Below are 113,751 nucleotides of genomic sequence, written 5' to 3'. Positions count from 1 at the left end.
AAGGACTCGGTCCTGCCGCCGTCGGTCAGGGCCCGGGTCGCGGTCGAGGCCGGCATCGGCCTGACCTGGCACCGGTACGTCGGCGATGCCGGCCGGATCGTCTCGCTGGAGCACTTCGGCGCCTCGGCGGACGCGAAGGTCCTGTTCCGCGAGTTCGGCTTCACGCCGGAGGCGATCGTCGCCGCCGCGCGGGAATCGCTCGACGCCGCCGCGCGCTGACGCCCCTAGTTACGACTCTCTGGAGATGCAATTCTCATGACAGACGCTCTCAAGCGCCTCTCCGACGAAGGCGTCGCGATCTGGCTGGACGACCTCTCGCGCAAGCGGATCACGTCCGGCAACCTGGCCGAGCTGATCGACCAGAGCCACGTGGTCGGCGTGACCACGAACCCGTCGATCTTCCAGAAGGCCATCTCTTCGGGTGACGGTTACGAGCAGCAGCTCGTCGACCTCGCCGCCCGCAAGGTGACCGTCGACGAGGCCATCCGCATGATCACGACGGCGGACGTCCGCGACGCCGCCGACATCCTGCGGCCGGTCTTCGAGGCGACGGACGGCCAGGACGGCCGGGTCTCCATCGAGGTCGACCCCCGTCTCGCCCACGAGACGACGGCCACCATCGCCGAGGCGAAGCAGCTCGCCTGGCTGGTGGACCGTCCCAACACCCTCATCAAGATCCCGGCCACCAAGGCGGGACTGCCGGCGATCACCGAGGTCATCGGCCTCGGCATCAGCGTCAACGTCACGCTGATCTTCTCGCTGGAGCGCTACCGCGCCGTCATGGACGCCTACCTGGCGGGCCTGGAGAAGGCCCGCGAGCGCGGCCTCGACCTCTCCAAGATCCACTCGGTGGCCTCCTTCTTCGTCTCCCGCGTGGACACGGAGATCGACAAGCGCCTGGACGGCATCGGCACCGACGAGGCCGCGGCGCTCAAGGGCAAGGCCGCCCTGGCCAACGCCCGTCTGGCGTACGAGGCCTACGAAGAGGTCTTCTCGGACTCCTCGGAGCGCTGGGCCGCCCTGGACCGGGCCCAGGCCAACAAGCAGCGTCCGCTGTGGGCCTCGACCGGCGTCAAGGACCCGGCGTACAAGGACACCCTGTACGTCGTGGACCTGGTCGCCCCGGGCACGGTGAACACCATGCCCGAGGCCACCCTGGAGGCCACCGCCGACCACGGCGAGGTCACCGGTGACACCATCCGCGGCACCTACGACTCCTCCCGCGAGGTGCTGGAGGCCGTCGCGAAGCTGGGCATCAGCTACGACGACGTCGTCCAGCTCCTGGAGGACGAGGGCGTCGAGAAGTTCGAGGCGTCCTGGAACGACCTGCTCGGGTCCACCGAGGCGGAGCTCGCGCGCCGCGTACCTTCGGAGGCATAAGCACTGTGAGTGCAGTCCACGGAGCCAACCCGCTCCGTGACGCCGCAGACCGACGGCTCCCGCGCATCGCGGGGCCGTCGGGTCTGGTGATCTTCGGCGTCACGGGCGATTTGTCCCGTAAGAAGCTGATGCCCGCCGTCTACGACCTGGCCAATCGCGGCCTGTTGCCGCCGGGCTTCTCGCTCGTCGGCTTCGCCCGGCGCGAGTGGCAGGACGAGGACTTCGCCCAAGAGGTCCACGACGCCGTCAAGCAGCACGCCCGCACCCCGTTCCGGGAGGAGGTGTGGCAGCAGCTGATCCAAGGCATGCGCTTCGTCCAGGGCGACTTCGACGACGACAACGCCTTCGAACAGCTCAAGTCCACCATCGAGGAGCTGGACAAGGCCCAGGGCACCGGGGGCAACTTCGCCTTCTACCTGTCCGTGCCGCCGAAGTTCTTCCCCCTCGTCGTCCAGCAGCTCAAGAAGCACGGGCTGGCCGACCAGGAGAACGGCTCGTGGCGTCGCGCCGTCATCGAGAAGCCCTTCGGCCACGACCTGGTCTCCGCCAAGGAGCTGAACGAGGTCGTCCACGAGGTGTTCCCGCCCGATGCGGTCTTCCGGATCGACCACTACCTCGGCAAGGAGACCGTCCAGAACATCCTGGCGCTCCGCTTCGCCAACACGCTCTTCGAGCCGATCTGGAACCGGTCGTACGTCGACCACGTGCAGATCACCATGGCCGAGGACATCGGCATCGGGGGCCGTGCGGGCTACTACGACGGCATCGGCGCCGCCCGCGACGTCATCCAGAACCACCTGCTGCAGCTGCTCGCGCTGACCGCGATGGAGGAGCCCGCCTCCTTCGACGCCGATGCGCTGGCCGCGGAGAAGACCAAGGTCCTCGGAGCCGTGAAGCTGCCCAAGGACCTGGGCGAGTCCACGGTCCGCGGCCAGTACGCGGCCGGCTGGCAGGGCGGCGAGAGGGCCGTCGGCTACCTCCAGGAAGACGGCATCGACCCCCAGTCGAAGACCGACACCTACGCGGCCATCAAACTGGAGATCGACAACCGCCGCTGGGCGGGCGTCCCCTTCTACCTGCGGACCGGCAAGCGCCTGGGCCGCAGGGTCACCGAGATCGCAGTGGTCTTCCAGCGGGCCCCGCACTCCCCCTTCGACCACACCGCGACCGAGGAGCTCGGCCGCAACGCCATCGTGATCCGCGTCCAGCCGGACGAGGGCGTCACGGTGCGGTTCGGTTCGAAGGTGCCGGGCACGCAGATGGAGATCCGGGACGTGTCGATGGACTTCGCGTACGGCGAGTCCTTCACGGAATCGAGCCCCGAGGCCTACGAACGGCTCATCCTCGACGTCCTGCTCGGCGACTCCAACCTCTTCCCGCGGGTCGAGGAGGTCGAGCTGTCCTGGAAGATCCTCGACCCGATCGAGCAGTTCTGGGACGCGCACGGCAAGCCCGCGCAGTACGAGTCCGGGACCTGGGGTCCCGTCGAGGCGGACGAGATGCTCGCACGAGACGGCAGGAGCTGGCGCCGGCCATGAAGACCGACCTGACGGACACCACGTCCTCCAAGATCAACAAGGCGCTGGTGCTCGGGCGGCGGGCGATCGGCACCCCGGCCGTCGGCATGGTGCTCACCCTCGTCATCGTCACCGACGAGGAGAACGCCTACGACGCGCTGAAGGCGGCCAACGAGGCGTCCCGCGAGCACCCCTCGCGGACCCTCGTCGTCATCAAGCGGGTCTCGCGCTCCCCGCGGGACCGTTCCAAGGCACGACTCGACGCCGAGGTCCGTCTCGGCGCCGATGCCAGCACCGGCGAAACGGTGGTGCTGCGGTTGTACGGCGAGGTCGTCGACCACGCCCAGTCGGTGGTGCTCCCGCTGCTCCTCCCGGACGCCCCCGTGGTCGTCTGGTGGCCGGTGAACGCACCGACCGACCCGGCGAACGACCCGCTGGGGGCGCTCGCCCAGCGCCGGGTGACCGACACCTACGCCGCCGAGCAGCCCATCCAGGAACTGACCGCGCGCGCGGACGCCTACACCCCGGGCGACACGGACCTGTCCTGGACCCGGATCACCCCGTGGCGTTCGATGCTCGCCGCTGCGCTCGACCAGGTCGTGTGCGAGGTCACCTCGGCGGTGGTGGAGGGCGAGGAGTTCAATCCGAGCGTCGAACTGCTCGCGATGTGGCTGGCGGGCCGGCTGGAGGTACCGGTCCGGCGCTCGAAGTCGACGGGCCCCGGCCTCACCTCCGTACGGCTGGAGACCAATGCCGGCCCGATCGTGCTGGACCGTCCGGACGGCTCCCTCGCGACGCTGTCCATCCAGGGGCAGCCGGACCGCGCCGTGGCGCTCAAGCGCCGCGAGACGGCCGAACTGATCGCAGAGGAACTGCGCCGGCTCGACCCGGACGACACCTATGCGACGGCGCTCAAGTTCGGTCTCGACCGACTTGCCGAGGAGGCGGCCACCACCGCCCCCGAACCCGTCGCGGAGGCAGTGGAGGCAGCGGAGGCAGCGGAGGAGACGCCCGCGGAGCCGGCGCCCGCCGCCGCCAAGCGCACGAAGAAGGCCCCGGCCAAGAAGGCGGCGGCCACATGAGCACTCCCCAGCTGGTGGTCCACCGCGACAAGGAGCTGATGGCCGAGGCCGCCGCGGCCCGACTGATCACGAAGATCGTGGACGCCCAGGCCTCCCGCGGCTCCGCCTCGGTGGTGCTGACCGGTGGCCGCAACGGCAACGGGCTGCTCGCGGCGCTGCGTTCGGCGCCCGCCCGGGACGCGATCGACTGGTCGCGGCTCGACCTGTGGTGGGGCGACGAGCGCTACCTCCCCGAGGGGGACCCGGAGCGCAACGTCACCCAGGCCCGCGAGGCGCTGCTCGACGGCGTCCCGGTGGACCCCGCGCGGGTGCACGCGATGCCGGCGTCGGACGGCCCGCACGGCAGCGACGTCGATGCCGCCGCAGCCGCGTACGCGGCGGAACTGCTGGCCGCGGCCGGGCCCGGTGACCACGCCGGAGTGCCCACCTTCGACGTCCTGATGCTGGGCGTCGGTCCGGACACCCACGTGGCCTCGCTCTTCCCGGAACTGCCGGCGGTCCACGAGACCGAGCGGACGGTGGTGGGGGTGCACGGCGCACCGAAGCCGCCGCCGGTCAGGATCTCGTTGACCCTCCCCGCGATCCGGGCGGCGAAGGAGGTCTGGCTGCTCGCGGCCGGAGAGGACAAGGCGACGGCGGCGGCCGTCGCGCTGTCCGGCGCGGGCGAGCTGCAGGCCCCCGCAGCGGGCGCCCGGGGCCGCTCCCGGACGCTGTGGCTGCTGGACGCGGCAGCCGCGTCCAAGCTGCCGCGGAGCCTGTACCCGCCGGCCTCGGCCTGAGGCCGCCTCACGGAGGCCCGGTCCCCCCTCCCCCCGACTTCGTCCGGGGGGACTGCTGGGACCGGGCCTCCGGTACGCCCACGGGCTCCAGGAACGGCGCGAGGAGATCGGGTACGGCTCCGGCCGCGAAGGCCAGGCCTTCACCCACGCCCACGTCGATGACCTCGTACGCCCCCTCGCCCGCCGCCGTCGTGGCGGTGATCGTCAGCAGGCCGGCGCGGCGCTGGAAGTACGACTGCTTCACGGTCCAGCCGATGACTCCGGAGCGCTGGAGGACGGTCGTGGTCCGCCGGAGCGTTCCCGAACGGGTCACCAGATAGGCGCCGCTGACACCGTGTCCGAGGGCGCGGTGGGCATCGAGGGCACCGAGCACCGCGAGCGGGGTGAGGACGACGGCGCAGCCGGCCGCCACGTACAGCAGGAACGGGGCGAGGACCTGGCCGAGGAGCGCGAGGACCGCGACCGGGCCGAGGACCCCCGCCAGGGCCCGGCGCAGCCGTCGGGTGCGGGCGGCCCGGGGATGGGCGGTGAGCGGTGCCCCGGTGGGCGGTTCCGGCTCGCGCAGGATCTGGCCGGCGACCCGGTCGGCAACGGCCCGCTCCACCGGTGGCACGAGGTTCTTGAGCTCGGCGTGCTTGTCGTCGGCGCTCTGGACGAGCCCGGTGGCGACGGCGTCGACCCGGGCGGCCCCGCACATCCGGACGCCGAGCGGCTCGACGAGCTCGACACCGCGCAGCCTGCGCTCCTCCAGGGAGACCGAGCGGGTGGTGAGGAGGCCCCGGGAGACCCTGAGGGTGCCGCCGGGCTCGCGTTCGAGGCGGTAGTTCCACCAGGTCTCGGCCCAGAGCGCGAGCGCCCCGACCGCGCCGACCGCGGTGGCGAGCAGGATCAGGTCGACGACGATCCAGGTCGCGGAGACGTCCTGGAACCGGTCCCCCATCCAGTCGACGAGCTCGGCCTGGGCCCCGAACCACTCACTGACCTGCAGGACGGCACCGACCGCAGCACCGCCGAACGCGGGGGCGAGGAAGGAGACCGGCGCATAGCGGATCCAGCGCGGGTCGAGCGTGGCCAGGGCATCGTCCCGGTCGGACTCCGTGGCGGCGGCGCGGGCGAGCAGCGCACGTCGGAGGCGCTCGCCCTCGGCGCGGGTGACCAGGTCGAGTTCGAGGGTGGACTCCCCGCCGCCGGTGTGCTCTCCGGTGCCGATCCGGACCTTGACCAGGCCGAGGAGGCGCTGGAGGGGGTTGGCCGTGAGGTCCGCGCTGCGGATGCGGTCGCGGGCGAGCGAACGGCGCTGGACCACAAGAAAGCCGGTGTGGAGTTCGACCCGCTCGGGGCCGACGCGGTAGCGGGTGCGGCGGAGCCGGAGGGCCTCGGCGACGACGTCGGCCGCGAGGACCAGCAGGACCGCGCCGAAGACCCAGCCGAAGGCCTGCCGCGCTGGCCGTGAACCGGCGAGCCCGAAGGCGACGGGGAGCCCTGCGCCGAGGAGGACGCCGGCGAAGAGGACCCCTCGGACGAGGACGGTGCGGGGGTCGAGGCGTGACCACTGCTGCTCCTCGTCCTGCCGCGGGCCCCGCCCTCCCCTCACGTGGCGTCCCCGGGGGTGGCCTGGGTGATCAGGGTCAGCCGCTCGGCGAGGGCGGCGGCCAGGTCGTGGTCGAGGCCCGCGATCCTGATGGCGCCCTTGGAGGAGGCGGTGGTCACGGTGACGGTGGCCAACCGGAAGAGCTGCTCCAGCGGTCCCCGCGAGGTGTCGACGGTCTGGATCCGCGACATGGGAGCGATCCGCCACTCCTGCCAGAGCGCTCCGGTGCGCACGTAGACGGCGTCGTCGGTCACCTCCCAGCGGTGCACCCGGAACCACCAGGCGGGGAAGAACGCGGCACCGGCGAGACCCAGGACCGCCGCGGCCCCGGCCGCGAACGGCAGCCAGGCACCGACCGGCCCGAGGAACGCACGGAGGACGACGAGGACCGCCACCGGCACGGCGGCGGCCACCAGCAGTCGGCTCCGCCACCAGGCGACGGCCCGCTGGTCCACGGCGTTCCTGGGCGGCCTCAGCCGCACCGCGTTCTCCCCCGTCACGCGGTTACCGTCCGCGCAGCGAGCGGTAGGTCGACACGAGTCCTGCGGTGGAGCTGTCGAGCTGCTCGGCGCCCTCGCCCTCCGTCAGGACGGGCTCGATCCGCTTCGCGAGGACCTTGCCGAGCTCGACGCCCCACTGGTCGAAGGAGTCGATGTTCCAGACGGCGCCCTGGACGAAGACCTTGTGCTCGTAGAGCGCGATCAGCTGGCCGAGGACGGACGGGGTGAGCGATTCGGCCAGGATCGTGGTGGTCGGGTGGTTCCCCCGGAAGGTCTTGTGCGGGACGAGGTCCTCGGCGACCCCTTCGGCCCGCACTTCCTCGGGCGTCTTGCCGAAGGCGAGTGCCTGGGTCTGCGCGAAGAAGTTGGCCATGAGCAGGTCGTGCTGGGCCACGAGGGCGGGCGACAGGTCGTCGACGGGACGGGCGAAGCCGATGAAGTCGGCCGGGATGACCTTGGTGCCCTGGTGGATCAACTGGTAGTAGGCGTGCTGCCCGTTGGTGCCGGGGGTGCCCCAGACGACCGGGCCGGTCTGCCAGTCGACCCGGTGGCCCTGACGGTCCACCGACTTGCCGTTGGACTCCATGTCGAGCTGCTGGAGGTAGGCGGTGAACTTGGACAGGTAGTGGGAGTACGGCAGGACGGCGTGCGACTGGGCGTCGAAGAAGGCGCCGTACCAGATGCCGAGGAGTCCGAGCAGGAGCGGCGCGTTCTCCTCCGGCGGGGCGGTGCGGAAGTGCTCGTCGACGAGGTGGAAGCCGTCGAGCATCTCGCGGAACCGGCCCGGGCCGATGGCGATCATCAGGGAGAGCCCGATGGCGGAGTCGTAGGAGTACCGGCCGCCGACCCAGTCCCAGAACTCGAACATGTGCGTGGTGTCGATGCCGAACTCCTCGACCTTCTCGGCATTGGTCGAGAGGGCCACGAAGTGCTTGGCGACGGCCTCCTGGCCGGCCCCGAGCCCGCTGAGGAGCCAGTCGCGGGCAGAGGTGGCGTTGGTGATCGTCTCGATCGTGGTGAAGGTCTTGGAGGCGACGACGAAGAGCGTCTCGGCCGGGTCGAGGTCGCGGACGGCCTCGTGGAGGTCGGCGCCGTCCACATTGGAAACGAAACGGAACGTCAGGTCGCGCTGGGTGTAGGAGCGCAGCACCTCGTACGCCATGGCGGGGCCCAGGTCGGAGCCGCCGATGCCGATGTTCACGACGTTCTTGACGGGCCGTCCGGTGTGACCGGTCCACTCGCCCGCACGGACCGTGTCGGCGAAGGCGCCCATCTTGTCGAGCACGGCGTGGACGCCGGGCACCACGTTCTCCCCGTCGACCTCGACGACGGCTCCGCGGGGCGCGCGCAGTGCGGTGTGGAGGACGGCACGGTCCTCGGTGGTGTTGATCTTCTCGCCGCGGAACATGGCGTCGCGGAGCTCGGCGACACCGGTGGCGGTGGCCAGTTCGCGCAGCAGGGTCAGCGTCTCGTCGGTGACGAGGTGCTTGGAGTAGTCCAGGTGGAGGTCGCCGACCCGCAGGACGTGATCGGTGCCGCGCGCCGGCTCGGCGGCGAACAGTTCGCGCAGGTGGGTCTCGCCCAGCTGCTCGCGGTGCTTGCCGAGGGCCGCCCACTCGGGCAGCCGGTTGAGCCTGTTACGACCTTCGCTTGTCATGTCGGACATCGCCCACTTCTTCTCGTACTGCTTGTCTGCCCCGCTGCATCCCCCAACTTAATTGATCAGAGGGGTCGGCGACGCGACGGCGAGCACGAACGGGGACGCGGCGAGAAGCGACGGAAGGAGGCGTTCCGGGGTGGGGCGCCCCTCGGTCGGGTGCCGCTGCCCGTTCCTGCCCGGGCGGGGCGGCCACGGCCGCACCGCCCCTCGGAGCGTCCGCCGGCGAAGCGCGAACGGGCCTTGCCCGCGAATCGAGTTCGCGGGCAAGGCCCGTTCGTCACACCGTCACACCACGCTCAGATCTCGCCCCGCAGCTTGGCGAGCGCCTCGGCGAGGATCGCCTCGCCGTCCGCATCGCTGCGCCGCTCGCGCACATAGGCGAGGTGGGTCTTGTACGGCTCCGTGCGCGGCGGGTCCGGCGGGTTGTCCCGGTCCTGGCCCGCCGGGAAGCCGCAGCGCGGGCAGTCCCAGGTGTCCGGGACCGCTGCGTCACTGGCGAAGCTCGGCTGTGTCTCGTGCCCGTTCGAGCACCAGAAGGAGATGCGGAGGCGCGGTGCCGACTCGCCCCGCTCGGCCTCCCCCATCGGCCCCGCTCCGACCCGGCTTCCCCGGATCGCGTTGCCACTTGCCACGGTCGTAACTCCCTGCGTGATGGTGCTCGAAGATGCCCCAGTCTACGTAAGGCCCAACGCGCGTCCAGTGATTGGAGTTACCCGTCCAACTTCATCAGCAGGCCGAGTACCACAATGCAGGCGAACCAGAGCAGACCGACCACGACCGTGATCCGGTCAAGGTTTCGCTCGGCGACCGAGGAGCCACCGACGGAGGACTGCATGCCGCCACCGAACATGTCGGAGAGGCCGCCGCCCTTCCCCTTGTGCATGAGCACAAGCAGCATCAGCAGTGCGCTGAAGACGATCAGGGCGATCGAGAACCCCATAACCACGGCTGGACCAACTTCCTCGGACTGATACGGACGGGGGCCGGGCGCCTGCCCGACCCCCGCAAGGGTACGACGGAACTCCGCTACCGCATACTCACTGGTCGCGGAAGCGCACGATCTTGACGAACTCGTCGGCGTCGAGCGCCGCGCCGCCCACCAGGGCGCCGTCGACGTCGGGCTGCGCCATGATCGCGGCGACGTTGCCGGACTTGACCGAGCCGCCGTACTGGATGCGGACCTTGTCGGCCAGCTCCTGCGAGTACAGCTCCGCGAGGCGCCCGCGGATCGCCCCGCAGACCTCCTGGGCGTCGTCGGGGGTGGCGACCTCGCCGGTGCCGATGGCCCACACCGGCTCGTAGGCGATCACGATCGACTCGGCCTGCTCGGCCGGGACGTCCTTCAGCCCGCCGTCGATCTGGGCGAGGGTGTGCTCGACCTGGTTGCCCGCCTTGCGGACGTCCAGACCCTCGCCGACGCAGAGGATCGGGGTGATGCCGTGCTTGAAGGCGGCCTTCACCTTGGCGTTGCAGACCTCGTCGGTCTCGGCGTGGTACTGGCGGCGCTCGGAGTGGCCGACGGCGACGTAGGCGCACTTCAGCTTGGAGAGCATCGAGCCCGAGACCTCGCCGGTGTAGGCACCGGAGTCGTGCGCCGAGATGTCCTGGGCGCCGTACTTGATCTTGAGCTTGTCACCGTCGACCAGGGTCTGGACGGACCTCAGGTCGGTGAAGGGGACCAGGACCGCGACCTCACAGGCGTCGTGGTCCTTCTCCGTCAGGGCGAAGGCGAGCTTCTGGACGTGGGCGATGGCCTCGAGGTGGTTGAGGTTCATCTTCCAGTTGCCCGCCATCAGCGGGGTGCGGGTGCTCATCAGGGGGTCAGTCCTCCAGTGCGACGAGGCCGGGGAGCTGCTTGCCCTCGAGGTATTCGAGGGAGGCGCCGCCGCCGGTCGAGATGTGGCCGAATGCCTTTTCGTCGAAGCCCAGGATGCGGACGGCCGCGGCGGAGTCGCCACCGCCCACCACCGTGAAGGCCGGGGAATCGACGAGCGCCTGGGCAACGGCCTTGGTGCCCTCGGCGTAGTCGGGGTGCTCGAAGACGCCCATCGGACCGTTCCAGAAGACGGTGCCGGCGTCGGCGAGCTTCGAGGCGTAGAGCTTACGGGTCTCCGGACCGATGTCCAGGCCCTCCTCGTCGGAGGGGATGGCGTCCGCGGCGACCGTGGTCGGGTTCGCCGGAGCCTTGGTCTTCAGGTCGGGGAACGCGGGCGCGACCAGGACGTCGACGGGGAGCACGAACTCCACGCCGAGCTCCTTGGCCCGTTCCAGGTACCCCAGGACTGCCGGGACCTGGTCCTCCTGGAGCAGCGAGATGCCGACCTCGTGGCCCTGGGCCTTGAGGAAGGTGTACGCCATGCCGCCGCCGATGAGGATGCGGTCGGCCTTCTCCAGCAGGTGGTCGATCACGCCGAGCTTGTCGGAGACCTTGGCGCCGCCGAGCACGACCGCGTACGGCCGCTGGACGTCCTCGGTGAGCTTCTTCAGGACGCCGACCTCGGTGGCGATGAGGTAGCCGGCGGCGTGCGGAAGGCGCTTCGGGAGGTCGAAGACCGAGGCGTGCTTGCGGTGCACGGCGCCGAAGCCGTCGCCGACGTACAGGTCGGCGAGGGCCGCCAGCTGGTCCGCGAAGGCAGCGCGCTCGGCGTCGTCCTTGGAGGTCTCGCCGGCGTTGAAGCGGAGGTTCTCGACCACGGCCACCTGACCGTCGGCGAGGCCCGCGACGGTCGCCCTGGCCGAGTCGCCGACCGTGTCGGTCGCGAAGGCCACCTCGGTGCCGAGCAGTTCACCGAGGCGCACCGCCGCCGGGGCGAGCGAGAACGCCGGGTCCGGAGCGCCCTTGGGGCGGCCCAGGTGCGAGGCGACCACCACGCGTGCACCGGCGTCGGCGAGCGCCTTGACGGTGGGGACGACGGCACGGATGCGGCCGTCGTCGGTGATGGTGGTGCCGTCGAGCGGCACGTTGAGGTCGGCGCGCACGAACACGCGCTTGCCTTCGACGCCCTCGTGGAGGAGCTCGTCGATCGTCTTCATCTGTTAACAGACTCCTTGGTACGCGGTGGAGCACACAAACAGGGCTCGCACAGCGCGGCGTTGCGCTGCCCGAGCCCTGCTCACATCGAAAGCCCGCCCTGAAGCTTAGAGCTGGCCGCCGACGAAGACGGTGAGGTCGACGAGACGGTTGGAGTAGCCCCACTCGTTGTCGTACCAGCCGAGGATCTTGACCGTGTTGCCTTCCTGGACCATCGTCAGGGAGGCGTCGAAGGTGCAGGACGCCGGGTCGCTGACGATGTCCGAGGAGACGATCGGGTCCTCGGTGTAGAACAGGATGCCCTTGAGGTCGCCGTCCTCGGCGGCCTTCTTGAACGCGGCGTTGACCTCGTCCTTGGTGACCTCGCGGTCGAGGGTGACGACCAGGTCGGTGGCGGAGCCGGTCGGAACCGGGACGCGCATGGCGATGCCGTCCAGCTTGCCCTTGAGCTGCGGGAGGACCAGGGCGGTGGCCTTGGCGGCGCCCGTCGTGGTCGGGATGATGTTCTCCGCGGCGGCGCGGGCGCGGCGCAGGTCCTTGTGCGGGAAGTCCAGGATGCGCTGGTCGTTGGTGTACGCGTGGACCGTGGTCATCAGGCCCTTGACGATGCCGAAGTTCTCGTCGAGGACCTTCGCCATCGGCGCGACGCAGTTGGTGGTGCAGGAAGCGTTCGAGATGACGTGGTGCTGCGCCGCGTCGTACTTGTCCTGGTTGACGCCCATGACGATGGTGATGTCCTCGTCACTGGCCGGAGCCGAGATGAGGACCTTCTTGGCACCACCGGCGATGTGCTTCTCGGCGTCCGCCTTCTTGGTGAAGATGCCGGTCGACTCGATGACGATGTCGACGCCCAGCTCGCCCCAGGGGATGTCGGCCGGGTTGCGCTCGGAGAGCACCTTGATGGTGTGGCCGTCGACGGTGATGGTGTCGGCGGTGTGGGTCACCTCGGCCTTGAGGCGACCCAGGATGGTGTCGTACTTCAACAGGTGTGCCGTGGTCGCGGTGTCACCCAGGTCGTTGACAGCCACGATCTCGATGTCAGCACCCTGCTCAAGGAGCGCGCGGAAGTAGTTTCGACCGATGCGGCCAAAGCCGTTGATGCCTACGCGGATCGTCACGAACCGATCTCCTCGTTAGGAACGCCGGAGTATCGACGCCGGCGAGATTTTTGTTTTTTGGGATGTCCCCGACCGCTTACGACCCTACCTCCCCCGACGTCCCGGAGTGACATCGAGCTCATCCGCAAGAGCCCGGAAAGTGAGGAAAAACGGCCGACGGCCCGTACCTACCAACGGGTACGGGCCGTCGTGGGACCTTTGTCCCGACTACGCTCCGTCAGCGCCGGAGCACCCCGAGGGCGCGGCCGAGGAGCCGTGCCCGCTCCTTCGCGCCGGGCACGTGCTCCAGGCCGTAGCCGAGGAGGACGGTGTCACGGGTGGTGACTGCGGCCCCGGAGTGGAAGAGCGCCGCGGAGCGCGTCCAGTCGGAGCCGTTGCCGGGGCTGCCGGCCGGTGCGCCCGGTACGGACCAGACGCCGAGGGAGGTCTCGAAGCCCTCCGTCTCGACGGTGGCGCCGGTGACGAGCCGGATGTCGTCGACGAAGGCGCCCATCCCCCCGGTACCGGGATCGGAGACGTAGGAGAGCGCCAGCTCCACCTTCTTGCCGGCCCAGGCGCTCAGGTCGACGGAGGCCTGCTGCCAGCCGTTGGAGGAGCCGGTGAAGGCGTTCCAGGAGCCGGTGGTTCCGGTGGTGGTGCACTCCTCCTGGCCGACGGTGAGGTAGTGGGCGAGGAAGGGGTGGCCGCGGACGTAGTAGCCCTCGCCGCAGTCGGCCGGCGGCGCGGCGGAGGTACCGCCGTTGGCGTCGGGCAGGGTCGTCCAGTCGTCCTGGCCGACGGTGTGGGCTTCGACGACGAGGTTGTCGTAGCCGGGCTCGGTGTCATGGCTGACCTGGAAGTCCAGTCGCGGCGTCGAGGCGGCGTCGACCCCGGTGAGGTCCACGGTCCTGGCGAGCCGGGCCCAGGTGTCGTCGCTGTGCTTGACGGCCGCGAAGGCCGAGCCCTCGGCGGGCTCGAAGGGGGTGCGGACGCCCGGGTAGTCCCCCGCGGAGGCGCTGCTCGCGAACTGGGGGAACTCCTTCGGCCCCAGCGTGTCCGAGGTGACGGTGTACGCCCCCGCGTTGTCCAGCGGGTTGTCGGGGGCGGCGGCGAGGGTCGCGCCGATGCCCGCGAAGGCGCCCGCACCGGCGAACGAGGAGGGACCCTTGAGGCCCGCGCGGTGGTAGGCACCCAGGTAGTACTGGGCGAAGTCGTTGGACTCCGCCCGTCCGATCCGGGTGGACCCACCGGCCTCCTCGCCGGCGTTGATCAGCTTGCCGCCCTCGTTGAGGTAGGCGCGCACGGCGAGCTGGGTGGCCCCGGAGGGGCGCTCGGCGCCGTTGTACCAGACCACGGTGCGGAAGTGGGACAGCACCCCGAGGGCGTCCGGGGCGCCTTGGGTGGCGACGTCCCAGACGGCGGACCGGCGACCGTTGTCGGCGAGCGCCTTCACATAGGCGGCGCTGTGCCGGGCGGCGGTGGTGCCGCCCTCGTCGGCGAGGACGAGCACGTCCCCGCGGGGCCGTTCCGCCACCGTGTAGCCGAAGGGGGCGGAGGCGGTGGCGCGCCCCTCGCGGGTGCGGGCGGTGAACCAGACCTCGACCGCGTCTCCGGGCCGGGCTCCCTCGACCGCCGCGCGGTACTCGTCGAAGTAGAGGTTGTCCTCGCCGCCGAAGGTCTCGCCCCCCTTCCACGCCTCCAGCCGCTCGCTGTGGGTGCGTCCGCCGTTGATCCGGTACTTCAGGGTCTTGGCGCGCAGCGAAGCACGGGCGGTGACGGCGACCTCCTGCTCCTCGCCGCGGGCGTAGGAGGTGGTGAAGGTCTTCGGGGTGAAGTCGGGGGCTTCGGTGCCGACCGGGGAGACCGGCCGGTCCGGGTGGGCGGCGGACTCGGCGACCGCGAGTGCGAACGGGACGTTCTTGGCGAACTCGGCCTGGATCAGCTTCTCGTCGTCCGGGAAGGTGAAGACGGAGGCGCAGTCGGCCGGTTCCCAGGCGTCGTCCGGGTCGACCCGGGAAGCGGTGGCGCAGGTGGACATCTCCGGGGTGAACATCTGCATCCCGTTGACGTTGGCGGCGTGTCCGTCCGCTTCGCCGTTGGTGATGTAGAGCTCGGAGGAGACCTGTGGGCGGTAGCCGGGCACGGCGGAGTTCTGCGGGGTGCCGGCGAGGGCCCTGAGGGCCACGTCGTCGGGGGTGTCGGTGGCGACCTGCCAGCCGACGCCGTACAGCAGGAGCTGCGCGGCCGAGTGGTAGTTGATGCCGTACGAGAAGCCGATGCGCTTCTGGAAGGCGTCGAGGGCCCGGGTCTCGGGCTCCGACATGGGGCCCTTGCCGCGGAAGGTCTCGTCGGCCGGGTCCGGAGAGGAACCCTCGTTGTCATAACCCCACTTGTAGGCGAAGTTGCGGTTGAGGTCGACGCCGTCGCCCGTTCCGATCCGCCCGTCGCCGTTGTTGTCACGGAGGTTCTTGCGCCACTGCCGGTTGGCGGGATCGGCATGGGTGAAGTCGTAGCCGTCCGGATTGGCGGAGAGCACGAACCACAACTCGGTGGAGTCGACGATCCGGGTGATTCGCTCGTCCTCGCCGTAGCCGTCGAGGTAGTGGTGCATCAGCCGCCGGGTCATCTCGGGGGTGATCCACTCACGGGCGTGCTGGTTGGACATGTACAGCGTGGCGGGTTTCGAGCCGTCCTTGACGCGTCGGGCGTTCTTGGTCAGCTTCAGCGCCAGGATGTCCTGCCCCCGGACGGTCTTGCCGAGCGAGACGACCTTGGTGAGCCCCGGATGGGCCCGGGCCGTGTCCAGGATCTCCTGCTTGAGCCCGTGGGGGCCGCCGTAGGGGCGGAAGACGCCGTCCCCGGCCGCGGCGAGCCGCCGCTCGGCACGGGCATCGATCCGGTGCTCGGTGACGTCGACGCCCCGGCCCCGCAACTGGCCGGCCTGCTGGTCGGTCAGGAAGAGCTCGACCGTCGCGGAGCCCTTCGCGGGGACCTGCTCGGTCAGTTCGTGGGCATCCGCGCCGGCCTCGAGGAGCAGCGGCACCTGTGCCGCGGTGACCTCGGCGTGCCACACGGAGAGGACGTCGCCGCCGTCCCGGTCGTTCGGCTGCGCGCCGGCGGCGGGTGTTGCCACCGCTCCTGCGATCAGCAGTGAAGCCGCTGCGAGGATCGATCTCGCCCTGCGTCTCATGAGCCCCCCTTGCTGTTGTCTGTCACGAAGGCGAACAGACGCCAGGCTGTTGGGCGCCCATGGGCCTGTCAAGGGCGCCTCGCAGGGGGCGTGAAAAAGCTGCCGGTGCCTCAGGAAGGCACCGGCAGCACGGAGTTGAGAGTTCCGCAGAGCGGAGGAAGGATCAGCCGACGAGGCTGTCGTCGAGCTCCTCCGTCAGGTTGGACTCGGTTCCGGGGATGCCCAGGTCCTGCGCCCGCTTGTCGGCCATGGCCAGGAGGCGACGGATCCGGCCGGCCACCGCGTCCTTGGTGAGCGGCGGGTCGGCGAGCGCGCCCAGCTCCTCCAGGGAGGCCTGCTTGTGCTCCATGCGCAACCGTCCGGCGGCGGCGAGGTGCTCGGGCACCTCCTCGCCGAGGATCTCCAGGGCACGCTGCACCCGGGCACCGGCCGCGACCGCGGCGCGCGCCGAGCGGCGCAGGTTGGCGTCGTCGAAGTTGGCCAGGCGGTTGGCGGTGGCACGGACCTCGCGCCGCATCCTCCGCTCCTCCCAGGCGAGCACCGACTCGTGCGCGCCGAGCCGGGTGAGCAGGGCGCCGATCGCGTCGCCGTCGCGGACGACGACCCGGTCCACGCCCCGCACCTCGCGGGCCTTCGCGGCGATGGAGAGCCGGCGGGCGGCTCCGACCAGGGCGAGGGCGGCTTCCGGTCCCGGGCAGGTGACCTCCAGGGAAGAGGAACGACCGGGCTCGGTCAGCGAGCCGTGCGCGAGGAAGGCGCCCCGCCAGGCCGCCTCGGCATCGCAGGTGGCCCCGGAGACCACCTGCGGGGGCAGCCCGCGGATGGGGCGCCCCCGGCCGTCCACGAGACCCGTCTGGCGGGCCAGCTGATCGCCTCCGGCCACCACCCGCACCACGAAGCGAGAGCCGCGCCGAAGCCCACCGGGAGCCATCACGATCAGTTCGGAGCTGTGGCCGAAGATCTCCAGGATGTCCCGCTTGAGCCGGCGGGCCGCCATCGCGGTGTCGAGCTCTGCCTCGATCACGATGCGGCCGCTCACCAGGTGCAGCCCGCCCGCGAACCGCAGGATCGACGAGACCTCTGCCTTCCTGCAGCAGGTCCGGGTGACGGGGAGCCGGGAGATCTCGTCCTTCACCGCTGCCGTCATCGCCATGGGCCGATCCTTCCATGCATCCGAAAAATACGGTCGTACGCGGCGGCCAACAGCTCCGGATCGTGCTTCGCGGAGCCGTCGGGCCTGGCCACCGGCGCCAGCTCGACCGCGGCACCGAGCCGCTTGGCGGCATCGGCGAGTGACTCGCGGTCGGGCACGGCGGCGGCATCGGCCAGCACCACGTCCAGGGCGAGTTTAGGGGCGTGTCGTCCCAAAACCTCCAAATGACGCTGCGGGGAGAAGCCCTCGGTTTCTCCGGGCTGCGGCGCGAGGTTCAGTGAGAGCACTTTCCGGGCCTTGGTCTCGATCAGGGCGTCGAGGAGCTCGGGGACCAAGAGGTGCGGGATCACGGAGGAGAACCAGGAACCGGGGCCGAGCACCACCCAGTCCGCGTCGAGCACGGCCGCGACCGCCTCGGGCACGGCCGGCGGGTCGTGCGGCACGAGGTGCACGGACTGCACTTCGCCGGGGGTGAGGGCCACGGTCGCCTGGCCCCGGACGGTGTCCACGTCGTCCGGGCGCTCCGGGTCGTGGCCCTTGACCAGGGCCTGGAGCTCCAGTGGCACGGCGGACATGGGGAGCACCCGGCCGTGGGCGCCGAGCAGCCGGCCCACCAGGTCGAGGGCCTGGACGGGATCGCCGAGCTGCTCCCAGAGGGCGACGATCAGCAGGTTGCCGACGGCGTGACCGCCCATGTCGCCCTTGGACTGGAAGCGGTGCTGGATCACCCGGGCCCAGGTCTGTCCCCAGTCGTCGTCGCCGCAGAGCGCGGCGAGCGCCTTCCGCAGGTCGCCCGGGGGCAGCACGCCCAGCTCCTCCCGGAGCCGACCGCTGGAGCCCCCGTCGTCCGCGACGGTGACGACGGCCGTGAGGTCTCCGGTGATGCGGCGGAGCGCGGCGAGGGAGGCCGACAGGCCCATGCCGCCACCGAGGGCGACCACCTTGGGCTGGGCGCCGCGCCTGCGGAGCGTACGCCGCACCGAGAGGGTGGACGTACGCCGACGGTACGGCTTCACTCGCGCCCCATGTCCCGGTGCACGACGACGGTCTCGACCCCTTCGGCGGCGAGGCGGGCGGCGAGGCGCTCGGCCGTGGCCACGGAGCGGTGCTTGCCGCCGGTGCATCCCACGGCGATGGTCACGTACCGCTTGCCCTCGCGGCGGTAGCCCGCGGCGATCAGCTGGAGCAGCTCGGTGTAGCGGTCCAGGAACTCCTTGGCGCCGGGCTGGTTGTAGACGTAGTTCGAGACCTCTTCGTTGAGCCCGGTGAAGGGCCGCAGCTCGGGGACCCAGTGCGGGTTCGGCAGGAAGCGCATGTCGACGACGAGGTCCGCGTCGACCGGCAGGCCGTACTTGAAGCCGAAGGACATGACGGTGGCCCTGAGCTCCGGCTCCTCGTCACCGGCGAACTGGGCGTCCATCTTGGCGCGCAGTTCGTGGACGTTGAGGCTGGAGGTGTCGATCACCAGGTCGGCGTCGCCGCGCAGCTCGCGCAGCAGGTCGCGCTCGGCGGCGATGCCGTCGGTGATCCGTCCGTCGCCCTGGAGCGGATGCGGCCGGCGGACCGACTCGAAGCGTCGGACGAGGGCCTCGTCGGACGACTCCAGGAAGACGATCCGGCGGGTGACCTGCTTGGCGTCCAGGTCGGCGAGGGATTCCCGGAGGTTGTCGAAGAACTGCCGGCCGCGGACGTCCACGACGACGGCGATCCGGGCGACGTTGCCCTGGGAACGGGCGCCGAGTTCCACCATGGTGGGGATCAACGCGGGCGGCAGGTTGTCCACGACGAACCAGCCGAGGTCCTCCAGGCACTTCGCCGCGGTGGACCGGCCCGCTCCGGACATGCCGGAGATGATCACCAGCTCGGGAATGGCCGCCTCGGCGCCGTTGTCGCCGGGGGTCTCCTTCGTGCCCGTACTCACGTGTCCTGCTCCGTCTTCTCGGTGGTGCTCGTGGTGCGCGTCATGCTGCGGTTCGTGCTGCTCGTGGGCGCTCATGCCGTACCGCCCTCGTCGTCTTCCATGATCTCTCCTGTCGCCGTGTTCACGGCGGGAGCGGTCGGGGACGCCTCGGCGAGGGCCGTGACGACCGCCTCCGCGGTCTTCCGGCCCATGCCGGGGACCTCGCAGATCTGCTCGATTGTCGCCTGCCGGAGCCGCTTCACCGAGCCGAAATGCTTGATCAAGGTCTGCTTCCGCGTTTCGCCGAGGCCGGGGACGGCGTCCAGGGGGCTGGTACGGATGCGTTTCGTCCGCTTGGACCGCTGGTAGCGGATGGCGAAGTCGTGAGCCGTGTCACGGACCCGCTGCAGGAGGTAGAGCCCCTCGCTGGAGCGGGGCAGCACCACCGGATCGTCCTCACCGGGGAGCCAGACCTCCTCCAGGCGCTTGGCGAGGCCACAGACCGCGACGTCGTCGATGCCGAGCTCGTCGAGGGCGCGGCGGGCCGCGGCCACCTGTGGCTGCCCGCCGTCGACGACGACGAGCTGCGGGGGGTACGCGAAGCGCCTGGGCCGCCCGTCGTCCCGGGCGTCCTCCGCGGGGACCTCGCCGCCGGACGGCCCCTCCCCGTCGGTCGGATCACCCCACTCCCCCGTCCGGTCCTTCTCGGCGAGGTAGCGCCTGAAGCGGCGGCTGACGACCTCGTGCATGGACCGGACGTCGTCCTGGCCCTCGCCGTGCCAGAGCTGTACGTCTCCGGCGCGCCCCTTGATCTGGAAGCGGCGGTACTCGCTCTTGCGGGGCAGTCCGTCCTCGAAGACCACCATCGAGGCGACGACGTCGTCGCCCTGGAGGTGGGAGATGTCGAAGCACTCGATCCGCAGGGGCGCGGAGTCCAGGTCCAGCGCCTCGGCGATCTCCTCCAGGGCCCGGGAGCGGGTGGTCAGGTCGCTGGCCCGCTTGGTCTTGTGCAGCACCAGCGCCTGCTGGGCATTGCGCGCGACGGTCTCCATCAGGTCCTTCTTGTCGCCGCGCTGCGGAACCCGCAGGGAGACCAGGGACCCGCGACGCCCGGAGAGCCAGGCGGAGACGGCACCGGCGTCCTCGGGGAGCGCCGGGACCAGCACCTCCTTGGGGACCGCGTCGCCGTTCTCCTCGCCGTACAGCTGCTGGAGCGCGTGTTCGACGAGCCCCGCCGTGCTCACGGCCTCGACCTTGTCGGTGACCCAGCCGCGCTGGCCCCGGACGCGTCCGCCGCGCACGTGGAAGATCTGCACGGCCGCTTCCAGCTCGTCCTCGGCGAGGGCGATCAGGTCGGCGTCGGTGGCGTCGCCGAGGACCACCGCGCTCTTCTCCATGGCGCGCCGCAGGGCGTCCATGTCGTCGCGGAGCCGGGCGGCCTTCTCGTACTCCATGTCCTCGGCCGCGATCATCATCTGCTTCTCCAGCCGGCGCAGGTGCGTGCCGGTACGACCCGCCATGAAGTCGCAGAACTCCTCGGCCAGTTCGCGGTGCTCCTCGGGTGCGATCCGGCCGACGCAGGGCGCCGAACACTTGTCGATGTAGCCGAGGAGGCAGGGGCGGCCGGCCGCCGCGGCGTTCCGGAACACGCCCGCGGAGCAGGTCCGCACCGGGAAGACCCGGAGCATCAGGTCGACGGTCTCGCGGATCGCCCACGCGTGCGCGTACGGCCCGAAGTAGCGCACGCCCTTCTTCTTGTGCCCGCGGAGGACCTGGACGCGCGGGAACTCCTCGTTCATGGTGACCGCGAGGTACGGGTAGCTCTTGTCGTCCCGGTACTTGACGTTGAACCGGGGGTCGTACTCCTTGATCCAGGAGTACTCCAGCTGGAGCGCCTCGACCTCGGTGGACACCACGGTCCACTCCACGGAGGCGGCGGTCGTCACCATGGTGGCGGTGCGCGGGTGCAGGTTCACGAGCGGCTGGAAGTAGTTGGCCAGCCGCTGGCGCAACGACTTCGCCTTCCCCACGTAGATCACCCGGCGGTGCTCGTCGCGGAACTTGTAGACCCCCGGGGAGTCGGGGATCTGACCCGGCTTGGGGCGGTAGCTGGAGGGGTCTGCCATGCTCACCACCCTACTGGCGGTGACCGACACCCCGGGCGGGCACGCGCACGGGCGCAACGGCCCCGGTCCACGGCACCGTCCGGGCCGCTGGCCGCGCCCCTGCCGGCCGCAGCCCCACCGGGGACGGGACGGGTCTCGGCACGGCGGGGGCCGACCGCCGGCGGGCCGCCCACGGGGGAGCGGGGCGGCCCGTCGGCGGCATCGGGCGCCCGCTCAGGCCTCCCGGGCCCTACGCCGGCGCACCGCGGCCGTCGCCGTCAGGGCGAGGAGCAGGCCCGCGCCCGCGCCGGCCGCCGCGACGGCGGCCCCGCCGTCGGGCGTGTTCGCCGACGGGGCGCCGTAACCGCCGGCCGCGCCCTTCCGGGCGTACGCCGAACCCGGGAGCTTGTCGCCGTACGCCCGGGCCACTCGCTCCCGGTACGCGGCGAGGCTGGTGCCCCCGCGCCCCACGGCCCGCACCGCGTCCTCGTCGAGGGGCAGCACCTTCCCGCCCTTCTGCACGTACCACGCGTCGATCTGCGGCTCGCGGAAGACGAGCCCTCCGCCCAGCTCCGCGTAGCGGATCTCGTCGTCACCGGTGGCGATGTTCACCACGTGCCAGCCCTCCGGCCGCTTCACCGTCCACACCGAGGCCTTCTGCCCGTCCGGGGCCACGGCCCGGCTGGCACGGAACTCGACGCGGGCGACGGGTGCTCCGGGCTTTCCGGCGACGAAGTCCGGAGAGAGGATGCGCACCGGCACGGACGCGCCCTCGACGCGGGGGGCGACCGCCGTCCGGGCGAGGGCTCCGTCCCGGGCGAAGAAGCGGGACAGGGTGTCCAGGGTCTGCGGTGCGGAGGCGGCCTGTTCGGGGGTGGCCGCGGGCTGCAGCCCTTCGGCGGCGGCCGGGAGCGCCCCGAGGACGACGAGGGCTGCGGTGGCCAGGAAACCGGCCGTCACGGCTCGTGCGTTCATCGTGGTCACGCTCCGATCCGGTAGAGCGAGTGGGTCCAGGAGAACGAGCCGTTGTTGACGTACCAGGCATGCGAGGCCCAGTTGTACCTGTTGCTGGAAGGCCAGGGATCTCCCCAGTACACCCAGCCGTCCGCGTCGTCGTAGCCGTAGATGACGTGCATGTGGCCACCACCGCTCGACCACTGGATCCGGGTCTCGACGGGCCGGTTGGCGTTGATCTCGCTCTGGACGGTCGAGTAGCGCAGCCAACCGTTGACGTACGAGCCGGGGTAGATCCCCGCCCAGCTCAGTCCGGTCTGGACGTTGCCGAGGGTGGCTTGCCAGTTGGGGCAGTCATAGCCCTGCTGGCGGTTGAAGGCTGCGTTGCAGAACTGGTTCTGGCTGTAGCCGCGACCGAACCAGGTGGCGATGGTGTTGCCGCTCGCCGCCCAGCACCAGTTGCTCTTCTGCTGGGCCTGCATGGTGATGTTCAGTCGCTTGTAGGAGAGGGCGGAGACCTCCTCACCGGCGGCGGACGCCGAGGTGGTGGCGGGTGCGACGGGCGCCGAGGTGGTGGCGGACGCCGAGGTGGCGGGGACGAGGAAGAGGGCGGCTGCGGCCAGTGCCGCGAGGTTCGACTTTCTTCTGCGCATCGCGTTCCTCCCGGGGCGGGGGGTGTGGGGATGTGGGGGGTGGAGGAGCGCGTCCGGACGCTGGTCAGGAGCATCTGCCGTTGTCCGGATCCGGTCAACACGCTTCAATGCGGGATGACATCGGACTGTGAACGGTGTGGCCCCGGTGTGAACGGACGCCCACGGCCCACCTGCCCGCCCGTCCCGCACGGGGCGACGGTCCGTGCTCCTGCCGTGAACGTTCACCGAGGAGTCCTCTCGTGAGCCACACCGAGGCCGATCTGGTACAGCTGCTGCACACCGGCCCCTTCCACCTGGCGCTGCGCACCGCGCTGGCCGTGCGCGGGCTGCCGCTCCAGCGGGTCCAGCACCATCTGGCGCACCGGGGCGTCAGGGTCGGGGTGACGAGCCTGAGCTACTGGCAGCAGGGCGCCCGGCGGCCACAGCGCCCCGAGTCGTTGAAGGCCGTCAGCGCCCTGGAGGAGGTCCTCCGGCTGCCGGTGAACTCGCTGCTCAGGCTCTTGACGGAGGACGCGACCCCCCGCCCCGGAGCGGAGCGCCCGGCAACCCGTTCGTACCGCTCGCTGGTGGAGGCCTCGGGTTCGGTCGAGGAGCTGCTCGCGGAGCTGGAGTCGCCGACGGACGGCGGGCTGCACACGGTGGGGCACCACGAGAGGGTGCGGATCGGGTCGGGGAGGGAGTTGTCGGGGCGTGAGTCCCAGCACGTGGTGCGGGCGCACCGGGACGGTGTCGACCGCTACCTCGCCATCCACCACGGGGATCCGGGCTGCGACCCCTCGCGGGTGGTGGTGCGGGCGGTGGAGAACTGTCGCACCGGGCGGGTCCGCTGGCACGCCGGTACGGGAGTGCTGGTCGCCGAGCTGCTCTTCGACGCGCGGCTACGGGCCGGGGACACGTACCTGTTCTCGTACGGCTTCGAGGACGGCACCGCCGGGCCGAGCGGGGAGTACCTGCGCGGGTTCAGCTTCGCGGGCGGGCAGTACGTGCTCCAGGTCCGCTTCGACGACGCGGCGCTTCCGGTGCGCTGCCGGAGGTTCGTCCAGCCTTCCGCGGGCGCGCCGCGCGGCGGCCGTGCGGAGCTGACCCTGAGCGGTCGGCACCGCACGGTGCACCTGGTGGAGCAGGGGATGCGTCCGGGGATCCTGGGGATCGACTGGGACTGGGCGTGAGCCTCCGGCTCAGGCCTGGGGGGCTTCCGGGCCGGCGACCAGCGTGCCGTTCTCGACCCGGATCGGGACCTCGGGCAGCGGGACGGTGGCCGGCCCCCGGAGCGCCTTGCCGGTGGTCACGTCGAAGCGACTGCCGTGGCAAGGGCAGTTGCCCTCGTTCTCCTCGACCTTGTCGAGGACACAGCCGGCGTGGGTGCACTGGGCGCTGAAGGCCTTGTACTGCCCCTGGGCCGGGCAGCTCACCACCAGTCGCTGCTCGCGGTAGAGCTTGGAACCGCCGACCGGCACCTCGTCCGGGGCTCCGAGGGGGACCGGCGCGGTCGGGGTGGGGACCTCGGCGTGGCCGAGCTTGGAGTCGGTGGAGCAGGCGGCCACGCCCAGCCCGGCGGCTCCGGCGAGAGCGGCGCCTTTCAGTACGGTGCGACGGCTGGACTGGCCGGACATGTGCGCTCCACGGTGAGGTGTAGGGGGACAAGACCCCTCAGGGGTGACCGAACCGACGATACCGGCGGGGTCCTCGGGGGCGTCGCCCGGGCCCTGGGGCGGGACGGGGCAGCCAGGGGAACAGGGCTCCGGGGTGGGGCAGGGCTCCGGGGTGGGGCCCTGCCGAGGGCGTCGTCCTGCCGGTGCTCCGGCTCCGTCTGCCGCTCCGTCCCGCCGGCCGTCAGGCCTTGCGGGTCCGGGCGCTCGTCGTCGTCTTGGCGGGGGTGGCGGGGGTCTTCTTGGCCGTGGCCTTCTTGGCCGCCGTCTTCCTTTCTGTCGTCTGCTCCGCGGCCTTGCTCTTGCCGCTCGCCCTCTTCGTCGCCGTGGTGTTCGCCGTGGCCTTCTTGGCCGCCGTCCTCTTCGTCCCGCGGGCTGCCGGGATCGTGCCCCCGGCGTCGCTGATCCGGTCGGCGCCGAGGACCTCGCGGAGGAACTTGCCGGTGTGGCTCGCCGGGACCGAGGCGACTTGCTCCGGCGTGCCCTCGGCGACCACCAGGCCACCGCCGCTGCCACCCTCCGGTCCCATGTCGATCACCCAGTCCGCGGTCTTGATGACATCGAGGTTGTGCTCGATGACGATCACCGAGTTGCCCTTGTCGACCAGGTTGGACAGAACCTTGATCAGCTTCGAGATGTCCTCGAAGTGGAGACCGGTGGTCGGCTCGTCCAGCACGTAGACGGTGCGCCCCGTGGAGCGCTTCTGGAGCTCGGAGGCGAGCTTCACCCGCTGGGCCTCGCCGCCGGAGAGGGTCGGCGCCGACTGGCCGAGGCGGACGTAACCGAGTCCGACCTCGTGGAGCGTGCGCAGGTGCCGGGCGATGGTCGGGACGGCCTCGAAGAAGTCGAGGGCCTCCTCGATCGGCATGTTGAGGACCTCGGCGATGGACTTGCCCTTGTAGTGGACCTCCAGGGTCTCCCGGTTGTAGCGGTCCCCGTGGCAGACCTCGCACGGCACGTAGACGTCCGGGAGGAAGTTCATCTCGATCTTGATCGTGCCGTCACCGGAGCAGTTCTCGCAGCGACCGCCCTTGACGTTGAAGGAGAAACGACCGGGCAGGTAGCCCCGGACCTTGGCCTCCATCGTCTCGGCGAAGAGCCGGCGGACGTGGTCGAAGACTCCGGTGTAGGTCGCCGGGTTCGACCGGGGCGTGCGACCGATCGGCGACTGGTCGACGTGCACGACCTTGTCGACGAGCTCGTCCCCGTCCACACGGGTGTGCCGTCCGGGCACCGACTTGGCGCCGTTCAGCTCGCGCGCCAGGTGGGTGTAGAGGATGTCGTTGACCAGGGTCGACTTGCCCGACCCGGAAACGCCGGTGACGGCGGTGAGGACGCCCAGGGGGAAGGAGACGTTGATGTCCCGCAGGTTGTTCTCGCGGGCACCGTGGACGGTGAGCCGGCGCTCGGGGTCCGTCGGGCGGCGGACGTCCGGGGCGTCGATCGACCGGCGGCCGGACAGGTACTGCCCGGTCATCGACTCCTCGTTCGCGAGGAGCTCCTTCAGGGAGCCGGAATGGACGACCTTGCCCCCGTGCTCGCCCGCACCGGGACCGATGTCGACGACCCAGTCGGCGACCTTGATGGTGTCCTCGTCGTGCTCGACGACGATCAGCGTGTTGCCCATGTCCCGGAGCCGCACCAGGGTCTCGATGAGCCGGTGGTTGTCGCGCTGGTGGAGACCGATGGACGGCTCGTCCAGGACGTAGAGCACGCCGACCAGGCCGGAACCGATCTGGGTGGCCAGCCGGATGCGCTGGGCCTCGCCGCCGGAGAGCGTGCCCGCCGCCCGGTTGAGCGAGAGGTAGTCGAGGCCGACGTCGACGAGGAAGCGCAGCCGCTCGTTGACCTCCTTGAGGACCCGCTCGGCGATCTTCTTGTCACGGGCGTTGAGCGTGAGGCGGGAGAGGAACTCGGCGCAGTCGCTGATCGACATCGCGGAGACCTCGGCGATGGACCGGTCCATGACCGTGACCGCGAGGACGATGGGCTTGAGTCGGGTGCCCTCGCAGGTCGGGCAGGGCACCTCCCGCATGTATCCCTCGAAGCGCTCGCGGCTGGAGTCGCTCTCGGCCTCGGAGTGGCGCCGCTTGACGAAGGAGACGGCCCCCTCGAAGGCCGGGGTGGTGTAGGCCCGCTCGCGCCCGTACCGATTGCGGTAGCGGACCTCGACCTGGGTCTTGTGGCCGTGCATCAGGGCCTTCTTGGCCCGCTGCGGCAGACCCGCATAAGGGATGTCCGTGCGGAAGCCGAGGGCCTGGGAGAGTCCGCCGATGAGCCGGCCGAAGTACTCCTTGGTGTGCCCGTGCGACCAGGGGTGGATGGCTCCCTCGTCGAGGGACTTCTCCTCGTCGGGGACGACCAGCTCCGGGTCGACCTCCATCCGGGTGCCGATGCCGGTGCAGTCGGGACAGGCGCCGAAGGGCGAGTTGAAGGAGAAGGAGCGCGGCTCCAATTCCTCGAAGGACAGGTCGTCGTACGGGCAGTAGAGGTGCTCCGAGTACATCCGCTCGCGCTCGGGGTCGTCCTCGGGAAGGTCGACGAAGTCGAGGACGACCATGCCTCCGGAGAGTCCCAGCGCGGTCTCGACGGAGTCGGTGAGCCGACGCTTGGCGCCGTCCTTGACGGTGAGGCGGTCGACGACCACCTCGATCGTGTGCTTCTCCTGCTTCTTGAGCGTCGGGGGCTCGCTCAGCTGCACGGTCACGCCGTCCACCCGGGCACGGCTGTAGCCCTTGGTCTGGAGGTCGGCGAAGAGGTCGACGAACTCGCCCTTCCGCTCGCGCACCAGCGGGGAGAGCACCTGGAAGCGGCTGCCCTCGGGGAGCTCCAGGACCTTGTCGACGATGGCCTGCGGCGACTGGCGGGAGATGGGGCGGCGGCACTCGGGACAGTGCGGCTTCCCGATGCGCGCGAAGAGCAGACGGAGGTAGTCGTAGACCTCCGTGATGGTGCCCACCGTGGAGCGCGGGTTGCGCGAGGTCGACTTCTGGTCGATGGAGACGGCGGGCGAGAGGCCCTCGATGAAGTCGACGTCCGGCTTGTCCATCTGGCCGAGGAACTGCCGGGCGTACGAGGAGAGCGACTCGACGTACCGGCGCTGCCCCTCGGCGAAGATCGTGTCGAACGCGAGGGAGGACTTGCCCGACCCCGAGAGCCCGGTGAAGACGATGAGGGAGTCACGCGGGAGGTCGAGCGAGACGTTCTTGAGGTTGTGCTCGCGAGCGCCACGGACGATGAGACGGTCGGCCACGCCGGTCCGCACCTTTCTTGAGAGAGCGGATGTGCCTGAGACACCCAACAACCAAGGATGCCGGATGCTTCCGTCGAGCCTATAGCACGCACATTCGATTTCCGGTCGCTCGCAGCCCGCTTCACCCGAACGAGTGGCGGCGCTAGGGTCGGCGCCATGATCGATCACGAACAGGACCTTGTTTCCGTGCGCGAGGCGACCGACCGTCTGCTGACCGCGGCCGCCTCCTGGGACAACGCGGCAGTGGCCGAGCCGTCACGGCTCCCCGGCTGGACCCGCGGTCATGTCCTCGCCCACCTGGCACGCAACGCCGACGCCCTGGTGAACGCCCTCCAGGGACGCCCCATGTATGCCGACGCCGCGACCCGCGACGCGGACATCGAGCACGGCTCCGCCCGTCCGCTGGACGTGCAGCTCGCCGACGTGCGCGAGACCGCCGAGCGCTTCCAGGCCGTCTGCGCCGAGCCCGCGGACTGGAGCCGCACGATCGAGCTCCGCAACGGGGTGACCGACAGCGCCTCCCGGCTCCCCTTCCGCCGCTGGGTGGAGGTCGCCCTGCACCACGTGGACCTGGGGGCCGGCTACGAGCTGGAGGACCTGCCGGAGGAATTCGTCCGACGGGAGATCGACTTCCTCACCGAACGGTTCACGGGCAACCCGACCGTGCCGCCCACCCGGGTCATCGCCACGGACGGCTCGGGCAGCTGGACCACCGGATCCACGGAGGGCGCCGAGGTGACCGTGAGCGGCACCGCCCCCGAACTCCTGGGCTGGCTCGCCGGCCGCCGGGAGGGCGCCGCGCTGAAGACCGAGGGCGGCCCCCTGCCGGAACTCCCGACGCTTTAGTCGACGGCCGGGTCCGGGGCCACTTCCCGGGGCTAGTCTGAGGCCATGACGTACAGCGGAGTGGTGAAGGTCGGCGGTCCGGCGGACGTGCACGAGCTGACGGACCTGATGATCTCGAAGGTCGCGGTCGGCCCGATGGACAACAACGCGTACCTGTTGCGCTGCCGGGCGACCGGCGAGCAACTGCTGATCGATGCGGCCAACGAGGCGGGGACGCTGCTCACGCTGATCGGTGACGACGGCATCGCCTCCGTCGTCACCACCCACCGGCACGGCGACCACTGGCAGGCACTCGCCGAGGTGGTCGCCGCGACCGGCGCCCGGACCTATGCGGGCGCGTACGACGCCGAAGGCATCCCCGTCGGGACCGACGAACTGGTCGAGGACGGCGACACGATCCGGGTGGGCCGGGTCGAACTGACCGCGCGCCGCCTGGTCGGGCACACGCCCGGCTCGATCGCCCTCGTCTACGACGACCCGCACGGCCACCCCCACGTCTTCACCGGGGACTGCCTCTTCCCCGGCGGGGTGGGCAATACCTGGCAGGACCCGGAGGCCTTCGCGAGCCTGCTCCACGACGTCGAGACGAAGCTCTTCGCGGTGCTGCCCGACGAGTCGTGGATCTACCCCGGCCACGGCAAGGACACCACCCTCGGCGACGAGCGGCCCCACCTCGCGGAGTGGCGCGAGCGCGGTTGGTGACGCCCGGCCACACCGCCCCCGAACGGTGCGCCCCGTCGGACGGTCGACCCCCTCCTGGCGTACAGGACGGTGACGACCGCCGCCCGAGCGACTCCGGACGGGCCGCGCGGCCGGCACGGGAAGCACGGGTGGCTGAGCACGACGACGGCCGACCGGTCGGGGCACCGGTCGGCCGTCGTCGTGTGCATCCGGGCCTCAGGCCTCGACGCTGTCCTTCTCGATGTCCTCGGGGGCGACCGGGGCCTCGGCCGCGGCGCGCTCCTGCTGCTTCTTGGAAGCGATCAGGCTGGTGATGGTGGTGACCACCAGAACGCCGCAGATGACCGCGAGCGAGAACGGGATCGAGATCTCCGGAACGTGCACCCCGGACTCGTGCAGGGCGTGCAGCACGAGCTTCACTCCGATGAAGCCGAGGATCACCGACAGGCCGTAGCTGAGGTGCACCAGCTTCTCGAGGAGGCCCCCGATCAGGAAGTACAGCTGTCGCAGGCCCATCAGGGCGAAGGCGTTGGCGGTGAAGACGATGTACGGGTCCTGGGTGAGCCCGAAGATGGCCGGGATGGAGTCGAGGGCGAACAGGATGTCGGTGGTGCCGATGGCGAGCATGACGACCATCAGCGGGGTCATCACCCGCTTGCCGTTGGCACGGATGAAGAGCTTGGTGCCGTGGTAGCGGTCGGCGACGCCGAACTTCCTCTCGGCGGTCTTGAGGAGGCGGTTCTCCTCGAACTCGCCCTCCTCCTCCCCGGAGCGCGCCTCCTGGATGAGCTTCCAAGCCGTGTAGATCAGGAACGCGCCGAACAGGTAGAAGACCCAGGAGAAGTTCGTGATGATCGCGGCACCGGCGGCGATGAAGACCGCACGGAGCACCAGGGCGATGAGCACGCCCACGAGCAGGACCCGCTGCTGGAGGTGGGAGGGGACCGAGAACTTCGCCATGATCAGCACGAAGACGAAGAGGTTGTCGACGCTGAGCGACTTCTCGGTGATGTACCCCGCGAAGAACTCGCCGGCCGCCTGACCGTTCCCGAACAGCAGCAGGCCGAGCCCGAAGAGCGCCGCCAGCACGATCCAGACGATCGTCCAGATGCCGGCTTCCTTGACCGACACCTCATGGGGTTTGCGCCCGATGAGGAAGTCGGCACCGATCAGGGCTCCCAGACCGAGAATGGTCAGGACCCACAGGGTCATTGATACGTCCACTGCGCCTCCGGCGTCGTACGGCTACTGATCAGCGTCGTCGCTGCCGGAGGTCTCTTCCACCCGAGCGGCGGGCCTGCCGCCGGGCCGACGCCCCGGGATCAGATCGATGCCGATCCGTCCGTATTGACGGGTACGTCGCGCATGGGGAGTACTCCCCTCCGCACCAAGGAGAGTACCCGAAAGACCAAGAGAAGGTAAAGAGAAGGGCAAAGAAGATCCAAAGCGCCTGTTCAGAGCGTTTTTGCTTGACGGGCAGCAACCGCCCTCGCAAGGGCTTGGCGGAGGATCCCGCTGCCGGGCGGGGGGAGCAGCGGCTCGTAGGACCAGGAGTGGCCGACCCATGGATCGGCCAGGTGGTCGTCGGGGACGGGGGTCAGGCGCAGCAGCGAACGCCACAGGGGATCGAGCAGCGGCCCGTACGCGGCGGCGTCCTCGCGGTCGGCGACCATCAGCAGGTGGACGCCGACCGCGGGCCCCTCGTCCGCGAGGTACCGCAGACGGGTGACCGCCCGCTCGTCGAAACCGTGCGGGAAGTCATGGACGATCAGCAGTTGGCGCGCCCTGTCCAGACCGGGCGGCAAGGCGTCGACGGCCCCTCCGCGCAGAGCCATCTGGAGCAGGTCGACGCGCTCGGTGAGCTGTTCCAGGAGAGCCGAGACGCCCGCCGCCCCCCGGGCGGGAGGAGCTGCGGCCCCGGTCTCCACGAGGGGTGCGAGGGCCTCGGCGCCCGCCCCCGCCGGATCCATGACGTGGAGCGTGAATCCGCCCGCCGGGTGGGCTGCGAGGAGCCTGGCGGCATGGGCGACCGCGCTCTCCAGCGCGAGCCGCCGCAACTCGGCTTCGTCGAGGAAACCGGCGGCCGTGGACCGGCTCCGGCCGGAGTCCACCCAGAGCCCCCGCTCCAGCGGCAACCGGACGAGCAGGGGGATCCGGAGGCCGGGGCGTTCGGGAAGGTGCAGGTCGCCGAGGCGGATGGCCATCGGCTCCCCGGCGGGTGGCTGAGGGGCGTGCCAGACCGGGTTGTCCCAACGGGCGTACGCGACGGGCAGCGCCGGTTCGACGACCTCGACCTCGGCCGCGAGCTGGTCCAGGTCCCGGTCGAGGACCTCCTTGGCCCGCTCCACCAGTTCGTCGCGCCGGGCGCGCGCGGTGGCCCGTGCGGCGTCGTTCGAGCCCCCGCCGCGGGCGCGGTAGTCGGTGAGCGTCTCGTCGAGCTCTCGGTCGAGCCGGGAATCCGCGAAGTCACAGGCGCTTCGATAGGCGGCTGCGGCACGGGCCAGGTCCTCGAACATCCCCCACACCTGGTTGTAGAGGCGCTCGTCCATGGACCAGCCCGAGGCGTCCCCGGCGACCGGCACCGGCGGGGTGGGGTGCGGTTCCGGGGCAGAGGGAGGAGCGGAGGGGGAGGCCGGGCCGGGGGTCGTCCGGAGGGGATGCGCATAGTCGATCCGACCGCCGGACGCCGGCGCCGCCCCCGAGGGGGGCGGGGGCACCGGGCCCGCGGTCGCCCTGTCCTGCGCGGGGGGCACCGGGCCCGCGGTCGCCAGGATCGACGCGGCCGGGCCCACGGGGTTCTCCAGGCCCTGGTCGCCGAGGAGCGCGGCGAGCCCGCCCTCGTACCCCTGCCCCATGGCGCGGACCTTCCAGGCTCCCTGCCGGCGGTACAGCTCCAGGGCGATGACGGCGGACTCCCCGTCCAGGCCGGTGATGGTGTAGCGGGCGATCTCGGTGCCGTCCCGGCCGGTGACGGCGACGAACGGAGCGGAGAGGGTGCCGAAGCCGGTGGCGTCACCGAGCAGGGCGAGGAAGATCGAGACGCGGTGGACGGCCCCGGGGACCGCGTCCAGGTCGACGGCGAGGCGCTGCTCGGCCGAGGCCGTTCCGGGGACGTCGACACCGGGGAGGGAGGGCGAGCCGGGATGGGCGACCCGCTCGACGCCCGTGACCGTGCCCCGCTCATCGCCGAGGGTGGCCCCGGCGAGGACCGGGAGGGCGACCGACACCCTGATCTCCAGGCGGGTGTCGGGCAGGGGGTGGTTCTGCCCCCGGACCAGCTCGGCCGTCATCGACTCTGTCCCCTCGGTGCTTCTTGGCGCGGATCATGCGGGCAGCTCCCGGAGGGCTGGTGCCTCCGGGAGCTGCGGGTGTGCGGTGTCGGCGTGCGTCTACAGGTGCGGGAGGATCGCGGGCATCAGGTCCTGGAAGGTGCGGCCGTTGGCCGGGGTTCCCAGGGCGGTCATCTGCCAGCCCGAGCCGGCCCGGTGGACCTTCGCCATGATCTGCGCGGTGAAGTTGCCGCCGCCGTTGAGGGTGTAGCGCGCGAGCTCCTGCCCGTTCGTCTCGTCGACGAGGCGGCAGAAGGCGTTCTGCACCTCCTGGAAGGTCTGGCCGGTGAAGGAGTTCACCGTGAAGACGATCTGGTCGATGTGGACCGGGACCCGCTGCAGGTCCACCAGGATCGCTTCGTCGTCGCCGCCCTGGCCGACGCCGCCGACGAGGTTGTCCCCGGTGTGCTTGACCGAGCCGTCGTCACTGACGAGGTGGCGGAAGAAGACGACGTCGACCGGCTGCTTCTCGGCGAAGAGGACGGCCGAGGCGTCCAGGTCGATCTCCCGTGTGCGTGAGCCGAAGAGACCGCGGCGCGGCGCCGCCTGCCAGCCGAGGCCCATCCGCACCTGGCTGAGGCTGCCCCCGTCCTTCTTCTCCAGGCTGATGGCCTGACCCTTGGTCATGTTGACCGACACGCGTTTGCCCCTCTCGTTAGCGTTCCCCGCGCCCGCCGTTCCGGTGCGTGCGGTTGTCAGGCACCTTACGCAGGGGCACTGACGACACGGAGGGGCAGTCCGGATTTGTGTCGTTCTTGCAACACACCGGACCGTCCGTCCGCTCTCGTCCGGTCAGGCGAGTCCCGCTTCCTTCATCTGCCGCAACTCCTTCTTCAGCTCCCCCACTTCGTCACGGAGCCGGGCCGCCACCTCGAACTGCAGCTCGGCCGCAGCCGCACGCATCCGGTCGGTCATCTCCTCGATGATCGAGGCGAGTTCGGCGGCCGGGCGGTCACCGAGCTCGACCGTGGAACCGGCCTTGCCGCCCTTGGCCCGGGGTCCGTGGGTGGCGAGCGAGGGCACGGGGGCCTTTGCGGCCTTGCCCTCCTTCGCCTGCCGGTAACCGCTGCCGAGGAGTTCCTCGGTGTCGATCTCCTCGCGCGCAAGGGTCGCCACGATGTCGTTGATCTTCTTGCGGAGCGGCTGCGGGTCGATGCCGCGCTCGGTGTTGTAGGCGATCTGCTTCTCGCGGCGCCGGTTCGTCTCGTCGATGGCCTGTTCCATGGCCGGGGTGATCCGGTCCGCGTACATGTGGACCTGCCCCGAGACGTTCCGGGCGGCGCGGCCGATCGTCTGGATGAGGGAGGTCCCGGAGCGCAGGAAGCCCTGCTTGTCGGCGTCGAGGATGGCGACGAGGGACACCTCGGGCAGGTCGAGACCCTCCCGGAGGAGGTTGATGCCGACGAGGACGTCGTACTCGCCGGCGCGCAGCTCGCGCAGCAATTCGATGCGCCGCAGCGTGTCGACGTCGCTGTGCAGGTAACGCACCTGGATGCCGAGCTCCAGGAAGTAGTCGGTGAGGTCCTCCGCCATCTTCTTGGTGAGGGTGGTGACGAGGACCCGCTCGTCGCGCTCGGTGCGCAGCCGGATCTCGTGCACCAGGTCGTCGATCTGGCCTTCGGTGGGCTTGACGACGACTTCGGGGTCGACGAGGCCGGTGGGGCGGATGATCTGCTCGACGAAGCCGTCGCCGCGCGAGAGCTCGTACGTCCCGGGGGTCGCGGAGAGGTAGACGGTCTGACCGATGCGCTCCTGGAACTCCTCCCACTTCAACGGGCGGTTGTCGAGGGCGGACGGAAGGCGGAAGCCGTGGTCGACCAGGGTCCGCTTGCGGGAGGCGTCGCCCTCGTACATGGCGCCGATCTGCGGCACGGTGACGTGCGACTCGTCGATGACGAGGAGGAAGTCCTCGGGGAAGTAGTCGAGGAGGGTGTTGGGCGCGGAACCGGGCTCCCGCCCGTCGAAGTGCATCGAGTAGTTCTCGATGCCGGAGCAGGAACCGATCTGCCGCATCATCTCGACGTCGTAGGTGGTGCGCATGCGCAGGCGCTGGGACTCCAGGTGCTTTCCCTGCTTGTCCAGCTCGGCGAGGCGGCCCTCCAGCTCGCGCTCGATGTCGTTGATCGCGCGCTCCATGCGCTCGGGGCCGGCGACGTAGTGGCTGGCGGGGAAGACGTACAGCTCGCGGTCCTCGCTGATGACCTCGCCGGTGAGCGGGTGGAGGGTGGAGAGGGCCTCGATCTCGTCGCCGAACATCTCGATGCGGACGGCGAGCTCCTCGTAGACCGGGAAGATCTCGATGGTGTCGCCTCGCACCCGGAAGGTGCCGCGGGTGAAGGCCAGGTCGTTCCGGGCGTACTGGATGTCGACGAAACGGCGCAGCAGCTGGTCGCGGTCGATCTCCTCGCCGACCTTGAGCGGGACCATCCGGTCGACGTACTCCTGGGGCGTGCCAAGGCCGTAGATGCAGGAGACGGAGGCGACGACGACGACGTCCCTGCGGGTGAGCAGCGAGTTCGTTGCGGAGTGTCGGAGCCGCTCCACCTCCTCGTTGATGGAGGAGTCCTTCTCGATGTAGGTGTCCGACTGCGGAACGTACGCCTCGGGTTGGTAGTAGTCGTAGTACGAGACGAAGTATTCGACGGCGTTGTGGGGCAGGAGCTCGCGGAACTCGTTCGCCAACTGGGCGGCCAGCGTCTTGTTCGGCGCCATCACCAGGGTGGGGCGCTGGAGCTTCTCGATCATCCACGCGGTGGTCGCGGACTTGCCGGTGCCGGTGGCGCCGAGGAGCACGACGTCCTTCTCGCCTGCGCGGATGCGCCGCTCCAGGTCGGCGATGGCGGTCGGCTGGTCGCCGCTGGGCTGGTACTCGCTGACGACCTCGAAGGGCGCCACCGAACGTTCGATCTTGGAAACGGGCCGCATGCAACCACCGTACGACCCCACACTGACACTCGGGTGGTGATCCGCGCCTGCTCCTGCCCCGGGCTCCCCTCACCAGTCCTGCGAACGGTGCCCGCCCCGGGGGCCGCTCCGGCGGGCGGCGCGACGGGCGGGGCGGGCCGTCCAGTTGGCGGGCTCCCCGTAGGACGGCACGTGGCCGGAGGCGGGCACGCCGGGGCGGTGCACGCTCCGGACGGCGGGCCGCTGCCAGTCGGGGTCGCCCATCACGAGCAGCGGGTCGAACATGACGACGACGGCGGCCAGGATCAGGAAGACCGCAGGACCGATCAGCATGGGCAGGAGCAGCGAGGTGGCGGTGTCGCCGGTTCCCGCACGGGCCCCGGCACCGTGCAGGTGGACGCTGACGGCGGCCATCGCGGTGTAGTGCATGCCGCTCACGGCGACGCCCATCACCAGGCTCGCGCCGAGGCTGGTGAGGAATCCGTGCACCGAGACGGCCGCCCAGAGGGCGGCGGTGGCGGCCACGACGGCGATGACCACGGAGAGGACGACGGTGAGCGTGTCGTACTCGATGCGGCCCTGGAGGCGCACGCCGGCCATGCCGAGGTAGTGCATCGTGGCGACGCCGAGGCCCGTGATGGTGCCGCCGGTGACCAGCGTGAGGGCGGTCGCCCCGCGGTATCCGACGATGAAGATGCCGACGCCCACCATGAGCACGGCGACGCCCAGGCTGGCGAAGGTGAGGGGGCGGTCGTAGCTGACGGGCGCCTGTTGGACGGAGAAGCCCATCATGGCGATGAAGTGCATCGTCCAGATGCCGGTGCCGATCGAGGTCGCGCCGAGGGCCAGCCAGCCCGCCTTGAAGGTGTCGTGGTGGCGGAGCGATCTGGTGGTGCACCGCAGGCCGAGGGCGCTGCCGAGACAGGCCATGAGAAAGGCGGCCACCGGCGTGACGAGCCCGTAGCTGAATCCGTCGACCGTGCCCTGCATGAGCCCCTGTCCTCCACCCCTGGTGCAGCATTGTCCGAAAACAGTCGGTACCGCTGGGTAGTACTACCGGGCCGAGGGTATGGCGCGGCAGGGGTCCCCCGCCCATGTGACCGGGGAATTTCCGCGCGTGAGACCGGAGCGATACCGCTCCGTGATCTCGCCGGGGTCCCCGGAGCGGTTCGACGCCGGAAGCCCCGGACCGGTTCCGGGACGGTGGGCGGGGCTCCGGGTCCGTCGGTGGCGGACCGTACCGTGGAGGCATGGACATCGAGGTGGAGACGGGACCGGTCGGCCCGGAGCGAGCGGCCCCGACGGAGTGGGCGGTCGTGGAGAGCCCCATCGGGCCGCTCTTCCTCGCGGCGACCGAACGGGGCCTCGTGCGGGTCGAGTTCCACGCCACCGCGGAACGTCGGGAGCGGATGCTCGACCGGTTGGCGGGGCAGTTCGGCGTCGGCGCGGTGGAGCGTGCCGCGGGGCGGCTCGCGGAGCCGGTGCGTCAGCTCGACCGGTACTTCGCGGGCGGGTTGCGGGCCTTCGACCTGCCGCTGGACTGGAGCCTGACGACCGGATTCAACCGACAGGTGTTGCGGGAACTGGCAAGGACGGTTCCGTACGGCACGGTCGTCGGGTACGGCGAGCTGGCGGGGCGCGTGGGGCAGCCCGGTGCGGCACAGGCGGTCGGGGCGGCGATGGGCGCCAATCCCCTGCCGCTGGTGGTCCCGTGCCATCGGGTGGTGGAGAGCGGCGGCGGTCTCGGGGGGTTCGGGGGTGGGCTGGAGACGAAGCGGCAGCTCCTCGCGCTCGAAGGGGTGCTTCCCGCACCGCTGTTCTGAGCACGGCGCGCCATGGCGAGGACCCGGTTCCGGGCGGCGACGGCCGTCCGCCGGGCACCTCCTCGCAGGGAGCCGCCGGTGGTACGGACGGGGAGGCCGTCGGGTCGCGGAGGGGCGTTCCCATCGAGAAGGGCCGATGGCACACTCAGGTAAGTGACCCAGACCCCTAGCACCCCTGACGCAGTCGCGTCCGGCGCGCCCCCCGCGCCCGCCCCGCCCATCAGTCCTTCCGCGCTGCCGTCGCTTCGCCGGCGCGTACGGGCGGTGCTGATCGTCACCCAGATCCTGGGAGGACTCGGCACCGCGATCGGCTTCGCCCTCGCCGCCGTCCTGGCGCGGGACGTGAGCGGCACCGAGGCGCTGTCCGGCCTGGCGTCGACGGCATCGGTGACCGGCACCGCCCTGCTCGCCATGCCCCTCGCCGCCATGATGGCGTCGCGGGGGCGCCGCGCGGGTCTCGTCCTGGCCTATGCCATAGGAGCACTCGGCGCCTGCGTGGTGGTGCTCGGGGCGGTCATGGGGAACTTCCCGCTGCTGCTCATCGGACTCGTCGGCTTCGGCGCCGGGTCCTCGGCCAACCTGGCGGCCCGCTTCGCCGCCGCCGACCTCGCCGAACCGGACCACAGGGCCCGGGCCATCTCCACCGTCGTGTGGGCGACCACCGTCGGCGCGGTGCTCGGCCCGAACGTCGCCGCACCCGCTGGAAAGAGCGTCTCGGGCCTCGGCATACCGGCCACGGCGGGACCGTTCGTCTGGGCCGCCGGCGTCTTCGTGGTCGCGGCGGTCGTGGTGGCCCTGCTGCTGCGCCCCGACCCGTTGCTGACCGCCAGGGCGCTGCACGACGCCGGGTCGGACGGGGTGCCGGAGGGGCGTTCCCTACGGGCCGGGATGCAGGCGGTCCGCGCGTCGTCGAGGGCCCGGCTCGCCCTGGTCACCATCGCGGGCTCGCACACGGCCATGGTGTCGATCATGTCGATGACGCCGGTGGCGCTCACCCACCACGGCGCGGACATCCAACTGATCGGATTCGTGCTCAGCGGGCACATCGCGGGGATGTACGCCTTCTCGCCACTGATGGGTTGGCTGTCCGACCGACTGGGCCGACTGTCGGTCATCGGGCTCGCGGTCGGGCTCATCGGCGCCGCGGCGTTCGTGGCGGGCACCGCGGGGCCGAGCCACGGGCGGACCGCCCTGGGCCTCTTCCTGCTCGGCCTGGGCTGGTCGGCGGGGCTGGTGTCCGGCTCGGCACTGCTCACCGACTCGGTGCCGCAGGCCGCACGGGCCGCCGTGCAGGGACTCTCCGACTTCGTGATGAACACCGCCGCCGGGGTCGGTGGCCTGGCGGCGGGCCTGATCGTCTCGCAGGCGGGCTACGGCCCCCTGAACGCGATCGCCGCGTGCCTGTTGCTGCCGATGGCCGCGCTCGCCCTGCGGGGGGCCCTCCGGAAGGCATGACCCTCCGGGCGCCCCGTCCCCGGTGGGAGCCGTGCCGACGGCTCGCGCGAAGCCCCGCCGCTCCGGCCCGAAGCCCCGAGCCCCGCCCGCCGGGCTTCAGAGGCTGATGTGGTACGCCTTGCGCAGGGTCTCGTGCACGGTCCAGGTGGTTCGGTCACCCTCCCGCAGCACACAGGCGTCACCGGGGCCGATCTCCAGCGTGTCACCGCCCTCGACGACGACGGTCGCCCGGCCGGACACCACCACGAAGAGCTCGTTGGCCTCGGTGTCGGTGACCACCCCGGGGGTGATCTGCCAGATGCCGCGCACCTGCTTGCCGTCGGACGACTCCCACAGCACCTTGCCCGTCACCTCGGGGGTCCCGGAGACGATCTGGGCGGGGTCGAGGGGCTCGGCTTCGAGCTCCGCATCGGGAATGTGCACGGCGAAGGAGGGCGGCTCATGAGTCGTCATGGGCGGTGACTGTAGCGGGAGCCGATAGGCGTCCCGCTATCGGGACCGGATGGAATATCTCCTTCCACTTTGCCTCTCACCAGCGACGACATCCGGATCCGAGAGACCGACGAAATCCGCACCGGCCCTGCGACGCGGCATCCCGGGGGTGTCGCGGCCGCTGCTTGCCCGTGCACGCCCTCCCGTCACGGATTCCGTAGGCACCCGCTGCCGTGGCAGGAGATCGCCAACGAGGTTTGCGGGCCCGGTGGGCGCGCCAAGGAATGGAGCATGTCCACACAGGTGTCCGAAGAGGTGCGGGAGGCTCTCCACGAGGGCCGGCCCGTCGTCGCGCTGGAATCGACGCTCATCGCCCACGGCCTGCCGCGCCCGCGCAACCTCGCCGTGGCCTCGGAGCTGGAGGAGGCGGTACGGGCCGGGGGTGCCGTCCCGGCCACGATCGCAGTGATCGACGGCACGGCCCGGATCGGCCTGGACGGCGCGGCCCTGCACCGGATCGCCGCGGACCCGTCGGTACGGAAACTGGGCCACCGCGATCTGGCGCCCGCCTTGGCGACCGGCGCGACAGGGGCGACGACGGTCTCGGCCACGGCCGCACTCGCGGACGCGGCGGGCATACGGGTGTTCGCGACCGGTGGACTCGGCGGGGTGCACCGCGCCTGGAGCGAGACGCAGGACGAGTCCGCCGATCTGCAGCTGCTCGCCCGGGTCGGGATCACCGTGGTGTGCGCCGGGGTGAAGTCGATCCTCGACGTTCCCGCGACGCTCCAGCGGCTGGAGACCCTGGGGGTGACGGTCGTCGGTTACGGCACGACACACTTCCCCGGCTTCTACCTCTCCTCCTCGGGCGAACCCGTCGACTGGACCGTGCGGAGCGTCGAGGAGGTGGCAGCGGTGATGCGGGCTCAGGACCGGCTGGACGGGCCCGGGGCAGCGCTCGTCGTCGCCAACCCGGTCCCCCCGGAGGAGCAGTTGGACCCCGGGCTGCACGACCGGGTGCTGGCACGGGGCCTCGCGGCGGCGAAGGAGAAGGGGATCGTCGGGCAGGCCGTGACCCCGTTCCTCCTCGCATACCTGATGGTCCACACGGAAGGGGCGTCCCTGGAGGCCAACCTCGCGGCGGTGCGGGGCAACGTGCGCCTGGCGGCGCACATCGCGGGCGCCTACGCAGCGGGGAAGCCGGGTGCAGGCGCACGATGAGTCGCGCGCCCAAGCCGCCCGGGCGAGCGCTGCTCGTCATCGGGGACGTGGTCACCGACGTCGTCGCCCGACACGGGGCGCCGCTCGCTCCCGCCACGGACACCGCGGCGGAGATCCGGACCCTCCCGGGTGGGGCCGGGGCGAACGCGGCGTGCTGGGCGGCTCGTTCCGGCTGTGACGAGGTGCGGTTGCTCGGCCGGGTGGGGACGGACGCGGTCGATTGGCACGAGCGGTCGCTGCGGAGGGCGGGCGTACGCCCCCTGCTCGTCCCGGATGCGGAGGCCGCAACGGCCACCGTGATCGCGCTCGTGGACGCCTCGGCGGAACGCACCTTCCTGACCGACAGCGGCGCCGCGCTGCGCCTCTCCCCCACCGACTGGTCCACGGAACTGCTCGGCGGTGTGGCCCGGCTGCACCTCTCGGGGTACTTGTTCTTCGCCGCGCAAAGCCGGGAAGCGGCCAACTGCGCACTGCGCGACGCCCGGAACGCGGGGGTCCCGGTGAGCGTGGATCCCGCCTCGGCGGGGTTTCTGGCAGGACTGGGCGCGGACCGGTTCCTCGCGGCGACGGAAGGCGCCGAGACGCTGCTGCCCAACGCCGACGAGGCGAAGGCTCTGACCGGGTGTGGAGAGCCGGAGTCGGCGGCGAGGGCATTGAGCCGGCTCTTTCCCCTGGTCGTGGTCACCCTCGGGGCGGCGGGCGCCCTGGTCGCCGAGGGGGGTGCGATCACCGCGAGGGTAACGGCGCCCCCGGCCATGCCAGTGGACTCGACGGGTGCGGGCGACGCCTTCACCGGGGCGTTCCTGGCAGCGCGGCTCGCGGGCGCGGATCCGGTGCGGTCCGCCGAGGCGGGCTGTCGCGCGGGCGCGAAGGCGGTCACCCGCATGGGCGGCAGACCCCCGGTCCCGTCCGACCGTGCGCGCGAAGGACGGGCACGCGGGCGCGGGAGCCGGAGGGGCGAGCCTGTGGAGGAGCGGGAGACCTGACCGCCGGGGCAATGGCACCACGAGCGGTCGGCCGATGCAGCAGTCCGGGCGTGACGGGCCGAGGACCGTGGTCGCTACCGCCGGATTCCCGTCCAGGCCGGATGCCGAGGGTCGTCGGCGCGCACCACGACGTCCGCCGCCTCGCCCGGACCGACCTCCTCCTCGTACCGGGCGAAGGCCGGCAGGGTCCAGGACTCCTCGGTGCGCCGGGCGAGGGCGGCCGGAGAAAGCCGCAGGTGCACCGTGAGGTCGAAGGGAAACCAGTGGCCGAGCAGGAAAGCTCCGTGCAGCACCAGGACCCCGCGGGGCGGCAGCGTGACGTACGGACTGCGGGTCGCCCGGTCCGTGACCGGGTCCCACAGGTCGGGCAGCACCCGACCGTTGCCCCCTGCTTCCAGAGGGCCGAAGACCTCCCGCCACAGGGCTCCGACGTCGGTCCACCCGCTGTAGTACGCGTCGGGGTCGTGCTTCCCGTACTCGAAGCGGAGGGAAGCGGGGCGCAGGAACCCGTCCGTCCCCACCAGGTGGACGGAGCGCCCGCGCGTGCGCAGTTCCTTGGCGAGGAGCTCGGCGAGCTCGCCTCCGAGCGCGGCGGGCGGCCCGTCGATGCCCACCTTGAGCCACCCGTCGCCCACCGGCGCTGCGGGCGCGTCGAGGTGACGGGCGAGTTCCTCCGCCAACCGGTCCCACGTGATCGCCTGGTATCGCATGCCCCTCATCCTGCCCCCGTTCCCCTCCCTGGTGTGCACCGGGCGGAGCGGCGGCACTACGGTGGCCGAGCCCGACCGACACCCGGTCAGCACTCAGGAGGGGGCCGTTCAGATGACTCGAAACCAGGAAGCGCTGCCGTACGAAACGACCGGGGCCGCATCGCCCTTCGGTCTCGGACTGCACCATGTGCAGCTCGCTCTGCCTCCCGGCGATGAGGAGGTGTGCCGCCGGTTCTACGTGGACGTCCTGGGCATGACCGAGATCCAGAAGCCTCCGGTGCTCGCCGCACGCGGCGGCCTGTGGGTGCGCGCGGACTCCCTGGAGATCCACCTGGGCGTCGAGGAGGACTTCCGCCCCTCCCGCAAGGGCCATCCCGGCATCCTGGTCGCCGACATCGACGGCCTGGCCGAGCGGCTGACCGCGCTGGGCGTCGAGGTGACGTGGGACGACAACTTCCCGGGGCACCGGCGCTTCTACGTCGCCGACTGCCATGAGAACAGGCTTGAGTTCCTCTGCCCCGAGAAGTGACGACCAGTGGGGACGGGGGCCGCCCCGTCACCACCGGTCGCGGTTCGGCCGTCGCCGGACCGAGCACCACCACGCGCACAGGGGCTGCTGCCACCGGCGCGGATGGGGCCGGCGTCGACGGGCGCCGGCGACCCGTTCCCACAGCGGGGTGCGCACCCGCTCAGTCGCGCACGAGGGCCGGGGCAGCGTCCTCGGCCCCGGTGCGCACCGACCGTTCGAGCACGGCACGGCCCGATGCGAGCGCCTCGGTGAGCGTCAGCTCCCCGCCGGCCAGGGCCCGGCACACCGCCGCATCGGTCCGCAGCCGCGCATCGGGGGCGTCCGTCCGCCCGTCCCCGTAGGACACGCTCCCGTCCCCTTCGAGCCGTACGTGGAACTCGCCCTCGTCCAGGGTCACCTGGTAAAGGCCTGCACCCAGTTCGGCGAGCGCCCCGAGGAGTGGAATCGCGTACCAGTGGGCGCGAACCGCGTCAGTGGGCCGCGGCTCCCCGAGGTCGGGCGCACCCCAGGCGGCGAGGGCGCGCAGGACGGGCAGCAGGTCCCTGCCGCGCGGAGTGAGTTCGTACACGTACGCCGAGGCGGGCGGGGGCAATCGACGGCGGGTGACGAGCTCGGCACCCTCCATGTCCTTGAGGCGACCGGCGAGCATGTCGGTGCTGACGCCGGGCAGATCGGCATGGAGGTCGGTGTAGCGGCGCGGTCCGGCGAGCAGTTCGCGGACGACGAGCAGGGTCCAGCGGTCACCGACGAGGTCGAGGGCGCGCGCGGCGGCGCAGTGCTGGTCGTAACTGCGGCGGCGTGGCTGACGTGGCATGCGACGCAGTCTAGACAGATTGTTGGACTTTCCAAGCTAGAACTTGGTAAAACCAAGCAACACTGATTCCGGGGACCTGGGGAGGTCGGGCATGGAGTTCCGGCAGTCGAGCAAACTGAGTGAAGTCTGTTACGAGATTCGCGGCCCGGTCATCGAGCACGCCAATGCACTGGAGGAAGCAGGGCACAGCGTCCTGCGCCTGAACACCGGCAACCCCGCCCTCTTCGGCTTCGAAGCGCCGGAGGAGATCGTCCAGGACATGATCCGGATGCTCCCCAAGGCCCACGGGTACACCGACTCCCGCGGCATCCTCTCCGCCCGCCGCGCCGTGGCCCAGCGCTACCAGTCCATGGGACTGCCCGAGGTCGACGTCGACGACGTCTTCCTCGGCAACGGCGTCTCCGAACTCGTGTCGATGGCCGTCCAGGCCCTCTTGGAGGACGGCGACGAAGTCCTGATCCCGGCGCCGGACTTCCCGCTGTGGACAGCCGCCACCACCCTCGCCGGCGGGAAGGCCGTGCACTACCTCTGCGACGAAGCGGCCGACTGGTATCCGGACCTCGACGACATGGCGTCGAAGATCACCGATCGGACCCGCGCCGTCGTCATCATCAACCCCAACAATCCCACCGGCGCGGTCTACCCGAAGGAGATCGTCGAGGGCATCCTCGACCTCGCCCGCCGCCACCACCTCATGGTCTTCGCCGACGAGATCTACGACCAGATCGTGTACGACGAGGCCGTCCACTATCCCGCCGCCTCCCTCGCCACCGACCTGGTGGTGCTCACCTTCGGCGGGCTCTCCAAGACCTACCGCGTCGCGGGCTTCCGCTCCGGCTGGCTGGTCGTCACCGGGCCCAAGCAGCACGCCAAGAACTATCTGGAGGGCCTGACCATGCTGGCCTCCATGCGGCTCTGCCCCAACGCCCCCGCCCAGTACGCCATCCAGGCCGCTCTCGGCGGCCGACAGTCGATCCACGAACTGTGCGCCCCCGGCGGCCGACTCCGCGAGCAGCGCGATCGGGCCTGGGAGAAGCTCAACGAGATCCCGGGCGTCTCCTGCGTGAAGCCCAAGGGGGCCCTCTACGCCTTCCCCCGCATCGACCCCGCCGTACACAAGATCCACGACGACGAGAAGTTCGTCCTCGACCTGCTCCTGCGCGAGAAGATCCAGGTCGTGCAGGGCACCGGTTTCAACTGGCCGCGTCCGGACCACTTCCGCATCCTGACCCTGCCGTACGCCGACGACCTCGACGCCGCCATCAGCCGCATCGGCCGGTTCCTGAGCGGGTACCGACAGTGACGTCCGACCCTCCCGGCTGCCATGATCTACGGGTCGGGAGTCGAAGGAAGCAGAAGGGCGGCCGACCATGGACGCGAGGCCGACGGCAGTGGCGGAAACCCCGTTGGGCGCCGCCTCCGCGCACCGCTCCCGGGCCCGCACCGCCCGGTGCACGGGCAGTCCCGCACGCACCGGACGGCTCCGGCAGCAGCGGACCTCCCGGCACACCACCGCTGCCGCACCCGACGTCCGCTGAGCGGGGAGAGCAGCCGTGGACCTCGTCGCCCCCGTCGTCGTGGAGCCGCTCCGGCGCCGGCGCTGCTCCGAGTGCCACCGGGGGCCGCTGGAGCGGATGATCGTCGAGTTCAACGCGCCGCTCTGTCTGGACTGTGCGGACCTCGGCCATCTGGTCTTCCTGCGCCGGGGCGACACGGCGCTCACCCGCCGGGCCCGCGAGGCCAGCACGCTCTGGGCCGTGGTCGTACGACACAACAGGCGCCGCACCCGGTACGAACGTCAGGGCCTCCTCGTCGAGGAGGCGGCCCTCGCCGAGGCGGAGCGGGCCTGCCTCGCGGACGCCGGGGCACGGGCTGCACGACGTGCCCGCGACGCCGAGCGGCGTGCGGCCCTGGACGCCGAGGTCACCGCAAGCCTGCAGCAGGAGATCCTGCGGCTCTTCCCGTCCTGTCCGGTGGACCGGGCCACGGAGATCGCCCTGCACGCCTCGGCGAAGGGCAGCGGACGAGTGGGACGCACGGCCGCGGGTCGCTCGCTCGACCGCGGTGCGGTCACCGCCGCGGTGCGGGCTTCCGTACGACACGTCGACACCCCGTACGACTCCCTGCTGATGCTCGGGGTGCCCCGGCACCAGGCCCGGACGAGGGTCGCGCCCGCCATCGAGGCGGTGCTCCGGGCCTGGCGTCTGAACGGCGGTTCCGCGGAGGTCCGGGAACGGGGCTGACCGCTCGGGCGTCAGCCCTCCTCGACCGGACCGTGCACGGAACACCCCTCGTGCCCTCCGCCGAGGACGCGACGTCAGACCCCGGTCCGAAGAGCCGGGTCTCAGGCCTGGTCGCCGGTGCGGCGCCCCCGGCGGTACAGCAGGGCACCGCCGAGGAGCAGTGCGGCACTTGCGGAAGCGGCGTAGCCCATGGCGTCCGAGCCCGTCGAAGCCAGCGAGACCGTGCTCGTCTCGCCCTGCGGAACGGGGGCAGGGGCGGGGGCGGGGGGCGCCGTCTCCGCGTGGGGCATCGGCACGTTCCGCACCGGGGTCTGCGGGCGCGGCGTCGGCACCTCGACCGGCTGCTCGGTCTCGACGGGGCCGTTGACCGAGGTGTTGCCGAAGACCGGGTTGGCGATGCCGACGACGTTGACCGAGTTGCCGCTGACGTTGACGGGGAGATCGACGGGCAACTGGATCCCGTTCCCGGAGAGCACACCGGGGGAACCCTCGGTACGCCCCTCGGCGCTGGAGCCACCGCCGTTGGAGGAGCCGCCCGTCGTGGAGCCTCCCCCGTGGGAGCCACCGGCTTGTTCCCCACCGCGCGGAGTGCCGGGCTCGTCCTTGTGGGAGCCGGCGCCGCTGTCGTCCGATCCGTAGCCCTCGGGCTCCGCGGAGCGGTTGGCGCAGCTGTTGCCGGCAGCCGGGTTGAGCAGTCCGACGACGTTGACCGTGTTGCCGCAGGCGTTGACCGGCACGTGCACCGGCAACTGGATCGTGTTGCCGGAACCGACTCCCGGCGATCCGACCGCGGCGCCCTGGGCACCCGCGTCGGCATGCGCGGCGCCCGCCGAGAGGGCGAGCGTTCCACCCGTGACCAACAGTGCGGCCAGACCGCTTCGGCGAATCTGCCTCATGGCTTCCTGCCTTCCGGAGGTGTGCACGGGCAAGTGCCCGCACCGGAATCAACGCGACAAACGTGCGCACCGGATCCGACCGCTGACGGGTTTCACTCCATCGAGTGGGAAGCCGCTCAGGTGTCGGAGGGCCGTCGGATCAACGCCCCAGGAGACCGGCGAGGGCACCGACCGGATCCCGATCGGGAGCACCGCGCGGCCACCAGTCTTCGCGGCCGGCATCCGACTCGTAGCCGTACCAGAGGCCGTCGCGTCCGAGACGGAGCTGGAGCGACTCTCCGGAGAGCCGGTTGCGCCAGGGACGCAACGCGGGGAGGTCGGCAGCGAGCAGTGCGGGCCTGGCCCGGTCGAAGGGACCGGCGGGCGGGTCCCAGAGTTCTTCGAGCACGGCAAGGCCGTCGGGACCGCCCTGCCGCCAGGCCGCAACGGCCCGGGCGAGGTCCGTGGGGGTGCGGCCGAGGGCACCTGCCAGGTCGCGGTAGAGCGCGCGGGACGAGGCGGTGAGTCCCGAGCCGGGGTGCGCGGCGGCGAGCCGGACCGCATCCTGCCAGGGAGTGAGCGCGGCAACCGGATCGTGACCGGTGGCGAGGAAGGCATGGGCGCGGGCGGCGGCCTCGGTGGCGAGCAGGTCGAGCGCGAGCGGGTCGGGGGCTTGCGGATCCGGTGGAAAGACGGCCGGACGACCGGGCCGGTCCGGTACCGGCAGCTCTGGTGGCAGCGACGGAAGCGGGGATCCGGTGGACGCGGCAAGCACGGTACGGGCGGGCACCGTGGGCATCGGCGGGACGGCGGCACCCGACTCGGCCGCGGACCGTACGGTGTTGCGCCGGGCCAGCTCGGCGAGCAGTTCCTGCTCCCCCCGACCACGCATCAGGAAGAGGACGAACGGGTCCTCGTCGAGAAGGCGCGCCGCCTGGTAGCAGAGGGCAGCGGCGTGCTTGCAGGGGTAGCCGTCGTCCGGGCACGAGCAGTCGGGGACGAGATCGCCCGGCGCCGGCAAGAGCCCCGCGACCGCCTCCAGGGCGTGCGGCACGTCCTTGTCGAGGAGGGCCGCCATGTGGTCGGGACGGGCGGTGGCCTCGTCGAGGAAGCGCTCCCAGCCGTCGTCGCCGAGGGTCCGCATCCTGATCTCGGTGCGGTAGGGGCGGGGTCTGCTGCCGTGGACGTAGGCGACGACCCGACCGGGGGTGACCGTGATCGCGTCCACGTGGCCACGCCCCGCATACGCCTCGCCGCGCGCGAGGCGGGCGGGGTCGAGGGCGGTGCCCTCCAGGGCCGCGACCCAGGCGTTTCCCCACCAGGTCGCGGCGAACCTCCCGTCGGGAGCCGAACGCGGCGCGAGCTGCGGGAAGCTGCGGCGGCGGTCGTCATGGCGGGGGACGGCTCCCCGCATGCTCCGTACACGGTTCACGAGGGCCCCCTCAGGGACACGAGGTCGGCGAGTTCCCGGTCGGTGAGTTCGGTGAGGGCCGCCTCCCCGGAGCCGAGGACCGAGTCGGCCAAGGCCCGCTTGCTGCGGAGCATCTCGGCGATGCGGTCCTCGACCGTTCCCTCGGCGATGAGGCGGTGCACCTGCACGGGCTGGGTCTGCCCGATGCGGTAGGCACGGTCGGTGGCCTGCTCTTCGACGGCCGGATTCCACCAGCGGTCGTAGTGGATGACATGACCGGCCCGGGTGAGGTTGAGTCCGGTGCCCGCGGCCTTCAAGGAGAGCAGGAAGACGGGGACCTCCCCGGCCTGGAACCGGTCGACCATCCGCTCCCGCTCGACCACCGGGGTTCCGCCGTGCAGGAGTTGGACCGGGATGCCTCGTCCGGACAGGTGGTCGGCGAGGAGCCGCGCCATGGACACGTACTGGGTGAAGACGAGCACGGACCCGTCCTCGGCGAGGATCGTGTCGAGCAGTTCGTCGAGCAGGGCGAGCTTCCCGGACCGACCCGCGAGCCGGACCGGCCCGCCGCCCCGCGCCCCTCGCTCCCTGAGGTACTGCGCGGGGTGGTTGCAGATCTGTTTGAGAGAGGTGAGGAGGCCCATGACGAGACCGCGGCGTGCCATGCCCTCGGCGCCCTCGATCTTGGCCATCGTCTCGCGGACGAGCGCCTCGTAGAGGGAGGCTTGCTCCCGGGTGAGGGCGACGGGATGGTCGGACTCCGTCTTGGGCGGGAGCTCGGGGACGATGCCCGGGTCCGTCTTGCGACGGCGCAGCAGGAAGGGACGCACCAGGCGGGCGAGCCGCTCGACCGCCTCGTCGTGCTCGACCTCCTCGTGGTTCTCCACGGCACGGGCGTGACGGGAACGGAAGGCCTTGAGCGGGCCGAGCAGGCCGGGGGTGGTCCAGTCCAGGAGGGCCCAGAGCTCGGAGAGGTTGTTCTCCACGGGCGTGCCGGTCAAGGCGACCCTGGCGGGCGCCGGGATCTCCCTCAGCGCCTTGGCCGTCGCCGAGAACGGATTCTTGACGTGCTGGGCCTCGTCGGCAACGACCATTCCCCATCTCTGCTCGGCAAGCCGGGCGGCGCTGGTGCGCAGGGTGCCGTAGGTGGTGAGGACGAAGCCGCCCTCGGTGCCTTCGAGGTCCCGGTCGGTGCCGTGAAAACGTCGGACGGACACCTCGGGAGCGAACTTCTGCACCTCGCGCTGCCAGTTCCCGAGGAGGGAGGCCGGACAGACGACAAGGGTGGGAGCACTGCGGGCACGGTGGAGGTGGAGGGCGATGAGGGTCACCGTCTTGCCGAGCCCCATGTCATCGGCGAGACAGCCGCCGAGGCCGAGCGAGGTCATCAGGTCCAACCAGGCGAGGCCGCGGAGCTGGTAGTCGCGCAGGGTGGCGGTGAGTCCCGGTGGGGCCTGTACGTCCTCAGGGCCGGCCAACAGCCGGTCCCGGAGCTCGGCGAGCGCCCCGACGGGCACGGCGGGCACGGACTCTCCACCGACCCGGGCGGTACCGGTGAGCGCGGCGGCAAGGGCATCGACCGGTTCGAGCAGTCCGAGCTCCCGCTTGCGGGCCTTGCGGACGAGGGCGGGATCGACGACCACCCACTGGTCACGGAGGCGCACGATCGGCCGATGGGCCTCCGCGAGCAGGTCCATCTCGCGTTCGGTCAACGGATCGCCGTCCAGTGCAAGCTGCCAGTCGAACCGCAGGAGCTCTTCGCCGTCGAGAAAGGAGGTGCCGTCGGTGGCGGAGCCGGGGGCGGTGTGGGGAGGGCGGACCACGGCGGAGGCGCTGAGCGAGCGGGCGAGTTCGCGCGGCCAGTGCAGGGCCACGCCCGCGTCGGCGAGCAGGGTCGCCGCGGGGCCCAGCAGCTCGTACAGCTCGTCCTCGGTGACGGCGAGGACGTCGGGCACGTCCCGCTCCAGGAGCCGGGAGAGCGGTGGCCAGACGCGGGCGGCCCGACGCAGTGCAAGGACGGCGTCGACCCTCGCACGGGGCCCGAGGTGCTCACCGCCTCCCGCCCACAAGTCGGCGGCGTCGATCACCAGGGTGGGGTCGGCAAGGCTGTGGACCTGGAGGAGCGCAGCGGCGGCATGCCGGGAAACACCCTCCGTCGCGCCGTCGGCACCGGACGCATCGGTCGCGTCGAAGAGCGCGTAGGGCGACAGGTCGAGGCGGAGCGAGACCCGCACCCCTGCGTCCATCCCGGCCGCTGCCTCGGCGGCCCAGTCGCGCGCGCGGGGCAGGTGCTGCGGAGCCCGCGCCGCGAACGGCGCCCCGACGGCGTGGGCGGCGGCCGGGGTGCGCGGCAGGACGTCGGCGACCGCATCGAGGAAGGCACGCACGAGTGCCTCGGGCTCGGGCAGCCGCAGCGGACCGCCTCCGGGCGCCGGTACGGCGTAGGCCTCGTGGGGCAGGGCAGCGGCAACGGCCCGCACATGGGCGATGTCCTCGGCGTCCAGTGGGCCGGCGCGCCAGGCGTCCAGGTCATCGGCGGTGAGGCCCGGCAGCAGCCGGCCGCGTGCGGTCAGGTGCAGGGCGTGCAGGGCGGCTGCTCCCCAGCCCGCTGAGGCGGGATGTGCGGCCGGGTGGCGACGGGCCGCAACGAGATGGGGCAGGGCGGCCTCGACCGGAAGGATCAGCGCGGGCACGGACCGGCTGCGGGCGCCGTTGCCGTGTCGCCGCACCACGGTGAGCTCGCTCCTTTCCGCCCCGCTCCCCACCGGCTCCGGCAGTGCCCTGCCGTCGGGCGCCCAGAAGGCGACCCGGCCGTCACGGGGAAGGGCGGCCGGCAGGAAGACGGCGGCGCTGGTCATCCAGGTGTGCGTCACGGCTCTGCTCTCCTCCCGCCGCACGGCGTCGCTCCGGGTCCCGGGCCGGAACACCGACTGGACCCGACCTTACGGGTGGCATCTGACAACAGCCGCCGTGCGGCTTCCCCCGGACGGCGCAGCAGCGGATGACACGCCGGCGCGGAATCGGCATGGTGGCCTGGACCGTGGGTGCCGCCGCCCTAGGCTTCCGTGCAACACGACAGAAGAGGATCCGCCATGTCCGCTCGCCGGCGTCTCACGACCGCCACCGGGGCCGTGCTGCTCACCCTCGCCGTCGCCGGCTGCTCGGGGCTCGGCCGTACCGCCGTGGGCACCCTCGCGTACGAAACGGAGCGCGAGCTGGCAGTGGTCGTGACGAGTCCTTCCGTGAAGGGCTGCCACCGCCTCGCGCCCTCGGGCGTGACCAAGGTCGAGAACAACACCCTGGTCGACATCGTGCTCTACCCGACCCGCGACTGCCAGGGGAAGGAGTCCATCTACGTGCCCACCAAAACCAGCAACCGGGTCGCGCCGGGGGCCCTGCCCTGGCGCAGCTACAGCGTCATCCACTGAAGGACCCCGCCCCCACAGCGGCGTTCCGTTTCTCCCGCCCCGGGTACATCCTGGAAGTGACCTCGGAACCCGAGGGGAGGTGCGACCGCCATGCGCACCGGGAACGAACCGGCGAACGCGCGGAGCGCCCTGCGCCTGCGGTTCTGGCTGAGCCTCTGGGGGCTGCTCTGGGCGGCCTTCGGAACGACCGTGTTCTCACTGGTGGGCCGTCCCGGCTGGGCGGCGGCCTGCGGGGTGCTCTTCCTGGTGGTTGCGGTCGACCTGACGATGGTCCTGCGCCACATCCACCAGGGGCCGCACTGGCAGCCGGGCCGGAACATCCCCCCGTACGAGCCCGACCACGGCGGCAGAAGGCACTGACGGCCCGCCCGTGAGACCGATCAGCCCCCGGAGTCGAAGCCCGCTGCCCTGAGGTACTCCGGCTTCGGGTCGAGCGCTGCGGCGAGACGGAAGTGCCGCGTGGCCTGGGCGGTGTTGCCGGCCCGCTCGAAGGTACGGGCCAGTGCGAAGTGGGCGAAGGCATTGTCTGGTTCGCGCTCCAGCACCAGCTCGAATTCGAGCTGTGCGGGACGGAGCTGCGCAGCGGCGAAGAACGCCCGGGCCCGCAACAGGCGCGCGGCCGTGTTCTCGGGGTGGGCGGCGATCACCGAGTCCAGCAGCTTCACGGCACCACGAGGGTCCCGCGCGGCCAGCAGGTGCTCGGCGGCGCGAAAGTCAATGACGTGCGTTTCCGGGTTCCTGTCGGCCACGATGGCATCCTTCCCCTCGATCCGGTGATTGAACACCGGACCTGACGGTCGCATTCCGTGGCTACGGCCCGTCGGCGGTCTCGGAGCGGCGCTCCAGTTCTTCCCAGACCTTCCGCACCTGGGGTTCCAGCGCATCGAGCGGTCCGTCGTTGTCGATCACGAGGTCCGCGACCGCCAGCCGCTGCGCGCGGGTGGCCTGGGCTCCCATCCGTGCCCTGGCCTCGGGCTCCGCCATGCCGCGGAGTCGGACCAGCCGGTCGAGCTGGGTCTCCGGAGACGCGTCCACCACCACGACCAGGTCGTACAGCGGTGCGAGCCCGTTCTCGGTGAGCAGCGGCACGTCGTGGACGACGACGTCCCCGGCGCCGGCGCGCTCCTCCAGCTCCGCCGACCTGGCCCCGACCAGCGGGTGGACGATGGCGTTGAGGGCCGCCAGGCGGTCGGCGTCGGCGAACACGATGGAACCGAGCTTGGGCCGGTCGAGTGTTCCCTCTGCAGTGAGGACGTCGTCCCCGAAGGCCGCCACGACGGCCGCCAAGCCGGGGGTCCCCGGCTCGACGACCTCGCGCGCGATCCGGTCCGCGTCGATCAGCACGGCCCCGTAGGAAACGAACAGCCGTGACACTTCGCTCTTGCCGGCGCCGATCCCGCCGGTCAGGCCCACCTTCAGCATGAGCGGCAGCTTAGGCCCTGCTCGGGTGGGACTACGCGTCGCCCTCCCGCTCCGCGAGGAAGCGCTCGAACTCGCGGCCCAGTTCGTCCGCAGACGGCAGGTCGACGGGCTCGGCGACCAGGCTGCCCCGCGTCTCGGCGCCGGCGGCCGCGTCGTACTGGTGCTCAAGGCCCTGCACGAGGGCGACCAGCTCCTCGTCGCCCTCGCCGATCTGGCGGTCGATCTCGGTCTGGGTGCGGCGGGCTTCGGTCCGCAGCGAGTGGGCGATGCCCGGAAGGACGAGTCCGGTGGCGGCGGTGACGGCTTCGAGGGCCGTCAGGGCCGCGTCCGGGTAGGGGGACCGGGCCACGTAGTGCGGCACGTGGGCGGCGACGCCCAGGGTGTCGTGGCCGGCTTCGGTGAGCCGGTACTCGACGAGGGACTCGGCGCTGCCGGGGACCTGGGCCTCGTCGAAGGGGCTGCGGTGGCCCGGCATGAGGTCGACGCGGCTCCCGTGGGGGGTGAGGCCGACCGGGCGGGTGTGCGGAACGCCCATGGGGATGCCGTGGAAGTTGACGGAGAGGCGCACTCCGAGACGCTCCACGATCTGTCGGACCGCGGTGGAGAAGCGCTCCCACTCCACGTCGGGCTCAGGTCCGGAGAGGACGAGGAAGGGTGCGCCGGTGGCGTCCTGGACGAGGCGGACCTCGATGGACGGCGTCTCGTACGCGGCCCACCGGTCACGTCGGAAGGTCAGCAGGGGACGACGGGCCCGGTAGTCCACCAGCCGGTCGTGGTCGAAGCGGGCCACCAGCTGGTGGGGCAGGGTGTCGAGCAGCTGGTCGACGATCTGCTCACCGGTCTCGCCCGCATCGATGTAGCCGTCGAAGTGGTACAGCATGACCAGGCCGGCCGACTCCTGCGCCAGGGCCAGGTCGACGACGGCTACGCCCTTCGGGTCCCATTCGTACAACTCCTGCGGATCAAGCACGATTACCGCTCCTCCTCGTGTCCTCTCTGAGAACGCCGTCCACGGCACGACCATTCCCGGCCCCGTGATCTTCCCGGGAAGAATCCGAGCGCTCCCGAAGGGGAAGGTCGCCAAAAACGACCGAGGCCCACTCCCCGTGTGGGGAGTGGGCCTCGGATTCGCTAGCGGCTAGCGCTCAGCGGAGAGCCTGTTCAGCTCTGGCCACCGGCGAGCTTCTCGCGGAGGGCGGCGAGCGCCTCGTCCGACGCCAGGGCGCCGGAGTTGTCGTCCGACTCCGAGGAGTACGAACCACCCGAGATGCCCGCACCGGCGTTGCCGGCGGCCGGGGCGGCAGCGCCCTCAGCAGCGGCGGCCTCGTCGGCCTCGCGGGACTTGATGACCTGCGCCTGGTGCTGCTCGAAACGAGCCTGCGCCTCGGCGTACTGGGTCTCCCACGCCTCGCGCTGAGCCTCGTAGCCCTCGAGCCAGTCGTTGGTCTCGGGGTCGAAGCCCTCGGGGTAGATGTAGTTGCCCTGGTCGTCGTAGGACGCGGCCATGCCGTACAGGGTCGGGTCGAACTCGACCGAGGCCGGGTCGGCACCGAAGGACTCGTTGGCCTGCTTCAGCGAGAGGCTGATGCGACGGCGCTCGAGGTCGATGTCGATGACCTTGACGAAGATCTCGTCGTTGACCTGGACGACCTGCTCCGGGATCTCCACGTGGCGCTCGGCCAGCTCGGAGATGTGGACCAGACCCTCGATGCCCTCGTCCACGCGGACGAACGCACCGAACGGAACCAGCTTGGTGACCTTACCCGGGACGACCTGACCGATCTGGTGCGTACGGGCGAACTGCTGCCACGGGTCCTCCTGGGTCGCCTTCAGCGACAGGGAGACGCGCTCGCGGTCCATGTCCACGTCGAGGACCTCGACGGTGACCTCCTGGCCGACCTCGACGACCTCGGACGGGTGGTCGATGTGCTTCCAGGACAGCTCGGAGACGTGGACGAGACCGTCGACGCCGCCCAGGTCCACGAAGGCACCGAAGTTGACGATCGAGGACACGACGCCGGAGCGGACCTGACCCTTCTGGAGGGTCGTGAGGAAGGTCTGGCGAACCTCGGACTGGGTCTGCTCCAGCCAGGCGCGGCGGGACAGGACCACGTTGTTGCGGTTCTTGTCCAGCTCGATGATCTTCGCCTCGAGCTCCTTGCCCACGTAGGGCTGGAGGTCGCGGACACGACGCATCTCGACCAGGGAGGCCGGGAGGAAGCCGCGGAGGCCGATGTCGAGGATGAGACCACCCTTGACGACCTCGATGACGGTACCGGTGACGATGCCGTCCTCTTCCTTGATCTTCTCGATGGTGCCCCAGGCACGCTCGTACTGAGCGCGCTTCTTCGAGAGGATCAGGCGGCCTTCCTTGTCCTCCTTCTGGAGAACCAGGGCCTCGATCTCGTCGCCGACCTTGACGACCTCGTTCGGGTCGACGTCGTGCTTGATGGAGAGCTCGCGGCTCGGGATGACACCTTCGGTCTTGTAACCGATGTCGAGCAGGACCTCGTCCCGGTCGACCTTCACGATGACGCCGTCGACGATGTCGCCGTCGTTGAAGTACTTGATCGTCTCGTCGATCGCGGCGAGGAAGGCTTCCTCGTTACCGATGTCGTTGACCGCAACCTGCGGGGTGGTGGCGGTGGTCTCGGTGCTGCTCGTCATGTGGGAAAGGGCTCCGGTTACGGACAGAAAGTCGTAGGTACTGCTACGCCGAGAGCCCGTATCGCACCAAGAAGCCGGACAGCCAATGAAGCGCCTCTTCCGCGAACGGGAGAGGGCCTCGAAAACCGAGGGGACATACAACAGGTACGAGCGCGGCCTGCTCCGTCTGAGGCGCGCAAGCCCGCAGCGCAACCTTTAGCATACGGGGGCGGCCGGACAGGGTCAATGCGCGAAGCGCGCACCCGGGACAGATCCACTCGATTCCGGCACCACACACGTCCTTTGCGCCGTCGCGACGGAGGTCCGCCGCACAGCTGCAGTGAGCGCAAACTACATCGGCGGGCGAGATGAACCAAGAGTACGGACACGAAGACGCGGTCGACGGGGACGCCGACGGGGCGGAAGCGACTCGACGTGACGCGGGGGACGCGGAGAGCAGCCGGGCGAGCCGGGGATGGTGGGACCGGAACGCCGACGAGTACCAGAGCGAACACGGCTCCTTCCTGGGCGACGACCGGTTCGTGTGGGGCCCCGAGGGACTCGACGAGGCCGAGGCAGGGCTGCTCGGCCCCGCCGGCTCCCTCAAGGACCTCGACGTGCTGGAGATCGGCGCCGGCGCGGCGCAGTGTTCGCGGTGGCTGGCCGTGCAGGGCGCACGACCGGTGGCACTCGACCTTTCGCACCGGCAACTCCAGCACGCCCTGCGGATCGGCGGGAACGTGCCGCTGGTGGAGGCGGACGCCGGAGCGCTGCCCTTCCGGGACGGCTCCTTCGACCTGGCGTGCTCGGCGTACGGCGCGGTGCCGTTCGTCGCCGACCCGGTGCGGGTCTTCCGCGAAGTGCGCCGGGTGCTGCGGCCGGGCGGCCGTTGGGTGTTCTCGGTGACGCACCCGATCCGCTGGGCCTTCCCGGACGAGCCGGGGCCGGAAGGACTGTCGGTCGCCGCCTCCTACTTCGACCGCACCCCGTACGTCGAGCAGGACGAACAGGGGCGGGCCGTGTACGTGGAGCACCACCGGACGCTCGGGGACCGGGTGCGGGACGTGGTGGCCGGAGGCTTCCGGCTCCTGGACCTGGTCGAGCCGGAGTGGCCGGCCTGGAACGGCCAGGAGTGGGGCGGCTGGTCCCCACTGCGGGGCAATCTGATCCCCGGCACGGCGGTCTTCGTCTGCGAGCGGAACGACTGATCCCCCCCGGGGGCGACCACAGGACGCCCCTCCGGGCCGATGATCCGATCATCGGCGGGCCCTGTGGACGGGAACGCCCTTCTTCTTGCGGCGCATACGAGACTGGGTGCGTGATCCAAAACGACGCACTCGACCGTCTCCCCGTTCGCCATGCCGTCCCCGAGCTGCTCGCCGCGCTCGCGGAGCGCGGCACGGCGGTGCTGTCAGCCCCTCCCGGCACCGGCAAGACGACGCTGGTGCCGCTGGCGCTCGCAGGACTCATAGGAGAAGGGCCGGAGCGCCGGGTGCTGGTGGCCGAGCCACGGCGGATGGCGGTGCGCGCAGCGGCCCGGCGGATGGCCTGGCTGCTCGGCGAGGACGTCGGTGACAGGGTCGGGTTCGCGGTGCGCGGCGAACGCCGGACCGGTCCCACCACCCGGGTCGAGGTCGTGACCACGGGCCTTCTGCTCCAGCGGCTCCAGCGCGATCCCGAGCTCGCGGGGGTGGACGTGGTGCTCCTCGACGAGTGCCACGAGCGGCATCTCGACGCCGACACCGCCATGGCCTTCCTGGTGGACGTGCGGGCGACGCTACGCCCCGAGTTGAAACTCATCGCGGCCTCGGCGACCGGCGACGCCACTGCTTGGGCGGAGCTGCTGACGGTCCTGGAGGGCAGCGGTCCCGCGCCGATCGTGTGGTGCAAGGGCCAGGGACACGGATACGTGGTGCAGTTCGCCGCACCACCGTCCGGGGTCCGGCCCGCACACGGCACGTGGGTGGATCCGACCCTGCTGCGCCATGTGGCGTCGACGATCCGGCTGGCGTTGGAGAGGCACGAGGGCGACGTGCTGTGCTTCCTTCCGGGCACGGGGGAGATCGCGCGCACGGCCGGGCTGCTGGACGGGGTGGACGCCGAGGTGTTCCAGCTGCACGGGAGGGCTTCCGCCGCGGTGCAGGACGCCGTGCTACGGGGGTCCGGCCCTGACGGACGACGACGGGTGGTGCTCTCGACGGCGGTGGCGGAGTCGAGCCTCACGGTCCCCGGGGTGCGGATCGTCGTGGACTCGGGGCTGGCCAGGGAGCCCCGGACGGACCACGCCAGGGGGCTGGGGTCCCTCGCGACGGTGCCGGTGTCGACGGCGGCGGCGACCCAGCGGGCCGGGCGCTCGGGCCGCGAGGAGTTCGGCACGGTGTACCGCTGCTGGGCCGAGGCGGAGGACGGCGGCCGGGCGCGGTTCCCCTCACCGGAGATCAAGATCGCCGACCTGGCGGGCTTCGCGCTGCGGGTCGCCTGCTGGGGCGACCCGACGGCACGAGGGCTCGCGCTGCTGGATGCACCGCCGTCCGGGGCGATGGCGGCGGCCCGTGCGGTGCTGGAGTCGATCGGGGCGGTGGACGCGGACGGCCGCGCGACGGAGCGGGGCGCACGGATGTCCCGGCTCGGCCTGCACCCCCGGCTGGGGCGCGCACTGCTGGACGGTGCGCCCGAGGTCGGGGCCCGACGGGCGGCCGAGGTGGTGGCCCTGCTCAGCGAGGAACCACCGCGGGAGTACGGCGATGACCTGGTGGCGGCCTGGCGGGCGGCGCGCCAGGGCTTCGACGGGTACGGCGCGCGGTGGCGGGCGGAGGCACGCCGACTGGAGCGGTCCGCTTCCGGAATCCTGGAGGAAGGCAAGGCCGGGGGCGGTGCCCGAAACCGGTCCGGGGTCGAGGGGGCCCGGAGCGGGGAGGGTGAGGACGTCGCGGCCGGCTTGGTGACGGCGCTGGCCTTTCCCGAGCGGGTCGCACGGGCCCGGGAACAGGGCGGCCATCTGATGGTGTCGGGGAGCGGGGCCAGGCTCGCCGAGGGGTCCGGTCTGCGGTCCAGCACATGGCTGGCCGTGGCCGTGGCGGACCGTACGGCGCGGGACGCGACGGCGCGGGTGCGACTCGCCGCCGTGGTGGACGAGTCCGTGGCTCGCCGGGCAGCCGGTCACCTCGGGAGCACCGGCGAGGAGGTCCATTGGGAGGACGGGGAGGTGGTCGCGCGGTCGGTGGACCGTTTGGGAGCGGTCGAGTTGACGGTCCGTCCACTGGGGGCCGGGGCCGACCCCGCGCTCGTGCGGGAGGCGCTCGTCGACGGCTTGCGACAGGAGGGGCTCGGGTTGCTGCGGTGGCACCGGGGAGCCGAAGAGCTGCGCGAGCGCCTCGCCTTCCTCCACCGCCGGTTGGGGGATCCCTGGCCGGACGTCTCGGACGGGGCACTGGTCGAACGGGCCGGAGAATGGCTGGAGCCGGAGCTGTCCAGGGCGTCGCGCCGCGCCGATCTGGGACGGATCGACGCGGGTGAGGCGCTGCGGCGGTTGTTGCCGTGGGAGTCGGGAGAAGCGGCGCGCCTGGAGGAGCTGGCACCGGAGCGGATCGAGGTTCCGAGCGGTTCGCGGATACGGGTGGAGTACGGCGGCGAGCAGCCCGTGCTCGCGGTCAAGCTCCAGGAGGTGTTCGGCCTGTCCGAAACTCCTCGGGTGGCGGGGGTTCCGGTGCTCTTCCACCTCCTCTCCCCCGCAGGTCGACCGGCGGCCGTCACCGCTGACCTGGCGTCGTTCTGGCGAGAGGGCTACCGGGCGGTGCGGGCGGAACTGCGGGGGCGATACCCGAAACACCCATGGCCGGAGGATCCGTCCGCAGCGGTGCCGACCCGTCACACCAGCGCGCGGCTCAGAGCGGAGCGCTGACCGGAGCGGTGGGCGGCTCCGTGACCGGGCGCCGCGAGCGGGCCTCCAGCCAGAGGGCGAGGGCGAAAAGGACCAGGGCCAGGACGGTGAGGCTCCACGGGACGTAGGAGACGAGCATCAGGACCGCCAGGCGATGGGCGGCAACCATCTCGCCGACGCTGTCGAGATAGTCCTCGCGCATCTTCACGTGGCCGGCGAAGACGGTGAGGGTGTCCTGCCCCAGCAGCGCCTTGGCGTTGCGGAGCTCCTCCCGGTGAACCTCTTCGCCGTTGACCGGGGCTCCGGTGACGGGTTCGACCCAGAACATGCGCTTGGTGGTGTACCAGCGGGTGAGGCCCGAGTCGGCGAGGACCTTCGGGGTGATGCCTTTGACCGGCATGGTCTTGGGCATGGGGACCTCGGTCCAGGGGATGGTCTGCTCGAAGTAGTAGACCTCCAGCCCGCGGAAGGTGCGGGTGCCCTTGTAGTGGATGGGTGCGGCCGTGCGGGTCTGGGCGTCGAAGTACTGGTAGTCGCGCTTCTCGGTGAGGAAGGGGAACTTGAACTCGATGCCCTCACGACGGACCGGGTCCCCATCGACCGATTCGCCGGTGGCGTGGACCGGCTCCTGGGTGTGGGCGTCGAAGACGTAGCGCTCCGGGACCTTGGAGACCATCTTGCCGTCGGGCCCGGTGACGTAGGCCAGGGCGTCCCAGACGACGACGTCGCGCCCCGCATCGCGTTCGATCCGCCGGGACTCCTCCACGTTGCCCTTGAGGGTTTGGATGATCGTGATCTTGTCGACCTTCTCCGCGCGGAGCGTGGAGTAGTTGAGGAGGGTCGCGGGGCGCGCTTCCAGGACGGTCTCCTGGTACTGGTTCGCCGGGATCTTCGCCAGCCGGGGGAAGGCGTACCAACGCAGGGTGGGGGCCATCGCGGCGCAGAAGACGGCGAAGGAGAGCAGGACGAGACCGGCTCGGCGGCGCACGGTCACCGCCTCACTTCTTGGGGCCGGGGTCGGCCGTCAGCAGGGGCTTGGGAGAGGTGGGACCGTCGGGCGGCAGATCGACCACGGAGACGAGGAGGACGAAGAGGAGGACTGGGGCCAGTCCGATGGCGGCGGCAACGAGGGCGCGCATGGTCAGCCTCCCGGAATGCGATCTGATGGATCGTCAGTTCTGGGGCACCGTAGCAATGTGGTCGCAAGATGAGAACACGTTGCGCCCTGACGACGCGGAGCGCCGTCTCGCCGCCCGGTGTCCGGGGGCGAGACGGCGCGCTGGGCTCAGCGGCGCGAAGGACTGCGCCGGAAGCCGGTCAGGTGAGGGGGACGGGAGAGGAAGTGGCCGAGGCGGAAACGGAATCGGTGGGCGCCGGCGTGGACGTAGATGTGGGCGTGGGCGCCGGCGTGGACGTAGATGTGGGCGTGGGCGCCGGCGTGGATGTCGACGTGGGCGTGGGCGCCGGGGTCGTTTCCGAGGGGACCGGGCTCGTTTCCGAGGGGGCCGGGGCAGGTTCCGTGACGGTGAGGTCGATGAAGGTGATGCCACCACCGGGTGCGGTCAGCCGGAGGTAGAACAGCCCCTCCTTGTCGCCCGCGAGGAGGTCGCCCGGTGCGAAGGTCAGCAGTCCGTTCGTCCCGGTCTTGAGGCGGACGGTGCGAACCGGAGGGCCGTCCGGGCGCTTGAAGGACGGTCCCTCGGTGCTGACCTCGGTGTCCGCCGTCTTGGAGGTGACGATCTCCGCGGTGACGAGCACACCGGGCGCGAGCGCGCCCCTGTCGGTGGCCCTCACCTGGAACTCTTGGGCGAAGGCGGTACCGGGTGCGGCCGAGAGGGAATCTCCCCCGACCGGGGTGAGCACGTCCGCGAGGCGCTCCGTGACGGACGCGGTGAAGTCGGCGACCAGGGGGCGGCCCACGACGGTGGCCCGCACGGTGAAGGTGCCCGTCTTCTCTCCGGCCCGCAGGGCGGGAGCCGAGGCGAGACCGGCCTCGGTGGTGGTGACCGTGGCCTCCATCGCGCCGCCGACGAAGCGGGTGTCGGTGGCACCGACGATCTCGAAGCGAACGGCCACCCCGGACACCGGCGCGCCCGAGGCGTCGAGCGCCGCGACCCGGGGAACCCCGGTGAAGTTTTTGCCGGTGGTCGTGGTCAGCTTCACATTGGCCACGGCCGTGAGTCGGGTGACCTTGGCGGCCGACGGAAGGGTGGGAGGCTTCACCGGCAAGGTGACCGGGGGCTTGATCGGCGGCTTGGTGGGGATGGGCGGCAGGGTGATTCCCGTGCCGGGCTCCGACGGCGTCGGCTTGCTCGGCGTCGGCGTCGGCTTGCTCGGCGTCGGTGGGGGCGTGGTCGGCGCGGGGGTCGTCGGGCTGGGCGAGGACGGCACCGCCGGGCGGCCGTCGCTGCGATCGACCGGCAGCACTCCCGTCCCGTCCGGGATCTGGTGGGTACCACGCTGGTAGTACTCGAACCAGGAGAGGACCGTGTTCAGGTACTCCCTCGAGCGGTTGTAGCTGAGGACCGCGCTGTCGAGGTCGGCCTTGAGCGCGAGGTTGCGCCCGTCCGCACAGAGGTAGAGGCCGGCGGCCTGCGCCGCGTCGTAGATGTTGTTGGGGTCCTTCTTGCCGTCGCTGTTGGCGTCCTGCCCCCAGGTGGCCCACGTGGACGGGATGAACTGCATCGGGCCGACGGCCCGGTCGTACGTCTTGTCGCCGTCGTAGGCGCCGCCGTCGGTGTCGGGGATGTTCGCGAAGCCGATGCCGTTGAGGGCCGGGCCGAAGATCGGGGGCGAGGCCGTGCCGTTGTCGTCGACCCTGCCGCCGTTGGCCTGACCGGACTCGACCTTGCCGATGCCGGCGAGCAGTTGCCACGGCAGGTTGCACGTGGGGTGGGTCGAGCGGATCGACTGCTCGGCCCGTTTGTAGGCGGAGAGGACGGACGCGGGTATGCCCGCCTCGGCAGGACCGGCGATCACCGGCATGTGGGTGCTCGCCCCGGGCTTGTTGGGCGTGTTCAGCTCCGGGAGGGCCGTGTAATAGGGGGACTGACCGGTCGCGGAGCCTTCCCCGGACCGTTGGGTGGCGTCACCTGTGCCGATGGCCTGGTCCCCGCTGGCGTTGTCCGCGGGCGGCGGAACCATCTCCGGAGCCTGTGAGGCGGCCAGCGCGGCAACCGCCGCAGCGACCACGGCACCGTTGGTGGCCCCCTTGCGCAACCGACGGCTGATCTGCGCTGTCATGTCCTTCGTCCCCTCCCCATCGACAGCGGCCCCACGCTCCCCGTGTGTGACCCCCGGCGACCCTATGCCAACTCTGGACCTGCGAGTAACGGCCGTTCACCGTGTTTCACTGTTTCATCACCTCCTGGCCGCTGCGGACCGGCCCCTTTCGGGAACCGACCGGCAGCTTCTTCCCCTCTTGCACTGCGACCGTCGTTGCCCAAGCCGGGGGGACTCCCGTTGCCGTTCACGCTGAGTCATGCCGCCGCAGTGCTGCCCGGGCTGCACCGGAACGGAACCGCGCGCGGTCCGCTCGTTGCGTCCGCCCTCGTCGCCGGCTCCTTCTCACCCGACATGACCTACTTCGCCGCGACCGCGTTCCCCGGGGCCATGCTCTTCGGGGACGTCACCCACTCCTCCGTCGGGATCGTCACCGCCGACGTGCTGATCACCGTCGCGCTCGTGGCGTTGTGGCTGGTCGTGCGCGAACCGCTCGTCGCCCTGCTCCCCGCCCGATGGCGAGGCCCGGTGTACCGAGTGGCCCGTGGTCGCCCGTGGCGCAACCGGAATCCGGTCGCGCTCGCGGGCTGGTTCTACCTCTCCGCGGTCCTCGGGGCCACGACCCACGTGGTCTGGGACTCCTTCACCCACCCCGACCGCTGGGGCACCCGGGCGATCCCGTTCCTCGGCGAGGTGGCGGGAGGTTTCCCGGTCTACCTCTACGTCCAGTACGGGGGCTCGGCGCTGGCGCTGGCGCTCCTCGGCCATTACGCGGCGCGGGCCCTGCGGTCTTCGGAACCCGTGGCCGACCCGGCGCCCGGGTACCCGTTCCCCGGCCGGCGGGGGCGTCTCCTCGCGGTCGGGTTGATCGGCGGCTGCGTGCTCGCGGGCGTCGCCCATCGGGTGCTGCGCTGGGCCGCCCACTGGGGCTGGGACAGGATCGAAACGCCCCTCGACGTCATCCCGACGGCCTGCTTCGGAGCCGGCGCGGGACTCCTGGTCGGGCTCGTGCTGTACGGGGTGGGGGTGCGGCTCCTGGGACCACCGCGGCCCCTGCCTTCCGGGGCGGGGAGCACGGAGGAGAGGGCCCCGGCGACCCCTCCGTCGGGCCGGTTGCCGGAGCGCTCCCGGCAGGGGTCCCGCTGACCTTCCCCGGTGGGACGGGATCGCGGCCCCCGTGCACCCCGCACGAACGGAGCCGGGGTGCACGGGGGCCGAAGTCCCGGGTGACGAGCGGAACGGATGGGGCGGTGGGGACGACGGGGACCCCGTCCGAGGCCGGGGCCGGAGGGGTCCGTGGGACCGGGTGCCGCACCTCGCCGGTCCCGCGTCGGGATGCGAGGTGCCCTCCGTCGGGCCCACCCGTTCCGCCCCGTGGGGCTGCTGACGGCAACGGGTGGGTCGCGGAGCGGCCGGATCAGTGGGCCGCAGAGTCCCAGTTGGGGCCCACGCCGACCGAGACGTCCAGCGGCGCCCGGAGGTCAGCGGCGGCCGACATCTGCTGGCGGACCAGGGCCTCGACCCGCTCGCGCTCACCGGGGGCGAGTTCGAGCACGATTTCGTCGTGGACCTGCAAGAGCATCCGGGAGGCGAGGCCCGCCTCCGTGAGCGCCCGGTCAACGCCCAGCATGGCGACCTTGACGATGTCGGCGGCCGTGCCCTGGATGGGGGCGTTGAGGGCCATCCGCTCGGCGGCCTCCCGGCGCTGCCGGTTGTCGCTGTTGAGGTCGGGCAGGTAACGGCGACGGCCGAGCATGGTCTCGGTGTACCCGGTGGCGCGGGCCTCGTCGACGACCCGGTGCAGATAGTCCCGCACCCCGCCGAAGCGTTCGAAGTAGGTGTCCATCAGTCCGCGGGCCTCGCCCGGGTCGATGTTCAGCTGCTGCGCGAGGCCGAACGCCGAGAGGCCGTAGGCCAGGCCGTAGGACATCGCCTTGATCTTGCGGCGCATCTCGGCGTCGACGGCGGACCGCTCGACGCCGAAGACCTGGGAGGCGACGGTGGTGTGCAGGTCCTCACCGGACGCGAAGGCATCGATGAGGCCCTCGTCCTCGGAGAGGTGGGCCATGACGCGCAGCTCGATCTGGCTGTAGTCGGCGGTCATGAGGGCTTCGAAGCCCTCGCCGACGACGAAGCCGTGGCGGATGGCCCGGCCCTCGTCCGTCCGTACCGGGACGTTCTGCAGGTTGGGGTCGGTGGAGGACAGCCGGCCGGTGGCGGCGACGGTCTGGCTGAAGGTGGTGTGGATGCGGCCGTCGGCTGCGACGGTCTTGATCAGGCCTTCGACGGTGGACCGGAGCCGGGCCTGCTCCCGGTGGCGAAGCATGATCACGGGCAGCTCGTGCTCGGTCTGGCCGGCCAGCCAGGCGAGGGCATCGGCGTCGGTGGTGTACCCGGTCTTGGTCTTCTTGGTCTTCGGCAGGTTCAGCTCGCCGAAGAAGACCTCCTGGAGCTGCTTGGGCGAGCCGAGGTTGAACTCGTGGCCGACGGAGGCGTGGGCCTCCTTCACGGCCTGCTGCACGGCACCGGCGAACTGCTGCTCCATGGCCTCCAGGTGGTCCCGGTCGGCGGCGATGCCGTGCCGCTCCAAGCGGGCGAGGAGGGTCGAGGTCGGCAGCTCGACCTGGTGCAGGAGTTCGCGGGCGCCGACCTCGCCGAGCCGCTCGTCAAAGGCCCCTCCCAGGTCGAGGACGGCCCTCGCCTGGCTCATGAGGGCCTCGGCCTCGGCGGTGTCGTCGGCGCCGAAGGCGAGCTGTCCGTCGGCCGCGGCGGCCGGGGCGAGCTCACGGCCCAGGTACTCGACGGTGAGGGCGTCCAGCGCGAAGGAGCGCCGACCGGGCGTGACCAGGTAGGCGGCGAGGGCGGTGTCCATGGTGACGCCCGCGATGCTCCAGCCGTGCTCGGGGAAGACCCGCATGGCGCCCTTGGCGTTGTGCATGACCTTCGGCCGGTCGGGAGCGGAGATCCATGCGGCCCATGCCTGCTCGTCCGCCTCGTCGAGGGCGCTGGGATCGAACCAGGCGGCGGCGCCTCCGGCGGCGGCGAGGGCGACCTCGCTCACGTTGCCCGTGCCGAGGGACCAGCTGTCGACGGTGGCGACGCCGAGGGGCTCGGTGCCGTGCTCGGCGAGCCAGGGGGCGAGCTCACCGGTGCCGAGGACGGCGAAGTCGAGCTCGACGCCCGCGGCGGGCGCGGGAGCGGCTTCCTCCGCAGCACCCGGGTCAACGGCGAGGAGCCGCTCGCGCAGCGAGGGGTTGCGGATCTCCAGGGTGTCGAGGACCAGGGCGACGGCCGCGCGGTCATAGGGCTCGCGGGCGAGGTCCGTCACGCCCTTCGACAGCTCGACGTCCCTGACCATCTCGGTCAGGCGACGGTTGAGCTTGACCGCCTCCAGGTGGTCGCGGAAGTTCTGGCCGGCCTTGCCCTTGACCTCCTCCGCACGCTCGACGAGTTCGGCGAAGGAGCCGAACTGGTTGATCCACTTGGCCGCGGTCTTCTCGCCGACCCCGGGAATGCCCGGCAGGTTGTCGGACGGGTCGCCGCGCAGGGCGGCGAAGTCGGGGTACTGCGAAGGGCTCAGTCCGTACTTCTCCTGGACCTTCTCCGGCGTGAAACGGGTGAGCTCGGAGACGCCCTTGGTCGGGTAGAGCACCGTGGTGTGCTCGGTGACCAGCTGGAAGGAGTCCCGGTCTCCCGTGACGATGAGCACCTCGAAGCCCTCGGCCTCGGCCTGGGTGGCGAGGGTGGCGATGACGTCGTCGGCCTCGAAGCCGTCCACGGCGAAGCGGGGTGCGCGCATCGCGTCGAGGAGCTCGCCGATCAGCTCCACCTGCCCCTTGAACTCGTCGGGGGTCTTCGAGCGGTTCGCCTTGTACTCCGGGAACTCCTCGGACCGCCAGGTCTTGCGGGACACGTCGAACGCGACGGCGAAGTGGGTGGGGGACTCGTCGCGGAGCGTGTTCGCCAGCATCGAGGCGAACCCGTAGATCGCGTTCGTCGGCTGCCCGGTCGCGGTGGTGAAGTTCTCCGCGGGCAGCGCGAAGAACGCGCGGTACGCGAGCGAGTGTCCGTCCATGAGGAGCAGACGGGGACGGGTGTCTACGGTGTTCTTCGATGCTGTCTCGGCCACGGGACGATCCTGCCACGCCCCGCTGACAATCCCGTCCCCCACGGTCGGGGTGCCGGGCCGTCGGCGTCGCGTGACAGGATCGGAGACGTACGCCTCAGGATTACCGCTCAAGGGAGAGCGCGATGGTCAGCAAGCCGCCGGCCGGTGACCCGGTTCAGGACGCACCGCAGGTCACGCCGCCGCAGCACGCCGCAGCCGGCCTGCCCGCCATCGGGCACACCCTGCGGATCGCACAGGAGCAGATGGGGCTGCGGCGCACCGCGCGGACCCTGCTCAAGGTCAACCAGAAGGACGGCTTCGACTGTCCCGGTTGCGCCTGGCCGGAGGGTGACCGGAGGCACCTGGCCGAGTTCTGCGAGAACGGCGCGAAGGCGGTCGCCGAGGAGGCGACGCTGCGCCGGGTGACCCCGGAGTTCTTCGCCGCGCACCCGGTGGCGGACCTGGCGACCCGCAGCGGTTACTGGCTGGGCCAGCAGGGTCGGATCACCGAACCGGTCCTCCTCGACGAGGGCGGCGAGCACTACGAGCCGGTGACGTGGGAGCGGGCCTTCGCGATCCTGGCGGAGGAACTGCGGGCCCTGGACTCGCCCGACGAGGCCCTCTTCTACACCTCGGGGCGGACCAGCAACGAAGCGGCGTTCCTGCTCCAGCTCTTCGCCCGCGAGTTCGGCACGAACAACCTGCCGGACTGCTCCAACATGTGCCACGAATCATCGGGTTCGGCGCTGACGGAGACGATCGGCATCGGCAAGGGCAGCGTCTCCCTGGAGGACCTGCACCGGGCGGACCTGATCATCGTGGCCGGACAGAACCCGGGGACGAACCATCCGCGGATGCTCTCGGCGCTGGAGAAGGCGAAGGCCTCGGGCGCCCGGATCATCTCGGTGAACCCGCTGCCGGAGGCGGGCCTGGAGCGCTTCAAGAACCCGCAGACCCCCCAGGGGATGCTGAGGGGCGCGGCACTCACCGACCTCTTCCTCCAGATCCGGATCGGCGGCGACCAGGCCCTCTTCCGGCTCCTCAACAAGCTGGTCCTGGAGACGGACGGGGCCGTCGACGAGGACTTCGTGCGGGACCACACCCACGGGTACGAGGAGTTCGCCGCGGCGGCGAAGGCGGCCGATTGGGACGAGACGCTCACCGCGACCGGGCTCGACCGCTCCGCGATCGAGCGGGCCCTGGACATGGTGCTCGCCTCGAAGCGCACGATCGTCTGCTGGGCGATGGGCCTCACCCAGCACAAGCATTCCGTGCCGACCATCCGCGAGGTGGTCAACTTCCTGTTGCTGCGCGGGAACATCGGACGACCGGGCGCCGGAGTCTGCCCGGTGCGCGGCCATTCGAACGTGCAGGGCGACCGCACCATGGGCATCTTCGAGCGACCCGCGCCCGCCTTCCTCGACGCGCTGGACAAGGAGTTCGGGATCGTGTCGCCGCGCCACCACGGCTTCGACGTGGTGCGCTCGATCCAGGCGCTGCGCGACGGCGAGGCGAAGGTCTTCTTCGCCATGGGCGGCAACTTCGTGGGGGCGACGCCGGACACGGAGGTGACGGAGGCCGCCATGCGCAACGCCCGCCTGACCGTGCACGTGTCGACGAAGCTCAACCGTTCGCACGCGGTCACCGGCACCCGCGCGCTGATCCTGCCCACGCTCGGCCGCACCGACAAGGACGTCCAGCGGAGCGGGCGGCAGTTCGTCACGGTCGAGGACTCGATGAGCCTGGTGCACGCCTCCCGGGGCAACCTGCCGCCGGCCAGCCCCCACCTGCTGTCCGAACCGGCGATCGTGGCCCGGATGGCCCGGGCCGTCCTCGGCGCGGAATCGACCACGCCCTGGGAGGAGTTCGAGGCCGACTACGGCCGGATCCGGGACCGCATCGCGCGGGTGGTCCCCGGTTTCCAGGACTTCAACGCCCGGCTGGCGGCGGATCCGGGCGGCTTCGCGCTGCCGCACGCCCCGCGCGACGAGCGCCGGTTCCCCACGACGACCGGAAAGGCGAACTTCACGTCCGCGCCCGTCGAGTACCCGGAGGTTCCGGAGGGACGGCTGCTGTTGCAGACGCTCCGCTCGCACGACCAGTACAACACCACGATCTACGGTCTGGACGACCGCTACCGGGGGATCAGGGGCGGCCGTCGGGTGGTGTTGGTGCACCCCGAGGACGCGGCGGCGTTCGGGCTCGCGGACGGGGCGCGCGCGGACCTGGTGAGCGAATGGACGGACGGCACCGAACGCCGGGCCCCCGGCTTCCGGGTGGTGCACTACCCGACGTCCCGCGGCTGTGCGGCGGCCTACTACCCGGAGACCAACGTGTTGGTGCCGCTGGAGTCGACGGCCGACGTCAGCAACACCCCCGCCAGCAAGTCCGTGATCGTGCGTCTGGAACAATCACGACCCGCCTAAGCGTTTGCTCAGGCGCGACCACGCGACCCGCCGACCGCGACCCCACGGCCGGCAGTCGATCAGCAGCCGTACGAAGACGAACGGAGCCGGGCCCATGGGTGAGCAGCAGCACGTGAAGTTCCCGCAGGAGGTCATAGAGGAGTACGCCGCGCTGGGCGTCGACCTTCCGGCACTCTTCTCCGCCGGACACCTCGGGAACCGGATGGGCCTGCAGATCCTGGAGGCCTCGGCCGAGCGGGTCGTCGGCACCATGCCGGTGGAGGGCAACACCCAGCCGTACGGACTGCTGCACGGCGGCGCGTCGGCCGTCCTCGCCGAGACGCTGGGCTCCATCGGCTCGATGCTGCACGGCGGGGCGTCCCGCATCGCGGTCGGCGTCGACCTCAACTGCACCCACCACCGCGGGGTGCGCAGCGGCCTGGTCACCGGGGTGGCGACCCCGGTGCACCGCGGGCGGAGCACCGCCACCTACGAGGTCGTGATCAGCGACGAGCAGGACCGGCGGGTGTGCTCGGCACGACTGACCTGCCTGCTGCGCGAGGTCACCGAGAAGGACGCCGGGAACCTCCCGGCAGCAGGGGCGGGCGCGGGCGCCTGACGCACCGCACCCACCTCGCGAAGGGGCGGCACCGGTCGGTGCCGCCCCTTCGCCGTCCCCTCCCCGCGCCGATCATGACTCTCCGTGACGTTCGGGCGCCGGAAGGGCGACCGGCGGGACAACGCCATTCCGTCCGCTCAGCTTTCTGCCGCCGTCCGATATCCGGAGAGCGGGGCGAGCGGTGCGACAGGAGCATGAATCGCTCAAGCCCCTTAGCGGAACTGCAGGTTCTCAGCATGTGGTCACTGCGTTACCAACCCCTATGCCCCGGTTTTCCCCGCCGCCGCGCACGCTCTTTCCCCGTCGGCATAACAAGACAGTCACATCCTTCCCACGCCGCTCCCCGACCCTCCCCACCTGCGCTTAGAGTCACCGCCAGTCACCGCGCCGCCGGGCGCGTCCTAGTACACGGCCTGTACCAACCCAGTACGGCCCGGCGTTCCAAAACGGCACCCCTCGCTCCGCAGCTTTACGGCACCGCCTCAATCCGAGGGGGCCGCGCCAGGGAAAGGACCCCTTCGTGCGAAACCGTTCGTTGCTCATACTCACCACCGCGGTCACCGCGGGAGCGCTCACGCTCACCGCCTGTGGTTCCCGTGACGACAAGGGCGGCGCCGAGAACGGCGACAACGGCAACGTCACCGTGACCATCGGTCTCGACGCGCCCCTCACGGGTGAGCTGTCCGCCCTCGGCCTCGGCATCAAGAACTCCGCCGACCTCGCGGTCAAGACCGCCAACGAGAAGGCCTACGTCAAGGGCGTGACCTTCAAGCTGGAGTCCCTGGACGACCAGGCACAGCCCTCCGCCGGCCAGCAGAACGCCACCAAGTTCGTCGCCGACAAGACGGTCCTCGGCGTCGTCGGCCCGCTGAACTCCTCCGTCGCCGAGTCGATGCAGAAGGTCTTCGACGACGCCAAGCTGGTGCAGGTCTCCCCGGCCAACACCAACCCGGCCCTGACCCAGGGCGTCAACTGGTCCACCGGCGACAAGAAGCGCGGCTACCAGTCGTACTTCCGCACCGCCACCACGGACGCCATCCAGGGCCCGTTCGCCGCCCAGTTCGTCTTCAACAAGGCCAAGAAGACCAAGGCCTTCATCATCGACGACAAGAAGACCTACGGCGCCGGCCTCGCGGGCACCTTCAAGGGCGAGTTCGAGAAGCTCGGCGGCAAGGTCCTCGGCACCGAGCACATCAACCCGGACACCAAGGACTTCTCCGCGGTCGCGACCAAGGTGAAGAGCTCCGGCGCCGACGTCGTCTACTACGGTGGCGAGTACCCCGCCGCCGGCCCGCTGGCCAAGCAGATCAAGGAAGCCGGCGCCAAGGTCACCGTCGTCGGCGGTGACGCGCTCTACAGCCCCGAGTACGTGAAGCTCGCCGGCGCCGCCGCGGCCAACGGCGACATCGCGACCTCCGTCGGCGCGCCGATCGAGACCCTCCAGTCCGCCAAGGAGTTCCTGGCCAACTACAAGGCCAAGGGCTACAAGGAGGCCTACGAGGCTTACGGCGGCTACTCCTACGACTCGACCTGGGCCATCATCGAGGCCGTCAAGAAGGTCGTCGACGGCAACAACGGCAAGCTCCCCGACGACGCCCGCGCCAAGGTCGTCAACGCCATGCAGAGCGTCTCCTTCGAGGGCGTGACCGGCTCGGTCTCCTTCGACGAGTTCGGTGACACCACCAACAAGCAGCTCACCGTCTACCAGGTCGAGAGCGGCGCCTACAAGCCGGTCGAGTCCGGCACCTTCGGCGGCTGATCCTCAGCAGCCCCACCTCTCAAGCACCACCTTCACCGCGCGGGGGGCCGCACCAGGCTCCCCGCGCGGTGTCACATCCGTCGAAAGTCTCGGAGGACAATGCGGTGAACGAACTGCCGCAGCAGCTGGTCAACGGCCTGCTACTGGGATCCATGTACGGGCTGGTCGCCGTCGGCTACACGATGGTCTACGGCATCGTCCAGCTCATCAACTTCGCCCATGGCGAGATCTTCATGACCGGCGGCTTCGGGGCGCTCACGGTCTGGCTCATCCTGCCCGGCGGCACCAGCATATGGGCCGCCCTGCCCCTCATGATCATCGGTGCCATCCTCGTGGCGGTCACCATAGCCGTCGGCGCCGAACGCCTCGCCTACCGCCCGCTGCGCGGTGGCCCCCGCCTCGCCCCCCTCATCACCGCCATCGGCCTCTCCCTCGCCCTCCAGCAGGCCGTCTGGTCCCTGTACCCGGAGGCGAAGTCCGCCCGGACCTTCCCGCAGATCCCCGGCGGTCCGATCGAACTCGGCCCGGTCACCATCCAGACCGGCGACGTCTTCCTCCTGGTCGCCGCCCCCATCTGCATGGCCTTCCTCGCCTTCTTCGTCATGCGCACCCGCACCGGTCGCGGCATGCAGGCCACCGCACAGGACCCGGACACCGCCAAGCTCATGGGCGTCAACACCGACCGGATCATCGTGATCGCGTTCGCCCTCGGCGCCGCCTTCGCCGCCGTCGGTGCCGTCGCCTACGGCCTCAAGTACGGCGTCGTCGACTACAAGATGGGCTTCCTCCTCGGCCTCAAGGCCTTCACCGCCGCGGTCCTCGGCGGCATCGGCAACATCTACGGCGCCATGATCGGCGGCGTCGTCCTCGGCGTCGCCGAGACCATGGCAACGGCCTACATCAGCCACATCCCCGGCATGCAGCAGCTCGGCGGCCAGTCCTGGGCCGACGTCTGGGCCTTCGTACTCCTCATCGTCGTACTCCTCGCCCGGCCCCAGGGCCTGCTCGGCGAGCGCGTCGCGGACAGGGCGTGAGCACCATGACCACTCTCTCCGAGAACCCCAAGGCTCCCTCGGCCTCCGAAACCACACCGGCCGAGGCAACCGGCCTCATCAACTTCATCCCGGCCAAGACCGGCCGCGCCCTCGCCCTGGGCGGCGGCGTCCTCACCATCGCCAGCTGCTTCCTCGCCTGGACCTGGACCACCCGCTTCCCGGGTGACCTCACCGTCTACGGCTACCCCGGCGGCCTCCAGCTGCAGGTCCTGGTCACGGGTCTGCTCACCACCCTCCTCGCCCTCTCCTCGTACGGCGTCAAGGGCACCGGCTGGCTGAACCCCGCGGGCAGCGACGGAGCCCTCAAGCTCGCCGCACTCGCCAACTTCGCCATCGCCTGGTTCACCATCGGCGCGATCAGCATCGAACTCGGCGGCCCGATCAACCTGGAGCCGGGCGGCGCGGTCGTCGCGATCGCCTCCCTGGCCGCCCTCCTCGGCGCCTTCGCCCTCCCCTTCGAGCGGCCGAAGCTGCTCCCCATGGACCCCGAAGACGGCACCTGGGACCAGGTCAAGCACGGGCTCAGGGACGGCTGGGCCACCTTCAAGGCCTGCATCGCCGGCGGCCCCGCACGCCGACTGCCCGCCATGAACTCCGCCGTCGAGATCCTGATCATCACGGCGATCCTCGCCCTGGCGCTCGGCGTCTTCACCTACGGCGTGGGCACCGAGTACGACGAGCAGTTCCTCGGCTTCCTGATCACCACCGGCTTCGGCTTCGCCGCACTCAGCAAGTCGGGCCTGATCGCACAGGCCACCCAGCTCACCGGCAAGCACCAGAACCTGTCCATCGCGGGCGCGTTCACCGCCGCGGCGCTCTTCCCCTTCACCCAGACCGACGACCAGTACGCGACGCTCGGCGTCTACATCCTGATCTTCGCCACGGTCGCCCTGGGCCTGAACATCGTCGTCGGCCTCGCCGGTCTCCTCGACCTCGGCTACGTCGCCTTCCTCGGCGTCGGCGCCTACGCGGCGGCCCTCGTGTCGGGCGCCCCGACCTCCCCGTTCGGCGTGCACTTCCCCTTCTGGGCCACCGTCCTGGTCGGCGCCGCCGCCTCCCTGGTCTTCGGCGTCCTCATCGGCGCCCCGACCCTGCGGCTGCGCGGCGACTACCTCGCCATCGTCACCCTCGGCTTCGGTGAGATCTTCCGCATCGCGGTGAACAACACCGACGGCACCTCCGGCCCCGACATCACCAACGGCTCGAACGGCATCGCGTCCATCCCGAACCTCAACATGTTCGGATTCGACTTCGGCGCCGAGCACAGCATCGCCGGCTTCACCATCGGTCGCTTCGCCAACTACTTCTTCCTGATGCTGCTGATCACGGCGGTCGTCGTGCTGGTCTTCCGGCGCAGCGGCAACTCCCGGATCGGTCGCGCCTGGGTCGCCATCCGCGAGGACGAGACCGCCGCGCTCGCCATGGGCATCAACGGCTTCCGGGTCAAGCTCATCGCCTTCGCGCTCGGCGCCTCGCTCGCCGGCCTCGCCGGCACCGTGCAGGCCCACGTCACCTACACGGTGACCCCGGAGCAGTACCTCTTCGCCGGCCCGATCCCGCCCAACTCCGCCTTCCTGCTCGCCGCCGTCGTCCTCGGTGGCATGGGCACCATGAGCGGTCCGCTGGTCGGCGCCTCCCTGCTGTTCCTCATCCCCAACAAGCTCCAGTTCATGGGCGAATTCCAGCTGCTCGCCTTCGGCGTCGCGCTGATCCTGCTCATGCGCTTCCGCCCGGAGGGCATGATCGCCAACCGGCGCAACCAGCTGGAGTTCCACGAGAACGACGAGTCGCCCGCCGCGCTCGCCAAGGCAGGTGCCTGAGCCATGACGACCACCACCCAGACGGCCGAGACCACCACCGGACCGGACGCCCCGGAAACCGTGCTCGACGCACGCGGGGTCACCATGCGGTTCGGCGGCCTCACCGCCGTGCGCGATGTCAACCTCACCGTGAACAGCGGCGAGATCGTGGGCCTCATCGGCCCCAACGGTGCCGGCAAGACCACCTTCTTCAACTGCCTGACCGGTCTCTACATCCCCACCGAGGGCGAGGTCCGCTACAAGGGCCGGGTCCTCCCGCCGAAGTCGTTCAAGGTCACCGCGGCCGGCATTGCGCGCACCTTCCAGAACATCCGCCTCTTCGGCAACATGACGGTCCTGGAGAACGTCCTCGTCGGACGCCACACCCGCACCAAGGAGGGCCTCTGGTCGGCCCTGCTGCGCGGCCCCGGCTTCAAGAAGGCCGAAGCGGCCTCCGAGAAGCGGGCCATGGAGCTCCTGGAGTTCATCGGCCTCCAGGACAAGGCGCAGCACCTCGCGAAGAACCTGCCGTACGGAGAGCAGCGCAAGCTGGAGATCGCCCGCGCCCTCGCGAGCGACCCCGGTCTGATCCTGCTCGACGAGCCCACCGCCGGCATGAACCCGCAGGAGACCCGGGCGGCGGAGGAACTCATCTTCGCCATCCGGGACATGGGGATCGCGGTGCTCGTGATCGAGCACGACATGCGGTTCATCTTCAACCTCTGCGACCGGGTCGCCGTGCTCGTCCAGGGGCAGAAGCTGATCGAGGGCGACAGCGCGACCGTCCAGAGCGACGAGCGGGTCATCGCCGCGTACCTGGGCGAGCCCGTCGAGGCGGACGCACCGCAGGAGGACGCCCCGGAGACCCCGGACGCCCCCGAGACCGCGGACGCCCCCGAGGTCGCGAAGGCCCCCGAGGCCGCGAAGGCCCAGGAGACCCCGGACGCCCCGGAGACTCAGGAGACCTCGAAGGCCGACGCGTCCGAGAAGGCACCGGCCGGCGACGAGGCACCCGCCGCTGAGGCACCCGCCACTGAAGCCCCGGCCGACGATGAAGCACCGTCCTCGAAGGCGCCGGCGGACAACGCCGAGCGCTCCGCGGACACCCCGCACGACCCTGCTTCGGGCAAGGAGAACGACGCATGACCGCACTGCTCGAAGTCGAGGACCTGCGCGTCGCCTACGGAAAGATCGAGGCCGTCAAGGGCATCTCCTTCTCCGTCGACGCCGGTGAGGTCGTCACCCTCATCGGCACCAACGGAGCCGGGAAGACCACCACCCTCCGGACCCTCTCCGGGCTGCTCAAGCCGGTCGGCGGCCAGATCAAGTTCGAGGGCAAGTCCCTCCGCAAGATCCCCGCGCACAAGATCGTCTCGCTGGGGCTGGCCCACTCCCCCGAGGGCCGGCACATCTTCCCCCGGATGACGATCGAGGAGAACCTCCTCCTCGGCGCCTTCCTCCGCAAGGACAGCGCCGGCATCGCCAAGGACGTCCAGCGCGCCTACGACCTCTTCCCGATCCTGGGCGAGCGTCGCAAGCAGGCGGCCGGCACGCTCTCCGGCGGCGAGCAGCAGATGCTCGCCATGGGCCGGGCGCTGATGTCCCAGCCGAAGCTGCTCATGCTCGACGAGCCCTCCATGGGCCTCTCCCCGATCATGATGCAGAAGATCATGGCGACGATCGCCGAGCTGAAGGCCCAGGGCACCACGATCCTGCTCGTCGAGCAGAACGCCCAGGCCGCGCTCGCCCTGGCGGACCACGGTCACGTCATGGAGATCGGCAAGATCGTCCTCTCGGGCACGGGGCAGAACCTGCTCCACGACGAGTCCGTCCGCAAGGCGTACCTCGGCGAGGACTGAGCAACACGAACCGGAGGCCCGCCCCACAATGCCGTGGGGCGGGCCTCCTCGCGTCCTCGGGCCGGAGCGGCGGCCGAGACCGCCTACTGCCCCTTGGCCGCCTTCTTCTCCTCGGCGTCCTCGATGACGGCCTCGGCGACCTGCTGCATCGACATGCGGCGGTCCATCGAGGTCTTCTGGATCCAGCGGAACGCGGCCGGTTCCGTCAGGCCGTACTGGGTCTGCAGGATCGACTTGGCCCGGTCGACCAGCTTCCGGGTCTCCAGCCGCTGGGAGAGGTCGGCGACCTCCTTCTCCAGGGCGCGCAGCTCGGCGAAGCGGGAGACCGCCATCTCGATGGCCGGCACGACGTCGCTCTTGCTGAACGGCTTCACCAGGTACGCCATGGCACCGGCGTCCCTCGCCCGCTCGACGAGCTCGCGCTGCGAGAAGGCGGTCAGCATCAGGACCGGGGCGATGGACTCGCCGGCGATCTTCTCGGCCGCCGAAATGCCGTCGAGGACGGGCATCTTCACATCGAGGATGACGAGGTCGGGACGGTGCTCGCGGGCGAGCTCGACGGCCGTGGCGCCGTCCCCCGCCTCACCGACGACCGTGTATCCCTCTTCTTCGAGCATCTCTTTGAGGTCGAGGCGGATCAGTGCCTCGTCCTCGGCGATGACGACGCGGGTCGTCAGCGGCGGGACGTGCGAGGCCTCGGCGTCGTCGGCGGGCTGGGGCGACTCGGGGGCGGTCACGGGGGCTCCTCGTTACGGGGCAGTGCGCTGCACAAAGAAGCCTACCTAGCTGCTGGCCAGACCGGTGACCGGGTACACTTCGACTGGCAACTTCGCCGGGTTGGCGCAATTGGCTGACGCGGAGGTCTCAAACACCTCTGTCCGAAAGGACGTGTGGGTTCGAATCCCATACCCGGCACCGCCTTGAAAGCGGACTTTCACCTTCGTGTGAAAGTCCGCTTTCGTCATACATACGCCTGCTCGGTGGCGCAGAGTGAGCATATGGTCTTCCATGGCACAGATGTGCGGCAGCAGGCACTCGTCCTCCTGCGGGGCGGAGCGAAGAACGCGGACGTGGCTCGCAGGCTGCGCGTGCCCCCGGGCACGATCGGCTATTGGAAGCACGTGGACCGCACGGAGCGCGGCGCGTGTCCGGGCAGACCCACCGCCCCGTGTCCCCGTTGTCACGGAAGGGAACTGGACGGCGCCTCGTACGCGTACCTCCTGGGCCTCTATCTCGGTGACGGGCACATCAGCCACTACTCGACCCATCGAACGCCGAACCTCATGATCACGCTTGACGACACGTGGCCCGGGGTTCAGGACGAGGCCGAGGCGGCCATGCGCCGCGTGTTTCCGGACAACGCGACGTGCCGCGTCCGGAGGAAGGGCTGTCACAACGTCAAGGTGTACTCCCTGCACCTAACCTGCCTCTTCCCCCAGCACGGCCCCAGAAGCAAGCACGAGAGACGCATCGCTCTGGAAACCTGGCAACAGGAACTCGTCGACGTACACACCTGGGCGTTCATCCGGGGGCTCATTCACTCCGATGGATGCCGGACCATCAATTGGACCACCCGGCTCGTCGGCGGGGAGCACAAGAGGTACGAGTACCCGCGGTACTTCTTCACCAACAAGTCGGACGACATCCGGAAACTGTGTGGTGACGCCCTCAGCAAGGTCGGAGTCCAGTGGACGACGCTCGCCCGGGGCAGCGATCCGTACAACATCTCCATCGCCCGCAAGGCGTCCGTCGCCCTCATGGACGCCCACGTCGGGGCCAAGTACTGAGCGTTCAGCCCGCCACCGGGTCCCCGATGCGGTGGACCCGCACCAGGTTGGTCGAGCCGGCGACCCCCGGCGGGGACCCCGCGGTGATCACGACGATGTCGCCCGGGCGGCAGCGGCCGATGCGCAGGAGTTCCTCGTCGACCTGGGCCACCATCGCGTCCGTGGACTCGACGTGCGGGCCGAGGAAGGTCTCCACTCCCCAGGTGAGGTTGAGCTGGGAGCGGGTTGCCGGGTCCGGGGTGAAGGCGAGCAGGGGAATCGGCGAGCGGTAGCGGGAGAGCCGCTTGGCCGTGTCACCGGACTGGGTGAAGGCCACCAGGAAGGCCGCGCCCAGGAAGTCGCCCATCTCGGCGGCGGCCCGCGCCACGGCTCCGCCCTGGGTGCGGGGCTTGTTCCGTTCGGTGAGGGGCGGGAGTCCCTTGGCGAGGACGTCCTCCTCGGCCGCCTCGACGATCCGGCTCATGGTGCGGACCGTCTCGATCGGGTAGCGGCCGACGCTGGTCTCTCCGGAGAGCATCACGGCGTCGGTGCCGTCGATGACGGCGTTCGCCACGTCGCTCGCTTCGGCGCGGGTGGGGCGGGAGTTGTCGATCATCGAGTCGAGCATCTGGGTGGCGACGATGACCGGCTTGGCGTTGCGCTTGGCGAGCTTGACCGCTCGCTTCTGGACGATCGGCACCTGCTCCAGGGGCATTTCGACGCCCAGGTCGCCGCGGGCGACCATGATGCCGTCGAAGGCGGCGACGATCTCTTCGATGTTCTCGACGGCCTGCGGCTTCTCGACCTTGGCGATGACGGGGAGTCGGCGCCCCTCCTCGTCCATGATCCGGTGCACGTCGTCGATGTCCCGGGCGCTGCGGACGAAGGAGAGGGCGATGACGTCGGCGCCGATGCGCAAGGCCCAGCGGAGGTCTTCGATGTCCTTCTCGGAGAGGGCCGGTACGGAGACGGCGACGCCGGGCAGGTTGAGGCCCTTGTTGTCGGAGATCATGCCGCCCTCGATCACGCGGGTGCGTACGCGGGGACCGTCGACGGCGGTGACTTCCAGGGTGACGCGGCCGTCGTCGACGAGGATGCGTTCGCCGGCGGTCACGTCTTCGGCGAGGCCGGCGTAGGTGGTGCCGCAGCAGTTGCGGTCACCCTCCATGGGCTCGACAGTGATGGTGAACTCGTCTCCGCGTTCAAGGAGTACGGGTCCTTCGCGGAAGCGGCCGAGACGGATCTTCGGGCCTTGAAGGTCTGCGAGGACGCCGACGCTGCGGCCGGTTTCGTCGGAGGCTTTGCGGACGCGTTGGTAGCGCTCCTCGTGTTCGGCGTAGCCGCCGTGGCTGAGGTTGAGGCGGGCCACGTCCATTCCGGCCTCGACCAACGCCTTGATCTGGTCGTATGTTTCGGTGGCGGGCCCAAGGGTACAAACGATTTTCGCTCGGCGCATGGGTCGAGCCTAGGGCTTACCCACCAGTAGGAAGTTGGCCTGGCATGACTACCCAACAACCTTTCCATGAAAGGTTGTTGACAAGTATTGAATCTGTGCGCCGGGGTGCTCTGATGAGCGTTCCGCGCACCCCGCGCACCCCGGCTCAGAGTGCGGGCGGCCTCATGGTGAACCGTGCCACGACCTCGGCTGTGACCGTCTGCCGCTGTGGTTCGAGGTCCAGCGGGGGCATCCCCTCGGTTTCCTCGGCCGTGTAGGACACCCTCCGCATGTGGAGGGCGGGGTGCCCCGCGCCCATGGCTTCGGGTGATCCCGCGTCCGACAGTTCGAGGAGCGCGGAGAGGGAGGTGCCGAGCGCCTCGGCGTAGGCCCGCGCCTGCCGCACGGCTTCCGTCACCGCGAGACGCCGGGCTTCGGCGTGTACCGGGGAGTCCGGTCGCAGCGCCCACCACGGTCCCTCGACGCGGGTCAGCTCCAGGTCGCCGAGGCGGGTGACCAGGTCGCCGAGGACGGTGAAGTCGGTGAGTTCGACCGTCAGGCGGACCCGGCCCGCATGGGCGCGCACCCGCTCGCCGCGACCGCGCTTGCCGAGTTCCGGGGAGATCGAGAATCCGCCCGTCTCCAGTTTCTCGACGGCGCCTCCCAGGGCCTTCACCAGGTCGAGCACGCGGGCGTTGCGGCGGGTCAGTTCTGCGAGCGTTGCCGAGCGGTCGGTGCCCCGGACGGAGACGGTGACGGAGATCCGGGCCAGTTCGGGGTCGACCTCCAGGCGGCCGGTGCCGCGGACGGTCACCTGGGGCGCTTCGGGGGTGGCGTGTTCCTGTGTCACGTCCTGGGCTCCTCGCGTGGGTACCGGTTGGTCCACCGAACACTTTCCCACTCCGTAACCCGAAAGGGCTGTTGTCGACGTGGCGCCTGGGCCAGAATCTACGCGCGTTGTGCGCCATGGTCGGCGCCTGCGCCACCGCACACAAGGGGAGAACACGCATGCCGCTGAATCGCAGGACGTTCCTGGAGCGCTCGGCCGCCGCCGGTGCCGGAGTGGCCGTCGCCGGAGCCGTCGCCGTTCCCGCCGAGGCCCACGGTCCCGGCCGCCCGCGTCCGCAGAAGCGGTACTCCTTCACGGTGATGGGCACCACCGACCTGCACGGCAACGTCTTCAACTGGGACTACTTCACGGACAAGGAGTTCGACGACAAGGCGCACAACGACGTGGGCCTGGCCAAGATCTCCACGCTGGTGAACCGGGTGCGCACCGAGAAGGGCCGGGGCAACACCCTCCTCATCGACGCCGGTGACACCATCCAGGGCACCCAGTTGTCGTACTACTACGCCAAGGTCGACCCCATCACCCGGGCCGGTGGTCCCGTGCACCCGATGGCCCGGGCCATGAACGCCATCGGGTACGACGCGGCCGCGCTCGGGAATCACGAGTTCAACTACGGCATTCCGGTGCTGCGGAAGTTCGAGGAGCAGTGCGACTTCCCTCTGCTCGGCGCCAATGCGCTCGACGCGAAGAGCCTGCGGCCGGCCTTCCCCCCGTACAGCATGCACCGGCTGCGCACCCCGCACGGGAAGGACGTGCGGGTCGCGGTGCTCGGTCTGACCAATCCGGGGATCGCGATCTGGGACAAGGCGAACGTCACCGGGAAGATGGTCTTCCCGGGGCTGGAGGAGCAGGCTGCGAAGTGGGTGCCGAAGCTGCGCTCCATGGGCGCTGACGTGGTGGTCGTTTCGGCGCACTCGGGGTCCTCCGGCACTTCCTCGTACGGTGACCAGTTGCCGTACGTCGAGAACGCGGCCGGGCTGGTCGCCGAGCGGGTTCCGGGCATCGACGCGATCCTGGTGGGGCACGCGCACACCGAGATCCCCGAGTACCGGGTCGCGAACGAGGAGACGGGGCGGGAGGTCGTCCTCTCCGAGCCGTTGAAGTGGGGGCAGCGTCTCACCCTGTTCGACTTCGACCTGGTCTGGGAGCGGGGTCGCTGGGTCGTCGAGGGGGTCGGTGCCCGGGTGCTCAACTCGAATGCGGTCGAGGAGGACCCGGAGATCACCGGGCTGCTGGCCGAGGAGCACCGGGAGGTCGTGGCGTACGTCAACCAGGTCATCGGGACCTCCACGGAGGCCATGACGACGGTCGAGGCGCCGTGGAAGGACGAGCCGATCATCGACCTGATCAACGTCGTGCAGGCCGAGACCGTGCGGGAGGGGCTCGCCGGCGGTGCGTACGCGGGCCTGCCGGTGCTCTCGCAGGCCTCGTGCTTCTCGCGCACGGCCCGCATTCCGGCCGGGCAGGTCACCATCAAGGATGCCGCCGGTCTGTATCCCTTCGAGAACACCCTGGAGGCGCGTCTGTTGACGGGTGCCCAGGTGAAGGACTATTTGGAGTACTCGGCGAAGTACTACGTCCAGACCCCGCCGGGGGTGCCCGTGGACACCGCGAAGCTGACCAATGCGGACGGCACGCCGGACTACAACTACGACGCGGTGTCGGGCCTGACCTATGAGGTCGACATCGCGAAGCCGGTGGGTTCGCGGATCGTGGGGCTGGCCTTCGAGGGGCGTCCGCTGGACCCGGCGGCGCAGTTCGTGCTCGCGGTGAACAACTACCGGGCGAGTGGTGGCGGGGCGTTCCCGCACGTGGCGAACGCTCCGCAGTTGTGGACCGATTCGAACGAGATCCGCAACACCATCATCCAGTGGGTGAAGGCGAAGGGCACGGTCGATCCGGGCCTCTTCGCCTCCGTGGACTGGAAGGTGACCCGGGACGGCGTGCCGGTCTTCTAGTTCCTACTGTTGGACGAGGGGCGTCAGCTTCTGGCCTTGGGCCGGAATGCCGGGCGCCCCTCGCGTTTCCAGTCCGAAGCTGGTGAAGGCCGTGCGGCGCGGCAGCGGGTACGGCTCCTTGCCGGTGATCGAGTTGAGGATGGTCGCGCTGCGCCAGGCCGCGAGGCCGAGGTCGGGGGCGCCGACGCCGTGGGTGTGGCGTTCGGCGTTCTGGACGTACACGGAGCCGGTGACGGCGGGGTCGAGGACGAGTCGGTACTGCTCGTCGATCCGGGGGCGGCCGGTGGAGTCGTGGCGCAGGTACGGGTCGAGGCCGGCGAGCATGCGGCCCGTGGGGCGCTCGCGGTAGCCGGTGGCGAGGACGACGGCGTCGGTGGTGAGTCGGGAGCGGGTCGACTGTTGGAGGTGTTCCAGGTGGAGTTCGACCTGGGTGGTGGCGACCCGGCCGGCGGTGCGGACGCGGACGCCGGGGGTGAGGACGGCGTCGGGCCAGCCTCCGTGCAGGGTGCGGCGGTAGAGCTCGTCGTGGATGGCGGCGATGGTGTCGGCGTCGATGCCCTTGTGCAACTGCCATTGACGGGGGCCGAGTTCGCTGCGCACGGATTCGGGCAGGGCGTGGAAGTAGCGGGTGTAGTCGGGGGTGAAGTGTTCCAGGCCGAGCTTGGAGTACTCCATCGGGGCGAAGGCTTCGGTGCGGGCCAGCCAGTGGATGCCTTCCTTGCCCCGGGGGCGGGCCCGGAGCAGGTCGAGGAAGACTTCGGCGCCGGACTGGCCGGATCCGATGACGGTGACGTGTCGGGCGCGCAGCAGGGTCTCGCGGTGGGTGAGGTAGTCGGCGGAGTGGATCACGGGGACGCCGGGGGCGTCGACCAGGGGGCGTAGTGGTTCGGGGACGTACGGTTCGGTGCCGACGCCCAGGACGACGTTGCGGGTGTAGGAGCGTCCGAGGGCTTCGGCTTCGCCGTCCGGGTCGATCTGGGTGAAGTCGACTTCGAAGAGGTGTCGTTCGGGGCTCCAGCGGACGGAGTCGACTTGGTGGCCGAAGTGCAGGCCGGGGAGTCGTTCGCTGACCCAGCGGCAGTAGGCGTCGTACTCGGCGCGCTGGATGTGGAACTTCTCGGCGAAGTAGAAGGGGAAGAGGCGTTCGCGGCTCTTCAGGTAGTTGAGGAAGGTCCAGGGGTTGGCGGGGTCGGCGAGGGTGACCAGGTCGGCGAGGAAGGGGACCTGGAGGGTGGCTCCGTCGAGGAGGAGGCCCGGGTGCCAGTGGAAGGCCGGGTTCTGTTCGTAGAAGGCGGTGGCGAGGCCGCCGGGGACGCCTTGTGCGAGGGCGGCGAGCGAGAGGTTGAAGGGGCCGATGCCGATGCCCACCAGGTCGTGGGGCTGGTCGGGGTCGTGTGGGGTGGTGCCGGTCATCGGTGCGTGCTGCCTTCCACGAGGGTGAGGATCTGGGTGAGGTCGTCGGGGGTGGCGTGGGGGTTGAGGAGGGTGGCCTTGAGCCAGAGGCGGCCGTCGGCCCGGGCCCGGCCGAGGACGGCGCGGCCTTCGGTGAGGAGGGTGCGGCGGATCGCGGCGACGCCGTCGTCGGTGGCGGAGCGGGGTCGGAACAGGACGGTGGTGAGGGTCGGTCGGGCCCTCAGTTCGAGTCCGGGGGTCTTTTCCACCAGGTCGGCGAGGTCGTGGGCGAGGTCCATGCAGCGGTCGACGAGGGCGCCGAGGCCGGTGCGGCCGAGGGCGCGGAGGGTGACGGCGGTCTTGAGGACGTCGGGGCGGCGGGTGGTGCGCAGGGAGCGGCCGAGCAGGTCGGGGAGGCCGGCTTCGGTGTCGTCTGCGGCGTTGAGGTAGTCGGCGGTGTGGTCGAGGGGGGCGAGGTCGGTGGGGTCGCGGACGGCGAGGATTCCTGCGGCGGCGGGTTGCCAGCCGAGTTTGTGGAGGTCGACGGTGACGGTGCGGGCCCGGTCGAGGCCGTCGAGGAGGTGGTGGTGGGTGGGGCTGAAGAGGAGCGGGCCTCCGTAGGCGGCGTCGACGTGGAGGTCGGCCCCGTGGGTGTCGCAGAGGTCGGCGATGGCGGGGACGGGGTCGATGAGGCCTTCGTCGGTGGTGCCGGCGGTGGCGGCGACGAGGAGGGGGCCTCGGACGTGGGTGAGGGCTTCGTCGAGTGCGGCCGGGTCCAGGGTGCCGTTCGGGGTGGGGACGGTGATCGGCTGGGGCAGGCCGAGGAGCCAGGTGGCGCGGCGGAGGGAGTGGTGGGCGTTGGCGCCGATGACGGCCTGGACGGTGCCGTGTCGTTCCCTGGCGAGGAGCAGGGCGAGTTGGTTGGATTCGGTGCCGCCGGTGGTGATGAGTGCGTCGGGGGCTTCTGCCCCGGGGAAGACTTCGGCGGCGAGGGCGGCGGTGGTCTTCGTTTCCAGGGCGGAGGCGGCGGGGGCCTGGTCCCAGGAGTCCATGGACGGGTTCAGTGCGGAGGCGGCCAGGTCCGCGGCGACGGCGAGGGCGAGGGGCGGGGTGTGGAGGTGGGCGGCGCAGAGGGGGTGGGCGGGGTCTGCGGCGCCTTCTGCCAGGGCGCGGACGAGGGTGTGGAGGGCCTCGTGGGGGCCGGTGCCTCGTGGGGGGAGCGCCGCGCCGAGCCGGTCGATCCGGTGGGCCGCGGCTTCCGGTCCTCCTGCCGGGAGGGGACCGCCCCTGGCGCGGGTTCCTTCGCGGAGGGCGTCGAGGGCGGTGCCCAGCAGGTGGCTGAGGGCGGTGGGGTCGACGGCGAGGGGCGGGGGTGCGGCACGCATGGACGACAGGGTGCCGGGGGTGGCCGGGGCTTGTCCGGGGAGTCGGCTCTTGTGACCCGAACGGGGGACGGGCCGGGGTGGGGTGTTCGCGGTTCCGGCCGGTGGGGCGTCCGTCCGGGCGGGTGTTCCCGGTGTTCGGGGGGCGGGGCCGGTCGGTGGCCGGGGCCGCCGGTGCGCACCGGGTGTTCCGGTGGGGCGGGGCACGACCGGCTCGCCGGGACGGGCGGGCCGGTCGTGCCCCGTCGGGGACGGGCGGGGGTCAGCCGCGCACGTGCAGGGCCCTGCGCAGGTCGTCCAGTTGGTCGACGAGCTTGCGGCGCAGGGCGGGGGTCATCTCGTCCTGGGCGAGGTGGCGGTCCCCCAGGGCGAGGGAGTCGGGGTCGACCGCGTACGCGGGGAAGGCGTAGCGGCCGGCGGCTTCGGCCATTGCGGCTCCCCGGCGGTCCGCGAGCGCGGTGGCGGCCTCGTAGAAGCGGGGCACGTACTCCTTGACCAGGTCGGCGTGTTCGGGTTGCCAGAACCCTTGGGCGGTGGCGGTGAAGAGGTAGTTGGAGAGGTCGTCGGTGGCGAAGAGGGCGGTCCAGGCGGCTGCCTTCGCCTCCGGGGTGGGGAGGGCCGCCCGGCAGCGGGCCGCGCCTTCCCGGCCGGTGGCGCTGGGGTCCCGTTCCAGTTCGGCGGCGATCGTGGCTTCGTCGGTCGCGCCGAGGACGGCGAGGCGGGCGAGGATGCGCCAGCGGAGCTCGGGGTCGAGTTCCGGGCCGCCGTGGACGGTGCCCTCGTCGAGCCAGGAAGCGATCTTGTCGGGTGTGGTGGCGCTGTCGATGCAGGCGCGGACTGCGGTGAGGCGGAGGCCGGGTTCTTCGCCGTCCTCGGTGCGGCGCAGCAGGGTGCGGGCGATCTCGCCGATCTCGGCGAGGGCGGCGGGGCGTGCGGCTTCGGGGACGTACCGGTCGGCGATCTGGGTGCGGGCGAATCCGAGGACGCCTTGGACCAGGGCGAGTTCGGTCTCCTGGGTGAGGTGGGTGCGGGCGGCTGCCAGGTAGGCGTCGGGCTCCAGTTGGCCGTCGCGGACCATGTCGCGCAGGCTGTTCCAGGCGACGGCGCGGCTGACGGCGTCGGGGAGGGCGCCGAGGGTCGACAGGAGGGTGTGCCGGGAGGCGTCGTCGAAGCGCACCTTGGCGTAGGTGAGGTCCTCTTCGTTGAGGAGGACGAGGGCGGGGCGGGGGCCGGTCAGTTCGAGCGGCGTTTCCTGGGGGACGTCGATCTCGTGCCGCTCGCGCAGTACGGGGGCGTCGAGGGCGTCCCGGTCGTAGATGCCGACGGCGATCCGGTGCGGGCGGCTGCCGTCGTGGTCGACGGTGAGCTTCCAGTGGAGGCCCTCGCCGTCGAGTCGTGGGGTGAGGGTGTCCACGCCCGTGGTGCGGAGCCACTGCTCGGCCCAGGCGTGGACGTCGCGGTCGGTGGCGGCGGCGAGGTTGTCGATGAAGTCGGCGAGGGTGGCGTTGCCGAACTTGTGCCGCTTGAAGTGGTTGTTGATGCCGGCGAGGAAGTCCTTCTCGCCGAGCCACGCGACGAGTTGGCGCAGGGCGGAGGCGCCCTTGGCGTAGGAGATGCCGTCGAAGTTGAGCAGTGCGGAGGCGGTGTCGGGGACGGCTTCCGGGGCGGGGGCCACGGGGTGGGTGGAGGGTCGTTGGTCGGCCTCGTATCCCCAGGCCTTGCGGGTGGTGCCGAAGTCGATCCAGGTGTCGGGGAAGAGGTCGGCGCAGGCTTCGTTGACGGTCTGGAAGCCCATGTACTCGGCGAAGGACTCGTTCAGCCAGATGTCGTCCCACCAGCGCAGGGTGACCAGGTCGCCGAACCACATGTGGGCCATTTCGTGGGCGATGACCATGGCGCGGGTCTGTCGCTCGGTGACGGTGACGGCGGAGCGGAAGACGAACTCGTCGCGGAAGGTGACGAGTCCGGGGTTCTCCATGGCGCCGGCGTTGAACTCGGGGACGAAGGCCTGGTCGTAGGAGTCGAAGGGGTAGGGCTCTTCGAACTTCTCGTGGTACCGGTCGTAGCAGGCCTTGGTGACGGCGAGGATCTCGTCGGCGTCGGCGTCGAGGTGGGCGGCGAGGGAGCGGCGGCAGTGGATGCCGAAGGGCAGGCCCGCGTGCTCGGTGCGGACGGTGTGCCAGGGGCCGGCGGCGACGCAGACGAAGTAGGTGGAGAGCAGGGGGGTGCGGGCTGCTTTCCAGGTGCCGTCGGGCTGCTGCTCGGTGATGCCGTTGGACAGGACGGTCCAGCCCTCGGGGGCGGTGACGGTCAGTTCGAAGACGGCCTTGAGGTCGGGCTGGTCGAAGGCGGCGAAGACGCGCTGGACGTCTTCCATGAACAGCTGGGTGTAGACGTACGACTCGCCGTCGGTGGGGTCGGTGAAGCGGTGCATGCCCTCGCCCGTGTGGGAGTAGCGCATGGTGGTGGTGACCCGCAGTTCGTGGTCGCCTTCGGTCAGGGTGAGCGGGAGGCGGTTGCCGTCCAGGTCCGTGACGTCGAGGTCCGCCCCGTCGAGGGTGGCGGAGTGCAGGGTGACGGGCTTCAGCTCGACGAAGGTGTCCCCGGCGGTGCGGGCGGTGAATCGGATGGTGCTGGTGGACTCGAAGGTCTCGGCGCCGGTGGTGAGGTCGAGGTCCACCTGGTACCGGTGGACGTCGAGGAGCTGGGCACGGGTCTGCGCTTCGTCGCGCGTCAGTACGGACATGCGCCCTATGCTGCCCGATCGGCACGGGCCTCGGCAGGGGTGTGGGGCGGGGAAGATCGGTCAGGCGAGGCCGGAGCCGTTGAGGTGGGTGAAGGCCGCGGTGATGCGGGGGCGGTCGTAGCCGTGGGGTCCGGTGGCGCCGCTGGAGACCAGGGCGTGGAGCAGGAGTCGGGCCTTGGCGGGGTCGAGTCGTCCGGCCGGGATCAGTCCGTGGTGCAGCAGGTCGTGCTCGGAGCCGGGGCCGCGGTAGGTGTGCGCGAGGGTGCTGCCGCTGCCGGTGCGGGAGGCGAGGACGACGGGGATGCGGCGGGCGAGGGCCGCGAGGGGTTCGACGAGCGGGGCGGGGGCGTGTCCGGCGCCGAAGGCGGCGACGACGAGGCCTTGGAAGCGTTCGTCGACGGCTTCGAGGAGTTCTCCGCGGTCGCCGAGGGAGAGGGTGACGAGCGCCACCCGGATCGCGGGGTCGAGGGTGAGCGGGCAGGGTGCGGTGGGGGTGGTGGGGCGGAACAGGATCCGGGGTTCGCCCTCGACGACGGCGCCGATGGGTCCGGTGCCGGGCGAGGCGAAGGTGGCGATCGAGGTGGTGTGGGTCTTGCGGGCGTGGCGGGCGGCGTGGATCTCGTCGGCGAGGACGACGAGGACGCCGAGGTCGCGGCAGGCGGGGTCGGCGGCGACGGCGAGGGCGGCGGCGAGGTTGGCGGGGCCGTCGGCGCCGGGCAGGTCGGGGCGGCGCATGGCGCCGGTGACGGCGATCGGCTGCTCGGTGGTGCAGAGCAGGTCGAGCAGGAAGGCGGTCTCCTCCAGGGTGTCCGTTCCCTGGACGACGACCGCGCCCGAGCCGTCGGCGACGGCCGTCCGCACTTCTTCGGCGAGGGCCGCCAGGTCTTCGAAGGAGAGGCTGGCGCTGGGAACGCGGCGGAAGTCCCGCAGGACGACGTCCTCGGGGGCGTCGAGGCCGGCGAGGACCTCCCGGCCGGTCATGCGGTTGGCGTCACCGCCTCGTGCGGAGATGGTTCCTCCGAGGGTGAAGACGGTGACGCGGCCCATCAGTGTGCTCCGTCCGCAAGTGTCTCGTGGTGTCGGATGACTTCCGCGATGATGAAGTTGAGGAGCTTCTCCGCGAAGGCCGGGTCCAGTCTCGCGCTCTCGGCGAGTTCCCGCAGCCGGGCGATCTGGCGGGCCTCGCGGGCGGGGTCGGCGGGCGGCAGGTGGTGCTTCGCCTTGAGGACGCCGACCTGCTGGGTGCACTTGAAGCGCTCCGCGAGCATGTGGACGACGGCCGCGTCGATGTTGTCGATGCTCTCGCGCAGGCGGGTCAGCTCGGCGGTGACGGTCGGGTCGATCTCGCTGGTGTCGCTCATGGTCGGCGAGCCTATCCGGATCTTCCGGGGATGGTGGGCGGGTGTTCGGGATCCGGAACGCGGTCGCTCCAGCCGCCGTGGACCGTGCGTCCCTGCTGCTCGCGGAAGCGGATGGGGGCGGTGCCGACCCGGCGGGTGAAGAGTCGGGAGAAGTAGGCGGCGTCGTCGTAGCCGACGCGGCGGGCGACGGCGGAGACGGGCAGTTCGGTGGCGGCGAGGAGTTCCTTGGCGCGGCCGAGGCGGACGGTGAGCAGGTAGTCCTTGGGGCTGCAGCCGGCGGCGCGGCGGACGGCGGTGCGCAGTTCTGCGGGGGTCATGCCGTGTCGGGCGGCGTGGTCGGCGACGGAGAGGGGCTGGAAGGCGTCGCGGGCGAGGGCGGCGAGGACCGGGTCGCCGTCGGCGTTGGTGTCGGCGCGGGCGCGGCGGAGGGCGACGAGGAGTTCGTGGACGGCGGCTGCGGTCTCGACCTCCAGGAGGGGGTTGCCGGGGCGGGCGGCGCGGGCGATCCGGGCGATGGCGGTGCGGGCCGGGGCGGCGTCGGAGAGGGGGACGACGGGGCGGTCGGGTTCGATGTAGCCGAGTTCGGTGTAGGTGGTGGCGGCGGGTCCGGTGAAGTCGACGAAGGCCTCGTCCCAGCCGGTGCCGGGGTCGGCGGCGTAGTGGTGGGGGGTGCCGGGGGTGAGCCAGATGAGGGCGGGGGCGGTGACGGGGGTGCGGCGGCCGTCGGGGCCCCGGTACCAGCCGCTGCCGGCGGAGACGACGACGGCGACGTGGTGGTCGAGGGTGCGCGGGCCGACGGTGGGCAGGGTGCCGTGCTGGAGTCCGACGCCGAGGCAGACGAGGCCGAGGCGGTGGTGGACGGGGCTGGGCGTGAAGTAGCGCATCCAGGTGTGGTACATGCCGCGTCCCGCTCCCTCTAAGGTCCAAACTGCGACGATCTTTGTCCATGGACCGCGTCACCGCCAGGGGGTGAGGGTGAGGGCATGAGCACGTTCGCTGTGGGTGACGGGGACTTTCTGCTCGACGGGCGGCCGGTGCGGCTGTTGTCGGGGGCGCTGCACTACTTCCGGGTGCACGAGGGGCACTGGGAGCACCGGCTCGGGATGCTGCGTGCGATGGGCCTCGACTGCGTCGAGACGTACGTGCCGTGGAACCTGTACGAGCCGGAGCCGGGGCGGTACGGGGACGTGGCGGCGCTGGGCCGGTTCCTGGACGCGGTGGCGCGGGCGGGGATGCGGGCGATCGTGCGCCCGGGGCCGTACATCTGTGCCGAGTGGGAGAACGGCGGTCTGCCGCACTGGTTGACCGGGCCGCTGGGGCGGCGGGTGCGGAGCCTGGACCCGGAGTTCCTGGCGCCGGTGGAGTCCTGGTTCCGGCGGTTGCTCCCGCAGGTGGTGGAGCGGCAGGTGGACCGGGGCGGGCCGGTGGTCCTGGTGCAGGTGGAGAACGAGTACGGGAGTTACGGAAGCGACCGGGGCTATCTGGAGTGGGTGGCGGCGTTGCTGCGTGACTGCGGGGTGGGCGTTCCGCTGTTCACCTCGGACGGGCCCGAGGACCACATGCTGACGGGCGGTTCGCTGCCGGGGGTGCTCGCGACGGCGAACTTCGGTTCGGGGGCGCGGGAGGGTTTCGCGACGTTGCGCCGCCACCGGCCGTCGGGGCCGCTGATGTGCATGGAGTTCTGGTGCGGCTGGTTCGACCACTGGGGTGTGGAGCGGGCGGGGCGGGACGCGTCGGACGCCGCGGCGGCGCTGCGGGAGGTCCTGGAGTGCGGGGCGTCGGTCAATGTGTACATGGCGCACGGCGGGACGAACCACGCGGGCTGGGCGGGTGCGAACCGGGCCGGTGAGTTGCACGACGGTCCGCTGCGGGCGACGGTGACCTCGTACGACTACGACGCCCCGGTGGACGAGGCGGGGCGGCCGACGGAGAAGTACTGGGCCTTCCGCGAGGTGCTCGCGGCGTATGCGGAGGGGCCGCTGCCGGAGGTGCCGGAGGCGCCGGTCCGGTTGGCGGCGCCGGTCGTCGGTTCGCTGGACTCCCATGCGCCGCTCGGCCGGGTCCTGGAGGCGCTCGGCGGCGAGGAGACGGTGACGCCGGTGCCGCCGACCTTCGAGGAGTTGGGCGTGGACCGGGGCCTGGTCCGTTACCGGGTGGCGGTGCCCGGTCCCCGGCAGCCGTATCCGCTGGGGGTGACGGGGCTGCGCGACCGGGCGGTGGTGTACGTGGACGGGCTGCCGGCGGGGGTGCTGGACACGACGGACGGCGAGGACGTGGTGCTCGACGACCCGGTGGCGGGTCCCGCGCTGGTGGACCTGTGGGTGGAGTCCCTGGGGCGGGTCAACTACGGGCCGCGGCTCGGGGAGCCCAAGGGGATCACCGGAGGCGTGCGGCACGAGCGGCAGTACCTGCACGGGGTGCGGGCGCGGGGGCTGCGGCTCGACGCCTTCGAGGCGGCGGCGGTCGACGGGGTGGCGTTCGGTGCGGTGCCGGCGGAGCGGGGGCCCGGTCTGTACCGGGGTTCACTGGATGTGGTGGGGGCGGGGGACGCGTGGCTGCGGCTGCCGGGGGCGACCCGGGGCTTCGTGTGGGTGAACGGCTTCTGCCTGGGTCGCTACTGGGCGGCCGGGCCGCAGGACGCGCTGTTCGTGCCGGGTCCGGTGCTGCGGGAGGGCGCGAACGAGGTGTGGTTGTTGGAGGTGGAGGGCGCGGCGGGGACGGGCCCGGTGCTGGATCCCGTTTAGGGGCGGGAGGCGGATCCCGTCCGGGGCGGGAGGGCGCTCCGGGGGCCGAGGCCGCCCCGGGGCGCCCGTGCCGGTGTGCGGCTACAGCGTGGCGGCGGCGGAGGTGATGGCGGCGGCGAAGGTCGAGACCTCCGTGTAGACGCCGGGGTAGCCGGGGCGTGCGCAGCCCTCGCCCCAGCTCACGATGCCGACCTGGATCCAGGCCCCGTCCTCGTCCTTGCGGAACATGGGGCCGCCGGAGTCGCCCTGGCAGGTGTCGACCCCGCCTTGGTTGTAGCCCGCGCAGATCTCCTCGGCCGGGACGAGGTCGCTGCCGTAGGCGGCCTGGCAGGTGGCGTCGGGCACGAACGGGACGTTCGCCTTGCGCAGGTGGCGCTGCTGCGCTCCGCCCTCACGGGCGGCGCCCCAGCCGGCCACGGTGAAGGTGCCGCTGTTGTGGGCGGGGGTGTCGGCGATCTTCAGGGTGGGCAGTGCGGTGAGGGGTTCGGCGAGCTTGATCAGGGCCCAGTCCTTGCCCTGTCCGTGGTAGCCGGGTGCTTGGAAGACCTCGGTCGACCTGACCTTGATGGCGCTGGGGGAGCGGAGGTCCACGACGCCTGCGGTGACGGTGATGTCGGTGTTGCTGCCGGTGCCGCTGACGCAGTGGGCGGCGGTGAGGACGACCTGCGGTCTGATCAGGGAGCCTCCGCAGCCCATGGAGAGCCTGACCATCCAGGGGAACTCTCCCTGGACGGCGCGCGTGCCGCCGACGACGGGAGTGGGGACGGCGGGGGCGGGGGCGGGGACGGCGGACGCGGGGGCGGGCTGGAGGCTGACGGCGGCCAGGGCGACGGTGCCGGCGGCTGCCGCCTTCCGGAGGGCACGGACCACGGGGTTCTGCTTCACGTGTCTTCCTTCTCTCGTGGGGGGTCGGCCCGGACGGGGCAACGGCACCGGGGCGCGCCGGCGGCACGTGGCCGTCCGGACGCGCCCGGACGGTGGGCAGCGCTCAACTTCCGTCGCGAGAAAGCCTTTTCTGCCGGGCGCGTTGGGGGGACCGTACAGTGGAGGAGAGGGGGGATCCGGCATGCCGAACCGTGATGGGGCCGACCGTGTGGTGCACGGCTTCCCCCACCGCGCCACCGTGCGGGCCTCCCTCACCGCGCTCTACCGCCGCCTCTCCCCCGACGGAGTGCACCGCTACCCGGTCAGCGTGACGGCGGACGACGTGGCCCTCGGCGATGACGAGGACCTGTACCTCGGCACCCAGCGGGTGGCCGGTGCCCTGGTGCGGCACCTGCAGCTGCCCGAGGCGCGGATGGTGGTGAGCTTCCGTCCGTCGGAGCACGCGGCGACCGTCGAGCTCACCGCAGGCCCCGAGTACTTCGTCGAGCTCAACGACCGCTTCCGGTCACGGCGCCGGGACATCGGCGCGGCCCTCGCCCACGAGGTCACCCACGTCCTGTTGCACCGGCTCGGCCTCGGTTTTCCCGGCACCGCCGAGAACGAGGTCCTCACCGACGTGACCACCGCCTATCTGGGGGCCGGCTGGCTGCTGCTCGACGCGTACCGGCGGGACGGCGTCGAGAGCCAGCGGCTGGGCTATCTGACCCCGGAGGAGTTCGGCTACGTCCTCGCCAAGCGGGCCGAGGTCTTCGGCGAGGACCCCTCGCCGTGGTTCACCAGTCCGGTGGCGTACGAGGCGTGGGTGCGGGGCCGGGCGGAGGCCGCGCGGGAGCGGTGCGTGCCGCCGCTGGCCGGGGCGGGCTGGGCCGAGCGGCGGCGCTACGGCTGGGAGCGGCGGCGCGGCCGGGCCGGTGCGGGCGCCCCGTACGCCTTCGACGGCGGGGCCCCGGCGGCCGGGGTGTCCTTCCCGTGCCCGGTCTGTCGGCAGCGCCTGCGGATTCCGGCGGGGCGGGTGCTGCGGGCCAGGTGCGGGGTGTGCGCCACGGTCCTGGAGTGTGCCTCCTGACCTCCGTGCGGAGGGCGGATTTGCGCCGTCCGCCGACGACGGGTCAGGGTCGGCGCATGAGCACGCTGTTCGACGCGATCCTGGCCGGGGACGAGGACGGGGTCGTACGGGCCCTCCGGGACGGAGCGGACCCGGAGGTCCGGGACGACGGGGAGACGGCCCTGTACCGGGCGGCCGTCGGCGACGCGGCCGGGATCGTGCGGCTGCTGCTCGCCGCCGGGGCCGATCCGGACCGGGGCAGCGGCGGGGACGGCGGCGACCTCCCCCTGTGCGGTGCTGCCTGCGGCGGGCACACCGGGGCGGTGCGGGCGCTGCTCGCGGCGGGCGCGACGGCCGACCGGGAGGAGGCGTACGGCTTCACCGCCCTCGCCTGGGCGATCCGTCTCGGCCACGCCGACACGGCCCGGGTCCTCCTGGAGCACGGCGCCGCACCGGACCGGCCGGGTCCCGACGGACTCGTCCCGCTCGTCGCCGCCGCCCGGCGCGGCTCCACGGGGTGTGTCCGGGCGCTCCTCGACCACGGGGCGGGGGGCCGGGAGGCCGCGCTGCGGGAGGCGCGGCAGTGGATCGGCGTCGACCTCGCGGCCGAGCTGCGGCGCGGGCTCGTCGCAGGGCACGAGGGCGGGGAGACGTACGAGGCGGCCGTCCGGCGGGTCCGGGAGGACGGCGGGATCACGGTCGTCGTCGAACTGCTGCGGGCGGACGGCGCTCCGGGGCGGGGGGACGACCGGCAGACCGGCCATGCGGCGATCGCCACGCTGCTGGAGGCGGCGCTCGGTCTGCGCACTCCGCACGAGGAGCTCGCGGCACGGGCGCTGCGCTGCGGCGATCCCGAGCTCGACGACTGGACGACGGCGGTGGCCGAGCTCGCGGGGCGGGCCGACGAGGAGACCTTCGTGGCGGCGGCCGGTTGGTGCGCGTACCGCGATCCGCTGCGCCGGGCGCTCGGCGCGCGGGTGTTGGGGGCGCTGCCCGGCTTCGGACCGGGCGCGGTCCCGGTGCTGCGGAGGCTCGCCGCGGAGGCGGTGCCCCAGGGGCGGGAACCTCTGCTGTCCTGCGTGGAGGCGCTCGGGGAGTGCGGGGACGCGGCGGCCGTTCCCGAACTGCTGGCGGCGGCCGGGCATCCGGACGCGGTGGTGCGCCGGGCCGTGGCGGCGGCCCTCGCGGGGATCGTGCCGGCCGGTCACGTCGAGGCGCTCGGGGTGCTCCTCGGGCTGAGTCGGGACGGTGACGCCGGGGTCCGGGACTGGGCGACGTTGGCGCTCGCCGAGCTGCCGGACGACACCCCGCTCGTACGGGAGGGGCTGGCGGAGCGGCTCGGTGATGCCGATCCGGAGACCGCTGCGGAGGCGGCGCGCGGGCTGGCGATCCGTCAGGACCCGCGTGCGGTCGACGCCTTGGCGTCGATCCTTGCGGACGGCGGGGCGGACGGGGCGGCGCGCGAGACGGCGCTCGCCTCCCTCGTGCACGTCCGCGACCCCCGGGTCAGGACCCGGTTGGAGTGGACGACCCCGCGTCGGGGTTGACGGGGTGCCGTCGGTCCCGGTGCGGGGTCGGTGGGGGTTGCCGGGGTCGTGGGGCGGCTCCCGGCCGGGGTCAGGCGCCCTCCGTCGCCGCGGCCGGCGCCGGGGTCGGGGTGGGGGTCGGGGTGGGGGTCGACCGTGCCGGGAGCCGAAGGCTCAGCAGGGCCGTGAGGAGATAGGCGCCGAGCACCCAGGGCATCGCCGCGGCGAGCGAGAGGTCGGCGAAGTAGGCGGTTCCGATGGTCGCCGCGCCGAGGGCGCCGCCGGCTTGCTGCGCCGTCGAGAAGACTCCGGAAGCGCTGCCCGCGAGGGCGGCGGGGGCGGCCGACAGGACGATGTTGACGAGCGGGACGACGAGGAGGCCGAGGCCGGCTCCCGCGACGACGAGGCCGGGGACCAGGGGCCAGGCGCCGGTGTGGACGGGGGCGGCGCCCTCCATCGCGTACCAGTTCCAGCCGTAGCCGGCGGCCATCAGGACGGCCCCCGCCGTCGGGACGTAGCGACCGAGCCGGACCGCGAGGGCTTCGGCCGCCGGCGCGGTCAGGAAGCCGCCGACCGAGAAGGCCGCCATGAGGACGCCGGCCTGGGTGGGGGCGTACCCCTGGCCGCCCTGGAGCCAGATAGCGAAGACGAGGAAGAAGCCCTGCATGCCGAGGGCGAAGAGGAGTTGGACGGCGAGCCCGTAGGAGAAGGCGGGGACCCGGAACGTGCCGGTCGGGAAGATCGAGCCCCGGGTCGCCACGCCCGCCACGGCGAGCACGCCCGCGGCGAGCAGGACCCAGCCCCACGGCGGCCAGCCCCAGCCGCGGCCCTGGACGAGCGGGAGCACGACGGCGACGAGGCCGGCGGCGAGGACGAGGCTGCTGGGGACCGGGGGGCGGGTGGCGGTGCGCTCGCGGGTGGTGGGCACGAGGACGAGGGCCGCGGCGAGGGTCAGGAGCGCGACGGGAACATTGACGAGGAAGACGCTCCGCCAGCCGAGCCCGAAGAGGTCCGCGTCGGTGAGGACGCCGCCGAGCAGGAGCCCGATCGCGGAGGCGAAGCCGGCCACCGCCCCGTACATGCCGAAGACCTTGCCGCGCTCCTCGCCCGTGAAGAGGCTGTGGAAGGAGCCGAGGACCTGTGGCATGAGGACCGCCGCCGCCACGCCCTGGACGGCGCGGGCGGCGATCAGCTGGCCGGGGGTCTGGGCGAGGCCGCAGGCGAGGCTGGCGAGGCCGAAGCCGGCGGTGCCGGCGAGGAAGAGCGCCTTGCGGCCGTAGCGGTCGCCGAGCCGTCCGGCGACGACGAGGGTGGCGGCGAAGCCGAGCAGATAGGCCGAGACGGTCCACTGGAGGGTGCTCTCGGAGGCTCCGAGGTCGCGCCCGAGGGAGGGCAGGGCAACGTTGACGATGGTGACGTCGACCAGGTCCATCAGGGCGGCGACCATCATGACGACGGCGGCGGCCCAGCGGTGTGGCGCGGGACGGTGCGCGGTGGGTGGCACGAGCCCTCCTCAATTTATTTCGTTCGCTCGAACGAAATAAAAGATGCCAGGCACCCACCCGTGATCGCAAGTCTTTAGTTCGACCGAACGAAATGAATTTTGCTAGGCTCCCCCCCATGCCCATGAGCGAGCAGCAGTCGAGCGAGCAGGACCCGGGACGCGCCGAGGCCATCGCCGCCCTCACCGCCGCGGGCCGCGACTCCAGCGCCGCCTCGGTCGCCTTCCACTCGGCGATCGCCGCCCAACAGGACCTGGGCGCCACCGAGACCAAGACGCTCGACCTGCTCGAACGGCACGGCCCGCTGACCGCCAAGGAACTGGCCGAGCACTCCGGCCTGGCCCCCGCGTCCGTCACCGGGCTCGTCGACCGCCTGGAACGCAAGGGCTTCGTCCGCAGGGTGAAGCACCCGACGGACAAGCGCCGGGTGCTCGTCGAGCCCCGCCCCGAGAAGCTGGCCGAGCTCGCCCCCCTCTTCGACGACTGGGCGCGCGAGGTGCACGCCCTCTACGAGGAGTTCACCACCGCGGAGCTGACCACCATCACCCGCTTCCTCACCGGCGCGACCGAGCGCCAGCGGGCCGCGACCAAGCGGCTCACGAAGTAGCCTCCCCGGCCCCGTACACCGGCCCCGGCGGCTCCGCCTGCGCCAGCAGCTTCCGCACCGCCTCCCCCGCCCCCGCCGGGGTCCGTCGCGCCCCGGCGTCCTCCGTCGGACCCGGCCGCCACCCCTCCATGACGGTGAGGCGGCCCCCCTCGACCTCGAAGACCCGGCCGGTGACGCCCACCGAGTCGGCGGAGCCGAGCCACACCACCAACGGCGACACCTCCTCGGGCAGCGCGGCGAGTCCGCCGAAGGCCCGCTCGGTCATTCGGGTCCTCGCCGCCGGGGCGATCGCATTGACCTGCACCCCGTACCGGGCCAGCTCCGCCGCCGCGACGAGGGTGAGGCCGACGATCCCGGCCTTGGCCGCCGCGTAGTTGCCCTGCCCGACGCTGCCGAGGAGCCCGGCGCCCGAAGTGGTGTGGACGACCCGGGCCCGCGGGGTGCGTCCGGCCTTCGCCTCGGCCCGCCAGTGCGCGGCGGCGTGCCGGAGCGGCAGGAAGTGGCCCTTGGCGTGGACGCGCATGACGGCGTCCCAGTCCTCTTCGTCGAGGTTGACGAGCATCCGGTCGCGCAGGAAGCCGGCGTTGCTGACCAGGGTGTCGAGGCGTCCGTACGCGTCGAGGGCGGCGGCGATCAGGGAGGCGGCCCCCTCCGTGGTGGCGACGTCACCGCCGTGGGCGAGGGCCTCGCCGCCCGCGGCGCGGATCTCCTCGACCACCAGCGCGGCGGGGGCCTCGGGGCTCGGGCCACCGTCGAGGTCGACCCCGAGGTCGTTGACGACGACCCGGGCGCCCTCGGCGGCGAAGGCGAGCGCGTGCGCCCGTCCGAGCCCGCGGCCGGCTCCCGTCACGATCACGACCCTGCCGTCACACAGTCCCATGCGACTCCTCCTTGTTGGCGGTGGATGCGTCCAGGAAGGCGGGGCGTTCGCCGCCGCCGTGCACGAGGAGCGAGGCCCCCGAGACGTAGGCGGCCCGCTCGGAGGCGAGGAAGACGGCCGCCTCGCCGACCTCGTCGGGGGTGGCGAGCCGCCCCAGCGGAACGGTCCCGCCGACGGCGGCGACCCCCGCCTCGTCCCCGTAGTGCAGGTGGGACAGTTCGGTCCTGACCATGCCGAGGACCAGGGTGTTGACCCGCACTTCGGGGGCCCACTCGACGGCCATGGAGCGGGCGAGCTGCTCCAGCCCCGCCTTGGCCGCGCCGTAGGCGGCCGTCCCCGGAGAGGGACGGGTGCCGCTGACGCTGCCGATCATGACGACCGCACCGCGCGCGGCGTGCAGCATCGGGCGGGCCGTGAGGCTGACGGCGAGCGGCACGGTGAGGTTCAACTCGACCACGCGCGCGTGCCGTTCGACCTCGCCCTCGCCGAGCAGGCGGTAAGGGGTGCCGCCCGCGTTGTTGACGAGGGCGTCAAGCCGTCCGTACCGCTCGGCGAGGGCGGTGAAGAACTCCCGTACGGCTCCGGTTTCGCGCAGGTCGAGGCGGTGGAAGTCGGCGGTGCGGCCCGCCGCCTCGACCGGGGCGTCCGGCGGGCGCCGGGCGCAGACGGCGACCCGGGCGCCGGCCCGCAGGAAGGCGCGTGCGATGCCCGCGCCGACCCCCCGGGTTCCACCGGTGACGAGCACGACCCTCCCGTCCAGCTCCATCGGCTGCTACCTTCCCCCTCAAGAGGTACCTAACAAACGTTTGGTGGAAAGGTAGCTGATCGACCCATGGGTGTCTCCACCTCGTGCACCGTTTCCGGCGTGGCCGTGGTCACCGTCGACTTCCCGCCCGTCAACGCCCTTCCCGTCCGGGGGTGGTACGCCCTCGCCGATGCGGTCCGCACGGCGGGCCGGGACCCCGGGGTCCGCTGCGTCCTGCTCACCGCCGAGGGCCGCGGCTTCAACGCGGGCGTCGACATCAAGGAACTGCAGCGCGACCCCGGACACACCTCCCTGATCGGCGCCAACGGCGGCTGCGCGGAGGCCTTCGCCGCGGTCTACGAGTGCGCGGTGCCGGTCGTCGCGGCCGTCGCCGGCCACTGCCTGGGCGGCGGCATCGGGCTCGTCGGCAACGCCGACGCGATCGTCGCGGCCGAGGACGCCGTCTTCGGCCTGCCCGAACTGGACCGGGGCGCGCTCGGCGCCGCCACCCACCTCGCCCGGCTCGTCCCCCAACACCTGATGCGGACCCTGTACTACACCTCCCGGACCGTGACCGCGGCCGAGCTGCACGCCCACGGCTCGGTGTGGAAGGTCGTCCCGCGCGCAGCACTGCTCACGGCAGCGCGGGAGCTCGCGACGGAGATCGCCGCCAAGGACGGAACGCTGCTCCGCCTCGCCAAGGCCGCGATCAACGGCATCGACCCCGTGGACGTCCGGCGCAGCTACCGCTTCGAGCAGGGCTTCACCTTCGAGGCCGGTCTCAGCGGAGTCGCCGATCGGGTCCGCGACGCCTTCGGAAAGGAGGAATCCCGGTGACCGACAAGACCATGACCCCCGAGGACGTGGTGGGCCGGCTCCACTCGGGCATGACCCTCGGCATCGGCGGCTGGGGCTCCCGGCGCAAGCCGATGGCCCTGGTCAGAGCCCTGCTGCGGTCGGACGTCACCGACCTCACGGTGGTCTCGTACGGGGGCCCCGACGTGGGGCTGCTCGCCGCCGCCGGCCGGATCGGACGGCTCGTCGCCCCCTTCGTCACGCTGGACTCCATCCCCCTCGAACCGCACTTCCGGGCCGCCCGCGAGAACGGCGCGCTCGCACTGACCGAGCTCGACGAGGCCATGTTCATGTGGGGGCTGCACGCCGCCGCCCACCGGCTGCCGTTCCTACCGGTCCGCGCCGGGCTCGGCTCCGACGTGATGCGGGTCAACCCCGGGCTCCGAACGGTGCGTTCGCCGTACGGGGACGGGGAGGAGTTCGTCGCCGTGCCGGCCCTGCGGATGGACGCGGCGCTCGTCCACGTCAACCGCGCCGACCGGCTGGGCAACGGCCAGTACCTCGGGCCCGACCCGTACTTCGACGACCTGTTCTGCGAAGCCGCCGACACCGCGTACGTCTCCTGCGAGAAGCTCGTCGACGACACGCGCGGCTTCGGCGCGGACGTCGTCCCGCAGAGCCTGCTGATCAGCCGGCACAGCGTGACCGGCGTCGTCGAGACCCCGAACGGGGCGCACTTCACCTCCTGCGTCCCCGACCACGACCGCGACGAGGCCTTCCAGAAGCTCTACGCGACCACCCCCTGGCCCGAGTTCGCCGCGCGGTTCCTGGACGGCAAGAGCGAGGACGACTACCAGGCCGCCGTCCGCGCCTGGCAGGACGAGCGCGAGGAGCAGCCGCGATGACCGCCACCCGCGCCGAGTACTGCGTGATCGCCTGCGCCGAGGCGTGGCGGGGCGACGGCGAGGTGCTCGCGAGCCCCATGGGCCTGGTCCCGTCCCTCGGTGCTCGACTCGCCCGGCGCACCTTCTCCCCCGACCTCCTCCTCACCGACGGCGAGGCCATGCTGATCGGCCCGGACGGACGGCCCGAGGGCTGGCTGCCCTACCGCCGCCACCTCGCCCTGGTCACCGGCGGCCGGCGGCACGTGATGATGGGCGCGAGCCAGCTCGACCGGTACGGCAACCAGAACATCTCCTGCATCGGCGACTGGGAGCGTCCCGCCCGCCAGCTCCTCGGGGTGCGCGGCGCCCCGGTCAACACCCTGAACAACCCGGTGAGCTACTGGGTCCCCCGGCACTCGCCCCGGGTCTTCGTCGAACGGGTCGACATGGTCTGCGGGGTGGGGTACGACCGTGCGGACGGCGCCCCGTACCACCGGCTCGTCCGGGTCGTCAGCGACCTCGGCGTCTTCGACTTCGACGCACCGGGCCACCACATGCGTCTCGTCTCCACCCACCCGGGCGTCACCGTGGACGAGGTGCGGGCCGCGACCGGCTTCGCGCTCCCGACCGCCGGGGAGGTGCCGTCCACCCGGGAACCGACCGCCGAGGAACTCCTTCTGATCCGCGAGGAGTTGGATCCCCGCGGGCTGCGCGACCGTGAGGTCCGCCCCCGATGACCACCGTGACGACGGCCCTCACCGCGCTCACCGGGGTCCGGCACCCGATCGTGCAGACCGGAATGGGCTGGGTCGCCGGGCCCCGCCTCGTCTCCGCCACCGCGAACGCGGGCGCGCTCGGCATCCTCGCCTCCGCCACCATGACCGTCGACGAACTGCGCGCCGCCGTGAAGGACGTCAGGTCGCGGACCGACGAGCCCTTCGGGGTGAACCTGCGCGCCGACGCGGGCGACGCCCGGGAGCGGGTCCGGATCGTCATCGAGGAGGGCGTGCGGGTCGCCTCCTTCGCCCTCGCACCCTCCCGGGACCTGATCGCCGAGCTCAAGGACGCCGGGGTGGTCGTCATCCCCTCCGTGGGGGCCCGGCGGCACGCCGAGAAGGTCGCGGCCTGGGGCGCGGACGCGGTGCTCGTGCAGGGCGGCGAGGGGGGCGGTCACACCGGCGAGGTCGCGACCACCGTGCTGCTCCCGCAAGTGGTGGACGCCGTGGACGTCCCGGTGATCGCCGCCGGCGGCTTCCACGACGGACGAGGGCTGGTCGCCGCCCTCGCCTGCGGAGCGGCCGGCATCGCCATGGGCACCCGCTTCCTGCTGACCTCCGACTCCACCGTCCCCGACGCGGTGAAGGCCCGCTATCTGGCCGCCACCGTCAAGGACGTCACCGTGACGACGGCCGTCGACGGCCTGCCCCACCGGATGCTCCGGACCGACCTCGTCGCGACCCTCGAACGGGCCGGTCGGGTCAGGTCCCTGGCGCAGGCGGTACGACGGGCCGCCGGCTTCCGGAAGCTCTCCGGCCTCTCCTGGTCGGCGATGGTCCGCGACGGCCTGGCGATGCGCCACGGCAAGGACCTGTCCTGGAGCCAGGTCCTGCTCGCCGCGAACACCCCGATGCTGCTGCGGGCCGCCATGGTCGAGGGGCGCACCGACCTCGGCGTCATGGCCTCCGGTCAGGTCGCCGGGGTGATCGAGGACCTCCCCAGTTGTGCGGAACTCGTCGACCGGATCATGGCCGAGGCCGGGCGGGTGCTCCGCTCGCTGCCCCGCCCCGGGGAACCGTCGCCCTAAGCCCTCCCTAGCCCGCCCCGTCAACCGTCCCGGGCCCGTGCCCCGCCGTTCCGCGGGCCCGTCCGCCCACGGCCGTCCCACCCGGGTCCGTCAGTCGTACGGCCACCTGCCGGGCGCCCGTCAGTCCGTCAGTCCGTCAGTCCGTCAGTCCGTCAAGGGAGTCCGGCCATGTCACCGTCCCGACGCGCAGTGCTCGGCACCAGCGGTGCCGCACTGCTCCTCTGCGCAGCACCCCCCGCCCTCGCCCGCCCCCGCCCCGTGACCCCGGTCCGGCAGGTGCCGCTCCACGGCGCGGTCAACGTCCGCGACCTCGGGGGGTACGTCACCCACGACGGACACCGGGTCCGGCACGGCCTCGCCTACCGGGGCGACCACCTCGCCGAACTCACCGATGCCGACCTCGCCGTCCTCGCCGGACTCGGCCTCGGCAGCGTGGTCGACCTGCGGATCCCGCTGGAGGTCGGACACGACGGCGCCGACCGCCTGCCCGCCGGCCCGGTCCCGGTCTCCCGGCCGGTCACCGACCGGGGGCTGTTCGGCCGGCTGCTCGCCGCGATCGGCTCGCGCGACCCGGTGCGGCAGGAGGAGATGCTCGGCGGCGGACGGGCCGCCGCCTTCATGCGGGACGTGTACCGCACCTTCGTCACCGACGCGGACAATCGGGCCGCCTTCGCCGCCACCCTGCGGGACCTGGCCGACCGGCGCGGCGGGCCGCTGCTCCTGCACTGCACCTCGGGCAAGGACCGCACCGGCTGGGCGAGCTGGCTCCTGCTCACCCTGCTCGGGGTGCCCGGGTCCGCCGCCCGCGCGGACTACCTGGCCTCCAATGCCTTCCGTGCCGCGTACGACGCACGGCTGCGGGAGGCCCTGAAGCAGGGCGGACTGATGGAGAACCCGGAACTGATCGTGCCGCTCCAGGAGGTGCGGACCGAGTACCTGGACAGCGCCCTCGCCCAGGTCCGCCTCTCCTACGGGAGCCTCTTCCGCTACTTGTCGGTCGGCCTCGGCCTGGAGCTGCGCGAGCTGGTGGCGCTCCGTGAACGGCTGGTGCCCGGCGCCTGACGGCCGCCCCGGCCGGCACCGGAGCCGCGCCCCGAACCGCCGGAGGCCCGGCCGGCGGCCGTTCCCGAACCGGCCGCGCGGCCCGCGCCGGAACCCCGCCCCGACGCACCGGAGCCGCGGCCCGTGGCCGTGCCCGAACCGGTGGGGCGCCCCGTCGACGTGCCGGAGCCGCGGCCCGAGCCCGTGGCCGCACCCGCTCCGGCGCCCCCACCGGCGGCGGGACGGCGACGACGACGGCCGCTGCCCGTGCCGCCGTCACCGGCTCCCGCAGCCTTGCGCGGCGGGGTCGGCTGCGGGGTCTCGATGACGACGGGCACGCCCGAGGGCTCCCGCGCGCCGGTGAGCTCGGCGAGCCGCTCGTCGCTGGACTTGATCTGTGCGGTGCGCGGGCTGATCCCGGCGTTGGACATCAACCGGCCCATGTCCCGCTTCTGGTCGGGCAGGACCAGGGTGAAGACGCTGCCGGACTCACCGGCGCGGGCGGTGCGTCCGCCGCGGTGCAGATAGTCCTTGTGGTCGAGGGGCGGATCGACGTTGACCACCATGTCCAGGTCGTCGACGTGGATGCCGCGGGCCGCGACGTTGGTCGCGACGAGCGTGGTGACCTGGCCGGCCTTGAACTGGTCCAGGGTCCGGTTGCGCTGCGGCTGGGAACGTCCGCCGTGCAGGCCGGAGGCCCGCACGCCGTTGGCGAGGAGCCGCTTGACCATCCGGTCCACGGACCGCTTGGTGTCCATGAAGAGGATCGTGCGGCCGTCCCGGGCCGCGATCCGCAGCGTGACGGCCTTCTTGTCGGTCTCGTCGGCCACGTACAGCAGGTGGTGCTCCATCGTGGTCACCGCCCCGGCGGAGGGGTCGACGGAGTGCACGACCGGGTCGTCGAGGAACATCTTGACCAGTCGGTCGATGTTCCGGTCGAGGGTGGCCGAGAACAACAGCCGCTGTCCGTCCGGCTCGACCTGCTTCAGGAGCTTGGTGACCTGCGGCAGGAAGCCCATGTCGGCCATCTGGTCGGCCTCGTCGAGGACGGTGACGGCAACCCGGTCGAGACGGCAGTCGCCCCGCCCGATGAGGTCGTCGAGCCGACCGGGGGTGGCGATGAGGACCTCGGCTCCGCGCCGCAGGGACGAGGCCTGCCGGGTGATCGACATGCCGCCGACGACCGTGGTGATCCGCAGTCGGAGTGCGGCGGCGTACGGGGCGAGGGCGTCGGTCACCTGCTGGGCGAGCTCGCGGGTCGGCACCAGGACCAGCGCGAGGGGCGCGGTCGGCTCGGCACGGCGGCCGGCGGTGCGGGCGAGGACGGCGAGGCCGAAGGCGAGCGTCTTGCCGGAGCCGGTGCGCCCGCGGCCGAGGACGTCGCGCCCGGCGATCGAGTTCGGCAGGGTCGCGGCCTGGATCGGGAAGGGCTCGGTGACGCCCTGCTCGGTGAGCGTCCGCAGCAGTGCGGCCGGCATGTCCAGGTCCTCGAAGGAGGCCACGGGCGGCAGCGCGGGCGTCACCGTCTCCGGCGGAGTGAACTCCTGCGGCGGCGGAGGCGCGGCAGGACGACGGCCGCCGCGGGTGCCCTTGGGCTGGGACGTGGACTTCGCCTGGGCGGTGCGGGGGCCGCGCTTGCGGGGACGTTCGGAGCGGGTCATACGTGCCTTCCTGGCCGGTGCGCGCCACAGCCGGGGCCCGCACCTGCGCAGTGCGGGCCCCGGCTGTTCTACCCGGAACACGCGATACGGGCCCCGGCTGTCTCTTACGGAACAATAGTGCGCCCCGGGACCTTCCCGCCCCGGCCCCCGTCCTCCCGCTCGTCCGGACCGTGCTCAGAGCCGCTCGATGATCGTCACGTTCGCCTGTCCCCCGCCCTCGCACATGGTCTGGAGGCCGTAGCGCCCACCGGTGCGTTCCAATTCGTGGAGGAGGGTGGTCAGCAGCTTCGCGCCGGTGGCGCCGAGGGGGTGTCCGAGGGCGATCGCGCCGCCGTTGGGGTTGACCCGGGCGGGGTCGGCGCCGGTCTCCTTGAGCCAGGCGAGGACGACCGGTGCGAAGGCCTCGTTGATCTCGACGAGGTCGATGGCGTCGATGGTCAGGCCGGTCTTCTTGAGGGCGTGGGCGGTCGCCGGTATCGGCGCGGAGAGCATCCGGATGGGGTCTTCGCCGCGCGCGGAGAGGTGGTGGACGCGGGCGCGGGGCGTGAGCCCGTGTTCCCGTACGGCGCGCTCGCTGGCCAGGAGCAGGGCCGCGGCGCCGTCGGAGACCTGGGAGGAGCAGGCGGCGGTGATGGTGCCGCCCTCGACGACGGGGCGGAGCGCGGCCATCTTCTCGGCGCTGGTGTCGCGGCGCGGCCCCTCGTCGAGGGTGACCTGCCCGTGGGCGGCGGTCTCCTTCTCGAAGCGGCCGGTGTCGATCGCGTGCAGGGCCCGCCGGTGCGAGCGGAGGGCGAACCCCTCCTGTTCCTCGCGGGTGATCCGCCACTTCTCGGCGATCAGTTCGGCGCCGTGGAACTGGTTGACGGGTGCGTCGCCGTACCGGGTGCGCCACCCGGCACTGCCGTGGAAGGGGCCGTCGGTGAGGCCGAGGGGGGCGGCGGCCTGTCGGGAGGCGAAGGCGATGGGGACCATCGACATGTTCTGCACTCCACCGGCGACGACGAGGTCCTGGGTGCCGGACATCACGGCCTGGGCGGCGAAGTGCACGGCCTGCTGGGAGGAGCCGCACTGGCGGTCGACGGTGACGCCGGGCACTTCCTCGGGCAGGCCGGCCGCCAGCCAGGCCGTGCGGGCGATGTCGCCGGCCTGCGGTCCGACGGTGTCGAGGCAGCCGAACACGACGTCGTCCACGGCGGCCGGGTCGATCCCGGAGCGGGCCACGAGGGCGGTGAGGACGTGGGCGCCGAGGTCCGCGGGGTGGACGGCCGCGAGGCCGCCCCCCCGGCGGCCCACGGGGGTGCGGACCGCTTCGACGATGTAGGCCTCGGGCATGGCTGCTCCTCCGGGTGTCTAGGGACGTACGGCGATTCCGTCCAGAACCATGGACAGGTACTGGCGGGCGATCTCCTCGGGGCTGTGCAGGCCGCCCGGGCGGTACCAGGACGCGGCGACCCAGACGGTGTCGCGGACGAACCGGTAGGTGAGGCGGACGTCGAGGTCGGCGCGGAAGGCCCCGGCCGCGACGCCGCGCTCCAGGGTGCCGAGCCAGGCCTTCTCGAACTTGAGCTGTGAGTCGGTGAGGTAGCGGAAGCGGGGTTGGTCGACGAGGTGGCGGGACTCCTTCTGGTAGATGGCGACGGCGGCGCGGTGCCGGTCGATCTCCCGGAAGGACTCGGTGACGAGGGCCTCGATGGTCTCGCGCGGGTCCAGTCCGGCGGCGAGGACCGCGTCGTACCCCTCCCACAGCTCGGCCAGGAAGGTGGAGAGGATCTCGTCGAGCATCGACTCCTTGGAGTCGAAGTGGTAGTAGAGGCTGCCGGCGAGCATTCCCGCGGCGTCCGCGATCTTGCGGACGGTGGTGGCGTTGTAGCCCTGGGCTGCGAACACCTCGGCCGCCGTGTCGAGGAGTTCACGGCGCCGCTCGGGCCCGCCGTTCACCGGGGTCTTCTTCTTGTTTGCAGTGTTCGGCACGCGTCCATTCTGGTCCTACGGGTGCTGGCTGCTGACGGCCACGGTCTCGCCCGTCATGTAGGAGGAGTAGTCGCCGGCGAGGAAGACGATGACGTTGGCGACCTCCCAGGGTTCGGCGTACCGGCCGAAGGCCTCGCGGGCGGTGAGCTCGTCGAGGAGCTCGGCGGAGGTGACCTTGGCGAGGTGGGGGTGCATGGCGAGGGAGGGCGAGACCGCGTTGACGCGGACGCCGTAGGCGGCTGCTTCGACGGCGGCGCAGCGGGTGAGGGCCATCACGCCGGCCTTGGCGGCGGCGTAGTGGGCCTGGCCGGCTTGGGCGCGCCAGCCGACGACGGAGGCGTTGTTGACGACCACGCCGCCGGTGTCCGCGGCGCGGAAGCGGCGGAGCGCGGCGCGGGTGCAGCGGAAGGTTCCGCCGAGGGTGACGTCGAGGACCCGCCCCCACTGTTCGTCGGTCATGTCGGCGAGCTCGGCGGTGCCGCCGAGGCCGGCGTTGTTGACGACGACGTCGAGGCGGCCGTGGAGGCGGACGGCGGTGTCGTAGAGGGCCTGGACCTGGTCGTCGTCGGTGACGTCGCAGGGCCGTGCGGCCACGGCGGCGGTCCCGAATTCCGCGGCGAGGGCGGTTTCGGTCTCCTTGAGGCGGCGCACGTGGGCGTCGCTGAGGAGGACCCGGGCCCCCTCTTCCAGGAAGCGACGGGCGGTGGCGCCGCCGATGCCGGCTCCGGCGGCGGCGGTGATGACGGCGGTGCGTCCGTCGAGGAGGCCGTGGCCCGGTACGTAGGGGGGTGGGGTACGGGTCATGGGCGCGGCTCCTTGGGGAGGCCGAGCACCCGCTCGGCGATGATGTTGCGCTGGATCTCGCTGGATCCGGCGTAGACGGTGTCGGCGCGGGAGAAGAGGAACAGGCGCTGTCGTTCGTCGAGTTCGTAGGGGGCTGCGGTGGCGAGGGTGGCGGCGGGGCCGCCGATCTCCAGGGCGAGTTCACCGAGGTCGCGGTGCCAGTGGGACCAGTGCAGCTTGGCGGCGGAGGGGTCGGTGCCGTGCAGGGCGCCGGCGCGCAGGGCGGCGAGTCCGGCCCAGGCGCGGGTGAGGCGGTCGCGGACGTCGGGGTCGGCGGCGGCGCCGTTGCGGCGGGCGAGGGCGACGAGGGCTTCGAGTTCGCGGCGGAAGCCGACCTGCTGGCCGAGGGTGGAGACGCCGCGTTCGTAGCCGAGGGTGGCCATGGCGATCCGCCAGCCGTCTCCGGGGGCGCCGACGACGTTCGCCGCGGGGGTCGTCGCGCCGTCGAAGAAGACCTCGTTGAACTCGCTGGTGCCGGTGAGCTGGACGATGGGCCGGATCTCGACGCCGGGCTGGTCCAGGGGGACCAGGAGGTAGGAGAGTCCGGCGTGGCGGCGGGAGCCGGGCCGGGTCCGGGCGAGGACGAAGCACCACTGGGCGGCGTGGGCGAGCGAGGTCCAGGTCTTCTGCCCGTGCACGGTCCAGCGACCGTCCTCCAAGGTGGCGCGGGTGCGGACGGCGGCGAGGTCGGAGCCGGCGCCGGGTTCGCTGTAGCCCTGGCACCAGAGCTCGTCGACGGCCCGGATCGGGGGCAGGAAGCGGGCCTTCTGCTCTTCGGTGCCGTGGTCGATGAGGGTGGGGCCGAGGAGCTGTTCGCCGATGTGGTTGACGCGGGCGGGGGCGTCGGCGAGGGCGTACTCCTCGTGGAAGGCGATCTGTTCCTCGGTGCTCGCGCCGCGTCCGCCGTGCTCTGCGGGCCAGCCGATGCAGGTCCAGCCGTGTGCGGCCAAGTGCCTTTCCCAGGCGAGGCGTTCGTCGAACGCCTCGTGCTCTCGGCCGGGACCGCCGCGCCCCTTGAGGGCGGCGAAGGAGCCGCTGAGGTGTGTCTTCAGCCAGCTCCGCACCTCTGCCCGGAACTCCTCGACGCTGCTCATGGCCGTACGTTAACCTACCAAACACTTGTTAGGGAACGGTGGGGACGGGGTGGCCGATGGACCTCTTGCACACGCGGGCCGAGGAGGCCTTCCGGGAGGAGGCACGGGAGTGGCTGCACCACCACGTCCCCTCCGCGCCGCTGCCCTCCCTGGAGACCGGCGAGGGCTTCGCCGCCCACCGGGCCTGGGAGGCCGAACTCGCCTCCGGGCGCTGGTCGGTGGTCTCCTGGCCGGAGCAGTACGGGGGGCGGGGCCTCGACCTCGCGCGGTGGCTGGTCTTCGAGGAGGAGTACTGGGCGGCCGGCGGCCCCGGCCGGGTCTCGCAGAACGGCGTCCAACTCCTCGCCCCCACGCTCTTCGACCACGGCACGGAGGAGCAGCGGGCCCGGGTGCTGCCGTCGATGGCGACCGGCGAGACGATCTGGGCACAGGCCTGGTCCGAGCCCGAGGCGGGCTCGGACCTCGCCTCCCTGACCTCCCGGGCGGTCCGGACCGACGGCGGCTGGCTGCTGTCCGGACAGAAGACCTGGTCCTCGCGGGCGGCCTTCGCCGACCGCGCCTTCGGCGTCTTCCGCAGCGACCCCGCCGCGGACCGGCCCCACCGGGGGCTCACGTACCTCATGTTCGACCTGCGTGCGCCCGGAGTGACCGTCCGGCCGATCGGCCGGCTCGACGGGAAGCCCGCCTTCGCGGAACTCTTCCTCGACGAGGTGTTCGTGCCCGACGCGGACGTGATCGGAAAGCCGGGCGAGGGCTGGCGGATCGCGATGTCCACCACCGGGAACGAGCGGGGCCTGATGCTCCGCTCCCCCGGCCGGTTCCTGGCCGCCGCCGACCGGCTCGTCCGGCTCTGGCGCGAGGAGGGCGACCCGGAGGACACGGCCCTGCGGAACCGGGTGGCGGACGCCGTCATCGGGGCACGGGCGTACCGGCTGTTCACGGCGGGGGCGGCGGCCCGGCTCGCGAGCGGAGCCCCCTCGGGCGCCGAGTCGAGCCTCAACAAGGTCTTCTGGTCCGAGTACGACCTCGCCCTGCACGAGACCGCCCTCGACCTGCTGGGCCCCGAAGCGGAGTTGGCGGACACCGCCTGGGCCGAGGGATACGTCTTCGCGCTCGCGGGTCCCCTCTACGCCGGCACCAACGAGATCCAGCGCGACATCATCGCCGAGCGACTGCTCGGCCTTCCGAAGGGACGCCGCTGATGGCCTTCCTGCCCACCGCCGAGCAGCGCGCCTTCGCCCGCTCGCTGGACGCCCTGCTCTCCGCCTCGGGCACTCCGGCGACCGCACGCGCCTGGGCCGGGGGCGACTCCGGCCCGGGACGGGCCCTGTGGGGACGGCTCGCGGAGGCGGGCGTCTTCGCGCTCGCCGTCCCGGAGGCCCACGAGGGGGTGGGGCCGCTCCCCGTCGAACTCGCCCACGCCTTCGTGGAGCTGGGCCGGCACGCGGTCCCGGGACCGGTGGTGGAGACGGTCGCCGCGGCGGCGCTGCTGGCCGAGCTGGCCCGGCGGGAGGACTCCGCCCCGGCCGAGCGCTTCCTCCCCGCCCTCGCCTCGGGCGCGTCGACGGCGACGCTGACGCTGACGTCGGGGCCGGGGCCGGGGCCGGGGCCGGGAGCGGGGTTGGGGCCGGGGCCGGTGCGGGGCCGGCCCGCCGACCCGTACGCCCTCGATGCCGACCGGGCGGACCTCCTGTTCGCCGTACGGGGCGAGGGGCTCTGGTTGGCGGACGGGCACGGGCCGGTGCGCGTGTCGGCCGACCCCGCGCGACGGCTCGCCCGGCCCGCACCCGGCGGGGAACTGCTCGCCTCCGGACCCTCCGTCGTCGCCGCGGCCGGACGGGCCCGGTACTGGGCGGTGCTGGCGACGGCCGCGCAGTCCCTCGGGGTCGGGTGCGCGCTCCTCGACCGGACGGTCGCGTACGCCAAGCAGCGCACCCAGTTCGGCGCCCCCATCGGCGCGTTCCAGGCGGTCAAGCACCGGCTCGCCGACACCCTGCTCGGCCTGGAGTTCGCGCGACCGCTGCTCTACGGCGCGGCCGTCGGCCTCGCGGCCGGGAACTGCGACGGCATCGACGGCGACCTCGCGGCGGCCAAGGCGGCGGCCGGCGAGGCCGGGTACGCCGCGGCCCGCACCGCCCTCCAGGTGCACGGCGCCGTCGGCTACACCGAGGAACTGGACCTGGCCCTCTGGTTGCGCAAGGCCCGCCCCCTGCGCGACGCCTGGGGCGACCCCGCCCAGTGCCGGGCGCAGGTGCTCGCCTCGTGCGCCCGGCCCGGGACCGCCCCGGCCCGGGACCGGGCCTGACCGGGACCGGGAAGCCGGTGCGCGCCCGGCTCAGGCGCCCGGACGGGGCGGGGCGTCGTCGTTGCCGCGCCGGACCGTCCGCACCGGCCGACCCGGCACCCAGCTGCGGACCACCATCTCCTCGCCGTCCACCCGGGTCCGCACGACCTCACCCGGCTCCACCCGGAAGAGGTGGAAGGGCTGCGGAGCCCCCGTCTCGGCCGCGTACCGGGCCAGGGCCTCCGGGTCGGTGATCTCCACCGCCCGCCCGGAGATACGGACGTCGCCACCGCCCATGTCGGTGCCGGGTCCCGGGTTGGCGAGCAACGAGCACCGGGGGTCGCGGCGCAGGTCGAGCGCCTTGCGGGAGTTGGGCATCATGCCGAGCAACAGGTCACCGCCGCGGAAGTCCGCCTCGATCCCGCTCAGCCGGGGCGAACCGTCCTTCCGCACGGTGGCGAGGACGTGGTGGGCGTACGGCTCGAAGCGCTTCCGCACGGTCGCGGCGAACTCGGGTTCGGCGGCCTCGAAGGCCGACCAGCTGGTTCCGGTGTCTTCCATGCTCCCAGGGAACACCGGATACCCGACAACGACCGTCAGGATTGCTCCGAAGGCCCAGGAGCCGCCCGCCGCCGGACGAGGTCGAGGGCCGGAGCCGGCCGGCGACGGGGCCCCGCGGCGGGCCGGGCGTCCCGGTGACGCAGCCAGCCGGTGACCGCGGTCAGCCGGTGACCGCGCGCTCCGCCCGGCTGCGTTCCACGCAGAACTCGTTGCCCTCCGGATCGGCAAGGGTCACCCAGCCGGTGCCGTCCTGGTTCCGGCGGTCGTGGAGCAGGGTGGCGCCGAGGGCGACCAGCCGCTCGACCTCCTCGTCACGGGTACGGTCCTGCGGCTGGAGGTCGAGGTGGACGCGGTTCTTCACCGACTTCGCCTCGGGCACCCGGATGAAGAGGAGGCTCACGCCGACCGACTCGACCAGGGCCTCCGGGTCACCGGGCCGGTCGTCGTCGCTGAGCTTCGTGTCCAGGGCCGCGGCCCAGAAGCCCGCCAGGGAGTAGGCGTCGGCACAGTCGATGGTCACGTGGCGCACGAGAGAGGTCATGGCGTCATCATCGGGTGCGGCAGCGCCCCGGAGCCAGGGGATTTCCGCCCGGCCCCGGCCCTCCGGCCCGGGGGTGGCCGGCCCCCGGGCCGGAGGGGGACGGACGCGCGCCGCGGCGCGGCTCAGTGCCGGACGACGCCCTGGGCCCGGGCGGCGGCGAGCCAGCGGGGGAACTCGGAGACGAGCCGGTCGTACAGCTCCGTGTCGGAGATCCGGTTCGGGTCCTCCCCGGCGTGGAAGAAGCCGGCGTTGTCGAGGGGGCGCTTCCCCGGCACGTCCAGCTCGTCCAGCTTGCGCAGGAACTCGAACTGACGGCTTCCGGGGTCGCCGAAGCCGATGAACTGCCAGAAGATCGGCAGCCGGGCCGCCTTGCACACGTACCGCTCGGCCGCCGGCTTGTTGATCGGCCCTCCGTCGGTCTGGAAGACGACGAGGGCGGGCGCGGTGGAGCCGCTGTCCAGGTAGTGGTCGATGACGGCGTCCATGGCGAGGTGGTAGCTCGTCTTCCCCATGTGGCCGAGCCCGGCGACGATCCGGTCGATCCGGCCGACGTGGTCGTCGAGACGGATGTCGGTCAGGGCGTCGACGTCGGTGGAGAAGAAGACGACCGGCACCCGCCCGTCGTCGTCGAGGTGGGCGGAGAGCCCGAGCACCCGGTCGGCCAGGGCCTGGACGGTGCCGTTGCGGTAGTACGGCTTCATGGACCCCGAGTAGTCGACGACCAGGTAGACGGCGACCCGCTGGCCGGCGATCCCGTGTCGTTCCAGCGAGGCCCCGGCCTCCTTGTAGAGGCTCACCAACGCGGGCGCGGTCTCCTCGACCTTGCGCAGGTTCAGCGGCACGTCCGTTCCCCCTCCGGCTCTTCGACCTCCGCGAACACGACGTCGGCCGGATCGCGTTCGACGGCGCGGGGCGGCTCGGTCCGGGTGGGGCGCACCGGGTGCGCACCGGTCCCGTCCGGCCCCGCGGCGGCAGTCTACGACCCTCCCCCGCCGCCCGACCGGGCCTGCGGAGATCGGGGTCGACCGGGCCGGGGCAGCGGCCCCTCCCGGGCCGGCGGCCCCCGTCGGCCCCCGTCGGCCCGGGAGGGATCCGGGGAAAAACGCGCCGCAGCACTCCCCAGTCGTCCGGTCGGGGACAGGCGGGGAGTGCTGCGCTCAGTTCCGCACGTCGTTGTACGGGACGTTCTCGGGGGTGATCCGGCGGATCAGACCGTCAGGGCGCGGTCCGTCGGACGGATCGGGGCCGGCAGGGAGCTGACGCCGGTCAGGTAGCGGTCCACTCCGCGGGCGGCGGAACGGCCCTCGGCGATGGCCCAGACGATGAGCGACTGGCCGCGACCGGCGTCGCCGGCGACGAAGACGCCATCGACGTTGGTGGCGAAGTCCGCGTCACGGGCGATGTTACCCCGCTCATCCAGGTCCAGACCAAACTGTGCGACCAGTCCGTTCTGCACGTCCGTGCCGGTGAAGCCCATCGCGAGCGTGACCAGC

The 113,751-nt window shown here is 71.7% G+C and carries 99 protein-coding genes and 1 tRNA gene (2 of these 100 running past the window's edge); 42 read left to right on the top strand and 58 right to left on the bottom strand.

Annotated elements, in window-relative coordinates; translation table 11 throughout:
* The 5 genes in view from tkt to pgl are tightly spaced (at most 36 nt apart) and all read left to right on the top strand, a layout consistent with a single transcriptional unit that may run on beyond the window.
* Positions 1–219: the final stretch of a transketolase gene (tkt, locus tag ACFW22_RS01070; RefSeq protein ID WP_386396958.1), read on the top strand. 1,869 nt of this gene lie to the left of the window's left edge; only the last 219 of its 2,088 coding nucleotides appear in the window; its start codon lies beyond the left edge, outside the window; the stop codon is at positions 217–219.
* Positions 220–255: 36 nt separating this feature from the next.
* Positions 256–1,380, top strand: a complete 1,125-nt coding sequence (tal, locus tag ACFW22_RS01065) for a transaldolase (RefSeq protein ID WP_386396955.1) — start codon at positions 256–258, stop codon at positions 1,378–1,380.
* A gap of 5 nt (positions 1,381–1,385) precedes the next feature.
* Positions 1,386–2,918 (top strand): glucose-6-phosphate dehydrogenase, encoded by a 1,533-nt coding sequence (zwf, locus tag ACFW22_RS01060; protein WP_386396952.1) that lies wholly within the window; start codon positions 1,386–1,388, stop codon positions 2,916–2,918.
* Entirely contained in the window at positions 2,915–3,979 is a 1,065-nt protein-coding gene (gene opcA, locus ACFW22_RS01055) for a glucose-6-phosphate dehydrogenase assembly protein OpcA (RefSeq protein WP_386396949.1), read from the top strand. Before zwf ends, opcA begins: the two co-directional genes overlap by 4 nt.
* Positions 3,976–4,758 (top strand): 6-phosphogluconolactonase, encoded by a 783-nt coding sequence (gene pgl / locus ACFW22_RS01050; protein WP_386396946.1) that lies wholly within the window; start codon positions 3,976–3,978, stop codon positions 4,756–4,758. Before opcA ends, pgl begins: the two co-directional genes overlap by 4 nt.
* Before the next feature lie 7 nt (positions 4,759–4,765).
* Here the strand turns inward: pgl and ACFW22_RS01045 are convergent, their stop codons facing one another.
* The 15 genes from ACFW22_RS01045 to ACFW22_RS00975 form a co-directional block, all read right to left on the bottom strand.
* Positions 4,766–6,352 carry a PH domain-containing protein gene (locus ACFW22_RS01045; protein WP_386396943.1) on the bottom strand — a complete coding sequence of 529 codons (1,587 nt, stop codon included), beginning with the start codon at positions 6,350–6,352 and terminating at the stop codon, positions 4,766–4,768.
* Positions 6,349–6,849: a PH domain-containing protein gene (locus tag ACFW22_RS01040; protein WP_386396940.1), complete on the bottom strand. Its 501-nt coding sequence runs from the start codon at positions 6,847–6,849 to the stop codon at positions 6,349–6,351. The genes ACFW22_RS01045 and ACFW22_RS01040 overlap by 4 nt, the downstream gene beginning before the upstream one ends.
* A 4-nt stretch (positions 6,850–6,853) precedes the next feature.
* Positions 6,854–8,515: a glucose-6-phosphate isomerase gene (gene pgi, locus ACFW22_RS01035; protein WP_386396937.1), complete on the bottom strand. Its 1,662-nt coding sequence runs from the start codon at positions 8,513–8,515 to the stop codon at positions 6,854–6,856.
* 290 nt (positions 8,516–8,805) lie between these two features.
* Positions 8,806–9,141 (bottom strand): RNA polymerase-binding protein RbpA, encoded by a 336-nt coding sequence (locus ACFW22_RS01030; RefSeq protein ID WP_078908267.1) that lies wholly within the window; start codon positions 9,139–9,141, stop codon positions 8,806–8,808.
* Between the two features lie 77 nt (positions 9,142–9,218).
* Complete coding sequence (secG, locus tag ACFW22_RS01025; RefSeq protein ID WP_030205174.1) at positions 9,219–9,449, bottom strand: preprotein translocase subunit SecG; 231 nt, start codon at positions 9,447–9,449, stop codon at positions 9,219–9,221.
* A 97-nt stretch (positions 9,450–9,546) separates the two neighbouring features.
* A complete protein-coding gene (gene tpiA / locus ACFW22_RS01020) occupies positions 9,547–10,323 on the bottom strand; it encodes a triose-phosphate isomerase (protein WP_386396934.1) in 777 nt (258 codons plus the stop codon).
* A 7-nt stretch (positions 10,324–10,330) separates the two neighbouring features.
* Positions 10,331–11,542, bottom strand: coding sequence for a phosphoglycerate kinase (locus ACFW22_RS01015; protein ID WP_386396931.1), 1,212 nt, complete (start codon positions 11,540–11,542; stop codon positions 10,331–10,333).
* Between the two features lie 105 nt (positions 11,543–11,647).
* Positions 11,648–12,658, bottom strand: a complete 1,011-nt coding sequence (gene gap, locus ACFW22_RS01010) for a type I glyceraldehyde-3-phosphate dehydrogenase (protein WP_386396928.1) — start codon at positions 12,656–12,658, stop codon at positions 11,648–11,650.
* 217 nt (positions 12,659–12,875) lie between these two features.
* Positions 12,876–15,827, bottom strand: coding sequence for a M14 family zinc carboxypeptidase (locus ACFW22_RS01005; protein WP_386396925.1), 2,952 nt, complete (start codon positions 15,825–15,827; stop codon positions 12,876–12,878).
* Between the two features lie 163 nt (positions 15,828–15,990).
* Positions 15,991–16,980, bottom strand: coding sequence for a DNA-binding protein WhiA (whiA, locus tag ACFW22_RS01000; RefSeq protein WP_030205188.1), 990 nt, complete (start codon positions 16,978–16,980; stop codon positions 15,991–15,993).
* Entirely contained in the window at positions 16,971–18,104 is a 1,134-nt protein-coding gene (yvcK, locus tag ACFW22_RS00995; RefSeq protein ID WP_384885037.1) for a uridine diphosphate-N-acetylglucosamine-binding protein YvcK, read from the bottom strand. Before yvcK ends, whiA begins: the two co-directional genes overlap by 10 nt.
* Complete coding sequence (rapZ, locus tag ACFW22_RS00990) at positions 17,993–18,976, bottom strand: RNase adapter RapZ (RefSeq protein WP_386396920.1); 984 nt, start codon at positions 18,974–18,976, stop codon at positions 17,993–17,995. The genes yvcK and rapZ overlap by 112 nt, the downstream gene beginning before the upstream one ends.
* Positions 18,973–21,006, bottom strand: a complete 2,034-nt coding sequence (gene uvrC / locus ACFW22_RS00985) for an excinuclease ABC subunit UvrC (protein ID WP_386396918.1) — start codon at positions 21,004–21,006, stop codon at positions 18,973–18,975. Before uvrC ends, rapZ begins: the two co-directional genes overlap by 4 nt.
* 213 nt (positions 21,007–21,219) lie before the next feature.
* Positions 21,220–21,960, bottom strand: a complete 741-nt coding sequence (locus ACFW22_RS00980) for a hypothetical protein (protein WP_386396915.1) — start codon at positions 21,958–21,960, stop codon at positions 21,220–21,222.
* A 5-nt stretch (positions 21,961–21,965) separates the two neighbouring features.
* Entirely contained in the window at positions 21,966–22,592 is a 627-nt protein-coding gene (locus ACFW22_RS00975; RefSeq protein WP_386396912.1) for a papain-like cysteine protease family protein, read from the bottom strand.
* Between the two features lie 239 nt (positions 22,593–22,831).
* Between ACFW22_RS00975 and ACFW22_RS00970 the strand changes: the two genes are divergently transcribed.
* Complete coding sequence (locus tag ACFW22_RS00970; protein WP_386396909.1) at positions 22,832–23,761, top strand: hypothetical protein; 930 nt, start codon at positions 22,832–22,834, stop codon at positions 23,759–23,761.
* Positions 23,762–23,770: 9 nt separating this feature from the next.
* On the opposite strand, the gene ACFW22_RS00965 is transcribed toward ACFW22_RS00970, so the two are convergent.
* Both ACFW22_RS00965 and uvrA read right to left on the bottom strand, forming a co-directional pair.
* Positions 23,771–24,205, bottom strand: a complete 435-nt coding sequence (locus tag ACFW22_RS00965) for a Rieske (2Fe-2S) protein (RefSeq protein WP_386396906.1) — start codon at positions 24,203–24,205, stop codon at positions 23,771–23,773.
* Positions 24,206–24,425: 220 nt separating this feature from the next.
* Positions 24,426–27,494, bottom strand: coding sequence for an excinuclease ABC subunit UvrA (gene uvrA, locus ACFW22_RS00960; RefSeq protein WP_386396903.1), 3,069 nt, complete (start codon positions 27,492–27,494; stop codon positions 24,426–24,428).
* Positions 27,495–27,650: 156 nt separating this feature from the next.
* Here uvrA and ACFW22_RS00955 point away from each other — a divergent pair, with 156 nt between their 5' ends.
* Entirely contained in the window at positions 27,651–28,340 is a 690-nt protein-coding gene (locus tag ACFW22_RS00955) for a maleylpyruvate isomerase family mycothiol-dependent enzyme (protein WP_386396900.1), read from the top strand.
* A 45-nt stretch (positions 28,341–28,385) separates the two neighbouring features.
* A complete protein-coding gene (locus tag ACFW22_RS00950) occupies positions 28,386–29,042 on the top strand; it encodes an MBL fold metallo-hydrolase (protein ID WP_386396897.1) in 657 nt (218 codons plus the stop codon).
* A 195-nt stretch (positions 29,043–29,237) separates the two neighbouring features.
* Here the strand turns inward: ACFW22_RS00950 and ACFW22_RS00945 are convergent, their stop codons facing one another.
* The 5 genes from ACFW22_RS00945 to ACFW22_RS00925 all read right to left on the bottom strand — a co-directional run bounded on the left by ACFW22_RS00945 (position 29,238) and on the right by ACFW22_RS00925 (position 36,244).
* Complete coding sequence (locus tag ACFW22_RS00945) at positions 29,238–30,245, bottom strand: TerC family protein (protein ID WP_386396894.1); 1,008 nt, start codon at positions 30,243–30,245, stop codon at positions 29,238–29,240.
* 230 nt (positions 30,246–30,475) lie between these two features.
* Complete coding sequence (locus tag ACFW22_RS00940) at positions 30,476–32,311, bottom strand: TerD family protein (RefSeq protein ID WP_386396891.1); 1,836 nt, start codon at positions 32,309–32,311, stop codon at positions 30,476–30,478.
* A 99-nt stretch (positions 32,312–32,410) separates the two neighbouring features.
* Positions 32,411–32,989 (bottom strand): TerD family protein, encoded by a 579-nt coding sequence (locus ACFW22_RS00935; RefSeq protein ID WP_386396888.1) that lies wholly within the window; start codon positions 32,987–32,989, stop codon positions 32,411–32,413.
* Between the two features lie 153 nt (positions 32,990–33,142).
* The gene (gene uvrB / locus ACFW22_RS00930; RefSeq protein ID WP_386396885.1) at positions 33,143–35,275 is read right to left on the bottom strand and encodes an excinuclease ABC subunit UvrB; all 2,133 of its coding nucleotides are present in this window, start codon (positions 35,273–35,275) and stop codon (positions 33,143–33,145) included.
* Positions 35,276–35,344: 69 nt separating this feature from the next.
* A complete protein-coding gene (locus ACFW22_RS00925; RefSeq protein WP_386396882.1) occupies positions 35,345–36,244 on the bottom strand; it encodes an MHYT domain-containing protein in 900 nt (299 codons plus the stop codon).
* A 260-nt stretch (positions 36,245–36,504) separates the two neighbouring features.
* Between ACFW22_RS00925 and ACFW22_RS00920 the strand changes: the two genes are divergently transcribed.
* Entirely contained in the window at positions 36,505–37,077 is a 573-nt protein-coding gene (locus tag ACFW22_RS00920) for a methylated-DNA--[protein]-cysteine S-methyltransferase (protein WP_386396879.1), read from the top strand.
* A 219-nt stretch (positions 37,078–37,296) separates the two neighbouring features.
* Complete coding sequence (locus ACFW22_RS00915) at positions 37,297–38,532, top strand: MFS transporter (RefSeq protein WP_386397095.1); 1,236 nt, start codon at positions 37,297–37,299, stop codon at positions 38,530–38,532.
* Between the two features lie 96 nt (positions 38,533–38,628).
* Here ACFW22_RS00915 and ACFW22_RS00910 read toward each other — a convergent pair whose 3' ends face one another.
* The gene (locus ACFW22_RS00910; protein ID WP_386396876.1) at positions 38,629–38,985 is read right to left on the bottom strand and encodes a cupin domain-containing protein; all 357 of its coding nucleotides are present in this window, start codon (positions 38,983–38,985) and stop codon (positions 38,629–38,631) included.
* A gap of 270 nt (positions 38,986–39,255) precedes the next feature.
* On the opposite strand from ACFW22_RS00910, the gene ACFW22_RS00905 reads away from it, so the two are divergent.
* A complete protein-coding gene (locus ACFW22_RS00905; protein ID WP_386396874.1) occupies positions 39,256–40,185 on the top strand; it encodes a pseudouridine-5'-phosphate glycosidase in 930 nt (309 codons plus the stop codon).
* A complete protein-coding gene (locus ACFW22_RS00900; RefSeq protein WP_386396872.1) occupies positions 40,182–41,171 on the top strand; it encodes a carbohydrate kinase family protein in 990 nt (329 codons plus the stop codon). Before ACFW22_RS00905 ends, ACFW22_RS00900 begins: the two co-directional genes overlap by 4 nt.
* Positions 41,172–41,245: 74 nt before the next feature.
* Here ACFW22_RS00900 and ACFW22_RS00895 read toward each other — a convergent pair whose 3' ends face one another.
* On the bottom strand, positions 41,246–41,881 hold the full coding sequence (locus ACFW22_RS00895) for a uridine kinase (protein WP_386396869.1): 636 nt from the start codon (positions 41,879–41,881) through the stop codon (positions 41,246–41,248).
* Positions 41,882–41,993: 112 nt separating this feature from the next.
* Between ACFW22_RS00895 and ACFW22_RS00890 the strand changes: the two genes are divergently transcribed.
* Positions 41,994–42,410: a VOC family protein gene (locus tag ACFW22_RS00890; protein ID WP_386396867.1), complete on the top strand. Its 417-nt coding sequence runs from the start codon at positions 41,994–41,996 to the stop codon at positions 42,408–42,410.
* Positions 42,411–42,570: 160 nt separating this feature from the next.
* Here the strand turns inward: ACFW22_RS00890 and ACFW22_RS00885 are convergent, their stop codons facing one another.
* Positions 42,571–43,224, bottom strand: coding sequence for a winged helix-turn-helix transcriptional regulator (locus ACFW22_RS00885; protein WP_386396864.1), 654 nt, complete (start codon positions 43,222–43,224; stop codon positions 42,571–42,573).
* 91 nt (positions 43,225–43,315) lie between these two features.
* Between ACFW22_RS00885 and ACFW22_RS00880 the strand changes: the two genes are divergently transcribed.
* From ACFW22_RS00880 to ACFW22_RS00870, 3 genes are all read left to right on the top strand, one after another.
* Positions 43,316–44,527 (top strand): pyridoxal phosphate-dependent aminotransferase, encoded by a 1,212-nt coding sequence (locus ACFW22_RS00880; RefSeq protein ID WP_386396861.1) that lies wholly within the window; start codon positions 43,316–43,318, stop codon positions 44,525–44,527.
* 67 nt (positions 44,528–44,594) lie between these two features.
* Positions 44,595–44,762 (top strand): hypothetical protein, encoded by a 168-nt coding sequence (locus tag ACFW22_RS00875; RefSeq protein ID WP_386396859.1) that lies wholly within the window; start codon positions 44,595–44,597, stop codon positions 44,760–44,762.
* Positions 44,763–44,777: 15 nt separating this feature from the next.
* Positions 44,778–45,467, top strand: a complete 690-nt coding sequence (locus ACFW22_RS00870; RefSeq protein ID WP_386396856.1) for a DUF2293 domain-containing protein — start codon at positions 44,778–44,780, stop codon at positions 45,465–45,467.
* Positions 45,468–45,568: 101 nt separating this feature from the next.
* Here ACFW22_RS00870 and ACFW22_RS00865 read toward each other — a convergent pair whose 3' ends face one another.
* The 3 genes from ACFW22_RS00865 to ACFW22_RS00855 form a co-directional block, all read right to left on the bottom strand.
* The gene (locus tag ACFW22_RS00865; protein WP_386396853.1) at positions 45,569–46,363 is read right to left on the bottom strand and encodes a chaplin; all 795 of its coding nucleotides are present in this window, start codon (positions 46,361–46,363) and stop codon (positions 45,569–45,571) included.
* Positions 46,364–46,502: 139 nt separating this feature from the next.
* Entirely contained in the window at positions 46,503–47,756 is a 1,254-nt protein-coding gene (locus ACFW22_RS00860; protein ID WP_386397092.1) for an SWIM zinc finger family protein, read from the bottom strand.
* A gap of 14 nt (positions 47,757–47,770) precedes the next feature.
* Positions 47,771–50,611, bottom strand: coding sequence for an SNF2-related protein (locus tag ACFW22_RS00855; RefSeq protein ID WP_386397090.1), 2,841 nt, complete (start codon positions 50,609–50,611; stop codon positions 47,771–47,773).
* 234 nt (positions 50,612–50,845) lie between these two features.
* Here ACFW22_RS00855 and ACFW22_RS00850 point away from each other — a divergent pair, with 234 nt between their 5' ends.
* Positions 50,846–51,181 carry a hypothetical protein gene (locus ACFW22_RS00850; RefSeq protein WP_386396850.1) on the top strand — a complete coding sequence of 112 codons (336 nt, stop codon included), beginning with the start codon at positions 50,846–50,848 and terminating at the stop codon, positions 51,179–51,181.
* Positions 51,182–51,271: 90 nt separating this feature from the next.
* On the top strand, positions 51,272–51,541 hold the full coding sequence (locus ACFW22_RS00845; protein WP_386396848.1) for a DUF6343 family protein: 270 nt from the start codon (positions 51,272–51,274) through the stop codon (positions 51,539–51,541).
* A gap of 20 nt (positions 51,542–51,561) precedes the next feature.
* Here the strand turns inward: ACFW22_RS00845 and ACFW22_RS00840 are convergent, their stop codons facing one another.
* From ACFW22_RS00840 to rpsA, 4 genes are all read right to left on the bottom strand, one after another.
* Positions 51,562–51,930, bottom strand: a complete 369-nt coding sequence (locus ACFW22_RS00840) for a tetratricopeptide repeat protein (protein WP_386396845.1) — start codon at positions 51,928–51,930, stop codon at positions 51,562–51,564.
* A gap of 61 nt (positions 51,931–51,991) precedes the next feature.
* The gene (coaE, locus tag ACFW22_RS00835) at positions 51,992–52,603 is read right to left on the bottom strand and encodes a dephospho-CoA kinase (RefSeq protein WP_386396842.1); all 612 of its coding nucleotides are present in this window, start codon (positions 52,601–52,603) and stop codon (positions 51,992–51,994) included.
* A 31-nt stretch (positions 52,604–52,634) separates the two neighbouring features.
* Positions 52,635–53,573 (bottom strand): PAC2 family protein, encoded by a 939-nt coding sequence (locus ACFW22_RS00830; RefSeq protein ID WP_386396839.1) that lies wholly within the window; start codon positions 53,571–53,573, stop codon positions 52,635–52,637.
* Positions 53,574–53,764: 191 nt separating this feature from the next.
* Positions 53,765–55,270 carry a 30S ribosomal protein S1 gene (rpsA, locus tag ACFW22_RS00825; RefSeq protein WP_030692649.1) on the bottom strand — a complete coding sequence of 502 codons (1,506 nt, stop codon included), beginning with the start codon at positions 55,268–55,270 and terminating at the stop codon, positions 53,765–53,767.
* Between the two features lie 347 nt (positions 55,271–55,617).
* On the opposite strand from rpsA, the gene ACFW22_RS00820 reads away from it, so the two are divergent.
* Both ACFW22_RS00820 and hrpB read left to right on the top strand, forming a co-directional pair.
* Complete coding sequence (locus ACFW22_RS00820; RefSeq protein WP_386396836.1) at positions 55,618–56,457, top strand: class I SAM-dependent methyltransferase; 840 nt, start codon at positions 55,618–55,620, stop codon at positions 56,455–56,457.
* 110 nt (positions 56,458–56,567) lie between these two features.
* Positions 56,568–59,150, top strand: a complete 2,583-nt coding sequence (gene hrpB / locus ACFW22_RS00815; protein WP_386396833.1) for an ATP-dependent helicase HrpB — start codon at positions 56,568–56,570, stop codon at positions 59,148–59,150.
* On the opposite strand, the gene ACFW22_RS00810 is transcribed toward hrpB, so the two are convergent.
* From ACFW22_RS00810 to ACFW22_RS00800, 3 genes are all read right to left on the bottom strand, one after another.
* Positions 59,134–60,117 carry a DUF3068 domain-containing protein gene (locus ACFW22_RS00810; RefSeq protein WP_386397087.1) on the bottom strand — a complete coding sequence of 328 codons (984 nt, stop codon included), beginning with the start codon at positions 60,115–60,117 and terminating at the stop codon, positions 59,134–59,136. The two genes, hrpB and ACFW22_RS00810, sit on opposite strands and share 17 nt — an antisense overlap.
* A 10-nt stretch (positions 60,118–60,127) precedes the next feature.
* A complete protein-coding gene (locus ACFW22_RS00805; protein WP_106975990.1) occupies positions 60,128–60,268 on the bottom strand; it encodes an SPW_0924 family protein in 141 nt (46 codons plus the stop codon).
* A gap of 178 nt (positions 60,269–60,446) precedes the next feature.
* On the bottom strand, positions 60,447–62,372 hold the full coding sequence (locus tag ACFW22_RS00800) for a lytic transglycosylase domain-containing protein (protein WP_386396829.1): 1,926 nt from the start codon (positions 62,370–62,372) through the stop codon (positions 60,447–60,449).
* Positions 62,373–62,591: 219 nt separating this feature from the next.
* Here ACFW22_RS00800 and ACFW22_RS00795 point away from each other — a divergent pair, with 219 nt between their 5' ends.
* Entirely contained in the window at positions 62,592–63,497 is a 906-nt protein-coding gene (locus tag ACFW22_RS00795) for a DUF4184 family protein (RefSeq protein WP_386396826.1), read from the top strand.
* Between the two features lie 271 nt (positions 63,498–63,768).
* Here the strand turns inward: ACFW22_RS00795 and polA are convergent, their stop codons facing one another.
* Positions 63,769–66,480, bottom strand: coding sequence for a DNA polymerase I (gene polA / locus ACFW22_RS00790; RefSeq protein WP_386396823.1), 2,712 nt, complete (start codon positions 66,478–66,480; stop codon positions 63,769–63,771).
* A gap of 122 nt (positions 66,481–66,602) precedes the next feature.
* Here polA and ACFW22_RS00785 point away from each other — a divergent pair, with 122 nt between their 5' ends.
* From ACFW22_RS00785 to ACFW22_RS00755, 7 genes are all read left to right on the top strand, one after another.
* Positions 66,603–68,885, top strand: coding sequence for an FdhF/YdeP family oxidoreductase (locus tag ACFW22_RS00785; protein ID WP_386396820.1), 2,283 nt, complete (start codon positions 66,603–66,605; stop codon positions 68,883–68,885).
* A gap of 94 nt (positions 68,886–68,979) precedes the next feature.
* Positions 68,980–69,483 carry a PaaI family thioesterase gene (locus ACFW22_RS00780; RefSeq protein WP_386396817.1) on the top strand — a complete coding sequence of 168 codons (504 nt, stop codon included), beginning with the start codon at positions 68,980–68,982 and terminating at the stop codon, positions 69,481–69,483.
* Between the two features lie 520 nt (positions 69,484–70,003).
* Positions 70,004–71,242, top strand: coding sequence for a branched-chain amino acid ABC transporter substrate-binding protein (locus ACFW22_RS00775; protein ID WP_386396814.1), 1,239 nt, complete (start codon positions 70,004–70,006; stop codon positions 71,240–71,242).
* A 104-nt stretch (positions 71,243–71,346) separates the two neighbouring features.
* Positions 71,347–72,276: a branched-chain amino acid ABC transporter permease gene (locus ACFW22_RS00770; protein ID WP_386396811.1), complete on the top strand. Its 930-nt coding sequence runs from the start codon at positions 71,347–71,349 to the stop codon at positions 72,274–72,276.
* Positions 72,273–74,117 (top strand): branched-chain amino acid ABC transporter permease, encoded by a 1,845-nt coding sequence (locus ACFW22_RS00765; RefSeq protein ID WP_386396808.1) that lies wholly within the window; start codon positions 72,273–72,275, stop codon positions 74,115–74,117. Before ACFW22_RS00770 ends, ACFW22_RS00765 begins: the two co-directional genes overlap by 4 nt.
* A 3-nt stretch (positions 74,118–74,120) precedes the next feature.
* Positions 74,121–75,242 (top strand): ATP-binding cassette domain-containing protein, encoded by a 1,122-nt coding sequence (locus ACFW22_RS00760; RefSeq protein ID WP_386396805.1) that lies wholly within the window; start codon positions 74,121–74,123, stop codon positions 75,240–75,242.
* Positions 75,239–75,955: an ABC transporter ATP-binding protein gene (locus ACFW22_RS00755; RefSeq protein WP_041128704.1), complete on the top strand. Its 717-nt coding sequence runs from the start codon at positions 75,239–75,241 to the stop codon at positions 75,953–75,955. Before ACFW22_RS00760 ends, ACFW22_RS00755 begins: the two co-directional genes overlap by 4 nt.
* A gap of 83 nt (positions 75,956–76,038) precedes the next feature.
* Here the strand turns inward: ACFW22_RS00755 and ACFW22_RS00750 are convergent, their stop codons facing one another.
* Positions 76,039–76,692 (bottom strand): response regulator, encoded by a 654-nt coding sequence (locus ACFW22_RS00750; protein ID WP_309052391.1) that lies wholly within the window; start codon positions 76,690–76,692, stop codon positions 76,039–76,041.
* 94 nt (positions 76,693–76,786) lie between these two features.
* Between ACFW22_RS00750 and ACFW22_RS00745 the strand changes: the two genes are divergently transcribed.
* Both ACFW22_RS00745 and ACFW22_RS00740 read left to right on the top strand, forming a co-directional pair.
* Positions 76,787–76,870, top strand: a tRNA-Leu gene (locus ACFW22_RS00745).
* A gap of 83 nt (positions 76,871–76,953) precedes the next feature.
* Complete coding sequence (locus ACFW22_RS00740) at positions 76,954–77,742, top strand: helix-turn-helix domain-containing protein (RefSeq protein WP_386397084.1); 789 nt, start codon at positions 76,954–76,956, stop codon at positions 77,740–77,742.
* Positions 77,743–77,746: 4 nt separating this feature from the next.
* Here ACFW22_RS00740 and pyk read toward each other — a convergent pair whose 3' ends face one another.
* Positions 77,747–79,177 (bottom strand): pyruvate kinase, encoded by a 1,431-nt coding sequence (pyk, locus tag ACFW22_RS00735; RefSeq protein ID WP_386396801.1) that lies wholly within the window; start codon positions 79,175–79,177, stop codon positions 77,747–77,749.
* A 145-nt stretch (positions 79,178–79,322) separates the two neighbouring features.
* Entirely contained in the window at positions 79,323–80,006 is a 684-nt protein-coding gene (locus tag ACFW22_RS00730; protein ID WP_386396798.1) for an SIMPL domain-containing protein, read from the bottom strand.
* 158 nt (positions 80,007–80,164) lie between these two features.
* Here ACFW22_RS00730 and ACFW22_RS00725 point away from each other — a divergent pair, with 158 nt between their 5' ends.
* On the top strand, positions 80,165–81,964 hold the full coding sequence (locus ACFW22_RS00725; RefSeq protein WP_386396795.1) for a bifunctional metallophosphatase/5'-nucleotidase: 1,800 nt from the start codon (positions 80,165–80,167) through the stop codon (positions 81,962–81,964).
* Positions 81,965–81,967: 3 nt separating this feature from the next.
* On the opposite strand, the gene ACFW22_RS00720 is transcribed toward ACFW22_RS00725, so the two are convergent.
* From ACFW22_RS00720 to ACFW22_RS00695, 6 genes are all read right to left on the bottom strand, one after another.
* Positions 81,968–83,377 (bottom strand): lysine N(6)-hydroxylase/L-ornithine N(5)-oxygenase family protein, encoded by a 1,410-nt coding sequence (locus ACFW22_RS00720; RefSeq protein WP_386396792.1) that lies wholly within the window; start codon positions 83,375–83,377, stop codon positions 81,968–81,970.
* Positions 83,374–84,741, bottom strand: a complete 1,368-nt coding sequence (locus ACFW22_RS00715; RefSeq protein WP_386396790.1) for a pyridoxal phosphate-dependent decarboxylase family protein — start codon at positions 84,739–84,741, stop codon at positions 83,374–83,376. The genes ACFW22_RS00720 and ACFW22_RS00715 overlap by 4 nt, the downstream gene beginning before the upstream one ends.
* Positions 84,742–85,000: 259 nt before the next feature.
* Positions 85,001–87,484, bottom strand: a complete 2,484-nt coding sequence (gene pepN, locus ACFW22_RS00710; RefSeq protein ID WP_386396787.1) for an aminopeptidase N — start codon at positions 87,482–87,484, stop codon at positions 85,001–85,003.
* A 60-nt stretch (positions 87,485–87,544) separates the two neighbouring features.
* A complete protein-coding gene (locus ACFW22_RS00705) occupies positions 87,545–88,531 on the bottom strand; it encodes an asparaginase (protein ID WP_386396784.1) in 987 nt (328 codons plus the stop codon).
* On the bottom strand, positions 88,531–88,845 hold the full coding sequence (locus ACFW22_RS00700) for a chorismate mutase (RefSeq protein ID WP_386396781.1): 315 nt from the start codon (positions 88,843–88,845) through the stop codon (positions 88,531–88,533). Before ACFW22_RS00700 ends, ACFW22_RS00705 begins: the two co-directional genes overlap by 1 nt.
* An 11-nt stretch (positions 88,846–88,856) precedes the next feature.
* The gene (locus tag ACFW22_RS00695; protein WP_384871834.1) at positions 88,857–89,744 is read right to left on the bottom strand and encodes an AraC family transcriptional regulator; all 888 of its coding nucleotides are present in this window, start codon (positions 89,742–89,744) and stop codon (positions 88,857–88,859) included.
* Between the two features lie 84 nt (positions 89,745–89,828).
* Here ACFW22_RS00695 and ACFW22_RS00690 point away from each other — a divergent pair, with 84 nt between their 5' ends.
* On the top strand, positions 89,829–91,589 hold the full coding sequence (locus ACFW22_RS00690) for a beta-galactosidase family protein (protein ID WP_386396777.1): 1,761 nt from the start codon (positions 89,829–89,831) through the stop codon (positions 91,587–91,589).
* An 81-nt stretch (positions 91,590–91,670) separates the two neighbouring features.
* Here the strand turns inward: ACFW22_RS00690 and ACFW22_RS00685 are convergent, their stop codons facing one another.
* Positions 91,671–92,474 (bottom strand): S1 family peptidase, encoded by an 804-nt coding sequence (locus ACFW22_RS00685; RefSeq protein WP_386396774.1) that lies wholly within the window; start codon positions 92,472–92,474, stop codon positions 91,671–91,673.
* Between the two features lie 181 nt (positions 92,475–92,655).
* On the opposite strand from ACFW22_RS00685, the gene ACFW22_RS00680 reads away from it, so the two are divergent.
* Positions 92,656–93,540, top strand: coding sequence for a hypothetical protein (locus ACFW22_RS00680; protein ID WP_386396771.1), 885 nt, complete (start codon positions 92,656–92,658; stop codon positions 93,538–93,540).
* 56 nt (positions 93,541–93,596) lie between these two features.
* Positions 93,597–95,066: an ankyrin repeat domain-containing protein gene (locus ACFW22_RS00675; protein ID WP_386396768.1), complete on the top strand. Its 1,470-nt coding sequence runs from the start codon at positions 93,597–93,599 to the stop codon at positions 95,064–95,066.
* A gap of 70 nt (positions 95,067–95,136) precedes the next feature.
* Here ACFW22_RS00675 and ACFW22_RS00670 read toward each other — a convergent pair whose 3' ends face one another.
* On the bottom strand, positions 95,137–96,549 hold the full coding sequence (locus ACFW22_RS00670) for an MFS transporter (RefSeq protein WP_386396765.1): 1,413 nt from the start codon (positions 96,547–96,549) through the stop codon (positions 95,137–95,139).
* A gap of 116 nt (positions 96,550–96,665) precedes the next feature.
* Between ACFW22_RS00670 and ACFW22_RS00665 the strand changes: the two genes are divergently transcribed.
* On the top strand, positions 96,666–97,154 hold the full coding sequence (locus tag ACFW22_RS00665) for a MarR family winged helix-turn-helix transcriptional regulator (RefSeq protein WP_386396762.1): 489 nt from the start codon (positions 96,666–96,668) through the stop codon (positions 97,152–97,154).
* Here ACFW22_RS00665 and ACFW22_RS00660 read toward each other — a convergent pair.
* Both ACFW22_RS00660 and ACFW22_RS00655 read right to left on the bottom strand, forming a co-directional pair.
* A complete protein-coding gene (locus ACFW22_RS00660; RefSeq protein WP_386396760.1) occupies positions 97,144–98,034 on the bottom strand; it encodes an SDR family oxidoreductase in 891 nt (296 codons plus the stop codon). The two genes, ACFW22_RS00665 and ACFW22_RS00660, sit on opposite strands and share 11 nt — an antisense overlap.
* Positions 98,021–98,800 carry an SDR family oxidoreductase gene (locus tag ACFW22_RS00655; protein WP_386396757.1) on the bottom strand — a complete coding sequence of 260 codons (780 nt, stop codon included), beginning with the start codon at positions 98,798–98,800 and terminating at the stop codon, positions 98,021–98,023. Before ACFW22_RS00655 ends, ACFW22_RS00660 begins: the two co-directional genes overlap by 14 nt.
* Before the next feature lie 66 nt (positions 98,801–98,866).
* Here ACFW22_RS00655 and ACFW22_RS00650 point away from each other — a divergent pair, with 66 nt between their 5' ends.
* From ACFW22_RS00650 to ACFW22_RS00630, 5 genes are all read left to right on the top strand, one after another.
* Entirely contained in the window at positions 98,867–99,616 is a 750-nt protein-coding gene (locus ACFW22_RS00650) for an enoyl-CoA hydratase family protein (protein ID WP_386396754.1), read from the top strand.
* On the top strand, positions 99,613–100,479 hold the full coding sequence (locus tag ACFW22_RS00645) for a CoA transferase subunit A (RefSeq protein ID WP_386396751.1): 867 nt from the start codon (positions 99,613–99,615) through the stop codon (positions 100,477–100,479). The genes ACFW22_RS00650 and ACFW22_RS00645 overlap by 4 nt, the downstream gene beginning before the upstream one ends.
* Positions 100,476–101,195, top strand: a complete 720-nt coding sequence (locus ACFW22_RS00640; protein WP_386396748.1) for a CoA-transferase subunit beta — start codon at positions 100,476–100,478, stop codon at positions 101,193–101,195. Before ACFW22_RS00645 ends, ACFW22_RS00640 begins: the two co-directional genes overlap by 4 nt.
* A gap of 5 nt (positions 101,196–101,200) precedes the next feature.
* Positions 101,201–102,262 carry an NAD(P)H-dependent flavin oxidoreductase gene (locus ACFW22_RS00635; protein ID WP_386397081.1) on the top strand — a complete coding sequence of 354 codons (1,062 nt, stop codon included), beginning with the start codon at positions 101,201–101,203 and terminating at the stop codon, positions 102,260–102,262.
* Between the two features lie 168 nt (positions 102,263–102,430).
* Positions 102,431–103,324, top strand: coding sequence for a tyrosine-protein phosphatase (locus ACFW22_RS00630; RefSeq protein ID WP_386396745.1), 894 nt, complete (start codon positions 102,431–102,433; stop codon positions 103,322–103,324).
* On the opposite strand, the gene ACFW22_RS00625 is transcribed toward ACFW22_RS00630, so the two are convergent.
* The 5 genes from ACFW22_RS00625 to ACFW22_RS00605 all read right to left on the bottom strand — a co-directional run bounded on the left by ACFW22_RS00625 (position 103,249) and on the right by ACFW22_RS00605 (position 108,872).
* Complete coding sequence (locus ACFW22_RS00625; protein WP_386396742.1) at positions 103,249–104,964, bottom strand: DEAD/DEAH box helicase; 1,716 nt, start codon at positions 104,962–104,964, stop codon at positions 103,249–103,251. The two genes, ACFW22_RS00630 and ACFW22_RS00625, sit on opposite strands and share 76 nt — an antisense overlap.
* Positions 104,965–105,138: 174 nt before the next feature.
* Positions 105,139–106,296 carry an acetyl-CoA C-acetyltransferase gene (locus ACFW22_RS00620; RefSeq protein ID WP_386396739.1) on the bottom strand — a complete coding sequence of 386 codons (1,158 nt, stop codon included), beginning with the start codon at positions 106,294–106,296 and terminating at the stop codon, positions 105,139–105,141.
* Between the two features lie 18 nt (positions 106,297–106,314).
* Entirely contained in the window at positions 106,315–106,935 is a 621-nt protein-coding gene (locus ACFW22_RS00615; RefSeq protein ID WP_386396737.1) for a TetR/AcrR family transcriptional regulator, read from the bottom strand.
* Between the two features lie 15 nt (positions 106,936–106,950).
* Positions 106,951–107,739, bottom strand: coding sequence for an SDR family oxidoreductase (locus ACFW22_RS00610; protein ID WP_386396734.1), 789 nt, complete (start codon positions 107,737–107,739; stop codon positions 106,951–106,953).
* Positions 107,736–108,872 (bottom strand): acyl-CoA dehydrogenase family protein, encoded by a 1,137-nt coding sequence (locus tag ACFW22_RS00605; RefSeq protein WP_386396731.1) that lies wholly within the window; start codon positions 108,870–108,872, stop codon positions 107,736–107,738. Before ACFW22_RS00605 ends, ACFW22_RS00610 begins: the two co-directional genes overlap by 4 nt.
* A gap of 56 nt (positions 108,873–108,928) precedes the next feature.
* On the opposite strand from ACFW22_RS00605, the gene ACFW22_RS00600 reads away from it, so the two are divergent.
* Together ACFW22_RS00600 and ACFW22_RS00595 are read left to right on the top strand one after the other, a co-directional pair.
* A complete protein-coding gene (locus ACFW22_RS00600; RefSeq protein WP_386396728.1) occupies positions 108,929–110,074 on the top strand; it encodes an acyl-CoA dehydrogenase family protein in 1,146 nt (381 codons plus the stop codon).
* A complete protein-coding gene (locus ACFW22_RS00595; RefSeq protein WP_386396725.1) occupies positions 110,074–111,177 on the top strand; it encodes an acyl-CoA dehydrogenase family protein in 1,104 nt (367 codons plus the stop codon). The genes ACFW22_RS00600 and ACFW22_RS00595 overlap by 1 nt, the downstream gene beginning before the upstream one ends.
* Positions 111,178–111,207: 30 nt before the next feature.
* Here ACFW22_RS00595 and ACFW22_RS00590 read toward each other — a convergent pair whose 3' ends face one another.
* The 4 genes from ACFW22_RS00590 to ACFW22_RS00575 all read right to left on the bottom strand — a co-directional run.
* Positions 111,208–111,717, bottom strand: coding sequence for a pyridoxamine 5'-phosphate oxidase family protein (locus tag ACFW22_RS00590; protein WP_386396722.1), 510 nt, complete (start codon positions 111,715–111,717; stop codon positions 111,208–111,210).
* A 160-nt stretch (positions 111,718–111,877) separates the two neighbouring features.
* Complete coding sequence (locus tag ACFW22_RS00585; protein WP_386396720.1) at positions 111,878–112,258, bottom strand: VOC family protein; 381 nt, start codon at positions 112,256–112,258, stop codon at positions 111,878–111,880.
* Between the two features lie 122 nt (positions 112,259–112,380).
* Entirely contained in the window at positions 112,381–113,100 is a 720-nt protein-coding gene (locus ACFW22_RS00580; RefSeq protein ID WP_386396717.1) for a vWA domain-containing protein, read from the bottom strand.
* A gap of 365 nt (positions 113,101–113,465) precedes the next feature.
* Positions 113,466–113,751: the 3' portion of a glutamate synthase subunit beta gene (locus tag ACFW22_RS00575; RefSeq protein ID WP_386396714.1), read on the bottom strand. Its footprint extends 1,175 nt past the window's final position; 286 of the gene's 1,461 nt are visible here — the last part of the coding sequence; its start codon lies beyond the right edge, outside the window — the gene reads right to left on this strand; it ends in the stop codon at positions 113,466–113,468.

The organism is Streptomyces sp. NPDC058872 (assembly GCF_042743065.1).
In the GTDB taxonomy this organism is placed as follows: Bacteria; Actinomycetota; Actinomycetes; order Streptomycetales; family Streptomycetaceae; genus Streptomyces.
The sequence above is the reverse complement of the archived record's forward strand: the minus strand, read 5'-3'. Positions and strand labels throughout refer to the sequence as shown.

Excerpts from the sequence above, each read along its gene's own strand:
- ACFW22_RS00860 (WP_386397092.1), bottom strand. The coding sequence starts at position 47,756 with ATGCGGGGAGCCGTCCCCCGCCATGACGACCGCCGCCGCAGCTTCCCG.
- yvcK (WP_384885037.1), bottom strand. The coding sequence starts at position 18,104 with ATGCACCGGCGGCAAGCACCGCTCCGTGGCCACGGCCGAGCGCCTCGC.
- ACFW22_RS00905 (WP_386396874.1), top strand. The coding sequence starts at position 39,256 with ATGTCCACACAGGTGTCCGAAGAGGTGCGGGAGGCTCTCCACGAGGGC.
- ACFW22_RS00850 (WP_386396850.1), top strand. The coding sequence starts at position 50,846 with ATGTCCGCTCGCCGGCGTCTCACGACCGCCACCGGGGCCGTGCTGCTC.
- ACFW22_RS00975 (WP_386396912.1), bottom strand. The coding sequence starts at position 22,592 with ATGCGCAGAAGAAAGTCGAACCTCGCGGCACTGGCCGCAGCCGCCCTC.
- ACFW22_RS00845 (WP_386396848.1), top strand. The coding sequence starts at position 51,272 with ATGCGCACCGGGAACGAACCGGCGAACGCGCGGAGCGCCCTGCGCCTG.
- ACFW22_RS00590 (WP_386396722.1), bottom strand. The coding sequence starts at position 111,717 with ATGGAAGACACCGGAACCAGCTGGTCGGCCTTCGAGGCCGCCGAACCC.
- ACFW22_RS00755 (WP_041128704.1), top strand. The coding sequence starts at position 75,239 with ATGACCGCACTGCTCGAAGTCGAGGACCTGCGCGTCGCCTACGGAAAG.
- ACFW22_RS00725 (WP_386396795.1), top strand. The coding sequence starts at position 80,165 with ATGCCGCTGAATCGCAGGACGTTCCTGGAGCGCTCGGCCGCCGCCGGT.
- ACFW22_RS00720 (WP_386396792.1), bottom strand. The coding sequence starts at position 83,377 with ATGACCGGCACCACCCCACACGACCCCGACCAGCCCCACGACCTGGTG.
- ACFW22_RS00760 (WP_386396805.1), top strand. The coding sequence starts at position 74,121 with ATGACGACCACCACCCAGACGGCCGAGACCACCACCGGACCGGACGCC.
- tal (WP_386396955.1), top strand. The coding sequence starts at position 256 with ATGACAGACGCTCTCAAGCGCCTCTCCGACGAAGGCGTCGCGATCTGG.
- ACFW22_RS00920 (WP_386396879.1), top strand. The coding sequence starts at position 36,505 with ATGGACATCGAGGTGGAGACGGGACCGGTCGGCCCGGAGCGAGCGGCC.
- ACFW22_RS00785 (WP_386396820.1), top strand. The coding sequence starts at position 66,603 with ATGGTCAGCAAGCCGCCGGCCGGTGACCCGGTTCAGGACGCACCGCAG.
- ACFW22_RS00980 (WP_386396915.1), bottom strand. The coding sequence starts at position 21,960 with ATGAACGCACGAGCCGTGACGGCCGGTTTCCTGGCCACCGCAGCCCTC.
- ACFW22_RS00600 (WP_386396728.1), top strand. The coding sequence starts at position 108,929 with ATGGACCTCTTGCACACGCGGGCCGAGGAGGCCTTCCGGGAGGAGGCA.
- ACFW22_RS00875 (WP_386396859.1), top strand. The coding sequence starts at position 44,595 with ATGGACGCGAGGCCGACGGCAGTGGCGGAAACCCCGTTGGGCGCCGCC.
- ACFW22_RS00690 (WP_386396777.1), top strand. The coding sequence starts at position 89,829 with ATGAGCACGTTCGCTGTGGGTGACGGGGACTTTCTGCTCGACGGGCGG.
- ACFW22_RS00800 (WP_386396829.1), bottom strand. The coding sequence starts at position 62,372 with ATGACAGCGCAGATCAGCCGTCGGTTGCGCAAGGGGGCCACCAACGGT.
- pyk (WP_386396801.1), bottom strand. The coding sequence starts at position 79,177 with ATGCGCCGAGCGAAAATCGTTTGTACCCTTGGGCCCGCCACCGAAACA.
- ACFW22_RS01015 (WP_386396931.1), bottom strand. The coding sequence starts at position 11,542 with ATGAAGACGATCGACGAGCTCCTCCACGAGGGCGTCGAAGGCAAGCGC.
- ACFW22_RS00780 (WP_386396817.1), top strand. The coding sequence starts at position 68,980 with ATGGGTGAGCAGCAGCACGTGAAGTTCCCGCAGGAGGTCATAGAGGAG.
- ACFW22_RS00805 (WP_106975990.1), bottom strand. The coding sequence starts at position 60,268 with ATGCGCGCCCTCGTTGCCGCCGCCATCGGACTGGCCCCAGTCCTCCTC.
- pgi (WP_386396937.1), bottom strand. The coding sequence starts at position 8,515 with ATGTCCGACATGACAAGCGAAGGTCGTAACAGGCTCAACCGGCTGCCC.
- ACFW22_RS00680 (WP_386396771.1), top strand. The coding sequence starts at position 92,656 with ATGCCGAACCGTGATGGGGCCGACCGTGTGGTGCACGGCTTCCCCCAC.
- secG (WP_030205174.1), bottom strand. The coding sequence starts at position 9,449 with ATGGGGTTCTCGATCGCCCTGATCGTCTTCAGCGCACTGCTGATGCTG.
- opcA (WP_386396949.1), top strand. The coding sequence starts at position 2,915 with ATGAAGACCGACCTGACGGACACCACGTCCTCCAAGATCAACAAGGCG.
- whiA (WP_030205188.1), bottom strand. The coding sequence starts at position 16,980 with ATGGCGATGACGGCAGCGGTGAAGGACGAGATCTCCCGGCTCCCCGTC.
- rpsA (WP_030692649.1), bottom strand. The coding sequence starts at position 55,270 with ATGACGAGCAGCACCGAGACCACCGCCACCACCCCGCAGGTTGCGGTC.
- tpiA (WP_386396934.1), bottom strand. The coding sequence starts at position 10,323 with ATGAGCACCCGCACCCCGCTGATGGCGGGCAACTGGAAGATGAACCTC.
- pepN (WP_386396787.1), bottom strand. The coding sequence starts at position 87,484 with ATGTCCGTACTGACGCGCGACGAAGCGCAGACCCGTGCCCAGCTCCTC.
- ACFW22_RS00640 (WP_386396748.1), top strand. The coding sequence starts at position 100,476 with ATGACCGCCACCCGCGCCGAGTACTGCGTGATCGCCTGCGCCGAGGCG.
- ACFW22_RS00895 (WP_386396869.1), bottom strand. The coding sequence starts at position 41,881 with ATGCGATACCAGGCGATCACGTGGGACCGGTTGGCGGAGGAACTCGCC.
- ACFW22_RS00880 (WP_386396861.1), top strand. The coding sequence starts at position 43,316 with ATGGAGTTCCGGCAGTCGAGCAAACTGAGTGAAGTCTGTTACGAGATT.
- ACFW22_RS00630 (WP_386396745.1), top strand. The coding sequence starts at position 102,431 with ATGTCACCGTCCCGACGCGCAGTGCTCGGCACCAGCGGTGCCGCACTG.
- ACFW22_RS00900 (WP_386396872.1), top strand. The coding sequence starts at position 40,182 with ATGAGTCGCGCGCCCAAGCCGCCCGGGCGAGCGCTGCTCGTCATCGGG.
- ACFW22_RS00855 (WP_386397090.1), bottom strand. The coding sequence starts at position 50,611 with ATGACCAGCGCCGCCGTCTTCCTGCCGGCCGCCCTTCCCCGTGACGGC.
- ACFW22_RS00700 (WP_386396781.1), bottom strand. The coding sequence starts at position 88,845 with ATGAGCGACACCAGCGAGATCGACCCGACCGTCACCGCCGAGCTGACC.
- ACFW22_RS00740 (WP_386397084.1), top strand. The coding sequence starts at position 76,954 with ATGGTCTTCCATGGCACAGATGTGCGGCAGCAGGCACTCGTCCTCCTG.
- ACFW22_RS00610 (WP_386396734.1), bottom strand. The coding sequence starts at position 107,739 with ATGACCCGTACCCCACCCCCCTACGTACCGGGCCACGGCCTCCTCGAC.
- rapZ (WP_386396920.1), bottom strand. The coding sequence starts at position 18,976 with ATGAGCGCCCACGAGCAGCACGAACCGCAGCATGACGCGCACCACGAG.
- uvrB (WP_386396885.1), bottom strand. The coding sequence starts at position 35,275 with ATGCGGCCCGTTTCCAAGATCGAACGTTCGGTGGCGCCCTTCGAGGTC.
- ACFW22_RS00660 (WP_386396760.1), bottom strand. The coding sequence starts at position 98,034 with ATGGGACTGTGTGACGGCAGGGTCGTGATCGTGACGGGAGCCGGCCGC.
- ACFW22_RS00620 (WP_386396739.1), bottom strand. The coding sequence starts at position 106,296 with ATGCCCGAGGCCTACATCGTCGAAGCGGTCCGCACCCCCGTGGGCCGC.
- ACFW22_RS00705 (WP_386396784.1), bottom strand. The coding sequence starts at position 88,531 with ATGGGCCGCGTCACCGTCTTCACCCTCGGAGGAACCATCTCCGCACGA.
- ACFW22_RS00940 (WP_386396891.1), bottom strand. The coding sequence starts at position 32,311 with ATGACGGCCGAGCTGGTCCGGGGGCAGAACCACCCCCTGCCCGACACC.
- ACFW22_RS00675 (WP_386396768.1), top strand. The coding sequence starts at position 93,597 with ATGAGCACGCTGTTCGACGCGATCCTGGCCGGGGACGAGGACGGGGTC.
- ACFW22_RS00925 (WP_386396882.1), bottom strand. The coding sequence starts at position 36,244 with ATGCAGGGCACGGTCGACGGATTCAGCTACGGGCTCGTCACGCCGGTG.
- ACFW22_RS00715 (WP_386396790.1), bottom strand. The coding sequence starts at position 84,741 with ATGCGTGCCGCACCCCCGCCCCTCGCCGTCGACCCCACCGCCCTCAGC.
- coaE (WP_386396842.1), bottom strand. The coding sequence starts at position 52,603 with ATGCTGAAGGTGGGCCTGACCGGCGGGATCGGCGCCGGCAAGAGCGAA.
- ACFW22_RS00585 (WP_386396720.1), bottom strand. The coding sequence starts at position 112,258 with ATGACCTCTCTCGTGCGCCACGTGACCATCGACTGTGCCGACGCCTAC.
- ACFW22_RS00965 (WP_386396906.1), bottom strand. The coding sequence starts at position 24,205 with ATGTCCGGCCAGTCCAGCCGTCGCACCGTACTGAAAGGCGCCGCTCTC.
- ACFW22_RS00955 (WP_386396900.1), top strand. The coding sequence starts at position 27,651 with ATGATCGATCACGAACAGGACCTTGTTTCCGTGCGCGAGGCGACCGAC.
- ACFW22_RS00865 (WP_386396853.1), bottom strand. The coding sequence starts at position 46,363 with ATGAGGCAGATTCGCCGAAGCGGTCTGGCCGCACTGTTGGTCACGGGT.
- ACFW22_RS00910 (WP_386396876.1), bottom strand. The coding sequence starts at position 38,985 with ATGACGACTCATGAGCCGCCCTCCTTCGCCGTGCACATTCCCGATGCG.
- ACFW22_RS00890 (WP_386396867.1), top strand. The coding sequence starts at position 41,994 with ATGACTCGAAACCAGGAAGCGCTGCCGTACGAAACGACCGGGGCCGCA.
- ACFW22_RS00650 (WP_386396754.1), top strand. The coding sequence starts at position 98,867 with ATGGGTGTCTCCACCTCGTGCACCGTTTCCGGCGTGGCCGTGGTCACC.
- ACFW22_RS00695 (WP_384871834.1), bottom strand. The coding sequence starts at position 89,744 with ATGTACCACACCTGGATGCGCTACTTCACGCCCAGCCCCGTCCACCAC.
- uvrC (WP_386396918.1), bottom strand. The coding sequence starts at position 21,006 with ATGGCAGACCCCTCCAGCTACCGCCCCAAGCCGGGTCAGATCCCCGAC.
- pgl (WP_386396946.1), top strand. The coding sequence starts at position 3,976 with ATGAGCACTCCCCAGCTGGTGGTCCACCGCGACAAGGAGCTGATGGCC.
- ACFW22_RS01005 (WP_386396925.1), bottom strand. The coding sequence starts at position 15,827 with ATGAGACGCAGGGCGAGATCGATCCTCGCAGCGGCTTCACTGCTGATC.
- ACFW22_RS00625 (WP_386396742.1), bottom strand. The coding sequence starts at position 104,964 with ATGACCCGCTCCGAACGTCCCCGCAAGCGCGGCCCCCGCACCGCCCAG.
- ACFW22_RS00595 (WP_386396725.1), top strand. The coding sequence starts at position 110,074 with ATGGCCTTCCTGCCCACCGCCGAGCAGCGCGCCTTCGCCCGCTCGCTG.
- ACFW22_RS00950 (WP_386396897.1), top strand. The coding sequence starts at position 28,386 with ATGACGTACAGCGGAGTGGTGAAGGTCGGCGGTCCGGCGGACGTGCAC.
- ACFW22_RS00605 (WP_386396731.1), bottom strand. The coding sequence starts at position 108,872 with ATGAGCAGCGTCGAGGAGTTCCGGGCAGAGGTGCGGAGCTGGCTGAAG.
- ACFW22_RS00820 (WP_386396836.1), top strand. The coding sequence starts at position 55,618 with ATGAACCAAGAGTACGGACACGAAGACGCGGTCGACGGGGACGCCGAC.
- ACFW22_RS00665 (WP_386396762.1), top strand. The coding sequence starts at position 96,666 with ATGCCCATGAGCGAGCAGCAGTCGAGCGAGCAGGACCCGGGACGCGCC.
- ACFW22_RS00655 (WP_386396757.1), bottom strand. The coding sequence starts at position 98,800 with ATGGAGCTGGACGGGAGGGTCGTGCTCGTCACCGGTGGAACCCGGGGG.
- ACFW22_RS00885 (WP_386396864.1), bottom strand. The coding sequence starts at position 43,224 with ATGCCACGTCAGCCACGCCGCCGCAGTTACGACCAGCACTGCGCCGCC.